The sequence below is a fragment of the Paenibacillus odorifer genome (assembly GCF_000758725.1).
GTDB classification, from domain to species: Bacteria; Bacillota; Bacilli; order Paenibacillales; family Paenibacillaceae; genus Paenibacillus_AQ; species Paenibacillus_AQ odorifer.
Window position 1 is genome coordinate 2,018,506 of sequence record NZ_CP009428.1, and the last position, 115,343, is coordinate 2,133,848.

The following is a 115,343-nucleotide window of genomic DNA, read 5'->3' on the forward strand; positions in this document are numbered from 1 at the left end:
TCAGGATTAGCACGTTTAACCACCTTGCGGAATTCCCGCCAGAAATCATGATCCACTTCATTGGCAACGTCCAGACGCCAGCCATCGATCCCAACTTCTTTGATCCAGTATTCTGCGACTTTCAGTAAGTATTGTTTAACTTCAGGATGTTCTGTGTTTAGCTTTGGCATTAGCGGTTCAAAAGCAAAGGTGTCATAAGTAGGGACACCGTTTTCAATTTGAAGTGGAAACTTGCGAATATGGAACCAATCTTTAAAGGCGGAAGCCTCTCCTTTTTCTTGAACATCCACAAAAGGGGCAAAGGTTCTGCCAGAATGATTGAATACGGCATCTAGCAGGACACGAATCCCACGTTTATGGCAGCTATCGACGAGCTTTTTTAAAGTCTCAATATCTCCAAAATGCGGATCGACTTTCATATAGTCTTCTGTATCGTATTTGTGATTAGTAGTTGCATCAAAGATAGGTGTGAAATAAATAGCAGTGATCCCAAGCTCGTTAAGATGATCTAAATGATCAATAACCCCTTGCAGGTCGCCGCCAAAAAAATTGGTTGGTGTTGGTTCGGAGCCCCATGGCTGAACATTTTCCGGATCAAGGCTCGGGTCACCATTTGCAAAGCGTTCTGGGAAGATCTGATAAAAAACAGCGTCCTTTACCCAGGCAGGCGGAGCAAATACATCAACGCGGTTAATGAAGGGGAATTCGAACAGCTTGTTTGGGTTTTCCGGCCGCACCGTTTGAAAGTCACTTTCGGTCATCCAAATTCGTTCGTTATCTTTTTGAAGTAAGAAGCCGTATTTCAAGCGGCGGTAGAGAGGTACTGAAGCACATTCCCAATAGTCAAACATAGCATCGGAGGTGAAGAGGGTCATGGGAATTAGCTCTTTTGTGGTATCCCAAGCATATTTATCTCCAGCAAAGGCGAACACTTCGGTTAAATCCCCTTTTTTAGCGCGTAGACGCAGGTGAATCGTACTTTCATTATAGGCATAAGACCAATTTAACCGCGGACGATGATACACTGCTTCCAGTAACATGATAAATCCTCCTAAAGTTTTGTTAGCGTTACTTCCTCGAACACTTCGGCAAAACCACATCGAAAGCATAGGCTAAGTTTTGTTAGCGTTACTTCCTCGAACACTTCGGCAAAACCACATCGAAAGCATAGGCTAAGTTTTGTTAGCGCTACTTCCTCGGACACTTCGGCAAAACCGCATCGAAAGCATAAACTATTCCCGGACGATACTCCACAGAGCGCGTGGAATGTAGAATGTCGCTATTGTTATTGGTTGCACAGTTTTTTATGCAACATGCACTAAATCAGTAGCAGAGTAGCACATAACAAAGAGGCACAGCCACCGCGAAATAGCTTGCCCGAGGTTGTACCTTTGATAAGTAACATTGCCTTTTAATTGTATAGAACAGGAGGCAGACAAGAGATGTTGTGCTTCATGCTGGACAGCCTCTTAACGTTTTGGATTATAGCATGGAATAAAAGGGCTTTCAATACTCTTGTTCAAACCATTGCACTAAATTTCACTAAAGTAAACGAGCATTGTGAACGTTAATTTATGAGAAATCTCTTGAAATAGAGAAAATGTGGCATATTAGGGGCAAATAAAATAGATATTCCAATATTAAACACATGAATTATCGACTAATTAAAAGATATCATGTGAAAAATGGAGATATATGCCTATAATGTATATCAATTAATGGAAAATGACCCAATACAGTATATGCAAACGTTTTTAAAAACAATCGTTACTGTTGTATGATGTACTCATGAATGAAGCGCTTTCGTACCTGTGAAATGCAGATACAGAAGGAGCAAGCTAAAAGAAGAACTTTTTTTTTAGCCTTTCTGAAATCGTTTGCGCAGATTGCAGCACTACTATTTTCCATCTTACGTTTTTAAAAATTGGGAGGGGTTAAAGTAATGAAATTGAAAAAAATGATGGTTATCACCGCAGCTTTCTCAATGGCTCTGTCCGTTACAGCATGCGGTTCGAACAACAACAGTACGAATAACGGGGGCAACAACGCAGCAAAAGCTACTAACAACGCTACTACAGAGACTGCAGCGCCAGAGAGCACAGATGCAGCAGTAACAGATGAAATCGTACCTGAAGATGGCGCAACTCTAGTGGTATGGGAAAGTAAAGAAGAAAGACCTTTTGCAGATGAGATTGCTAAACAGTTCACAGCAAAATATAACGTTCCAGTCAAGGTTGAAGAATTGGCACCCCCGGATCAAGTAACTAAGCTTACTCAAGATGGTCCTTCAGGATTAGCGGCAGACGTTATTCTTATCCCTCACGATAACTTAGGTAAAGCGGCAAGCGCGAGCTTGGTTCTTCCTAACGATGTCTTCGGTGAAGAAACAAAAGCTAACAATACTGAAGCTTCGATTATCGGATCTTCGTACGAAGGCGAATTGTATGGTTACCCAAGAGCAGCAGAAACTTATGCATTGTTCTACAATAAATCGCTTGTTAAAGAAGCACCTAAATCATTCGATGATGTTCTTGCATTCAGCAAAACATTCACGGATAAATCGAAAAATAGATATGGAATTATGTGGGAAGTAGGAAACGTGTACTTCAACTACATGTTTATCGCATCCGATGGCGGATACCTCTTCGGTAAGGATGGTACGGATAAAGATGATATCGGTCTTGCTAACGATGGCGCAATTGCAGGACTTAAAGAATTTGTGAAATTGAAGGAAGCATTGCCAATTAAGAGTGGTGATATCAACAGTGATATCAAACGCAGCTTGTTCAACTCTGGTGATGTAGCTATGGATATCACAGGTCCATGGGAGCTTGGAGGATACAAAGAAGCTCTTGGTGACAACCTTGGTATTGCTCCAATCCCTACAGTGAATGGCAAAACAGCAATTACATTCTCTGGTATTAAAATTTTCGCAGTTAACTCGTTTACTCAATATCCGAATGCTGCTAAATTGTATGCGAATTTTGCTTCAAGCAAAGACGCTCAGCTGTTACTGAACAAAACGATTGGTTCGGTTCCTACAAACAACGAGGCGCTTCTTGATCCACAGATCTCTAGCGATCCTTATGTGTCCGTTTTTGCAGAACAAGCTAAGAACTCCCAACCGATGCCTTCTATCCCTGAAATGGGTAACGTATGGAGTCCAGTAAATGCTGCCCTTCCAGAAATTTGGGATAAAAATGGGGATCCAAAAGCAGCAATGGACAAAGCTGTACAACAAATCAAAGATTTGAATAACAGTGCATCTCAATAAGGATCATAATTCACTGTCTTAACAGCATACAGTGAATCAAGCTGCCCGCCGCATGTTTAGCGGCTGGCAGCTTCTTATTTTCACTCGGAGAGGAGAACGGAAGCGAAATGCAACGACATCGCACGAGGGCCGCAATACTGTCGACGATTTTTATGGGATTGGGACAAATATATAACCGCCAATTCGTTAAAGGAATATTATATTTAGCCGTAGAAGCTGTAGCCGTTTTTTATTTTATTGAGAATCTTGCCAACTCCTTATGGGGCATTGTAACACTAGGAGAGAATCCGAGTCGTCTGGTTAAAGTGAAGGGGATCGCCAAGATGGTTACCGGTGATCACTCGATTTATATTATGATCCAAAGCTTGATCACCATCCTTATTCTTATTCTATTGATTATCGCGTGGTATTTGAATATCAGAGATGCTTACAAGATTGGAGAAAAACGTGATAACGGTCTTCAGGCAAACACTTTTAAACAAAGTGTTCGTTATATCCTGGATTACAAGTTTGCTCAAGCGTTTCTAGTCTTGCCGGGTATCGGTGTTCTATTCTTTACTATTATGCCTATTATCTTCATGATCCTGTTGGCCTTTACGAACTATTCCGCACCTGATCATCTTCCACCCGCCAAATTGGTGGACTGGGTTGGATTTCAGACCTTTCGTAATTTATTGGTCCTTAAGACATGGAGCCACACTTTTTATGGTGTATTAACATGGACAATTATATGGGCAGTTCTTTCAACCATTACTACATACTTCGGAGGACTGTTGGTCGCTTTGCTGGTGAGTCAGAAGGGCATTCGCTTCAAAGGAATGTGGAGAGTAATTCTGATTGTGCCTTACGCGGTGCCACAGTTAATCTCGCTTCTGCTCATGCGCAACTTATTTAACGGTCAATTCGGGCCTATCAATCAATACATGGGGTATTTTGGATTGGATGGATTACCGTGGCTGACTGACCCATTCTGGGCTAAGGTTACCGTAATTATCGTTAATATGTGGGTAGGTATTCCTGTTTCTATGCTGCTTATCATGGGCGTTCTGACTACTATCCCACGGGATATGTATGAAGCTGCTGAGGTGGATGGAGCATCGGGTTATCAGAAGTTCCGTATCGTAACGTTGCCGATGGTATTATTCTCCACAGCACCAACCTTGATTACGCAGTTTGCAGGTAACATCAACAACTTTAACGCAATCTTCCTATTAACTGGGGGTAGTCCGGTAAATGGTGACTATCAATATGCCGGTTCTACGGACTTGCTAGTAACCTGGTTATACAAATTAACGCTTGATCAGAATAAAAACAACATGGCTTCGGCAATAGGGATTATTATCTTTATCATTGTCGCTTCATTCTCCCTGTACAATTACCGCCGGACGAAGTCATTTAAAGAGGAGGATATGATCCAATGAGCAGAAAAGTCGCGAACATTATTCGCTTAGCAGGTAGTTATATTATCTTGATTGCTTTGTCGATAGCTGCACTCTATCCTGCCCTTTGGATTCTCTTAGCTTCCTTCCGACCTGGTAAATCATTGTACAGCAAAACGTTTATTCCCGAGCAATTCACTTTATCACATTACAGAGAATTGTTCACATCACCCAGCTATATGTTTGGGACTTGGTATGCCAATACCTTGAAAATAGCTGTGTTCTCGATGCTTATCGGGGTAGTTCTTACTTTGTTAACCAGTTATGCCGTATCCAGATTCCGGTTTAAAGCGCGTAAAACAGCGTTATCCACCGTATTGATTCTTGGTATGTTCCCTGGTTTTATGAGTATGATCGCTATTTATATGCTGCTTAAAGAGTTTAATTTGCTGGATACACATATTGCGTTAATTATCGTTTATGCGGCGGGGGCACCGCTGGGTGGGACCTTTATCGCTAAAGGGTTCCTGGATACGATTCCTCGTTCTTTGGATGAGGCGGCTCGAATAGATGGGGCGAGTAATTTCGGGATATTTATGCGGATCATCTTACCCTTGTCACGTCCTATGATCACTTACATGGCGCTGACTCAGTTTGTTGGTCCTTGGGTGGATTTCATTTTCGCCAGACTTATTTTGCGGACGAAGGAGAACTGGACGGTCGCAGTCGGAATGTGGGATATGGTTAACACGAACCAAAACACGAACTTTACCTTGTTCTCTGCGGGTGCGGTTTTGATCTCCATTCCAATTATGATTTTGTTTGTATTCTTGCAACGTCTGCTAGTAGATGGCTTGACAGCAGGAGCTAGTAAGGGGTAAACCCATTCGCTCGCTTCATGCTAATAAATGATCAGGGTACAGCCTTTATACAGAAATGGAGGGCTGTACCCTTATTTCGTCACGGGGAGTGAACTTAATGAAAAAGTCCTGGACTCTATATTTTAAATCTGTTGGAGTTAAACTGTTCGTTATTTTATTTAGTTCTATAGTTCTCTTATCCTCCGTGCTAGGATTGACTTCCTATTTTGCCGCTAAAAATATCATTACGAATGAGGTTGCTGCAGCCTCCACACAATCTGTAGTTCAGGCAGCGGACAAGCTGGATTTTGTGCTGGCAGAGTATGAGGCACTATCAAGGCAGTTTGCACTCGACTCTGTGTTAAAGGGTGATTTAGAAAAAATAAATAGTGGCGAGCTTACAACTGTGGACAAAGCCGGTGCTGAAGATCGGATTCGCAGAAAGCTGGACTTGGTAAAAGGGTCTGATGAGCGGATGTATGGCGTCAGGCTGGTATCCAAGAGCTTGGTAGACTCAGAATCTTATAAGTCTGCTGGCATAAGTGGGATTCGTAGTGATGAAGGCATTTCCGCAAGATTAGAGCAAATTGCCGCAGCTAAAGGAGAGCCAGTCTGGTTTCCCGTTCGTGAGAAAGGCTTTTTTGATGCTTATACTGAGCCATCCTTAACTATGGGGAGATTGCTGCGTAATCTTGTACATCCCGAAGCGGAGTATTACATGCTAATCGAAGTGAAAGGGAAGGCCATGACTGAAATGCTGTCTAACCTTCAGATTGGGATGACCGGTGAAATTCGTATCTTGAGTGCGGATGGCAGCATTGTGTATGGTGTGGATCAAGCTAAGCTGGGTCAACCCTCTTACATAAAAGTTTCAGAAGAACAAGGTAAAGAGCAGAATCATTCATTTACAGCGGAGGATGAGAACGGAAGTTCTCAGCTTGTTGTATACCAGCCCTTGGCTACTGCCAAGTGGACGCTTATGGGGTATGCTCCCGTCAGTGATTTTACCAAGTCTGCGGACAAACTTTTATATATTACATTTTCTGTGGTGCTAGCGGCAGCCTTAATAGCACTACTAATCGGTTATATTCTTGTTCGTTTGGTAGGGCGTCCGCTGGGTAAGCTGGCAGTCTTGATGGAAGAAGGAGAGCATGGGAACCTACAGGTACGAACCCATTTTAAGGGCAAGGACGAGATTGGCCGCTTGGGTCACAGCTTCAACAAAATGATGGAGCAGATCTCTTTGCTTGCAAGGCAGAGCGGGAATTCGGCAGATGAAGTCCTCCTTACTTCGGAACAATTAGTACAAGCATCAAGTACAATCTCCCTCCATGCCAGAGAGGTTGCGACCGCTACCGGTGAGATTGCAGCGGGGTCAGCCAGCCTCGCTGTTGAAGCCGAACGCAGTTATCACAATGTTGAGATTATCGGCAGCAAAATGAGTGAAGTGACGGAAATAAATACAGTGATGGACCATTCAGCAGAACGGGTCATTGAGGTTAGCAATCAAGGTACAGAGCTGATGAAGCTGCTAGTAGAACAAAGTGAGTCTACGGTAGAGATGATCAATCGAATTCAAGATAATTCTACTAAGCTCAGAGAAAGCACCCATTTAATTCGCAGTATTCTCAGCCCTATGATTGCCGTGAATAAGCAAACCAATATTTTGGCGCTAAATGCTACCATAGAAGCAGTTAGGGCAGGTGCGGCCGGAAGAGGGTTCATAGTGATTGCTGATGAAATCAGGCAGCTCGCTAACCAGTCGAATGAGTCGATTCAATCGGTCTCCAAGATCACGGAAGAGATTGGTCTACATATCGAGAACACCGTTAAGGATATCAATGAAGCCGCTCCTAAGTTCCGTGAACAAATCTCTTCTGTAAGAGAGTCGTCAACGATATTTGCGAGTGTCAAAGAGGAAATGGAACATTTCATGAGACATATTAGTGAATCTTCTGCTTCTGTCCTCGAATTGATTGAGTTCCAGCGTCAACTTGGTGAATCCATGGCCAGCGTCAGCTCCATTGTCCAGCAGACCACAGCTTCGACGGAGGAGGTAGCTTCTATGTCATCTCAGCAATTTACGGTTAGTGAGGAATTGGTTGCCTTATCGGAAAAGCTGGAGGGCTTGGCAGCGGATCTCAAGCACTCTTTGGTTTCTTTTCAAGTATGACAATAATATTCTAATAGAGACGAGCAATTTTCCAGTATAGTGGAGAGTTGCTCGTTTTTGTTGATTTGATCGCTATCGGAGGTTATCTTGTCTTCGAAGTGGCTAAAGGGATACACTTGTATTAAGTAATAAATGAAGAAAGTAGTGATCCATTGACGAACTTAAATCTGAGTCCTAGCGGGAGTCTTTTTCAGCAGGTTTTAATCGAGGGAGATTATAGTCCTCATTTTTTTGCTTACTATTATAAACAGTGGAATAACTACAATATGTCTTACCATCAGCATAATTCAACGGAAATCATGTATTTGATCTCAGGAAGTTGTATCGTAGATGTCCGTCCAAGCTCAGGAGGAGAAGAGAGAGTTCGGCTGAAGCGGGGAGAATTGATCATCCTAGACGCGAATGTTCCGCATAGGCTGATTGTTGAAGAGGGGGCACCTTGTCGGATGCTAAATGTGGAATTTGGCTTCATGGAATATAGAGGGGTTGCACCCTCTGTCGGCAAGCTAGCCCGTGAAGAAACGGCGCTCGCAGAAATGCTGCAGCTTCCTTTTTCCAGTTTAGTAATGCCTGATCCGGAGGAAATCTATCATGTTCTAAAGGGACTTGTGTTAGAGCTTGATCAGAGCGGCGGGAAGGGGGGAAGTATGGTTGATTTATTATTTTGTGAGCTTCTGTTGCGATTATCCAGACTTCGGCAAGAGCAGCTTCATACCAGCCAACAGCCCTCGCAGCTTTATGTGCGCCGGAGCATCGAATTTCTGCATCAGAACTATGACCAGAACATTCAGGTTAAGGACATCGCTGCCGCAGTAAATCTGCATCCCGGATATTTGCATCGAATTTTTAAGAGCCATACGGGTCGGACACTCAGCGATTACTTGAATATGCTGCGAATGGAGAAGGCGAAGATGCTGCTTGGGCAGAGCGACATCCCGATTGCTGAAATTGCAGATTACGTAGGAATTAGCAGCAGGCAATATTTTCACCTTCTTTTTAAAAAATACGCCGATTGCACGCCTGTAGAATTCCGCAATTCCATTGAGCGTCACGCCTGGAGTTATGAAGAGCATGATTTTTAGTAGATAGGTTAGGATTTTTGACACCTTCTTTCAAAAGAGGTCATGATATTGGTTACGCTTTCCTCAGGTCCCTTGCTACAATGGACAGGAACAACCAATTCATTACCGGAGGATGATAACCATGTCATTTAAAGTGTCTTTTATAGGGGCAGGCAGCATTGGATTTACCCGTGGATTGTTGCGGGACTTACTAACTGTACCGGAATTTAAAAATATCGAAGTCTCATTTATGGATATTAACAGCCACAATCTGGAGATGGTCACGGAGCTATGCCAGCGTGATATTAAGGAGAATGGTTTAAATATACAAATTCAGGCGACAACGGATCGCAGAGAAGCACTGAAGGATGCTAAGTACGTATTTTGTACTATTCGGATGGGTGGGCTTGAAGCCTTTGCTACGGATGTGGACATTCCCTTAAAATACGGAGTCGATCAGTGTGTGGGAGATACTCTGTGTGCGGGAGGTATCATGTACGGGCAACGCGGAATTGCGGAGATGCTGAATATTTGCCGTGATATTAGGGAGATGGCAGCACCGGATGTGCTTTTGCTTAACTATTCGAACCCGATGGCTATGCTGACCTGGGCCTGCAATAAATATGGTGGTGTTCGGACCATCGGTCTATGTCATGGTGTACAGCATGGGCACCAACAAATTGCGGATGTGTATGGGCTTAAGAAATCCGAAGTTGATATTATCTGTGCGGGCATCAATCACCAGACCTGGTATATTTCAGCAAGTCATGAGGGGAAGGATCTGACCGAAGGTCTTTTAGAGGCTTTTGAGAAACATCCGGAATTCAGCCGTACGGAAAAAGTGCGCATCGATATGCTTCGTCGCTTTGGATACTATAGTACAGAATCCAATGGACACTTAAGTGAGTACGTGCCATGGTATCGTAAACGCAGTGATGAAATTATGGATTGGATCGATCTGGGGAGCTGGATTAACGGAGAAACAGGCGGTTATCTGCGTGTCTGCACGGAAGGTCGGAATTGGTTCGAGACCGATTTTCCAAACTGGATGAAAGACCCGGCATTGGAGTATACGAAGGAGAATCGCGGGGAAGAGCACGGCTCTTATATTATAGAAGGATTGGAAACGGGACGAGTGTACCGGGGGCACTTTAATACAGTGAACAATGGCGTAATCTCTAATTTACCAGAGGACGCCATTATCGAAGCACCGGGATATGTAGACCGGAACGGGATCTCCATGCCATTGGTAGGTGAATTGCCGCTTGGGCCTGCCGCCGTATGTAACGTGAGCATTTCAGTGCAACGTCTGGCGGTTGAAGCAGCTGTACACGGCGATGATAAGCTGTTGCGTCAGGCATTTATGATGGACCCACTCGTTGGTGCTGTATGTAATCCAAAAGAAATCTGGCAGATGGTCGATGAGATGCTCGTCGCAGGGGAACAGTGGCTGCCTCAATACAGCGAAGCTATTGCTAGGGCCAAGGAACGTTTGGCTTCAGGAGAGCTTATCCCAACGAACGCTAACAACGAGGGCGCTGCTCGCCTGAAGGTGAAGACGGTGGATGAGATGATGCAGGACCGGGAAGCAGCGAACAAAAATGCTGGTGAGTCTGATAAAGGCAAGGATAGAGAGAAGGTTCATTAGGCTGTAGCGTTGAAAGCTTTTTAACTATAAATAACCTCCGCATTCCAGAGTTTGAGATTGGAGGTTATTTGCATGGTGGAAATCTAAGCGGGGAAAAACAAAACAGCAGTCATAGCTTACGATAACAAGCTGACATGGGTGGGGAGTACAAGTTTATCGGTACCGATCCAAATTGTGAAATTAGGTGTATAGTAGGAGTTATTATGTAACTGAAAAAAGAAAGTTAATTTCACTGGCTTATTTTTTAATCTATACCGTAGCGCCGAGCGCTACAGTAATCCCACACAGTTGCCCTACATACTATTCTGACGCATTCTTTGATATTTACGGACTCAGATGAGCAATTTGCCCATCCCCGATACTTACGGACCCAGATGACACTATTTAGCAATTTATCGCCTTTGGAGCATGATTTCGGACCCCAGTGCAGCTATTGCTCAGAATGAAGCTCGTTTTTGGTGTTTTTCATGCTAATAGTAGCTATGGGGTCCGATAGCAATCCAAATGTGCGCTAAAGCTACTTATAAGGTCATCTGTGTCCGAATGCGCCGATCCCCCAGTAATCCCAAAGTTGCCCTACATACTATTCTGCGTATCCCCTGATCTTGCGGACCCAGATGACGCTATTTGCCCATCCCCGATGCCTACGGACCCAGATGACGCAATTTACGAAGTTTGTTGTTTTGTTCAAGAAGGAGCAACGCCAAAAACGCGGATGTCCCATCAGCCATTTTTGGCTTTTGGGATACCCGCGTTTTGGAGTGGGGGATTAAGAATTAACCGTACCCTTTGGACTAAAGAAGGTCTTCAGCGCCTGATACACTTCTTTTTTGTCTTTAATGACGTAATGCATGAATTGTTCATGTTTCAGATGGCGATAAGCTGACATCAAGGTACTGCTTCGATTGTATTGGTTCACCTCACCGTAGCCGAACATATTGCTTCGTTTCAGCAGTTCTCCGATCAGCTTCACGCAACGTTCGTTGTCGGAGGTGAGATTATCACCATCGGAGAAGTGAAATGGATAAATATTGTACTGCGCAGGCGGGTAGCGGCTATCGATAATTTCAATCGCTCGCTGATATGCCGAGGAACAAATCGTTCCCCCGCTTTCGCCACGGGTGAAGAAATCATGCTCACTGACTTCCTTAGCCTCCGTATGGTGGGCGAGAAAGACAATCTCTACCTTCTCATACTGGCGGCGCAGAAAACGGGTCATCCAGAAGAAGAAGCTGCGGGCGCAGTATTTTTCAAATGAACCCATCGAACCTGACGTATCCATCATGGCAATAATGACCGCATTGGAATGAGGGGTTCTAATATCATCCCATGTTTTGTAGCGCAGATCATCTGGGCTGATACTGTGGATGCCGGGATTGCCGCTGCTTGCATTGCGCCGAAGATTCTCCAGCAGCGTACGTTTTTTATCGATGTTGGACATCATCCCTTTTTTACGAATATCGTTAAAAATAATGGATTTGACCTCGATCTCTTCCTTATTCTTAGGCTTCAAATGTGGTAATTCCATATCCTGAAATAGAATGTCCTCCAGGTCTTCCAGATTGACCTCTGCTTCCACGGTGTCTTGACCGGGCTGATCGCCTGCTTTTTCTCCTTTGCCTGGCTGTGCCGATTGTGAATCGCGCCCAAGCACATCTCCGACCTGGCTTTCTCCGTCCCCCTGTCCTACATGCTTCTGTTTACGGAAGTTATAAATAATCCGGTATTCATCCAGACTGCGAATCGGAACCTTCACAATCTGCTTACCGCCTGACAAAATAATATTCTCTTCGGTAACGAGGTCAGGCAAATTATCCTTGATGGCTTCTCTGACCTTTTGCTGATGGCGTTCCTGATCCTGATGACCTTTACGATGAAGGGACCAATCTTCTTTTGAGACTACGAAGGAAAAGGGACCGGATGATTGCGACAGGATGACCACCTCCCATGGAATATGAATGTTGATTGAAGAAATCTTTTGCAAAGCATATATTTGGATCCCCCGCAAAGTACCTGAGTACGCATAGAGAGCAAAGCCTCACCTTGTGGGGATGTTTTGGGGTTGTAACTAAAGTATATTCATGGGGATGAGGGATATGTGATTTCTTATTCACTGATCTCATCTACGGTCAGCACATAACTGTTAGATTGACTTTCGCCAGAGTAGTCACGTCCATCCATATTGAAAGAGTATTGAGCATTCACGGAGCCCTTAAGGAAACGACCCATTACCTGTTCACTTACCTGGACAAAATAATGAATGTTAACCATAGATGCAGCATTAACTACCCCCAGCGGCAAGGTGCCGGCAAATGAAGATTGTGGATTCGGAACTCCATCAATCACAATGCTGTTGGGATCAAGAAAACATTTTTCCGGGGTTAGCCGATTCAGAGATATTTCCGCAGGCCAATTTCCGCTATTGGTTAGTGAGATCCAGCATTGGACTCGCTCTCCTGCTTCTACAATAGTTGGTTTTGCATGGACTACGAGTGAAATGACAGGTGTGACTACTAAGGTGGTAACTGTATTGGAACGAGAGGTTTGTCGTACGGTCCGTCCGTCTGGAAGCACAAAGGTATACTGAACACTACCATGGTTTTGTACGGCTGCGATTTCATGAATGTTAATGGCTGCAGGTATACTCACTTGAAATACTACAACTGCTGTAGTTCCGCCTCTTAAAGTACCTAACTGGATGCCTTCCGCTGGTCGTGCACCTTTTTGCAACACTCCATTTAAGAGAACACTATCCCATACGAAAAGAGTACCTGAAGGTATAGCATCTGTTAGGACTGCATTTACAGCCAGATTCCCGTTGTTCGTTACCGTAAGCTCATATCTCAAATTATCGCCCGGAGCTGCTGTAACATGATCCACTTTTTTACTAATGTTGACCCCCGCTTGGACAAGTGAGACAACCGCAGTGTTACTTTCGGTCATAATTGTATGCTCATCGACTGAATAGGTGACAACCGCGTTGTTGGTTAAGGCCAACGAGGGAGAAAACTCTGTTACTCGGACACGAAAAGTAATATCAACGCTTAGGTCTGTGTCCAGCGAACCGAGTAATATCCCCTGCGCCGGGTCCGATTCTGGGTAATAAATCCCACCTGCAATGACACTCCCCGGTATAAACACGGCCCCGTCCGGAATAGAAATTATTGCGTTGATTTGAGTTAAAAGGCTGTTGCCTTCATTTGTAAGCCGCAAGGTGTAAGTGACTACATCCCCTATAAAAGAAGTCGGAGTACTTGCAGACAAGGAGGTCGAGAGCTGGTAGGAGCGTAAAGAAACCAGTACAGAGTTAGACGCAAGCTCACCCTTAACGGTTCTTCCCTCCGGAGTGGAAAAAGAAAAACGGCCTAGCGCTTTATTTTGCAGCACTAGGGAAGACGGCAGGGAAATGATGACGACTTGAAAGGCGATGCTCACTTGACTCTGCGGTGCAATAGAACCAAGGGGGATGCCTGAAGACGGTGTAGCCCCCGGAAGAGGCACACCGTCTCTGAGCACACTGTTGGAAATAAAGGATACACCTTCTGGAAGAATGTCAAACACCGTCAAAAAAGCATCTGTATTTCCATTATTACTGGCTGTAATGGTATACACCAAAGTGTCGCCTAAAGAGGCGTGGAGTTTATCTGTACTCTTCAGCAATGAAAGCACGGGGCCCACGACCGGGGTGTTAACGGTATTGGAATAGACAATTCCGTCAACACCCGCTGCCGAATTGAAGAGTACCATGGATTGATTGGTTACGACAGGTTGGGTACGTGAGCCGGGAATCATAACGCTACTACCTGAACCTGGAAGGTAATGGTTGAAGAAGCACCTGCAGCAATTGTACCAATTACGATTCCCGAAGCCGGACTGCCACTAGGACGAGGGGCTCCATCTACGGTAATACTTCCCGTTACGAACTGGCTGCCAGCTGGAATAGGGTCAACCATGATGACGTTATTGACTGGTGAAATCCCTAAGTTGGTGACAACTATCGTATAGGTAATGATATCGCCAACAACCGCATCAATAGAAGTAGTGCTCTTAACCACACTTACGTCCGGAGAAGATACAGGGATAATGAGGACGTTTGAGACAGAGGAGCCCGTGAGTGAACGTCCATCTGGCGGTGTGAATGTGAAATTTGCTGTAGCTTGATTGACCAACTGCTGCGGTGAAGGCAGGGACGCAATAGTAACCTGTAAGGTAATCGTTACTGTTACTGTACTTCCCGGAGCTACCGCCCCAATGCTTAAGCCAGTAGATGGATCTGATCCTGGTTGTGGTACCCCATTCACGAGCACGCTGTTTGGAACAAAGACAGCTCCGTTCGGAATGGTATCGGTAATAACTACATTTGCTATGAGGTTACCAGTATTCGTCACATTTAAGGAGTAAGTAATCGTATCTCCGACAGTTGCGGCGGTTCTGTCCGCCCCTTTGACAACTACAATGATAGGTTGATATACCAGAATAACAAGTGTATTTGAGAAAGAAGATCCTGAGAATGCGCCGGAGGTGAAACTGACGGAAGCCTGATTACTAAGCGTTGCAGGATTAGGAAGCACATTGACAATCGTGTTGAACGAGACTTGGAAAGATGCTCCCGGTGCAAGTGTACCGAGCGAGATCCCGTTCGCTGGGTTGGCGCTAGGGCGTGGAGTGCCATCTACGGTCACACTGCCAGCGACAAAGCTAGAGCCTGCAGGTATTGGATCACTGAGGTTAACGTTACTGATATTTGCTATTCCGCTGTTGGTAACAGTGAAGTTATAAGTGATGGTATCCCCAACAACGGCATCGGTAGCTGTCGAAGATTTAGTGACGATAACGTTCGGTGAGGATACTGAGATTGTTGTTGTATTGGAATTGATCGAATTGTTAAATGTCCGTCCATCTGGAAGTGTGTATGCAAACGCGACGGAAGCTTGATTGAGCAGCTGTTGGCTTGCCGGCAATGTTGTGATAAGCACTGAGAACATTACAGACAGGCTTCCATTCGCGGAGATTACCCCCAGTGAGATCCCGGCAGCTGGGTCTGCTCCTGGAGCAGGAGCGCCTTGAATGAGTACACTGTTTGGAATAAACGTTGTACCCGCTGGAATGGTGTCACTCAGGGTTGCTAAAGCTCCGTAGTTACCTGTGTTGGTCACATTTATAGTATAAGTAATCGTATCCCCAACGGTAGCATTGACTGAATTGGAGCTTTTTGCTGCTGCAAGGATAGGCAGATAGACAGGCGTCGTGACGATATTTGAGAAGGCTACATTTGAGACAACACCTGAGGTGAAGCTGACTGTTGACTGATTATTTAACAATCCAGTAGGCGGCAGTGAAACTACATTTACGGTAAAAGCAACAGTTACGGTTACACCGGGTGCTATGCTGCCTAGGGTCACTCCAATAGCTGGGCTAACTCCTGTGCGAGGCACACCGTCCACAAGCACGCTGCCTGTCACAAAGGTGGTGCCGGCAGGAAGGGCGTCTGTGAAGACCACATTATTTACAGTGGCAATCCCGTTATTAGTTAAAGCTATGGAATAAGTAATAGTGTCACCGACTGTAGTTGATGTTGTGGTTGTAGTTTTAACTACAGCAATATTAGGTGAGGAGACCGGAATAGTGACGGTGTTAGAGAGTGCAGACCCATTAAGTGTACGTCCGTCGGGTAAGGTGAAGCTGTATGCTGCGGTTCCTTGATTGACCAGTTGCTGAGGACTAGGCAATGAAGTGATGTCAACCGTGAAAATGACTACGGTCGTTCCTCCAGGCTGTATTATTCCAGCTGCAATTCCGGTGGAAGGATCCGCTTGCGCTAAAGGGAGGCCGTTGATGAGCACACTATTCGGAACGAAAGTGGTACCTGCGGGAATATTATCCGTCAGTGTTAAATTAGCAGCATAGTTTCCTGTGTTACTCACTGTCAGTGTGTAGCTAACGGAATCGCCAACCGTGGCATTGGCTGTACTAGCACTCTTGACTACGGCAATGTTCGGCTGGAACACAGGGACTGTAACAGTATTAGAAAAAGTGGAGCTTGAAATAACGCCTGAAGTGAAGGTAACGGATGCCTGATTGATGAGTGAAGCTGTAGGAGGGACGGAGATAACAGTAACACTGTAGGTAACCAGCGCTGATGCACCAGCTGCTAGAGTACCGATAGATATCCCCGAAGCAGGATTCAAGTTCGGGAATGGAACTCCGTTGACAGACACGCTGCCTGTTACAAAAGTACTCCCTACCGGTGTAGGATCATTGAGTAAGACGCTAGTAACAGATTCTATACCATTATTAGTTATATTGACGTTGTAAGTGACCGTTTCACCAACAGCAACTGATGTTGAAGTAGTGCTCTTGGTAACGACAATGTTAGGAGCAGAGACTTGTAAAGTTACAGTGTTAGACACCGCAGTCCCAGATAACGGTCTACCGTCAGGCGGAGTAAAGGTAAAGCTTGCAGAAGCCTGATTACTAATCTGCTGAGGTGTTGGCAGGGAGATGATATCAACGGTGAAGCTGACTGCAATACTGGCACCAGGAGCGACATTTCCTACAGCTATCCCTGTATCAGGGGCTGATCCGGGTTGAGGCATGCCACCTACAATGACACTATTAGGAACAAAAACTGTACCTGCTGGAATGTTATCAGTTAGCGTAAGATTTGCAGCCAGATTACCTGTGTTGCTAACAAGCACTGTGTAGATGACAGAATCACCGACAACTAAAGCATCGAAATCGCCGTCTCCATCAGCGGCACTTTTTAATAAGGAGATTTGGGGCTGAATAACTGGTGTAGTTGTGATATTAGATGAAGAAGAACCGGAGAATACACCGGATGTAAAACTGACAGACGACTGATTGTTAATCTGTGATGGTATCGGCATTGTTATCCTCACCTCGAATGTTACGGTAGCTGTGGCGCCAGGGCTCAAACTACCGATTGGAATGCCGGCGGACGGAACTGCTAGCGGCAGGGGAGTGCCACTTACAATTACGGTTCCGGGAATGAAAGCTACATTCTCAGGCAGAGGATCGCTGAGAATGATATTGCTTACTGTTGCAATACTGTTGTTGGTCAATACAGAGGTAAAGGTAAGGATATCACCAGTAACAGCAGTAGCAGCGTTTACGCTTTTTACAACACTGACGTTAGGGGCAGACACTGGGACAGAGAGCGTATTGGACACTACATTTCCACCGAGCTGACGCCCGTCTGGAAGGGTGAAATTATATGTCGCTGAAGCAGAGTTCAGCAATACTTGTGATGGAGGCAGTGCTGTGATCGTGACCAGAAAACTTACGGTGACACTGTCACCTGGAGCGAGCGGTCCTACTGGAATGCCAGTTGCCGGATTATATCCGGGCAAAGGCGTTCCTCCAATAATTACACTATTCGTGTCAAACACGGCTTGGGGTGGCAGGATATCAGTTACTAATAGAGTAGCTGCAATATTCCCGGTGTTGCTGATCAGGATGGAGTATGAGAGAGATCCCCCTACAGATGCCTGTGCTGCATTGGCACTTTTGACCATACTAAGGATGGGCTGAAATACAGGTGTTACTATCGTGTTTGAGAGCGAAGAACCGGTAAACGCTCCAGAGGTGAAGGAGGCGCTGGCTCTGTTTGTAAACTGTGCTGGACTTGGCAAGGTAGCGACATTCACTCTAAAAGACACCGTGACAGAGCTGCCCGCGGCGATACTTCCGATTGCTATACCTGTACTTGGGTTAGCCGCTGCTACCGTCGAACCGTTGACAGTCACACTGCCTGCTACAAATGCTCCCCCCGTAGGAATAGGGTCAGAGACAACAACGTTAGTGACAGTGACGCTGCTTGGGTTGGACACTACGACTGAATAAGTCAGATTTTCTCCAACTGCTATATTAGTTAGATTTGCAGTTTTGGTTAGTGTAATGTTTGGAGCGGAGACCGGAATGGTTAGGGTATTGGATAGACTGGTCCCGGAGAATGATCTTCCACTTGGCAGTTGGTAGGTGTAATTGCTGCTGCCTTGGTTATTCAGAACAGGTGGAGCAGGCAGAGATTGCACAGAGACAAGGAAGGTCACAGGAACAGCTGCCCCTGAAGCTAAAGTACCTAAGTTAATTCCTGTAAGTGGAGAGTCAGCAGGTCTAGCAACACCGTTAACAGTTACACTTCCCGAGACAAAGGTGCTTCCTGAAGGAATATTGTCGCTCAGGGTTACAGCCGCCCCGATATTTCCAGAATTCTGCACATTTAACGTATAAAGAATATTGCCGCCTACAGTTGCACTGGAAACGTTCGAGCTTTTTGCAATTTGGATTACAGGCTGATACACGGGAGTTGTCGTCGTGTTTGAGACTGAAATGCCAGTAAAAGCACCCGAGCTAAAAGAGGCACTAGATTTATTCAATAGCTGAGCGGTACTTGGTAATGAGATAACGTTGACTTGAAAAGTGACTGCGACGGAGCTTCCTGGAGCGATGGTACCGACAGAAATCCCTGTTCCAGGATTAGCTGAGGGTTGCGATACACCGGCGACAGTGACACTTCCGGGGACCAGCGATGTACCCGCAGGGATGGTATCTGAGAGTGACACGTTGGTAATTGCTGCAATTCCGTTGTTGCTGATTACAGAGGTGTAGAGTAGTATATCTCCGACAGTTACGTCGGCGAATCCAGCGCTTTTGACTACGGTAACATTAGGTGTTCTAACTGGAATAGACAAAATGTTGGACGAGGCAGATCCAGCTACTGTTCGCCCATCTGGAACTTGAAACGTATAAGCGGCGCTTGCTTGGTCGACCAGCTGTGGCGGAGAAGGTAGGCTATTCACGATGACCCGAAATTGAACAGTAGAACTGCCACCGGCGGCAACCGTACCGATAGCAATCCCTGTGGCAGGGTTACCGGCGATAGGATTTCCATTGACGGTGAAGCTACCTGCGACATAAGAGCTGCCTGAAGGAATATTATCAGTAAGTGTTGTTACCGCGCCGATATTTCCTGTGTTAGTGATTTGAAGGGTATAGGTGATCTGATCTCCAACCGTAGCATTGGTAGTACTGGCTGATTTCACAATGTTAAGGACGGGTGAATATACAGGTAAGGTTACTGTATTAGATGGAATGACCCCGGTCATGATAGGGCCTCCGGCTACACTTTGAAATGTAAAGGCAGCATTAGCGGTATTAGCGATATTTTGCGGACTTGGTGGTAATGAAGTGACTTTGGCTTGATATGTAACAGTTATTGAACTGCTTAAAGCTAATGAGCCTAGTGAGATTCCTGCTGTAATATCAAAAGTAGGTCTGGAGACACCAGCAACAACTACGCTTCCAGTTACAAAAGTGGATCCTGCCGGCAGCGCATCTGATAAAACGACACTTGCTGCTCCCGCTGTTCCTGTATTACTGACAGTCACCGTATAAGTTACCGTATCACCGACTATGGGGCCGGCTACATTAGCGCTTTTAGTGAGGTTTATTTTTGGAGCATTGATATCAACCTGTATGGCATTACCGTTGAGTACATAAGCATCGCCTGAGGTGGTTAATTGTAATACGGCTGAAGATTGATTGTTTATCAGCCGTGCGGAGACGTCAACATTGGTAATATCCCAGCCTTGGCGACCACCGATAATGTTGGTTCCTGGATTTCCGTTTATTTGGTTGCGGTTTCCAAAGGTACCCGTTGTGTTTAGGTTACCTGCATCATTGTTAATCTGCGATGCAAAAAAGTTGTTGGCAAAGTTATTAGGTCCCGATAAAGCAACAAGTGTAGCAGAGGTTGGACCAAATAATGCCTGATCCCCCGAACGGTTGGCATCCCCCTCCTGCGCGCTGAATAACGCTCTGCCGCCAAGCGCACCAGTAATGGGTGTGGCAAATCCAGTTATTGTAGTGGATACCGGAGCTGAGTTTGCCTGTACAAGTATTGCACCTGCCCGAAGGGACATATTGCGAAAAGGTAAGGCTGTATTTTGGTAGATTACACCCAGCGTCCAGCCCGCATGGTTGGCTGTAGAATCACTAGGGATAACAATCGTACCCACTACACCGCCAGTGGTGTAGGTGCCGGCACCGCCTTGTTGGATAATGCTGGTCACGTTGGCGGAACGAACATATGCTGATGCACCACCTCCCAAATCGACTACGTTGCTCGTTGCTGAATCAGGAGTAACACTGAATGTAGTGCCGGCAGGGGTTATGAAGGAGACAGGGTTGTTAATGGCCGAACTAAGGTTTACATTTCCGTTAATATAGGTACCGCCCCAGATTAGCTCCGCATACAGTACGGTACTGCCTGAGGGTAGGACCAGTATGGCTGCTGAACTGTTGCTTGTATAAAGACTAGTAGTTCCGCTAGGATAGGTACCAAATGTTGATGAAGTATTAACAGTAGTAAAGCCACCGATGCTGTCTAGTGTCCCTGGCACTCCGATCGTATCGGAGCGGCTAAGTCCAAGCGTGTTGCCGGTAAATGTGATAGCACCGGTCGCATTGATCGTTGCCCGTACGACTAGTGGAATGATTCTCACCTCCTTCGAGGTTGGTTTTGATCAAAAGTGTGCCGTCCTATAACTAGGACGGCACAGTTAATACCTGTATGTTAGCCTATGACACAAAATGGGTATTAGTGTATGTCCCATCTTAAAATTATAGAAAAAAATGTCTGTTTTGTGATTTAAGTCTTCGTTCGACAAGAACATGAGGTTCAGGATAATGGCTTCTGCTCATCAGCTCTAACTCCTGATCGTTGATATTGTGCTTGACTACGACAAAATGGTACATGATTTCATGCACTACATTTGCTTGAAGGGTCTTTAGTATTTCTAGTTCTTCAGTTTCGTAAAGCGGATCTTCATAAGGATGCTGATAGAATAACTCCATCCGCAGCAACCGATAATCGAAGGGTGGTGCGGGTACAGGGTAGTCTGGAATAGCTGGGCAAACTGGACCGGATGGAGGCTGGAAGAAGGATCCTGTAAAATGCCGGGGGGTATATTCGTCAAACTTCTGCTTGAAGGCAGGGTTGGACATATGGGCAAAGCTGTGGGCATAGGGTGCTAGGATGCAAACAACTGCTTTATGGATGCTAATTCTGTGAATTTCCGACAGGGCTGCGAATAAATTGTCCACATAAGGCAGTACACGGCTAGCCATAACAAACTCAGCACTATTGTCAGGGAGAGGAATCTCTTGGCAAATGTCACAGACAATATCTACATCAGGACCCGCGATCCGATCGATCCCGAGATAACCTGCTTCCTTATTAGATCCACAGCCGATATCGATTCTCAAGGGGCTCACTCCTTTGGGATAAATCAGGCTCACACTATTGTATTAATACCGCTGTAGCCTGCATCCGACGGATGCCTAATAGAAGCTGGAAGTTATCTAAAATTACTTCATATGAAACTTTCATAGAGTGGTTAACGTTATAGGAGTATACTTATGAAGATGACTTTGAAAATAATCGCCACATAGAGGAGGCACTCAACATGAAAAAACAACGTTCATTACCCGCCATAGCAGCGATTGCTGCCTTAACATTTGCCTTAACCGCTTGCGGTGGGAATAATTCGGCACAGACTTCAGGAGAACCGACTGCAACACCTTCTCCAACACCAACCGAGAGCGCAAGCACTGCTGAGCCTACAGAAGCTCCAAGCACTCCCGTACCCACTGAGAACCCAAGTACAGCCACACCAACCGAAAATCCGAGCACAGCTAAACCTAGTTCTACTCCAAAAGCTGAAGGTAAAACAATAAAAATGACGGCCGTTTATATCGGACAAATTGATAGTCATTCCGTTGAGATTGCGACAAAAGAAGGTCCAACCGCTTTTGAGATTTCAGCTGGAATGGAGAGCATACTTGACACTTTGAATTCGAATGATTCCGTAGTTATTGAATATGTGGAAAAAGCAGTGGAGGGCGATCCGTCCGTCAAGCAGCGTGTGCTGACAAAGCTGGCTCTAGCAAAATAATTGAATGTATTGATTTGCAAATTAATAGAGGGTGTCTCAGCAATCATATAGTGGTTGTGAACTGCACCCCGTCAAGTAGACAGCACAAAAAATAAAAGTAGTTTAAGCGGCCTTAGTCCTAAATTCAATGGGACTGAGGCCGTTTAGTTTTGCCTGTAACCGTTCGTTTTTATAAAAGTGAATGTAGGTATCAATATCTGTTTGGAGTTCTTCAAAGGTCTGGTAGGTATGTAAGTAGTACTTCTCACATTTCAATGTTCCCCAGAAGGATTCCATCGGCGAATTGTCAATGCAGCAGCCTACTCGGGACATGCTTTGCTTCAGTTCTGCATCGTCCAGCATCTTCTTAAAATGCAGAGAGGTATACTGGAAACCACGGTCGCTATGGAGTAAGGTTCGGCTCTCCGGTGCTGCCTGCAAAGCTAATTCCAGTGTGTTAAAAACTAGCGAATTATTATTGGAATGACCCAGAACGTAAGCAACAATGGACTTGTCATACAGATCTTTTATTGCACTTAAATACGCCTTCTTGCCGTTGCCGTATTTGAATTCCGTTACATCCGTTACCCATTTTTGGTTTGGAGCTTCAGCCTCAAAATTACGGTTCAGCACATTCTCTGCAACCTGCTGAGGCGTGGAGCCTACATACTTCTTTCTCTTTCTGCGGATGACTGACTGGATACCTTGGCATCTCATCAGCCGGTACACTCGCTTTGCGTTAATAGATTTATCCATTTGTCTGCGCAAATGCAGGGTCAATTGGCGATACCCAAAGGTTCGTTCCACCTTCTCATACAAGAGGAGCATGGCCTCTGTCAGTTTCTCGTTGTCAGCCTCTCGAAAACTGGGTTTGCGATTCAACCATTTGTAATAACTTGACCGTGAAATCCCTGCGATGTCACACAAAAGCCGAATGGAGCAAGACTGTTCCTGCTGAACAGCCTGAATGGCCAGGTAGATATTCACCTGGCGAATGGTTCTTAACGCCTCCTCTTTTCGAGTTCCTCTAACTTTTTTAGAAAAGCATTCTCCGCACGCAGGCGTGCATTCTCGTATTCCAGCTTTTGCATCGCGAGTTTGTGGCGATCTGCTTCCGTAAGTTCTTCAGGCGCTTTGGTGCGTCCTCTACCGTCTCGTAATGCCTCTTCACCACCTGCTTCGTACTTCTTTACCCAGCTATATACTTGTTGGTAAGACACGTGAAAATGGCTTGCCGCCTTCGCATAGTCTTCTCCGTTCGAAAGGCAGTACAGCACGATATTTATCCGTTCCTGCCAAGTGGTTACGCGTCCTTTGGTCATAGCTTTAGTTCCTCCTGAATGAGCTGTTAAGCTGTTGCTATGACCATTATACTTCCTAATCCAGTTGGCGAGTTGGGTTGCACTTGCAATCTTATACTTGCAGATGATTTGGTTTTGCGACAATCCTCCCTCGAGATAATCCTTAACGGCATAGAGTTTAAGTTCTGCAGAATACGTACGATTGTAGCTTCGGACTTCCAGCCCTTCGTATCCATACAATTGATAACGTTGCCGCCACTTCACTATAGAGTTTTTGGATATTCCATACTTCCGGGCCGCAGCTTTCAAACCAATGTCGCCCCGTTCAATTTCTTGGAGAATCGTTAACTTTTCCAGTGCTGTATACTTTTTTTGTTCCATAAAAATGCTCCCCATACAGCGACAGGTTTTTATTATTTCACCTGTCTACTATATGGGGAGCATATCAGTTGCTGGGACACCCTCGTATTTTTTAAGTATAGTTCTTGCTCAAAACACTAAACTTTGTTTGGTCGATCACAGTACGCATACCTAGCTGCATCACTATGGATCTAGCAGCACCACTATGGATCTAGCAGCCCCACTAACGGAACTGGTAGCCCCTATATTGGACTCAGCATCATCGGACCCAGCGGCCCTTATACGCAGCTTTTTCCGATATTTGAATTACTATCGGACCCCATCGCAGCTATTGCCATAAAAAGAGCCCAATATGAACCTTTTTCGATGCAATAGCGTCACTGGGGTCTGAAACTGTGCTCCAAAGGCGTAAAAAACGTAAATAACGTCATCTGAGTCCGTGAGCGGATGAGGGATAGGATTCAGCATTATCGGATTCAGCATTATCGGATTCAGCATTATCGGACTCAGCATCATCGGACCCAGCGGCCCTTATACGCAGCTTTTTCCGATATTTGAATTACTATCGGACCCTATCGCAGCTATTGCCATGAAAAGCGCCCAATAGGATCCTTTTTCGATGCAATAGCGTCACTGGGGTCCGAAACTCTGCTCCAAAGGGCGAAAATTCGTAAATAACGTCATCTGAGTCCGCAAGCCGCGGATGACGATGAGGACTCCCCGATGCAGATTTTAGCTTCATACATAAAATGAGGGTATCCCCACAACAGCTCAAAGTTGTTGGGATACCCTTTTTAATGAAGTTAGCATGTTTAAAAGAAGCTTAAAGCGTTCCTGCATTGACTAGAAAGGTTGTAATAAGCAGCATAAAGAGTAAGATAATAACACCATTGACTATCGTGCCAATAATGCCAAACACCTTGCGCCGTTTCCGAATGGAAAGCCCAATGATGCCGATGACTACACCGATTACATTAAGAGCAGCCAGAATAATAACCGTTAATCCTAGAAGCATTATGAATTGCGAGGACTGGCTTAATAGTTCGGAATTCTCATTAACCAATGAAGAAGACTTCATTATAATAGAGATAAAGATGGCTGCGTAGCCGATGATCGACACGAGACAGATAATGAATGAAGCAATACCAGGTCCAGAATGTTGAAGATCATGTTCTACTTTTTGATGCGTAGACGATAAATCAGCGCTTGGGTAATCCGGATGAGGGCTGGGATTTCCTACCTCTGCCGCAGGTACGTCTGATTTTGACAGAGAATTTAAGTCCATGGTTTGCACTCCTTGAGAGATTAGAATGAAAATGTTGTTAATATCCACTTTTTCATATTGATGCTAAAAAAGCAACCCCTGAATGAGGCAAATTAAAAAATGACTGCTGGAAATAGGAGCTGGCATTACGTTATGATAGAATGAGTCTAAAATTAAGGGGGTGTAATCATTTGCAACGGAAATTTATGGCCTGGGGGGCTGTGCTAGCAATGCTGGCAGTAGGAATTGGTGCTTTCGGTGCCCATCTACTAAAACCAGTTATCAGTGAAGACTATATGAAGGTATATGAGACTGGCGTGCAGTATCACTTGGTACATGCGCTGGGGGTAATTCTCATCGCACTGGCTGTGGGCCAATGGGGCGAAAGTGCCCGATTACGTTGGGCGGGTCGATTGTTAATTGCAGGTACCATTTTGTTCTCTGGCAGTTTGTATGTTCTGAGTATCTCCGGAATTAAGGTGCTAGGAGCGATTACACCTATCGGTGGGGTATGCTTTATAATTGGCTGGTTATGCCTTGCGATAGAAGGATTTTCACGTAAAACGTCGTCTTAGTTGTTAGGAAAAGAAAGACCAATAAGCACCTATTCCCAAAGAGGGAGGGTGCTTATTTGCTTGTAACGCATGCGCTTACAGAAACTCGTCGATTTCATTTAGATTAAAGCTGTACACCTGCTTCTCATCCACATGGTAGACACTTATAGAGTTGGCTGCTTCATCAAAGTTTAAAATACGACAGGGCATGGACACTTGTTTCCCGTACCGGTTCGCTCGTAAACGTACCAATTGATTATTCTGAATATACTGACGAATCTTCCCGTATGCATCAGCTGGCGTTTCAATTGCCGTTTGCTGTGCAGGCGTTTCTGCCTGTTTTTTTATCGGTGTATCCAGCTGCTTCTTTGTGGATTTTGGAGGCAGCTTTAATGAAATGGGAGGAGCAGAGTTTTGATTCAAAGCTAGTTTAGCGGAGCGTAGCAAGCTGTCAATGGTTCTCCCTAATTCAAGACCGGAGTTAATGTTGAAATCTGTGATATGGTCATTATTGTTCAACATTTCGAGCAGAAATTGCAGTGCAAGCGGGTTGGTACGGGCATTAATCAGGATGTCGACGTTAAATAAATAATTGCCGTCTGTGCGTTGTAGTTTCTCGTCCATAAATCCCCCAGCTTTTCGTTTAGAACATCTCTGAATGGTTACAGGAATGTAATTAACTATAACATTAAACATGCAATATTCATATACCCAGGACTACTGGAATAGGGACTATTATACTGCATTTTATACTAGGCATAGGACTACCGTCAGCACACCCACAGGAAAATTAGCATACATATACAACGTGGATAGTGAAAAAAAGGAGGTGCTGCTATTGGTTACTATGGAGCCTATTACAGTAGGTGAACATACGCTGATCGGGGTAGAGGTTAAGCTTCCCAAAACTACACTGCTCTCCATCAGCACGAACCGAGGTTATATTATGTGCGGTGCACTGGATGTCGGTCTCCTTAATGAAACCCTTAGTGATCGGCATATCATCGCGGCTCGTGCGGTGGGTGTACGGACACTTGCCCAGCTTCTAGCTGCTCCATTGGAGTCTGTAACGATAGAAGCAGAGAGACTTGGCATCGTACCAGGTATGACGGGTGCGGAAGCGTTACTTCTTATGGTCTGACCGGAAAATTTAACAATTCCAAACAAACGGGGCTTAAGCCCTTTTTGTTTGTGTGCAAGTATTCACATTTGAGCATAATCGGGTGTGTCTTTGCTCATGCTAGTTTAAGTAAAGGTGTTATGGAAGGCTTCTCCTTGTTTCGTATTAAAGGTAAAAGGGTAAATTAAGAATAGACAAGTTACTACCGGACGAAGGAAATAGTAACCGGTAAATATAATGGATAAGGTAGGGATCATCTCATGGCTAAAGCATCGAATAAAGTAAATACAACTTCACTGGAACAGATCATGAATCGTCAGGTTGCTAACTTAAATGTCCTGTACGTAAAAATTCATAACTTTCATTGGTACGTCAAAGGAGAACAGTTTTTCTCCCTTCATGTGAAATTTGAGGAATTATATAATGAAGTAACCCTTCACATGGATGAAGTAGCAGAACGCTTGCTAACCATCAAAGGCAGTCCGGCAGCAACATTGAAAGAATATTTGGAATTAGCTACAATTCAAGAAGCTACAGGTAAGGAAGATACACGGGGAATGGTTCAGTCTCTGATTGAAGACTTCGCCACCATCTCTGAAGAGCTGACAGAAGGCATCGAGCTTGCCGAAGAAACCAAGGATCAGCCAACCTCAGATATGTTCATTAAAATCCGTAGTGATCTGGAGAAACACCAATGGATGCTACGTTCATTTCTTAGCTAATCATTAAGCAGTTTGAATAAGACTTCCTGCGGGAAGTCTTATTTTTGCGTTAGTCTTATACTTAATGAAAATCTTCTCTGAGTCACAAGTGATTAGCTAAAGAGAAATTTGTAAAAAAACAAGGTTTGATATAAAATTAGTGAGAATCATTGATAATCATTGTGATTCAATTTATAATAATTATAATGTGATAGAAAATCTAATTGTGCTGGGAATCAGGATTATCCTGTTTCAATACAACTTTTGATTTCGCAAATCGATCAATGGAGGGAATAATATTATGGCAGCAGAATTTGTCATTGAGGGTCTTAAAGCGACGATTGAGGGAAAAGAAATTTTGAAGGGGATTAACCTTCAAATGAAAGGTGGCGAAATTCACGCCATCATGGGACCAAACGGTACAGGTAAAAGTACTTTGGCTTCGGCGCTAATGGGTCATCCTAAATACGAAGTAACTGATGGAACTGCAACTCTTGATGGTGAAGATCTTCTGGAGATGGCTGTTGATGAACGCGCACGTGCAGGTCTTTTCCTTGCAATGCAATATCCAAGCGAAATCTCTGGAGTAACTAACTCCGACTTCTTGCGTTCTGCCATTAATTCCCGTCGTGAAGAGGGAAGCGAAATCTCGTTGATTCGTTTTATTCGCCAAATGGAAGCAAAGATGAAAGAACTAGATATGAACCCTGAGTTTTTACACCGTTACTTGAACGAAGGCTTCTCCGGTGGTGAGAAGAAACGTAATGAAATTCTACAAATGATGATGCTGGATCCAAAAATCGTGATCTTGGACGAAATTGACTCCGGTCTTGATATTGATGCTTTGAAAATTGTAGCTGAAGGCGTAAACTCCATGCGGAGCGAAGAACGCGGCTTCTTAGTTATTACCCACTATCAACGTCTTTTGAACTACATCAAACCTGATTATGTTCACGTTATGATGCAAGGTAGAATCGTGAAATCCGGTGGTCCAGAGCTTGCACAGCGTCTGGAAGCAGAGGGTTATGAATGGATTAAAGAAGAACTTGGAATTGAAGATGAAACTGTAGGGCAAGAAGCGTAAGAAACGCCAGGAAGGAGGAGACCACTATGACGACACAGACCATTCTTCCGGTGGATGCCGAACGCTTGAGCGAATTATCGCACAGCAGCGGCGAACCGGGTTGGCTGAAAGAAAGCCGCTTGAAGGCACTAGAATTGGCAGCTACTCTGACACTGCCTAAATTAGAGAAGACACGGATTGATCGTTGGAATGTCAATAATTATGGTAGCTATAAAGCAAGTGAACCTTTTGCTTCGCTAAGTGATGCACCTGCATCTATTTCTTCCTTGATCAAGGATCAGGAGGAAGGCAGCCTGATTATTCAACGCAACTCTGGTGCAGTATATACACGTATCGCTCCTGAGCTTGCAGAACAGGGTGTTATTTTTACAGATCTACAGACAGCTGTTAAAGAACACGGAGATTTGGTTCAACGTTACCTGCATAAAGCCATTCAGCCAGACGAGCATTCTATCGCAGCGCTTCATGCTGCATTGTGGAATGGTGGAGTATTCCTCTATGTTCCTAAGAATGTTGTTATTGAAACTCCGCTTCAAGCAGTGCTGTTAACGGATGATGCGGCAGCTACTTTTGTTCCACACATTCTGGTCGTAGCTGATACTAACAGTTCCGTAACCTATGTAGACAACTACGTATCGGATAAAGAAGAAGCTGGACTACACAATGGTGCGGTAGAGGTATTCGTGGGCGCTGGCGCTAAAGTTCGTTATGCTACAGTGCATCAGCTTGGTGTAGATACTACAGATGTAACTTATCGCCGGGCTGTTGTTGAGAATGACGGAGTCATCGAATGGATCGTTGGTGAGATGAACTACGGAGATACTGCGAGTGATACCAAGTCTGTGCTTAAAGGCAACGGTTCTAGCTCCGACGCTAAAGTAATTGCAGTAGGTACGGGATCACAGAAACTGAATTACACCACTCAAGCTCAGCATTTTGGCAAAAGCACACCAAGTGATATGATCACTCGTGCAGTTATGCGTGATTCTGCTACTTCTATCATCAACGGAATCACCAAGATTGAGAAAGGTGCTACTAGAGCGGATGGCCAGCAAACGGAAAAAGTATTGATGCTGAGTCCAAAAGCCCGTGGTGACGCCAATCCGATCCTGCTTATTGATGAAGATGATGTTACAGCCGGCCATGCCGCTTCCGTAGGACAGGTCAATCACGAGCAAGTCTTTTACCTAATGTCCCGCGGAATTACACGGCATGATGCAGAGACTCTGATCATCTACGGCTTCTTGGCTCCTGTTGTGTCACAAATTCCACTGGAGGGACTGCGCAATCAGCTCCAATCTCTTGTGGAAAGGAAGTTAGTTCAATGATTAGCAACGCCATCCGGGAGCAATTTCCCATACTGAACCAAAATGTGAACGGACATCCACTAGTCTATCTGGACAGTGCTGCTACTTCACAGAAGCCTCGGAAAGTGATTGAGGCGGTCAAGTCGTATTATGAGTGGGATAACGCCAACGTACACCGTGGCGTCCATACTTTAGGCAGCCGAGCAACCGATGCCTACGAGGGAGCCCGGGAGAAGCTAGCTAAGTTTATTAACGCCCGCAGCACTAAAGAAATTATCTTTACACGCGGAACGACTACAGCATTAAATATTGTGGCCTCTTCTTACGGACCCTCTGCTGTGGGTGAAGGCGACGAAATCGTCATCACATTAATGGAGCATCATAGTAATCTGATTCCATGGCAGCAGCTCGCTAAGAAGACAGGTGCTACATTAAAATATATACCGTTGCAACCTGATGGAACGGTTACGTTGGAAGCTGCCGAGCAGACGATTACGGATAAAACCAAGATCGTTGCTATCGCTTATGTATCCAACGTTATGGGAGTAACTCATCCTATTAAAGAGCTTGCGGCTATTGCTCATCGTCATGGTGCAGTAATTGTCGTAGATGGTGCACAAAGCACACCACATATGAAGGTCGATGTGCAGGATCTGGATTGTGATTTCTATGCACTATCTGGTCATAAAATGCTTGCACCAACCGGAATTGGCGCTTTGTATGGCAAGAGAGCACTTCTCGAAGCCATGGAGCCCGTCGAATTCGGTGGCGAGATGATTGATGATGTGGGTCTTTATGAATCCACATGGAAAGAACTGCCTTGGAAGTTTGAAGGCGGTACGCCGATCATAGCTGGTGCTGTTGGTTTAGGTGCAGCCATTGATTTCTTACAAGAAATCGGATTGGATGAGATACACCGCCATGAGAAAGCTCTTGCAGCGTATGCAGAGCAACGTCTGTCAGAGATCGAGGGTCTGAACATTTATGGTCCTCGGAATCGTGAAGTCGGCGTTGTCACCTTTAATCTGGGTGACGTTCACCCGCATGATGTCGCTACAGTGCTAGATGCGGAAGGTATTGCCATCCGCGCTGGTCATCACTGCTGTCAGCCGCTGATGCGCTGGCTGGAAGCCAGCTCTACAGCACGTGCAAGCTTTTATCTGTATAATACTGAGCAGGATGTAGATCGACTGGTGGACGCTTTAATCAAGACAAAGGAGTACTTCAGCTATGAACTTGGATGACTTATACAGACGCGTAATTATGGATCATTATAAAAGTCCTCGAAATCGCGGTTCATTTGAAGATGATGCTCTAAAAATTGAACTGAATAACCCAACCTGTGGTGACCGTATTACTCTTCAGCTTAAGGTAGAGGATGGAATCGTAAAGGATGCCCGTTATAATGGTGAAGGCTGTTCGATCAGTATGTCGTCGGCTTCGATGATGACTGAGGCGATCAAAGGACAAACGGTTGAACGTGCGCTTGAACTGGCCGATAACTTCTCCTTACTGATGAAGGGTGAAGACGTGGATTTTGGAGATTACGAAGACATTGAAGCCCTTTCGGGTGTGAATAAATTCCCTGCACGGATCAAATGCGCAACACTGGCTTGGAACGCACTTCGTAAAGGAATTGACGAAGAAGAGCAACATAAATAACAGTAGAACAAGGAGGCTGACACCATGGCTAAGAAAGCGCCTGATATGGAAGAATACCAGTACGGGTTCCGTGATGAGCATAAGTCGATATTCCAGTCTGGTAAAGGTTTGACGGCCGAAATTGTTAAAGAAATTTCAGCGATCAAAAATGAACCACAGTGGATGCTTGACTTCCGCTTGAAATCTTTGGAGCAGTTCCGTAAAATGCCAATGCCTACATGGGGCGGCAATATGGATGATTTGGACTTCGAGGATATTCAATATTATGTAAGACCTTCAGAGAAGCAAGGGAAGACTTGGGAAGAAGTTCCTTCCGAAATCAAAGAAACCTTTGACAAGCTGGGGATTCCGGAAGCGGAACAGAAGTTCCTCGCCGGCGTATCGGCACAATATGAATCTGAGGTAGTCTATCACAGCATGCAGAAGAGCCTTGAAGATCAAGGGGTTATTTTTACAGATACCGACACTGCATTGCGTGAGCACCCAGAGCTTCTGAAAAAATATTTCGGGACGATCATCCCTCCAACCGATAATAAGTTTGCCGCACTTAACAGTGCAGTTTGGTCAGGCGGCAGCTTCATCTATGTTCCTAAAGGTGTGAAATGTGAAGTTCCTTTGCAGGCTTACTTCCGTATTAACTCCGAGAACATGGGACAATTCGAACGTACTTTGATCCTTGCTGATGAAGACAGCTTCGTGCACTACGTAGAAGGATGTACTGCTCCAATCTATAGCACGAACTCTCTGCACAGTGCGGTTGTTGAAATCTTGTGTATGAAGAACGCCCGCGTTCGTTATACCACAATCCAGAACTGGGCTCCAAACATCTACAACCTCGTTACCAAACGTGCGGTTGCAGAAGAGAATGCTACCATGGAATGGGTCGATGGTAACATCGGTTCCAAGCTGACCATGAAATATCCTGCGGTTGTTCTTAAAGGACGTGGTGCTAAAGGTTCAGTACTATCCATCGCGGTAGCAGGTAAAGACCAGCATCAGGATGCGGGTGCCAAGATGATCCATTTGGCTCCAGATACAACATCCACCATTGTATCGAAATCCATCAGTAAACATGGCGGTAAAGTAACTTACCGTGGTCTAGCTTCCTTCGGCCGTCAAGCAGAAGGTGCGAAATCGAACATTAAATGTGATACGCTGATTTTGGATAATGAGTCCACTTCGGATACTATTCCTTACAATGAAATCATGAACGATAACATCGTTCTTGAACATGAAGCAACCGTGTCTAAAGTTTCTGAGGAGCAACTGTTCTACCTGATGAGCCGTGGCCTCACAGAAGCTGAAGCGACTCAAATGATCATCATGGGCTTCATCGAGCCGTTCACAAAAGAACTGCCGATGGAATATGCGGTCGAAATGAACCGTCTGATCAAGTTCGAGATGGAAGGTTCAATCGGTTAATAAGAGCGCTTATGAATGGAGGCCCGTCCTCCTAACGTTTATATTTCTTCAAAGCATCCGTAGATATTTTTCTGCGGATGCTTTTTTATGGGCACAATTGAAAAAATCCCCGAATGCTCCGGGGACTTACCTTTAATATTTTCAACTATCCATTTCCGGCAACGGCAATTCCACTGAAGGATCTGGCTCCCAGAGATGCCGTTCTAATCGCTGATGCTACAATGGTGTATTGGATCTGGCCAGTAAGCACATCGGTCGAAGGCGGATAGTCGACAGCGGTGATTCCAACCATTTCATATTGGGTCGTTGTATTATTAATGTTTCCGGGGTAGGTTGTACTGAAAATTAATACATTATTGCGGTAAATACTAAAAGTAACATCATTCTGAACTATAATGCTGACATCAACACTAAGTCTGGCAAAAGCATTCAATGTGACTCTCACTAAGCCTGCATTGGCAGGGGTAACATTTACTGTCTGAAGTCCAATGTCACCGAAAACTGCACCTGAACGAACCAAATTAAGACTTTGTGCATCCATAGTACTGCCCTGTGAAATCCGCATATCAAGAAACTGTATACTCATCCTATTCACCTAACCTCTCATTGTAGATTTTATATTTTATGAGAGAAAGAATAGAATGGCACCAAATCATTGACGGGGTTTTTTATATAGTAAAGGCTACTGTTTTGCCAGATCATTCACTTCTTTATTAAAAGCCTCTGAATATTGATTAAATTTACCTGCATCAAGTGTTAAGCTGTCATCGTTTGCTTTTGGAGGTGTCTCCTGGATCTGCTTATATAAAAGATCAATTTCTGGTGAAAGCTTGGCCCATATTTTCTTAATAGAATCATACTTAGTATCTAACTTGTTCATATATGTATCGTATTCTTTTTTCTCTTCCATGGCTTTGCCAAGCTGTTCGACCGTAAAGTCTATGTCCATGCTCGTTCCTGTACTGCTTGTACCACTTCTAGTGTATGAGATAACATCTACAAACCCTACATTCCAAATGTCGGCAATAACAAAATTGCTTATTTCTCTTAGCGTTTTTTCAGGTGAGGGTGCTGCTGTATCTGCTTTTGAGGAAATTTCCCCGAAATTAAACAAGTTTTTAGATTCGTTGATCGCTGTGTTTGCGTCCGTAGGGTTATTGTTATTTGTATTGCTACACCCTGAGAGAAGGATAATGGCGATAATACAATATAAAATAAGCTGCTTTTTCAATATAGTTCCCCTCCATAATATAAGTAAAAAGTGTTGTATTACTATATTACGGTAAATTGTGGTAAAAGTTTTACATCTGAGGCAAATTTAAGACGGCGAAAAAGTGAACTCTTCGAAACCCGGAATAAATTCCAATAATTATGCAAAAAACCGAATAAAGGTCTTCCTAATATTACACGATGATTACAATATTCATGTAGATTCTTCATTCATCAGGATTAAGGAGGAAACACGAGCATTTTAAGATAACGAGGGTCCTTTATATCATGTAGATGCTGCTTTTTTCCGAAATAACCGCAAAAACGCGCAATTCTCCCCTTTGCCGCATTAAATTATGGATGATACACTGCATAAAGTCACTAAATTGTAAGCGCTAAAAAAAGCTAGCTTACGATGTAACATTTGCTTTATACAAAAAAACGCTTACTAGGTAAGCCTTAAGGAGGAGAGATATGGATGTTCTCAGGCAACTGCGCGGTTATTATCGAGAGAAGCTGCATTTTCTGATTCTTTCGATTATATGTTTGGCCGCTGCAACTGCAGTGGGGCTGATTACCCCCAATTTGTTAAGAAAGCTGATCGATGATGTTATTGTGCCACTTAAGTTTACAGAGGTGCCAGTGCTCGCATTGAGCGTGTTAGCTGTAGTAATAGTAAAAGCATGCCTGCAGTTTGCACATGGTTTTTTTGGAGGACGGCTAGGTAACTTTCTTGCATACCGGCTGCGTAATGCTTGTTATGAGAAGCTGCAATTCCTATCTTTCCGTTATTATGATACCGCGAAAACTGGGGATTTGATGTCCCGACTAACCGGAGATTTGGAAGCGATTCGTAACTTTATCGGTTTCGGTTTTGCTCAGTTGCTTAATGTCTTTTTTATGGTCATTTTTGGTTCGATTATGATGTTCTCACTCAATTGGCAGCTTACTCTAGTAACTTTGATTACGATGCCAATCCTGGCGTTTATTGCGCTAAAATTTGAGTCTAAGATTCACCCGGCCTTTCAAGAGATGCGCCTTGCGCTCAGTTCTCTGACTACGGCTGTACAGGAGAATATCACGGGTGTGCGCACCGTCAAATCGTTTGCGAGAGAGGCTCATGAAGTAGAGAAATTCTCGCACCGTAACGAACGTTATAAGAATAACCAGATTTTTGCTGCTGAGCTCTGGAGTAAGTTTTTTCCAGCGATGGAGTTTTTAGCATCGATCAGTGCAGCTATTCTGCTTGGAGTAGGCGGAACGTTAGTTATTAAGGGGAAAATGTCACTGGGCGAACTGGTTGCTTTTTTCAGCTTAATTTGGTACATCATTGGACCGATTTGGGGTCTTGGATTCCATATTAATAACTATACACAGTCCAAAGCATCGGGAGAACGTGTATTGGAAGTACTTAATCAGAATATTGATGTGAAGGATAAAGAGAACGCCCGTGAACTGGTACCTTCTGAGGTTAAGGGAGATGTAGCGTTTAATCACGTCACATTTGCTTATGGAAACAAAATGCCTGCGGTTACAGACATTGATTTTGAGGCTAAATCTGGTGCGGTTATAGGGTTCCTTGGAGGAACGGGCTCTGGTAAATCGACCATTACACAGCTGATGATGCGTGCTTATGACGTTAATGAAGGCAGCATCACACTGGATGGGATGGACATCAGAGAATACAATGTTCGCAGCTTGCGTTCACAGATCGCGACGGTCTTTCAGGAGACCTTCCTGTTCTCCTCCTCAATTCGCAACAACATCTCCTATGGGTTGAAAAATGTAAGCATGGAAGAAATTATCCGAGCTGCACAACTTGCCAAAGCCCATGATTTCATCATGGAGATGGAAGATGGTTATGACACTGTGGTGGGTGAGCGCGGAATGGGTCTTTCCGGTGGACAAAAGCAACGGATTGCCATCGCTAGAGCCCTGCTTAAGAATCCGCGGATTCTTATCCTCGATGATGCGACCAGCGCTGTCGATATGGAGACGGAGCACGAGATTCAAGCCGGATTCCAAGAGGTCATGAAGGGGCGCACTACACTTATTATTGCCCATCGGATCTCCTCCTTGCGCCATGCGGATCAGATTATCGTCATGAACGAAGGTCATGTACAGCAGCGTGGTACCCATAAAGAGCTAATTGAAGTGCCGGGTCCTTATCAGGATGTATACCGGATACAGTATGCTGATTATCTGGCCAGAGCGACCGGAAGAGGGGAGGAGTGAGGCATATGAAACTTGAAGCCAAACCAATGACCGCTACGGGAGCAAAAAATAAAGCAGCCGAGCAGCAAGAGCTGGATGAACGTTTTGTATATAAAGATGATGATGTCATCGATAAGGCTTTTGACTGGAAGCAATTTACCAGACTGTTCGGGTACATGAAGCCTTATGCAAAGCAGATGCTTCCATTGGTGTCCATCATGATGATTCTGGGAACTATCACGAAGTTGACCGTCCCGTTCCTAACAAGTTTAGCTATTGACCGTGCGATTGCACCAAAGGTGGGGAATCCCAGCTTATCTCTGCTATATTCGCTTACAGCAGGGGTAATCGTCTTATATCTGATTCAATGGATTGCGGGAGTATACCGGATTAAATACACGAACATCATAGGCCAAAGAGTGATTTATGATTTGCGCTCAGATTTGTTCAAGCATATTCAGAAGCTCTCCTTTAACTTCTTTGATAAACGTCCGGCAGGTTCGGTATTAGTGCGGGTAACCAATGATATCAACTCTTTGCAGGATTTGTTCACAAACGGGGTTGTCAATCTGATGATCGACTGCGTGCAGCTTATGGGGATTACCATTATTCTGCTAGTGATCAACTGGAAGCTAGGTCTTGCAGTAATGGTTACGGTTCCGATTATGTTCTTTGTTTCAACTAAGCTGCGCCAAAAGATTCGGATCGCTTGGCAGGATGTGCGGATGAAGAACTCCAGAATTAATTCTCATTTAAATGAATCGATTCAGGGAATCAGAGTCACACAAGCCTACACCCAAGAACAAGAAAATATGAATTATTTCGATGTTATGAATACCGACAGCAAAAAATCCTGGAACAAAGCCTCTGCGATGAACCAGGCGTTCGGTCCGATTATTGAGGTCACAGGTGGTTTTGGGACAATGATCCTCTTTTGGCTGGGGGCTTATCTGATCCAATCTGGAGAACTCACAGTAGGTATGCTGGTAGCATTCAGTTCTTATGTCAGCAACTTCTGGGACCCGATTAATCGCCTTGGGCAGATGTACAATCAGCTGCTTGTGGCAATGGCTTCCTCGGAACGGATCTTTGAATATTTGGATGAGCAACCTGCGGTTCAAGATAATCCTGGTGCTAAGCCAATGGGAACGATTCGTGGGGATATTAACTTTGAGAAGGTCATTTTTGAATATGAAAAAGGCCGGGCTGCATTAAAAGGTATTGATCTGGATGTAAAAGCAGGACAGTCGATCGCGCTCGTAGGTCATACAGGTTCTGGTAAAAGTACGATCATTAACCTGATTGGCCGGTTTTATGATATCAAAAGCGGCCGAATCACGATAGACGGTGAAGATATCCGCGGGGTTACGTTAGACAGCCTGCGAAGGCAGATCGGAATCGTGCTGCAAGATACCTTTATTTTCTCGGGAACGATTCGGGATAATATCCGTTTTGGCCGTCTGGAGGCTACAGATGAAGAAGTGGAAAATGCTGCAAAAGCCGTGGATGCCCACGACTTCATCATGAAGCTGCCCGGTGGGTATGAGACAGAGGTGGAAGAGCGCGGCAGCGCGTTGTCGATGGGACAACGTCAGCTTCTCTCCTTCGCCCGGGCGCTCTTGGCAAATCCGCGTATTCTAATCCTGGATGAGGCAACTGCCAGCATTGATACGGAGACAGAGCTGAAGATCCAGGAGGCACTCAAAATCCTGCTTCAAGGCCGAACCTCCTTTATCGTAGCGCACAGACTTTCTACCATCCGCCATGCGGATAAAATAGTCGTCCTCGATCACGGAGAGATTAAAGAAGAAGGAAACCATCATGAGTTGACATCCCGTGATGGGGTATACAACGGTCTGATCGAAGCGCAATTCCGCTTCTTATAGACCGACAGTACAGAACAGAACAGAACAGTACAGAACAACAGCTCATTCCCGTTGGTTAGGCAACTGCGGGGTGGGCTGTTTTTTATAGGGAAATAGTGATTAATGGGGCCGGGGCTGGGTAGATCAGAGTAGAGTGGAATATGGCATATAGGTATTACGGGACAAGGCAAAGGAAGAACGGCAGAATGGAAGAACAGCAGAACAGCAGAACAGCAGAACAGGGGAACGGCAGAACGGCAGAATGGAAGAACGGCAGAACGGAAGAACGGAAGAACGGAAGAACGGCAGAATGGAAGAACGGAAGAACGGAAGCACGGAAGCACGGAAGCACGGAAGAACGGCAGAACGGCAGAATGGAAGATTGGAAGAACGGCAGAACGGCAGAACGGCAGAACGGCAGAACGGCAGAACGGCAGAACGGCAGAACGGAAGAACGGAAGAATGCAAGAACAGCAGAGCAGCAGAACATAATACAGCAGGGTTAGATTTCTATTCAGTTACTTAGGACGTTTGGATACCCTGCCCGTCACACGCAGCTCAAACATTTGTGCACAAATATCTTGATGCCATTGTAGATCAGCTGTCTGTTCCGCTAATTGGATTTCATTTTGCAATCGGGCCATCTCATAGCAGTAGGTAGCGTTTATTTGCAGGCACTGCTGTTGTTCCGTTTCCTCAGCAGCAGTAAGCTGCCGTCTACGGCTCAGGGTGAACAACTCGGCAAGGCGTTCATGGACAGGAAGCATGCTTTTTTCCTCCTACAGCAATTTAAAACCACATATTAGTTTCGCCATGAGAAGAGAAATTCAAACGTTACGTCAGATAATTAAATTGAGGGGCCTTACTATGTTGAGGGTAGGAGGAACTATCTTCGAAGTCAGAAGGAAACAAGTAGAGGTGAAAATCGAGGGAAGTTTAGGAGTAATCAGGAAACGAATCGTTTAGTTGCAGTTTGTACAATAGTAACCGCCATTCTCGTTATAAAAATACTGTTAATTGCACTTTGTGCAGCTATTTTCGAGAAATGTGCTTATTAAGGGCATTTTCCTTAATTCTAGTTGCACAAAGTACAACTAAATCAGAAATCGGCTCGCTAGAAGTGGATTTAGTTGCACAAAGTACAACTAAATCACAATTCAGCTCGCTAGACGTGGATTTAGTTGCAAAAGTACAACTAAATCACAATTCAGCTCGCTAGACGTGGATACTGTTGCACAAAGTACAACAAAATCAGAAATCGGCTCGCTAGACGTGGATTTAGTTGCACAAAGTACAACTAAATCACAATTCAGCTCGTTAGACGTGGATACTGTTGCACAAAGTACAACTAAATCACAATTCAGCTCGTTAGATGTGGATACTGTTGCACAAAGTACAACTAAATCACAATTCAGCTCGTTAGACGTGGATACTGTTGCACAAAGTACAACTAAATCAGAAGTCAGCCTGGTAGACATGAATTTTGTTGCACAAAGTACAACTAAAAAATCCCCCGTAGTCAAACCGGGGGATTTAGTGTACAAACAGCAGCTCTGAACCTTTTGCTAAACAACGCAGGACCTCAAGAAACGCCCTAGTCCATGTAGATTTCCACAATCGTAACGTTACGTTCGCGGGCTAGATCGACAAATAATCCATCGATCTTTACCAGCGGACGGAAAATATCAACTGGATTGTTCATGATAATCACACCTGTATCCCCCGTGTTCAGTAATACTCGCTTGCCGATAAAGTTAGGCATTAAATGCTGTATAAAGGCTTGAACCGTTCTGCCGTTCAGCTTACCAAAGCTGAGGTCATTTAGTTCACGTAGGACAGAAATAAGCTCTTGCTTGGACTGATAGACGCGTTTAGAAGTCATCGCACTATAGATGTCAGCTACAGCAGCAATTTGCGCATAAGGATGAATATCGGATTTGGTTAGCTTATTAGGATAGCCAGAACCGTCCTCACGTTCATGATGCTGCAGGGCTGCCAAAGCTGTATGTGAGTCATCCATAGAATTGCGGATAATTTCGTAGCCGTACTTAGTATGTAGTTTAACTTCTTCGAATTCTTCCGCGGTTAATTTCCCAGGCTTATTTAATAGTGCAGGTGAGATTCTACATTTTCCAATATCAATTAAATATCCAGCTCGTCCAATCTCATAGCATTCTTGTTTGGAATACCCAAGCCAGATTGCAATATAATAAGAGAGCATACCTACCTGCAAAGAGTGATTGTAGGTATAATTATCTTCGCGATCGAGCAGAAGCAGCAGGGAGACTACATCCTTTTGCTTGTCCAACGATTGAAGCGAAGGCTGAAGAATGTCGTTAACCACGGATTGGTTAAAGCTTCCTTTTAATAGTGCTTCCATATAAAGATTCTCAAAGCCGTCAATCATGGTATCAAAACTAGTGGTCACCGTCTGAATAATTGAAGGTCTGCTTAATGGGGCAGGCTCTTCCACTAACGTCTGGATATCAACATAATCAACTCCATGCTGCATCAGCTTGGCGATATCATCTATCTGGAGCAGCGATCCCTTTGGTAATACATGCAGACCTCTTGAACTATAAGCGTCTGAGTTGAGGTGATTACCAGGTTTTAGATCCGAGACGTGTACTCTCAATGCCTATGCCACCTTTTATCCGATTTTATCCAGAATATCAACAAAGTGCAGATTTTTCAATGAAAAAGGAGTGAAGATTAATTGTGGAGGGAATCGGCAGCCTTTTGTTCAGAGCCTACCCAGTGCTGGCCTGATTCATTGATGTCTTTTTTCCAGATAGGGACGGTCTGTTTCAGCAGTTCAATGGCCAGACGACTAGCCTCGTAACAGGTATCGCGATGAGGGGTAGAGACGGCAATGATAACGCTTGCTTCCTTCAGGCCTACAAGCCCAATGCGGTGGGAAATCGCGCAGCGTGCATTCCAGCGATTCTGCACCTCGTCACCAATTTCTTTCAGCTTGCTTAAGGCCATAGGAATATAGGCTTCATAGTCTAATGCTGTTGTACGTTGTTCTCCGGTCATTTCGCGTGTAGTTCCTACAAATAACAGGGATGCTCCATGATTGGCGTCGAGGACGGCATCCAGAAGCTTCTCAGCATTTAAAGGCAGATCCGTTATGCTATAGAGGCCGTCAGAAGTGCTCTCATATAAAGAACCATTCTCTCCACCGGAAACGGGAGGGATTAATGCAACTTCGGCAGACTCGGTGATGAGGGCTTCATCAGGTGCATATTCCCGGTCAATGGCGACCAAAGAAGTTCCAATTAGGGATGCTGCATCCGGATAAGAGGTTGAAAGGAGTTCTTTTAACTTCCCAGCGGTTAAGGGATTCTCTGTCGCATGAAAGGTCAGAGAAGATGAGCCGATAATCTCAGCCAAACCCGCGAACAGACGGATTGTGATATGCATACTTATTCACCTCTGAAATATGTTGTAATGTCTACAATATACCATAATGAGCCTGAAAATGTTATGCTAGGCTCTATAAGATCATGCATCGGCTGCTTCGTTTAAGAGCGGCTCAACAGGTAGGAGGAATGTTGCTAATGGGGCATGTGCCGCAAAGACTGACCATACTTCATACCAATGATATACATAGCCATTTCGAAATGGTGAGTCCATTGGCAGCAGAAATCGAGAGACAAAGAGCTGCAGCGGGGGAAGAGCCTGTGCTGTTGCTGGATATTGGCGATCATATGGATCGTGCAGCCGTCGAGACAGAAGGAACTATGGGTCAGGCTAACATCGATGTACTTAACTTAACAGGATATGATACTGTAACCATCGGTAATAATGAGGGGTTAACATTCTCACAGGAGATGTTATCCTCTATTTTCTCCGGGTTACAGTGCCCAGTGGTATGCTGTAATTTTGTGGAGACTGCAACAGGGGAACCTCCCCACTGGATGAAGCGTCATGCCATCTTGGAGAAGGATGGAATCAGAATAGGAATAACTGGAGCGACAGCGGCATTTAGTTCGTTCTATTCCTTGCTGGGCTGGGATGCCCTGGATCCCGAGACAACCCTTCGGGAACAATGCCTTCTTTTAGCTCCCCAGGTGGATATTCTAATCATCCTTTCTCATTTGGGGCTTCCCGCAGATCGAATTCTGGCAGAGCGGCTGGAAGGTGTGCATGCTATTCTTGGTGGACATACGCATCATATGCTGGAAGAGCCGCTCATGATTAACGGAACAGCTGTATGTGGAGCGGGGAAATTCGGGCGTTACCTCGGGCGGCTTCAATTTGAGCGGAGAGAGGGACAAACTGGATTCAGTCTGGTGGCAGGTGAATGTATTCCGATTGACCCAGAACTGAAGGAAGAGGTTGTAGGTCCTGCCGCTACTATTCATTTGGAGCGTGGTCGTGAGGCTCTTCAGCAGACCGTTGCGATCACAGATCGTGAGCTTCCTTTGAATTTGCAGGGAGAATCCCCTTTTGGCAATCTTTTAGCCCAAGCTGTACGTAGATTTACAGGCGCCAGTTTGTCGATAGTTAACACAGGTCAGCTTCTAGGACCTTTGCCTGAAGGGGAGGTTACAACGGGAATGCTGCACGCCCTATGTCCTTCTCCCATTAATACCTGCGTAATCAAGCTGAAAGGCCTAGATATTCGCATAGCTTTGGAGCAGAGTCTTACGGAAGAATTTTATAATAAGGTGATTTTTGGGTATGGCTTTCGCGGGAATTATCTGGGCAGCTTAGCAGTAGATGGGATAAAAATCTTGTACGATCCGCAGCAGATACCGTATGATAACAATATTGCAGTTTTTGTCGAAGGAAATCCGCTGGAGGATGATAAAGAGTATAATGTTGGTACGCTGGACATGTTTACTTTCCGTGCAGGCTATGAGACGATCGCCAATGGGAAGGATCCTTTATTTTTGCTGCCTCATTTTTTACGCGACCTGCTTGGGATGGAATTGCAGCGCCCGGACAGTCTTGATGAATGCATGCTCACTCGCTGGCAGATCAAGTCTGAGTAAACCTGCAGCTTACAAGATTTACTTTTTGATTCCATTTAGACAGTGCTAGATTCCCAAAAAAATAGGAGGAAATTATGGACACGATTACAGCTATTATTTTAGCAATTGTCGAAGGGATCACTGAATTTATTCCTGTTTCTTCTACAGGACACATGATCTTGACCTCGAAGCTTCTGGGCTTTGATGAGCAGGATTCGATTATGAAGACTTATGAAATCGTTATTCAGCTAGGGGCAATATTGGCGATTGCGCTTGTTTACCGCGAGCGTGTGCTTAATTTGCTGGGCATTGGGCGTAAGAACTCAGGAAGAGGCGGTGTGATGCCGGCGTCTCGTTTGAACTTAATCCATGTAATACTTGGGATTGCCCCAGCACTAGCTGTGGCATTTTTTGCCCGCGATTTTATAAAAAGTCTCTTTGGGGCCACGACTGTTCTTTGGGCGCTTGTCGCCGGAGGGATTCTAATGATTATCGCAGAATGGGTAAATAGACGCAAAATTAGAGTTACAGCGCATGAGCTAGACGATCTTTCCTACGGACAGGCGCTGGCTATCGGGATGTATCAGATTATTTCAGTGCTTTGGCCAGGATTTTCCCGTTCGGGATCTACGATCTCCGGAGGGATGTTAAGTGGAGTTAGTTATAAAGCTTCTGCGGATTTCTCCTTCCTTATAGCCATTCCTATTATGTGTGCGGCTTCCGGATATGAACTGTTGGATTCTTATAAGAACTTCACTAGTGAGACGATTGGCTATTTTGTAATTGGATTTCTGATTTCTTTTGTAGTGGCTTATGTAGTGGTCATTTTGTTTATGAAATTGATTCAAAAGATTAGATTGACGCATTTCGCGATCTACAGATTTATTCTTGCTGCTATATTCTGGTTGTTTATTATGCGTTAATGCCCATAGGCAAAGACCTAGACACACCCGATGTTCTTCATGGTGCACCTGTCTGATCTCTACATAAACGGTATAGACAAAGCGTGTGACCCAAGGATTTCAAAACAGAATAGCATTTTACCGTTAAAGGCAGGAGTGAGCTAAGTGCGTTTAGTATCCGTGAATCAGCTTCAAGCAGGCATGAAATTAGGTAAAAAAATATATAATGATGAAGGTCTAACTCTCCTCGCGGATGGGGTGGAGCTTACTGATGCGTTGATCAAGAGGCTTGCAAGAATTGACATCGGTTATATTTACATAGAGGACTCTGTCACGGACGATGTTGAGATTATAGGTATGCTTCAAGATGAGACGCGCAATCAGGCACTGAAGGTGATTCGTAATCAGTTTCAGCAAATGACAGGCGCTTCAGGAATAAGTAAGGGATTCTACCATCTGGATAAAAAATTCTCAAAAATCATGGATAGCATCCTGGATGATTTGTCTTTACAAGAAGATCCGATGATCATGCTGCTTGATATGCACACTGCTGATAACTACTTGTACGTCCATTCCCTGAACGTCTGCTTGTACACTTTGGTGCTTGGCATTGCGCATGGGTACAGCAAAGAGGAGCTTCGAGTGATTGGTCTGGGTGCGCTGCTGCATGATATTGGCAAGACCCAAGTCCCGATAAAAATCATTCAAAAACCCGGCAAGCTCAGTGAAGATGAATTTCGGCATATGCAGGCACACACCGAGATCGGGTATCAGATTCTCAAGGAAGAACCGAATATCCCGCTGCTCGCGGCTCATTGTGCGCTTCAGCATCATGAACGCATTGACGGATCCGGATATCCGCGGGGATTAAAAGGACCTCAAATTCATGAATATGCCAAATGGTTGGGCGTGGCTGATTCCTACGATGCCATGACCTCCAACCGGGTCTACAAAAAGGCTATGCTGCCACATCAAGCCGTTGAGGCGCTTTATGTAGGTTCCGGTACATTGTATGAGCAGAAGCAGCTAGAGTTATTTAGAGATCGTGTGGCTATCTATCCACTTGGTCTTACGGTGAAGCTCAGTACGGGTGAAAGTGGAGTTGTTGTCAAAATAGATCCAAGTACGCCTCACAGACCGATCGTACGTGTGCTTACAGGGCCTGAAGGAGAGAAAGTCGTACCGTTCGAAAGGGATCTAGGAAAAGCCCTCTCCGTTGTTATCGTTGACGTCGCAGATCAAGGCGATTCTGTGGGAACGCCAAAATATTAATCATAGCAGCGAAGAGAGAAGATTAGGCTTGTCCGCATAACTCGCGGAAGCCTATTTTTCGTCTCGCTGCTATTATTTTTTATAGTGAAAAAGCTTGTAAGAACAGTCCGAAAGACATCCGAAGTGCAGTTTTTCTGACTAACGTGGTATGATATAGGATAAGACACCGTTCAATCTTCATGATTATGGGTTAATAATAGGAATAAGATTTAAAGGAGCTAGTACAAATGAATGTTTTAAGACCATTAACATCTTCAACGAAGGAGCTGTCGCCAAGCTACGATCCATGGGATCCCATTACTTCTTTACGCAAGCATGGACGCCATGTGCTTACGAGTGTGGAATTTACAGTAACCAATTTATGTAATATGCGGTGTGAACACTGTGCGGTAGGTGATAGTTTAACCTCTAGAGAAGGGGATATGCTGCCACTTAAAAATATGTTGGACCGTTTAGATGAAGTAGAGCATCTGGAGACTATTAGTATTACCGGCGGAGAGCCTATGTTTTTGGCCGGAACGGTGGATAATATCATAGTGCCGCTCTTAAAGTATGCCAAAGAGCGGGGGATTAGATCGCAAATTAATTCTAATCTGACGATGCCGTATGCTCGATATGAAAAGCTGCTTCCGTATTTGGACGTTATGCATATTTCTTTTAATTATGTGAACGGAGACGATTTTCATGAAGTTGGTTTTGCCAACAGCGGGCATGCTGTTTCAAAGGAAAGTGCATATCGGTTATATAATGCAATGATTGAGAATTCTCGACGGCTAAGTGAGGATGGTATGCTAATTTCTGCGGAAACTATGATTAATTACCGTACACATACTAAGCTGCCTGAAATTCATAAGTTGATTCTCGATATGGGCGCCAAACGGCATGAGGTACATCCTATGTACAACTCCAGCTTTGCTTCGGCGTTGCCAGTGTTGTCCTTGAATGAAATGCGGACGGCAATCCATAAACTACTGGATACCCGTGATCCGGAGATTTGGATGCTGTTTGGGACCCTTCCGTTTTTTGCTTGCAGCTTCCTGGAAGAAGACCAGAAGCTGATAAGCAGAATGCGCGCCGAGAAGAATGTTACCCTTCGCAATGATCCGGATGGCCGGAATCGAGTGAACGTAAACATGTTTACGGGCGATGTTTTTGTTACAGATTTCGCTGATATCGCAGCCTTTGGCAACATCGAGAACCAAAAGCTGGATGATATATTTATCGATTGGCAGACTAAACACCCGCTGAACCAAAAGGTGAACTGCCACTGCGATGCAGCAGGCTGCTGCGGACCTAATCTGTTAGTGGCGGATATGTATTATCCGGAAGTTGACTTCAAAACTAGAAAAGCGATCAATCTGTAGAAATGAGGCGTTGTTAAGTGGTGCATACGGAATTTGAAGTAGGGAGATTATTGCTTAATCTTTTGCTGGTTCTGGTGCTCGTATTATTGAACGGTATTTTTGTAGCAGCGGAATTTTCATTAGTTAAGGTCAGGCAGTCCCGCCTGACCCAACTTGTCAGTGAAGGTAATAAAATGGCTGGATATGCTCTGAAAGTAAATAAGAGACTGGACTCCTATTTATCCGCCACTCAGTTTGGGATAACACTTGCATCGCTGGGCTTAGGTTGGGTTGGAGAGCCCGCGATTTCTGAGCTGTTGGTCGAACCTTTAATGTACCAGATGGGGATCACCGATCATACCCTGATTTCTACTGTATCTGTGATTATTGGATTTTCGATCATTACATTTTTACATATTGTACTTGGGGAGCTTGCTCCTAAATCGCTCGCGATTCAAAGAACAGAAGGTTCGGCACTGTTGTTATCTGCACCCCTGATGTTCTTCTATAATGTGTTCATGCCTTTTATCTGGGTGCTGAACGCTTCAGCCAACGCGTTGCTTCGGTTAGTTGGTGTGGAGCCTGCAAATGAAAGTGAAGCAGCACACTCGGAAGAGGAAATACGTATTTTGATGAATCAGAGCGCCAAGAGTGGCGTCATTGACAAAGATGAAATGAAACTAATGGATAATATCTTTGAATTCTCAGATCTGCTTGCACGTGAAGTCATGCTGCCTCGTACAGATATGGATGTGCTTTACAGCAATCTTTCGTTAGAAGAAAATATGAAGATTATTACCGAAACGAGACATTCACGTTATCCGGTTGCTCTGGAAGATAAGGACCGTATTATCGGTTTTATTCATATTACCGACCTGTTGTTTGCTCCACCGGAGCAGCAGAATGATCTTACAACTCTGGTTCGGCCTATCCTTAACGTTCCGGAATCGATGGAGATCAGTCATACTCTTCGTTTTATGCAGAAGAATAAGGCGCAGCTAACGTTGGTTGTCGATGAATATGGCGGCACAGCAGGTTTGCTGACAGCAGAAGAGATTCTGGAAGAAATCGTAGGAGATCTGCATGACGAGTTCGAAGATGAGCGTCCAAGTGTGGAACATAACGGGGAGTATATCTCTGTTGAGGGCCGGATGCTGATTGAGGATGTCAACGATCTTACGGGTGTTGTGATTGAAGATGATGAGGTGGATTCCATCGGCGGCTGGTTGTTTAAGGAGCTGGAGGGTAATCCAACCAAAGGAAAACGTGTCAAAGTTGAAGATGTTATTTTTGAAGTCGAGGAATCGACAAGATTGCGTATCACTAGAATTAATATCCACCGGGAACCCCGTGTTGCGGATGAAGAAACCTCATCAAAATTGGACGAGGATAAAGAATAACCTATTAAAGATTGTAACGTATTGTTCCGGTTGATCAGGGATATAATGAACTCCTCCTGTAAGAGCTTTATGGCTCACGACAGGGGGAGTTTTTTGTGGACACATAAAGGACATAACGCTCGTCTATGCTAATGTTTATAAATTGTTTGAAAGCGGGGTCTAGATTGAAAAAGAAACTTCTTCTCGTTGAGGATGAAATTCGTATTCGTGAACTGGTATCTGATTATTTCTTACAGAATGATTGGGAAGTACTTGAAGCGGATAATGGAAGAGATGCATTGGTTTGGTTTGATTCACTGCTGCCGGATCTGCTGATTCTGGATATCATGATGCCTGCTATGAATGGCTTTGAAGTGTGCCGTGAAGTTCGTGAGAAATCAGCGGTACCCATCATTTTGTTAACCGCCAAGTCTACAGATGACGACAAAATCTATGGATTTGAATTAGGAGCCGATGATTATGTTACAAAACCATTTAGTCCAAAGGTGCTGGTAGCCCGGGCAAATGCACTCATGAAGCGGGTTGAAGGCACCCATCAGCCTGAATTTGGCATAATAAAATTTGGTTCCGCGATGTTTAATACCTTAGCTCATCGGTTGGAGGTAGAAGATGAGGAAGTGGAGCTTACCCCTAAGGAATATGATCTTTTATGGCTTTTAATACGAAATAAAGGGATTGTCATTTCAAGGGATACGATCCTCAGTCGGATCTGGGGAATTGAATTTGAAGGAGATTCCAGAGTTGTGGACAGTCATATTAAAAAGCTGCGAAGTAAATTGGGTTATGAATCACGTTTTATTCGTACGGTAATTGGCACAGGATACATGTTCGAGGAAGAGGCATGAGAAGACGGGGAATTACTTTTAAACTGTTTGTGATGACCGTTATCTTTTTCCTTTGCTTCTATGGCATGGTGATTCTAAGCCAATTGCTGTTGTTTGACAATTTCTATCAGAAGCAAAAAGAGCACCGCGTGGAGAAACACCTTAAGAGCTTTGCGGCAAGATATATAAGTGAGCCATGGGGAAGCACTCGAACCTCTCAGGAGCTTGTCCGGTTTATGCTGCGGAATAAAACACAAATGGTTATTTTGAAGCTGGATGGAAAGATGAATTCAGAAGATCCATTTCATATAAAGCTAATCGATGATGACGGGAAGAGTATGGTTGTTTCTTTATCCCTATTCATGAATCAGTACGGAGATTCACTAAGAGCAGCAAACATTAAAGTAGATGATCAGTTGAGCGTGGAAGGCGAACTTTTGGACGAAGACAGTGCTTCACCCGTTATACTCTACCCCATAAGTATTACAAAAAAAGGGGGCGGAACAATAGGGGAGACGGGAGAGACTGGGACGATTCATGCATCTGGTACTGTTGCAGAAGTTGTACTGCCTGATTTGAAAATATGGAATCCACGCCAGGGAATACTGTTTGAGGCTCTAGAGGAATGGTTTCCTTTGACATCGGCGCAGGCAGAAGACTTCAAAAATTTGAAAATACAGAAACAAGACTGGATTGCTCCCTGGAGTGGGAGTCGCAATTCTGTGGTTATTCTGCCCCTGAAGCAAAGTAACGGAGAAATTGAATTACTATTCACAGTCACTTCATTACAGGAAGTTAAGGATTCGAACGATGCGTTGCGTTGGTTCTTTTTATATCTGGGAATGGGTGGTTTTGTCCTGATTCTGGTGCTTTCTCTCTTTTTCTCGAAAATGGTAACGCGTCCGCTAATTAAATTAAATAAAATAGCCAAACGTATGGTTTCTCTGGATTTTACAGGGGACACATCGATTCGGCAGAAGGATGAGTTAGGCAGCCTTTCTAACAGCATGTTCACCTTATCACTAAGTCTGGATTCTGCTTTACGAGAGTTAAGAGAGGCCAATCAGCAGCTAGTTGAGGATATGGAGCAGAAACAAAGAATGGAGATCATGCAGCAGGACTTTTTTGCCAACGCCTCCCATGAATTGAAGACACCACTCAGTATTATCAAAGGTTTTGCTGAAGGCTTGGAAGATGGCGTTAGCGCCGGCAAGCAGGATCACTACATTAAGGTAATTATTGAGGAAGCCGATAAAATGGAGTTTCTTGTTAAAAATATGCTAGATCTAGCGCGGTTGGAGTCGGGCACGATTAAACTTCGGAAAACTTCCTTTATGTTAAGTGAACTGACGGAAAAGGTGACGGACAAGCTGGTCCACTTGCTGATTGAAAAACATTTGGAAGTCATCATTATTCCTGCAAATGAATTACCGGTCTATGCGGATGTGAACTGGATCGAACAAGTTATGCTAAATTTTATGACCAATGCTATCAGGCATGCGGAAGAAAGAAGTTCTATCACCGTCAATATTGAGAGTCATGCCCAGACTATTGTATTCACTATTCAAAATATAGGAGAATCAATCCCTGAAGATCAGTTGGAGCAGATCTGGGAGCGGTTCTATCGGTTGGAGCCATCCCGCAGTCGAATGACAGGCGGTACGGGTCTGGGGCTTTCCATTGCGAAGCGAATACTAGATATGCACGCTTGTCTTTATACAGTGAAAAATACGGAGAACGGTGTCAGCTTTACTGTGACCTTTGTAGGTTAAATCGGATCAACAGAAATACTGCTATGAAAGGGGTGAGATTGTATGAAATTGAACTGGTTGCCTTCAACGTGCACACTAGGAAACTTGGGACTAGGATCACTGTCCTTGTATTTTACGATTCAAGAACGATATAGCCTAGCTTTATTAATGATTTTGCTCGCGGCAATATGCGATGTACTGGATGGATTACTGGCAAGAATATTGCAATGTACTAGTGAATTCGGTAAACAATTGGACTCATTGGCGGATATTATATCATTTGGTTTAGCGCCTACCTTCCTTATCTTGTTGTATAGGTTAGAAGATGCCCACTGGATTGGACCTGCAGCTGCAGTTTTCTTTTTGATCTGTGGCGCACTTCGTTTGGCCAGATTTAATCTGTCGGCGCCTTCCAAAGGGTTCGTGGGGATGCCGATTACTGCTGCTGGAGTCATTCTGTCGATGATTTCTTTACTAGATGAACGTATGAAACCAGGACTGGTCATCGGATTAATGGCATTGCTGTCCGTAATGATGATCAGCCGTATCCCATTTCCGTCCCTTAAAAAATCCTTCAACAGGAAGTGATACACCCATGCCTTGGATTATAGAGTTTATTTCACAGTACGGATATTTAGCCATATTTGGCCTTATGGCAGTTGGGATTATCGGACTTCCTGTGCCTGATGAGGTGTTAATGCTGTTTGTAGGCTATTTATCCTCCGTTATGGTTTTGGATTTTTCACTTTCTGTATTGGTTTGTTTCATGGGATCCATCACAGGAATGCTTATCAGCTATACTATTGGTCTAAGGCTAGGGCAACCTGTGGTAGCAAAATTCGGCAAGTGGGTTGGCCTTACACCCAAGCGTTTTGCGAGTATGAAAAGATGGTTTTTGCGGTTCGGAAACTGGGCGATTTTCATTGCTTATTTTATTCCAGGTCTGAGGCATGTATCGAGCTATATCTCTGGAATCAGTGCTATGTCTTTCAAAAAATATATACTTATAACGACTGCAGGAGCGCTAACCTGGTCACTCCTTTTTGTTTCTATCGGCTTTTTTGTGGGGGCTAAGTTTTCCTTTTTATAGCCATTGAAGTTTAACATTATTAATCGCAATTGAATGGAGCAAGATCAATGAATGTATTCAAGCGATTCTACGCGAATAGGACTACCAGACGCTTTTTTATTCTCGCACTTATCGGGTTGCTGCTGTACATGGTTCGTGGGATGCTTAATCTGGTGTTGCTGACGTTTCTGATTGCTTTTGTCATGAACAGCTTTCAGATTGTGCTCAGTAAACGAATTGGTAAATTCATGAAGGTTAACAGTAAGGTGATTATTGTCATTTTATACCTTGCTTTAATCGCATTGATTGTACTGGCCCTTGTAAAATATCTTCCTAAAGTATTGGAGCAGATTAAGCAATTGGCGATCTTCCTCACCAATCTCAAATCAGAGGATCTTCCGCAGAACAAGATTACATTATATTTGTATGATATGCTCAGGGACCTTAACTATCAGTCCTATATCAAAAGAGGCATCGATTATGTGCTGCAGGTTAGCAACTGGGGTGCAACTTTCGTTCTATCAACCATTTTAAGCTTTGTGTTTATTCTGGAGAAGAACCGGGTCGTCAGTTTCACTTCTAGGATGAGAGTGAGCAGGATTGCCTGGTTTTATATAGATCTGGAGTATTTCAGCCGAAAATTCATCGTTTCCTTTGGGAAAGTAATAGAAGCGCAAATTCTCATTGCCATGTTCAATACCTGTCTTACTGTTATTGGCTTGTGGCTGCTTAACTTCCCGTATTTATTTGCCCTGGCGATTTTGATTTTTCTGCTCAGTCTCATTCCGGTGGTTGGTTTTTTGATTTCGCTCATTCCGCTTTTAATAATTGGTTACAACATCGGCGGTCTTATAACAGTTACTTATGTGCTGGCGATTATTGCGGTGTTGCATTTTATCGAAGGTTATTTCTTGAATCCTAAGCTGATGTCCACAAAAATGAATTTGCCGATGTTCTTCACCTTTAGCGTGTTGTTGTTCTCTGAGCATTATATAGGTGTCTGGGGACTTATTCTTGGTATTCCTATCTTTGTATTTATGTTGGATATCCTTGAGATTACCCACGAAGATTCGTTCAAAAGAGCGAACCCCTAAGCTGAATACTAAAAGACTCAAGTTATAAGCTGTTTCCGGTACTTTTCCGGAGACAGCTTATTTGTCGTGCACATTGCTCAAAAAAATTGCTAATGGGCTTTTTTTGTAAATAACGTTTTATATTGTGTCCTGCTGTCATAAGTTAGCTAAGGGAGTAATGTTCAGAGTCTTTAAAGAAGGAACAGGAACAAAGGAGGTACAAAAAAGATGGAATCACAGCTGCGGAGGTATACCCCCTTTAGGGGCCCGTTTGATCCTTGCCCACCGGTGCCGTTCAAGACGTATGTAGTTCCACCCAATCAATTTATCACCTTTCAGCCACCCGATTTGCCACAGTTTAGTTTGCAGGAGGCTCTGAAGTATGGAACGCTCTGGCCAGCACTATTTAGTCCGTATGAATCCAAGTGCAAAGGAGGAGGAAAATAGACTATGGAGGCAAATCCTTGCGACCAACGTTATTATGAATTGCTTGAACAGTTGCAGACCCTTGATTTTGCCTTAGTGGAGTTGAACTTATATCTAAATACGCATCCTGACGATCTGAGAAGTATTGAACAATTTAATCAGCTTACGCTGGAACGAACCAAGCTAGCGAATCATTTTCAGGAGTTATATGGTCCGCTGCAGAATTTTGGCCGCGCTTATTCTAAATGTCCATGGGAATGGAATCAACCCCCTTGGCCTTGGCAGGTGTAAGAGGAGTATAACCGTAAGGAACTATTTTTCTAGAGGAGGGAAGTTCCCGAATGTGGATATACGAAAAAAAACTGCAATATCCGGTACGGGTGGGTAAATGTGATGTCCGGATGGCGCGTTATTTGAGTGAGCAATACGGAGGAGCAGACGGCGAGCTCGCCGCTGCACTACGCTATATGAATCAAAGATACACGATTCCAGATAAAGTTATTGGCGTGTTGAACGATATTTCGACTGAGGAATTCGCTCACCTTGAGATGATTGCCACGATGATCTACAAGCTGACAAAGGATGCTTCGGTATGTGAATTAGAGGAAGCGGGATTAGGGCCACATTTTGTAGCGCATGATCATGCCCTGTTCTACACGGATGCTAGCGGTGTTCCATTCACTGCAGCCTATATTCAAGCTAAGGGAGACCCTTTGGCAGACCTTTATGAAGACATTGCGGCTGAGGAAAAAGCCCGGGCTACATACCAGTGGCTGATTGACATGACGGATGACGTGGACCTGCAGGATAGCCTCAAGTTCCTGCGGGAGCGGGAGATAGTGCATGCTCTACGGTTTAAGGAAGCGGTGCAGATTATTATTGATGATCGGAATCAGAAGCGGGTGTTCTAAGGATTTCTGTGAAAATAACATTTAAAGCCGTTCTCTTTTAAAAGAGAACGGCTTTTTTACGTTAGAAAATATGGAGCGGCCAACAATCCAGCCATGCATAAAGCCATTTTTCAAGCCTTGTTTGGTCATTTCAATGGTAATGGTGAAAGCAGTAAAGCTCTTGCAGCCATTGGAGATGAGACACGTTAATCCATCAACATTGCTTTGATTGAAGGTGAAAGTGATTGCGAAAAAGAAACAGATATAATCGAATATTTGAAAAAAATAGCCATGTCAGCTTCGGCTAACAAGGCTATTAATAATGTCACGAGTTCTGGTTTCCATTATTTAATTGTTATCTTTATCGGTTTGTTTGATCAGTTCATAAGCGATATACCCCATCATTCCCAAGAACAACCCTGTGCCTGCAATAATGTAAACGATCGTAAATATTTTTCCGAGTGCTGTCTGGGGAACAAATGTTGGATGACCTAATGTACTAAGCGTTGCAACACAGAAATAAATAGCATCCAGGACAGACAAACCTTCCTGTTTGACATAAAAAATGGTTCCAGACAACAGCGTCATCAAAACTAATAAGAATAATACTTGGAAATTTTTACGTTTTAGCGCTTTCCATAAGCCCGAGAATAAACGTTTTAAAGTTAGTAAAAATGATAACATGCAGCTCCACCCTTCATTTATATTAGAGCATACATAACAAATTAACGTCAAATTTAAAATAGATTTGCAGGAAGAAACCGAGGAGGATGTGGGGAGCTTGAATTTCTAGCACTCAGAGCAGAAACTGGTCGCAATCCATTCAAAGCAAGTCTAAGCTATGTTATTATTACCTTATATTTTCCTATAAATAACAATATATAGAGTTTGGAGGTTTATGAATGAGAAGTAAGCGTAGCTTGATAATGCTGTTATTGTTTGCTTTGACGATTATACTTTCAGCCTGTAATGATAAAAAAACTGCAATATTATCCATGGATGAAATACAGGATCTAGCTCATCAAGGCGAGGCGTTGTCGTGGAAGGATTTTGAAGGTTATCCCTTTGAAGATGTCGGTTCAGGCTTGTACATCCGTAAATATGAAATCAATGAAAACTACCATGTGCTGGTGGGTGGCGGAAGTGTTGATGCAGCTCCTCTGTATATAAATCTTGTCAAAAGAAACGGAGAAAAGATCGATATCCGTTATGATGACATCGATCATTTTATCCTCAATTAAATGAGGGGCTTTTAGGCTATTCAAATCTTATTCCGTTAGATAATTCATCCAGACGCTCCCAGTCGAGTACAACAATTTCTTGCTTAACTTTATATAAAATTTCCATGTCGGTGAGTCGCTGAATAACACGGTTTAAATGGCGGGGAGTAGTCCCAATCAAAGAGGCTATATCTGGGATATAGGGTGTCTGAATTTCTTTTCCAAACTCCCGTTGGAGTTGAATGGTCAATAAATAACTTGCAAACCTTTCCTCTACAGAGCCCAGCAAGTTCGTTCGGGATGCGGATGTGCAGGTTAGAAGCTTGTAAGAAAGATGTTTCAGCAACAAGTCTTTAAACCTGTGGTTATCCATTAGGTCAGACTCAACCTTTTGTTTGGGGATAAATAAGAGGGTGGTTTGTTGTACCGCTTCAACTTGGGATTGGATCACAACCTCCTGCACGTATTCAATATCCCCAAATAATGACAAGGGTGAGCAGAAACGTAATAACAAGGATTTTCCCGTCCCCACACTAGAAGAAACCTTGGTACGCCCCTCCACTTGAAAATAAATTCCGTCCAGCTCATCGCCCTCACGCAAAATGATTTCATTCTGCTCATAGACAAGTAACTGGATTAAAGCATGTGTTGACGTCGTGAATACTTGGTCTAGATTAAATTGTGTAATGTAATGTGATATCAGATTTGGATCGTGAATAGATTTCATCGTTTACTCCTTTTTGGACATCGGTCCTTTCCATTATATATGAACTCGTTAATATAGAGAAAAAGGGGAGGTTATTAACTGTGAAATTTATTTTTGATTTAGATGGGACGATTTGTTTTAGCGGCAAACCATTGAGTGAATTTATTGTACAAGCCTTGGATTCTCTAATTGAAAAAGGACATGAGGTTATTTTTGCGTCAGCCCGGCCTATTCGTGATTTATTGCCTGTGTTGCCTGCTCATATGCATCATTTTTCTATGGTTGGCGGGAATGGTGCGTTTATTGCAAAGGGTGGGGAGGTTATTTCGACGATACATTTTGACCCACAGACTGCGGACAACCTCCTGAATTTGATTGAAGAATTTGATGCAACTTATTTGATTGATAGTCACTGGGACTATGCATATTCGGGTTCTGCAGACCATCCCATCCGGAGAAATGTAGATCCAGAACAACGCGCCAAAAATGTAACTCCATCGGAGCTGGATGAGATTGTGAAGGTAGTTATTTTGAGCAGTCTGAACGGGGAACAACTTATTCATAAGCTGCAAAATCTGCCGATTGTGATCTACCAGCATGGACAAGAAGATATTATGGATATAAGTCCCCAAGGCGTAAACAAATGGACAGGACTAAAAAATTTAGGCATAGAACTGCAGCAATTTATTGCTTTTGGTAACGATGCTAATGATATAGAAATGTTCAGACATTCCGCACACTCGGTTTGTGTTGGCGATCATATAACCTTGGGAGAAGTTGCAACGGAAAAGGTTAGTAGCGGTGAAGAGCAGATTGTTAGAAAAATAATGGAGCTGGCGGGAGGGCTGCGATAATTGTTGGGATGGTGATCACCAGCTCAGAGGTCATTGTTGCGGACTGTATAGTCGCTATTTCAGGATTTAGCTTCATTAGGCGGAGTGTTCGGACTCAGGAGGCGTTATCAAGTCAGAAGACAGCGGTTTTTGCACAAAAACAACTCAATAACGACTCTGGGGTCCGAAAAACCTCGTTTCTGCCTATTTCGAAGCCAATAAGGTCATTTGAGTCCGATGGTGGGAGGTTGTTCGCTATTTGCAACAAAACAACCTGCCATGAAATCAGCAGGTTGTTGCTTGGAAGAACAGAAATAAGTGCAATAACTATTCTAGATAAGTTCTTGGCGGCGATTTAAATAACGATATAAAACACAACCGGATATCGCGCATATAGCTGCACATAGACCGATAAAAGCATACCCAGCTTGAAGTCCACGTAGCAAGCCAGTTTGTGTTTCTGCTCCGTAAAGCCTCTTCACACCTTCGATAACTGCACCTATAGCATAGTTGCCAACCACGCTACCGACTCCCATTAGTGTAACTGTAAAGGTGATGGCAGTGTCACTGCCATGCGGATACCTTTTTGCGATAAACGCCATGACGGTCGGATAAATCATAGCGATACCTATGCCTGCTGCTGCAAATAGAAACGCGAGCTGTTCCCCACCCAAAATAGCAGCAAACGTACATAAGGCAGAGAAGGCTGAAAAGATGATAAGCGATAGATTGAAACCAATCTTATCTGTAACCGGCCCCAGCAGGAGCCTTGCTAGCGAGAAGCAGAGAAAAAAGGTGGACAACATACCAGAAGCTGTAACTGTATCCCACAAGTATGCTTTTTCTAGGAAATTCACTAGCCATCCACCTACTGCAAGTTCTGACACTACACCGAAAGAAAGAATAAGCACCATCAGCCATAAAGCGGGATCGCGCACCAGCGTTTTTAATGGGATCCGGTCCTCTTGTGGAAGATCGTCACCCGGAAATGTACTGCGCAAGGCAGATAGAATAGGCAGTAAAGATAAGCTTAGCATAATCAAATACATTCCGCGCCAGTCGAGTGGATGGCCAAATATACTTACCGACATGAGTCCTGTTGCCAGCAGTGGAGCTAAGGTTGAACTAAATCCGTAGAAAAAATGGGATAAGTTCATCATCGTCCCGGTATTTTTTACGAAGATGCGTGCTCCCAAAATGGCAAGACCAATCTCCAGCATTCCGTTTCCGATGTACATCAGGAAATAAGAAGCTGAGAAAAAGGGGTAGCTGTGGGAGATATAGATTAACACTCCTGAAAATATCATGGATGCAAAAGCAATGATACTGACAGCCTTGATCCCCCACTTCCGAACCAATACAGCTGTAAAGGAGCAGGCGATCAAATAACCTAATGCATTTAGGGATAAAAGGGTGCCAAGCTGTTTCTCGTCCAGATTAAAGTCGAATTGGATTCGCGGAATGGCGGGTCCTTTAATATTTTCCGATATGCCAAACACTATAAATCCCAAAAAGATGGTCGCCAATTGCATGGCATAAATCTTGTTAAATCCCCCGAAGCGCTTTTTCAAATTAAGATCCTCCCAGAGCGGGTTACTTTATTGCTCAATGTCTCTGTAATACTCTTCCTTAAGTTTTTCCCAGTGTTGCTTATCGTCTTCGGTGATTGCTCTTAATACCTTGCATGGGTTACCCACCGCAATTACATTGTCAGGGATATCCTTAGTTACGACTGAACCTGCACCGATGATTACATTGTTGCCGATTTTTACCCCAGGATTAATTACCGCGTTTCCACCAACCCACACATTGTTTCCAATGGTAATTGGTGTACCGAATTCAAGCATACTAATACGCACGTCCGCATCTATAGGGTGACCAGCAGTATATACGCCTACTCTAGGTCCAAAGAGAACATTGTTACCAATCGTTACTTTAGCTACATCAAGGATAATGCAGTCAAAATTAGCGTAGAAGTTATTGCCAACGGTAATATTACTGCCGTAATCACAACGGAAGGGAGGTTCAACATATAATGATTCTCCTGTAGACTCAAATAATTGCTTGAGTAGTTCTACTCTATATTCACCTTGTTCTTCCGTCGTATTGTTAAATAAACGAGTGAGCATTCTGGATCTTTTGTTATCCTTTGCTAATTCTTCACCGCCTGCCATATATAGCTTTCCTGCGATCATGTTTTCTTTGTTTGTTGCCATTCGTAGTTCCTCCTGAAGTGTATGTTAGTTTTATGTTTTTAACGGCGCTTCTCAACCAACTGCAATGAGTAGGTTAAGCTTTCAAGTGTGATCGCAATTAATCCGTTCATGTAATGATCATCAGGTTGATCCAGCACAATTAAGTGAGGCATATGCTCCTCTGGAATCACTTCCAGACAACGTTGATAAATCGGCCGCACATTCTCTTGTTTGACTTGTTCTCCTGTGAGAGCTATGGTCTCTGGATTAATAATTGCAATCAGGGACGATATAGTGTGAGCCGCCAAAGGGATGAAGGTATCCGTGTGGTCCAAGCTACTCAATTGCTGTTCACGCGAGATTCCAAACGGTAAAAAAGAGACTTCACCAGCAAATCTAGTATTACCTTTGTGGATATGCCCGTCGATCATCATCCCGGCGCCTGGAAAAGCTCCTTTGATAAAGGTCACCACGACAATGGTTTTATCCTCTTCATAATCCTGCTGTTTATAGAACCCGTAAACGGTCAGATTCATATCATTTTCAATCGTGACTTCAAGCTCGTATTTTTCTCTGAGCAGTGATTCTAAGGGAGCATTAATTAACTCTTTAATGTCACAGATATTAATGACACCTTGGTGAGCAAGGCCGGGAATTCCAATCCCGACTGCCTTGATGTTGTTATATTGTTGGATAAGCGTATCCAGCAGATGGTCGATGGCTGCAGCATCTATGTACTCTAATTCCATCCATCCATGATCCACACGATCACCAACTGAATTGGTCACCGCATAGGTTATGGATTTCTGGCCATCCTCAATTTTGGCATAGATACATGCAATATAGGAAAAATCAGCGTTATAGATAAATCGTCTGGCCGGTCGACCTCCATTTGATGCCTCCAGTTCAGTCTCAATGACTTCACCAGTCTCCAGAAGTTCATTCAGGATATTTCCGCAGGTAGCAATACTTAATCCGGTGGCACTTGCAATCGTGGATTTGGTTCCTTCTTTCATCGATTTCAAGGCCTGCTTGATAAGCTCCTGATTTATCTTTTTAACACGAATAGAATTGTTTGCGATTTGGTTTATTTTATTCACCTCTAGACTTTTGAAAATGGTTATTAAAAGTATTATCAATACTATAACTTGGCTCTATATAATTGTCTAGCAATCGACAGTTTTTTATTGTGGATTTTTTTGAAATGACATGTGGCTTTTAATCAACCTGCGGTGTCTAATTAAATGTAAGGTCAAGAGGAGGTTCTTACAATGTCTGGAGCTCATGACAAATCCACTGTTTATCCGGATGCACAGGGAGACAAGCAAAGCTTTGAAATCACTTATAATCAATATCGCGAAAGAATCCATAAATATCTTTTGTTGAAAGTAAACTCGGGTAGCGCGGAAGACTTAACGCAACAGGTTTTCTTAAAGGCCATGGAAAAAAATCATACATTTAAAGGCAATTCGAGCTTATTCACTTGGATCTTCAAAATCGCACAGAATATTGTGGAAAATGAATATCGGGGCTTTTATTTCATTACGCTTTTTTATAGACTGCACCTTGTTAGAGATCTCTGAGATTGTTGGAATGCGAGAAAGTGCGGTAAAGAACCGATTGTACCGTGCATTAGAGAAATTAAGAAGTGAACTAAAAGAGCTGTTGGTGAAGTAGACGCTCCTAATTGGTTCATGGGCACTTTTGAGGGAAACAAATTGAAAATTGTTTCTCCTTTGAATCCAGGGTCAGAGCATAAGTATGAAACTATTCTTAAATCCACGCTGCACTTGTTTACAATGTGGTTAATCAGTGACATTAATCCACTTGCTCCTAAATGGCTGTGTCAAGGGATTGAAGGATACGAAGTAAAACAAATGCCTGATGAGTTCATTAAAAATTCGACTTCAGAGCAAATTCATAATCTTGTTATTCCTACTTTTCAATAATTAAATTCCGAGGGCTGGGATCTTTAAACGATCCGAACTAGAGTTGCATGAACAATTTGTTGTATATTTAAAAAATAGATAGTTAGATTTCTATTCAAGGGAACCCAGAAGCCATCTGGATGACTTCTGGGCCCTGAATATTTCGATGGAATGCCTAATATGATTAGCGGGTTTAAATCAGAATGTTAGCTTTAATTGGCATCCGCTTGTATAACAAAAGCATATCTATATTCTTTTTCTCCCCAGCTTGCCGTTATGCTAAAGCCTCTATAGTCTTTTTTGTTCTCTTCGTAAAACGAACTCAATGAAGAAGCCATATGCTTTTCGATCGTAAAGGAATATTTACCGTCTTTTTTTGTAATTGGAACTTCTAGTGTTTCTCTGGATGAAAATTGATAAGCTCCACTCTTATTTAGTACGCTATCTTCGATCAATACATTATCTGGCTCAGGATCTCCAAAGTCTAGAGTAATGATTTCTCCGTTTTTTAAATATTGAATATTCTTTACTGCATCCTGCTCAAAGGCGAATTCAAATCCACTTGCTTCAGCGTTTGAGGATAAGTCACTCTTCGCGTTAGCTAATTTAGTGTTAGATAATGTTGTACTTTTAATTTCTTGATCTCCTGCGCTTATCTTAAGATCTCCTATATTACTCTCTGCACATCCACTTATACCTATTAAAGAAACTATTAAAAGAATAGACAGCATCATTTTTTTCATCGAACAATAATCCACCTTTTCCGAAGAGTTTCACAAAAAGACCACTTGTAATGAGTGTACACTATGGAAATTAATAGAATCAATGTTATATAATTCACTAAGATACAAGCTGAGAATGTTCACTCATAATTTGAACCGGGGACATAATCTAGGGAAAATTTATATTCGGCCAGCCAGAACCTTCTGGTTGGTCTTTTTAATGTGATGCGTCTACTTTGTAGGCGATTTCGTTATATTTAGTAGATTGGTAGATTGGAGGGGAATTAAATCGGAGAGGACAAATGGGTCACAGAAGCGCAGCAGGGCAATGAGGCAGCGGTGGAATTATTAATTCGGTATACCTATAGCGATATTTATCGATTCATCAGATGGAAAATACATAATGACGAATTAGCTTGGGATCTTGCACAGACGGTGTATGAAAAAGCATGGGCCAAGCTTGGCAGCTATCAAAATAAACAGGGGAGTTTTCGAGCTTGGTTGATGGCGATCGCGCAAAATGTCTGCATTGACTATTTTCGCAGCAAAAGTGCTCGGCAAGCAGAGTTGAATCAAAGCTTATCTGATGAAATCACAGTCGAAGGAGACTTTCTTGAAGGAATATTACTTCGTGAAGAGGTTAAGCAGGTATACGCCGCGATTTGCTCACTGCCAGAGGAACAGAGGGATGCGCTCTTGTTAAGGTATAAATATGAATTTACGTTTACAGAAATAGCTGCCGTAACTCATGAACCTGAATCAACTGTGAAGTCAAGGGTAAGTCGATCACTGATAAAATTACGCGATTTACTAAGGTATTCCAAGCAAGAGGATATATCCCAACCCCTAAAGAAAGGAGCAGGGAAATGAGGGTTAAACGTAACCATCAAGATTACCTCAATCTAAATTTACAGGATGAGATGACAGCAGAGTCTGTAGAGGAGATCGTGAATTCCATCAAGTGCATTCCTGAACCGCCACTCCTTGACGGTTTTGCAGAAGAAGCCATGAGCAGGTGGAGAAGATCCAAGCGGGCTTTACCTGCGCCAGTCCCACCAGTTCCTCTATTTGTACGGGAACAGATGAGGATTCTTTTTTCACAGGGATGGTGGAGAGAAGTTGTGCTTGGTGTGATCTTGTTTGTAGTAGGATATTTGGTTCTGAGTGTTACGGAGATTGTTAGCCCTATGTTTATTCTGTCCATCGTGGGTTGTATTCCTTTACTGGTGGTCGTCTCTCATACGGCTCGGAATACGCTCTGTGGAATGGGAGAACTCGCACGTAGTTTTAGAATCCCGTTGCATCGGTATGTGCAAGCTCGGTTCCTTATGGCAGGGCTGATCTCACTAATGATTAACTTTAGTGTTACTGCTATGGTAACCCCTTTAGGGGGAAAGGAGTTTATGCTGCGTATGACCTTGCTATGGTGCATCCCAATCCTAATGAATGCGGCGGTAGCGTCAGTATTATCTACGCTGATACGTAATTTTAGACAATTAACGACCGTACTCTTCAGTTTGCCTCTCTTTTGGATGATTTTATTTTCCGGAGAATTTGCAGTGAGCTGGACGACGTCGGTTGAGTTATTTTGGTTAATGGGATTGGGTGTTCTGTCGGCAGTGTTATTTGTCTTAGCCATGAGGTTTCAATCCAGAGTATTGAGCAAGGGAGGGTTTCTGATTGGAGCTTAAACTATGTAATATCGTACATGATTTCGGCAAAAAGCGAATTTTGAATACTATTAACCTTTCTATGTCACCTGGTGTGTATGGTCTTCTAGGACCTAACGGAACAGGAAAAACGACATTGATGCGTATTGTCGCAGATGTTCTGTATCCGACTCGTGGAAATGTACTTTTAGATGGACAAAACAAGGATGACATGGGGGATCAGTACCGGGCTCAGATTGGTTATTTACCACAGGAACTGGGGATGTACAATCATTTTTCAGCTCGTGATTTCTTGTATTATGTTGCTGCCCTAAAGGGGTTGACCAAGAAGGAGGCGAGTGATCGTATAGAGGTTCTGGCTCAAACGGTTAATCTATCCGGTGAAATGGATAAAAAATGCGGAAAGTACTCCGGCGGGATGAAGCGTAGACTCGGTATCGCACAAGCATTGCTTAATAATCCGAGCATCCTCATATTGGATGAGCCCACAGTAGGACTTGACCCCTCGGAACGCGTAAGATTTCGTAATTTAATTTCTGAAATCTCAAATGAGCGCATCGTTATTTTGTCTACTCATATCGTTTCTGATGTTGATCATATAGCTAAACAGGTGCTACTGATGGGGCGAGGAGAGTTACTTCGTCAAGGAACAATTAAGGAGTTGACCAATGAATTGCAAGGAGAGGTTTGGGAGGCACATGTCCCCGGGCGGTTGCTGGCTCAAATCGAAGAGAATGGAACTGTAGTGAATGTGCAGCAGACAGATACTGGACTAGTGGTTCGGGTAGTCAGCAAGACTTTGCCAGTTGAGAATGCACGGATGGTGAATCCTTCATTAGAAGATGTATATATGCATTATTTTCGGAGGGGATGACACACATGAACCGTCTGGTGATGTTTGAATTACGCAAAATTATGATTCCCAGAGTCTGGATTTCTATAGCTGGAAGTATTGCATTAGCAATTTTTTGTTTTGTTAGTTTCTACCCATCCGGTACGGATAGTCTATTGGTTGTAAACAAGGAAAAGCCTGAAGCTATTGCCACTCATCTAGGATCGATTCAACCAGATTTAGCTTTGAAATACGCACCTAGACTCAAAGAAGAATATGCTGAAGACAGCGCTTGGCCCAAAGAGGAGAAGATGAAACGAATTCTGGAGCAACACTATGCTGGTACAGCTTATATGGCAGATCAATTCAACAGAAATTTAACAGAGCTGAGAGAGCGGAAGGTTTTATTGGAGAAGCAAGAACCAGGATCATATGCACTAAGAGATGTTACTAAAAAACTCTCCATGCTGGAGGAGGGAAAACCACGGGGGTTTTATGTAACGGAGGACTGGGACTTATTACATATATTTTTTTCAAGCTCGCCTGGCGTCGGCGATCTTCTGATCGGTCTTATTCTAGTATTTGCGCTGGCACCCTTGTTCTCTGGTGAGGAAAACTATAGAATGGATGCACTTATTCTATCTAGTAGATACGGAAGATTGAAGATTGTTGCGGCAAAACTATTAGCTGGATTTATAGTTACGTTTAGCTGGGTTACTCTTTTTTACGGAATTTGCACATTGCTGGCCTGTTTACCGTTCGGCTTCGTGGGCTGGAATGCCCCGCTGAATAGTTACTTTTATTTTGATGAGACTCCATATGCCTTAACCCAGCTGCAGGGATTTGCCCTGAAATATGCTGTAACCTTGCTGGCTGCATGTGGTCTATTGTTATTGACGGCGCTGATATCCGCTTTGTGTCGGAGTAGCTTAAGCAGTCTTGGACTGGCAGCATTCGTAGTTATTCTTCCCCTTTTCTCTTTGCCTGGAATGTTGGGCAAAATAATCTCTTTTTTACCGTCAGGTGTAATGGTTAGCAGATCCTTAATCGAAAAATATGTATCCTATAACATTTTTGGCATCCCTATATTACATCTACCCTTGTCAATCCTTTCGGTGATAATCATAGGTATACTTGCTATAATGCTTATCCCCAAAGCTTTCGAACGTCGATTAAAGATCTAAGTAGTAGGTAGGTTAAGATCGTTCCCGCTATGAAGGGGAGCGATCTTTTTTGGCTTTTCTTGTGAAAAAGGAGAGCAGTATATTTACGAATCAGACTTTTTACCCGATAGTTAAGATAAAGGGTTAATCTCGATAAACCTGACAAAGAGAGCAGGAACCCCTTACCGATAAGAACGAAAGGGATTATTAAATTGAAGATAATGAAGCTATTGGTACTAGGTCTTATCTCAGGGACAATTGTAACATGCGGCAACGTGAGTTATAGAGTTCATGCTGACACGACAACGTACGAGAATACAGGGACATATGAAGAAGTGGAAGAGGACGGTGAGGAGGATCCGGCATCTTCACTGTTCACTGACATTCAAGGTCACTGGTCCGAGCCTTGGGTGCGCTGGGCGTTGGGCAACCAATTGATGGTTGGTTATGATGATGGGAGCTTTCGACCGGATCAGTCGATTACGGAAGCAGAATTTTTGAAATTATTTTATCTTTCTTTCGGCTATCCAAAGGCTACTAGCATAGGCGAAGAATGGACAGCAGCACCGTATAGAATGGCTAAGTGGTGGAATCATCCAGTTACTGGACTACAATATCCAGTGGCAAGATCGACTCCAATCACCAGAATGGCCGCCGCAAGGTTAGTTGCATCTGGTCTAGGGATGAATTACAACGACACGGATTCCGTGGTTTATTTGCTGGGTAACTCTCTACTTCCACTTCCCGGAGAGCCAACGCTAGTAGGTTTCAAAGGAAATCTCCCGCTTACAAGAGCAGAGGCTATACAATGGATGAGAATGCTCAAGCTTAAGGGAATATATACTGTAATTTCTCGTCCAGAAGAACGATCGGATCGGAGTCTATTACCGTCATTACCGGAACAGGGTACAGGCTTGAAGGATTTTATAGCGGTTCCGGTAACTGATCGTGATTTCGGAATAGCGGATAGTGGACGTAATCTTTTTATTGATTTTGGGAGTTCAAGAATGTTAGTAGAGGAACATTACGGGGATTCAACAGGTCAAGATGTATTCAATAATGAAATGTATAAAGAAGTATCTGTACATTATGATACCGAAGGTCGGCTGAACGCTTGGAAAATAGACAAAGATAATGAGCGCATTGATCCAATCCACATAGGTACATTGAACAATATTCGACCTGGGGTAAGTACATTGGAAGATGTGCTAAAGGCATATGGTACATACGTTGCAGTGGATAACGAATACGGGATTATAGTAAGTTACTGGTTTGAGAACAAGGGTGGAGTGTATGAGCCTCGATTGTCACCTTTTGAAATGGATAATATGGAGGGTGGGTTCTATATAGGCTTCATTATTGACAAACAATCTCTGAAAGTTCAAACCATACTCATATCTACAGCTCAGCAGGCAATGAATCCTACGGATATATAGGAATTGTACTGGAACCTTATTCATTCTTTAAAATGTGACGGCATGTCTTTCTGAGGCAGCCGTCTTTTCTTTTATAATTTTTTTACCTCATAAGCTAACATTCTGAGAACTTTATCGTTATACATACGAAGGGAGGTGCAGGATGAAGCCCGGGCAGCTACATCAGATACTTCAACCTAAAATGTTAGAAATTCAAAAATACCTGATTCGTCTCGGGGCACCTGCAGCCGACGCTGAAGATATCGTACAGGATACGGTGTATAAGGCTCTTTTGTATATTGATTCCATTGATGAGAACAAATTCAGTGCATGGTTATATAAAGTAGCGATCAACCGCTACTATGATCTGTGCCGCCGACGCAAGCGGATAGTCATTCCTATTGACTATGTAGATGTGCCGGATATGGAATTGCCAGAGGATCATGTGCTGTTAAAAGAGAAACGGGAAGACATCGAAAGAGTGTTGGATGACCTTCTACCGCTCCATAAACAACTCATTATTATGAAGTATGAGCTGGAGCTGTCCTATCAGGAGATAGCTGAGCTTCTGGGAATTACGACAGATACAGTGAAATCGGCATTGTTTCGTGCCCGCAAGCAATTTCAAAAAAAGTATAGAGGTGAAGCGGAATGACAGCTCCATGGGAACAAAAGGATGATCAGAACCTTTCAAAAGTAATTAAGAAGGCAAAACGAAAAACAATGATTCGAAACACAATCATTTCTCTAGTGGTGACGGTTATAGTATTATTCGGCGGGATGCTGGGTAACGCCCATCTGACAAGCTGGTTGGCGATGCGTGGTTTGGATGAAGAGAGGATCATGATGAAGATTAGCAGTCCTAACCTTCAGGAGTTGAGAACTGAACTTGATTTAGGGTTTCTATCGGGTAAAGTTGAACTGAGCACTTACAAAGTTGTTGAGGGTGTGCCCATCGTATGGGATACTAAAAAACTGTATTTCGATATGGGCAGCCGGTTTTCTCTGCTTAATAGGGGATACTCTAGTATAAATGTTCCTGACCCGGTAATGACACAGCAAAATTATGAATACTACCGAGGATATAACAGTCAAAATGCTCAGCGGGAAATGATGTTTTATGTGCCTGGAGTGAATTATAACGAAAAAGTGCTGAATGACCTGCCTGCACTCGAACAAATGGAACCTGGTAAGCTCGTAGAAATGGCAGTTTCTTTTGATAAAGGCTACACTCAGGTAGAGGTAGAGAAGATGCTGCCGGCGGGTTTGACACAGACTTGGTATTGGGTAGATACGTATGACAATAAAAAGAACCTTGAGTTTATTAGGAATGACAGCAGCCCGAATAAATATGCCTTACCGGAATCTGCTAGACAAGTATATGGCTACGGTGGGGAATGGGAAGGGTTATTTAAGCCGAAACCAGAGGATTTTTTACAATCCTTAACCTATGGGCTTCAGATGAAGGGCAAGCATTACGGAGAGTTTGAGCGAATCTCGAATTACTTGAAAAAGGATAAAGCGGCGCCGGACGCCAGTGATGTACAGCTATTGGGAGTTGTCGTTACTGGAACTGCGAAAGAGCTGCAAAGCCTCAAAGGAAAACCCTATGTAAATACGGCAGTTCTCGGCGCGATTGTGGATAAATACTAGATCCGTATAGTGAAAATGCTGGAAGGGTTGTTCTACAGGTGGATTTTCTACGAAAGAATACAGCCTCTGCTGACCTCAAACGGCAATTTGTGTATGACTTGACGCAGAAATCGCTGGTATCTCCGGTTGTTTTCAGTTAACCAAATACGCATTCCGACTCTATAATTGGGGAATTTTTCCCTATAATTCTTAGATATTTGGTCATCTAACTTATAATTAGGGAAAACCTCCCTGTAATTTACCTGATTTGGTGAAAAAGAAAGGAATCAACCCGATTTTTAGGGAGAAATTCCCTCATTATGCTCTTTTTTAGCGAATATCGGCTATTTTTAGGGAGTTTTTCCCCAATTACACTAAAGCGCACATCACACATCGCACACCGCGGCGCATCACACACAGCACACCGCACACCGCACACCGCACACCGCACACCGCACACCGCACATCGCACATATCCCCTGGGTGAAAGTAAGAATCCATCCATTGTATAGCCAATTTATAAAAAAGAAGCTACCCTATAAGTAGAATTCTCTACTTTTTGGACAGCTTCTTTTTTCATCAGTCACAATCTGCTCAAGCTAAGTCCATTTCGCGGACCACAGCTTCATTTCCTTCAAAATTTGATGTAAATCCTCACCTTTGGGAGTAAGCGAATATTCTACCGTAACAGGAACAGTTGGAAATACGTGACGTTCAAGCACACCATGCTCCTCCAGATGGCGCAACGTAGTGGTCAGTGCGCGGGGAGACACATTAGTGATTTTTCGTTGCAGTGCCCCAAAACGCTGCGTGCCGTCGAATAGCTCTCTGAGGACAAGAAAGGCCCATTTTCCACCTAATACTTCAAGTGTTTTTTCAACATTACATTCAATAGTAACAGGGGTTTTGGGGATATAATTATTAGTAGATTTAGCTGTCTTCAAGGTATCTCCTCCTGTTTGTGAAGCTACTATACTCTAGTATAGTAACTACACTAGAGATCATATAATAAACTAATTTTCACTTCTTTCTATTATATACAAACTATTCTAGAATGAATATGAGTGCTAAGCAACCTGCCAAAATCAAACACGGAACTATGGAGAGGAGCAGTTATTATGAAATATCGCAGATTAGGTGGAACCGGTTTAAAAGTCAGTGAGATTAGTTTGGGAAGCTGGCTGACATACGGAGGCTATGTGGAAAGAGATAATGCTGTTAATGCCATTGAAACCGCTTACGACTTAGGCGTGAATTTTTTTGATACTGCAAATGTTTATGAAAAAGGTGCTGCCGAGAAAGTACTAGGTGAGACTTTACGTAATTACTCTCGTGAGTCCTATGTATTAGCTACTAAAGTATACGGGGAAATGGGCTCGGGACCTAACGACCGTGGACTATCCCGCAAACATATCACGGAACAGTGTCATGCTAGCTTGAAACGTCTCGGAGTAGAATACGTGGATATTATGTATTGCCACCGTTTTGATCCGGAAACTCCAATTGAAGAAACCTTACGTGCGCTAGATGATCTGGTTCGGCAAGGCAAGGTATATTATGTCGGTGTTAGTGAGTGGACGGCGGCGCAAATGACCGATGCGTTAGCTGTAGCAGACCGCTATTTGCTAGATCATATTGTTGTTAATCAGCCGATTTATAATATGTTTAACCGTTATATTGAAAAAGAAATTATTCCGCTCGGTGAGCGCCGTGGGATTGGACAGGTGGTATTTTCTCCACTGGCTCAAGGGCTGTTAACTGGAAAGTATAACACGGACATCCCTGAGGATAGCCGTGCTGCTAAGCTGGATCGATTAAAAGATTCGATTACAGAAGAAAAGATTGAAAAAGTCCGCCAATTGAGTGGGATCGCCACGGAACTGAATATTTCTGTTGGGAATTTGGCTTTGGCTTGGATTTTGCGTCAACCTAATGTAGCTAGTGCACTGGTGGGTGCCAGCCGTCCGCAGCAGGTCGAAGAGAATGTTAAGGCTTCGGGTATTGAGCTTTCGGAAGAGATTTTAAAGCAGATTGAGGAGATTCTGGAGTAGTTGTTAGCTTCATAAAAAAGGAGACACACTCATGGCGAAAGTAGTTGTTACAGGCGGCAGTGGGATGTTGGGCAGATGGGTGGTCCGGCATTTTGTAGAGCAAGGATATAAGGTTGTGAATGTAGATACGCAAAAATCCGCAGATTCTTTGTGCCCAACGATGATTGCTGATTTGAATAATTTGGGTGAAGTATATGGTGTACTTGCTGGCGCTGATGCAGTTGTACATTTGGCTGCGATCCCAGCTGCAAATATAAAGACGAGTGAGGTCACCTTTCAAAATAATGTAGTATCTACCTATAACATTTTGGAGGCTGCAGCGGGTCTCGGGATTCGAAAAGCAGTGATTGCTTCCAGTGAATCCTCTTACGGAATCTGTTTTGCGGTTAATCCTTTGGGGCCGAAGTATGTGCCTATGGATGAGGAGCATCCACAGTTGCCTGAAGACAGCTACGGTCTGTCTAAGGTTGTGAATGAGCAAACCGCTGAGATGTTCTATCGCAGAAAGGGTATACAGGTCGTTTCCCTAAGAATCGGAAATGTTATTGATCCATCGGCGTATGAACGTTTCCCTTCCTTCATTCATGATCCAGCGCAGCGCGATCGGATTCTATGGAGTTATATTGATACACGGGATGTAGCAACAGCTTGCCAATTGGCAATCGAAACGGATGGATTGGGCGCGGTTGCTCTTAATATATGTGCAGATGAGACCAGCATGGCTGTTCCTAGCAGAGAGCTAATGGCCGCACGTTATCCAGAGGTGACGGATTTCCGCCAGCCGCTGGAGGGTCACGAGTCGCTACTCAGTAATGAGAAGGCCAAAAAGCTGCTGAATTGGCAGCCGAAGCACGTATGGCGAGATTATGTTAACCAGTAAATAACGAGCCGGATTCACTATAAGGAGCGTGCAAAATGAAGGTCTTATTTATTGGAGGTACGGGATTAATTAGTCAGGCTGTATCCCCGTTGGCTGTAGCTCAAGGAATCGAGCTGTATTTGTTCAACAGAGGACAGCGGGATGAATTCGTTCCAGAAGGTGCAAAAGTAATTAAAGGAGACATTCGTAATCCGGCAGAAGCCGCATTAGTATTACGAGATTACGAATTTGACGTAGTGGTAGACTGGATTGCTTTTACACCGGAACATGTGCAGGCAGACATTGACCTGTTCACTGGTAAAACGAAGCAGTACATTTTCATCAGCTCAGCCTCTGCTTATCAGAAGCCGCAGCGTAATTATGTAATTACAGAAAAGACACCGCTGGAGAATCCTTATTGGGAGTATTCGAGGAATAAAATTGCGTGTGAGCAGCTGTTGATGGAAGCTTACAAGGCGAACGGATTCCCGGTTACGATTGTTCGTCCTTCCCATACCTATGGAAATACAGCCATCCCTGCGGCACTTACGAGTGGCCAGCATCCTTGGTCACTGATCGATCGTATCCGCCGCGGCTTACCTTTAGTCATACATGGAGATGGAACCTCTTTGTGGACACTGACGCATAATTCGGATTTTGCCAAAGGTTTCGTTGGATTGCTTGGACATCCGGAAGCGATAGGTGAGGCCATTCATATAACTTCCGACGAGGTATTAAATTGGAATCAGATTTACGCGGCCATCGGACAAGCGGCAGGTGTGGAACCTAAAGTGGTGCATATCTCCACAGACTTTATCGCAGCCTTTTCCACTCCAGGGACAGCGGATGGCTTGATCGGTGATCAAGCGGTAAGCAGTGTTTTTGATAATAGCAAAATCAAACGTTTCGTGCCTGACTTTCAGGCTACTATGCCTTTCTCCGAAGGGATCAAGCAGTCGGTTGCTTGGTTCGAGGCTCATCCTGAGCAATGTACGGTCGATGCGGAATGGTCTGCGTTACTTGATAAGTTGATCGAGAGACATGGAATTGAGGCCAAACCTCTTTCATTCTACGCATAAGGTTTATACAGTTATATTTAAAGACGGTCTGTTCCTAAGGGAGCAGCCGTTTTTTTGGGTTTGTCTCGTTCAATGTAAGGTTATGGAATGAATCAGCAAATCATGAATATACTCTCACTACCTAAAATTCCGTTGAAAAAGGAGTCCTGGCCATGCCAACCCATCCCTTTGTCTCGCGTTTTTTCGTAAATTCAGATGCACGTCGTGAGAAGTTGATTTATGATCTGCCGGAATCATGGTGGAGCCGTCCCTTTGAATATGAGTGGTGTATTAACTTTATTTCTCCGCATGGTGTTGTGCTGGATGCCGCCTGTGGGATTCCTCATCCCTTGAAGTTTTATTTGGCAGGGGTTTGTGCAGAGGTCTATGCCTGCGATAAGGACAGTAGGGTTATTTACCCGAAAGCTATCCAAGAATGTATTGAGAATGAGATTGGGGAAAAAGCGGCGAAGCAGGTTATCGCTAGAAGAACAAACAACCTGCATTTCGCTCAAGCTAATCTGACGGATCTGCCTTATGAGGATGAGAGCTTTGACACTGTCTTTTGCATATCAGTATTAGAGCATTTGAGCTTTGAGGATACAGTGGGTACTTTACGGGAATTTCACCGGACGTTGAACGAAGAAGGATTATTGGTATTGACATTTGATTACCCGACGGTAAATCTGAGTCTTATGAATGACCTGCTGCTGCAAACTGGATTTCAGTATTGGGGGGAGACGGATTTTGAGTTGCCTGCGGATGCTGTGCATACGGATGCGTGGGGCGGATTAAATTGCTTCAGAGCCGTTCTGAAAAAAGCAAAGGAATAACAGGTCTTTCTACTCTTAATTTAGTAACCTCTTTCCAGTATGCTAGGATCATAGCTAATAAAAAGATGAGAGGAGGCTGTGTTTTTTGAGATTAGGATCGAAGGTTTTGCGTAGAATAGCACTTATTACACTTATGTTATCACTAATAGTTCCTGTGACATCTGCTTCCAGTGCAGCTTCACTATCTTCAGATCCTATAAAGCTTGCTTTTGCGGGTGATATCCTTTTGGATGGTTTTGTTGGCGATCAGATTGCTAAATATGGGGTGAACTTTCCGTTTGTAAAGGTCGCACCTACGCTGCAAAAGGCTGACATCGCCTTCGCCAATCTGGAGACGCCTGTGTCTATCCGAGGGAAAGTGGCAGAGAAAACCTTTGCCTTCAGATCCAAACCAGCAACGTTAGGTGGCTTAACCTATGCCGGGATTGATGGAGTGTCCTTGGCGAATAATCATATTTTGGATTATGGAAAAGACGCTATGCTCGACACGCTGATCCATTTGGATCGAAACAAGATTGGCCATACAGGAGCTGGCAAAGATGAAGATGAAGCGTTCAAGCCTTATACTAAGACAGTAAAAGGGAAAAAGATCGCCATCCTTGGCGTTAGCCGTGTGCTTTCAGATCCTGCGTGGTATGCCGGCAAAAACAAACCGGGAGCCGCTTCAGCTTACACCTCGCAACCTATGCTTAGCGCCATTCAGAAGATGTCCAAGGAGAATGATTACACGATCGTATATATTCACTGGAATGAAGAGTTTAAGGATTTCCCTGAAAAGTACGCTCGCACACTAGCTAAACAGATGATTGATAGCGGGGCGGATTTAATTCTTGGCGCACACAGTCACTGCCTTATGGGCATCGAATACTATAAGCACAAGCCCATTTATTATTCACTTGGGAATTTTGTGTTTAATCGCTCCACACGTGGTGGGGAAAAAACACTTAATTCTATGCTGTTGAATGTTGAGATTAAGGACTCCAAGATCACCAGCAAGATTATACCTGTCAAAATCATTGGCGGACAGCCTAATTTTATGGATGATTCCTACAATAGGAAAACGATTAAGCTGTTGAACACCCTATCTTTTAATGCCAACATAGACGCTAACGGCAGGGTCACGGAGAAGGCGCTTTAATTAATACAAACTCTGATTAACTATTCACGGATCGCGCCCGATCTCGTTGGAATGCGAAATGTGTGGAGTACTTATGGAGTACCTATGGAGTGGCATGAAGTACGTATGGAGTGGCATGAAGTACGTATGGAGTACGTATGGAGTATGTATGGAGTCCGTATGGAGTACGAATGGAGTACGTATGGTGTACGTATGGTGTACGTAGGATGTGGCGTATGGAATACCTATGGAGTGCCTATAAAGTATCACCGTTGTGTTTGTGAAATAACTGCATTCTATACACCTATTTTATATGTAAAACGGACCATTCTGCTTTTAAGTGTATTCTATGCAACTAAAAACTAGAGAATCGACCTAGAGGGCAATATATCAAGAGAATAGTTGTACGAAATACAGCTATATCCATCGGCCGAGCGAGTTGCAGAGTTATAGTTGTACAAAATACAGTTAAACTACTAATTAGTATTGGAACGTCTGCATAAAAAGCTGACCGCAGCAGTATGCAGAGAGTATTGGAACGTCTGTATAAAAAGCTGACTGAAGCAGTATGAAGAGAGTATTTATGGAGTCCGTATGGAGTGCCCATGAAGTATCATCGTTGTAATTGTGAAATAACTGCATTCTATACACCTATTTTATATGTAAAACGGACCATTTTGCTTTTAAGTGTATTCTATACAACTAAAAACTAGAAAATCGACCTAGAGGGCAATATATCAAGAGAATAGTTGTACGAAATACAGCTATATCCATCGGCCGAGCGAGTTGCAGAGTTATAGTTGTACAAAATACAGTTAAACTACTAGTTAGTATTGGAACGTCTGCATCAAAAGCTGACCGTAGCAGTATGCAGAGAGTATTGGAACGTCTGTATAAAAAGCTGACTGAAGCAGTATGAAGAGAGTATTTATGGAGTCCGTATGGAGTGCCCATGAAGTATCATCGTTGTAATTGTGAAATAACTGCATTCTATACACCTATCTTATATGTAAAACGGACCATTCTGCTTTTAAGTGTATTCTATACAACTAAAAACTAGAAAATCGGCCTAGAGGGCATTAAATCAAGAGAATAGTTGTACGAAATACAGCTATATCCATCGGCCGAGCGAGTTGCAGAGTTATAGTTGTACAAAATACAGTTAAACTACTAATTAGTATTGGAACGTCTGCATCAAAAGCTGACCGCAGCAGTATGCAGAGTATTGGAACGTCTGCATCAAAAGCAGACTGCAGCAGTATGCAGAGTATTGGAACGTCTGCATAAAGGGGGAGATCCATATGGATCTCCCCCTTTTTATGCAGAAGCTAGGTTTGGAATCAGTTAATCAGCCCTTCACCGCCCCCGCAACAACACCCTTAACGATGTACTTTTGCAAGAAGATGAATACCACGATCGATGGCAACACCGCCATGACCATAGCTGTCATCGCATATTGCCAATCTGAGGTATATTGGCCCACGAAGGTGTAGGCAGCCAGTGTCAGCGTTTTGGTATCTGGGGAGCCGTTGACCATGAGCAGCGGGAGCAGGAAGTCATTCCAGATCCACATTACGTCGATAATGACAATGGTTGTTGTGACCGATTTCAGCAGTGGGAAGATGACACTGAAGAACAGGCGGAAGCCGGAAGCTCCATCAATCGTGGCACTCTCATCAATTTCAACCGGAATACCCTTGACGAATCCATGGTAGATAAACACGGCGAGTGGAGCACCGAAACCCCAATATAACAACCCAAGTCCCCAAGTACTCTCAGAGAGATTCAACGTCTTAGCGGTTTGCAGAACGGTCAGCATGATCGATTGGAACGGGATCAGCATCGGCATAATGCAGAGGAAATAAATCACCCCGCTCAGTCTGGATTTCGTCCGTGCCAGCTTGTAGGCTGCTATGGATGAAATGAACACAATACCCAGAAGACCTACACCGGTAATGACAAAGTTGTTCAGAAACAGCTTCGGATAGTTGATAAACTTCCACACGTAGGAATAGTTGCCGAACACCAGATGTTTTGGCAGGGCGATGACATCCGTCATGACTTCGCTAAAGCTTTTTAACGAGTTGATAATCGTCAGAAATAGCGGATATAGAAACAGAAGAGAGAGGATGACCATAACAACCTCTAGAATGATTCGGCCTGCTTTGCGGTTTGTATTCATTATGCCTCAACCTCTCTTCGTTTGAAGAATGCTAACTGGAGAATGGTTACCACCAAGACGGCCAGGAACAGGATAAGCGCTTTCGCTGTACCGTATCCATACAGATTGTTCTGGAAGGTATCCCGGTAGATATCGTAAGCGATACTGTAGGTAGTTCCGCCAGGTCCACCCCCGGTTAATGACAGGATGACATCGAACACCTTGATCGAATTGGTCAGTGCCATGAACACAGAAATCGTAATGGATGGAGCGAGCAGCGGCAGTGTAATACTGAAGAATTTTCTCATGGGACCAGCGCCATCAACTGTCGCTGCTTCTTTGAGATCCTCAGGTACAGATTGCAGACCGGCAATATAAATGACCAGATAAAAACCAATCGACTGCCAGATGGAGACGGCCAGTATGGAGACGAAAGCAAGTCCCGGCGTCCCTAGCCAGCTTAGACCAAATATGGACCAGCCTGTACTTTCTCCGAGTGAGTTGAAACCTTGCATAAAGATAAATTTCCAGATAAAACCGACAATGACAAGACTGAGGATATAAGGAATAAAGAAAGCGGCTCTCAGCCAAGGGGTGCTCTTCAGCTTCATGTCCAGAACCAGTGCGAGCAGAATGGCCAGCACGTTAACGAGAACAATGTACAGAATCGCATACTTTATGGTGAACCAGGCTGAATTGGCGAAGTTGGTGTCGCCCATAAAGATTTGTTTGAAATTATCAAGTCCGACAAACTTAGGGTGTTTCGAAATTCCGTTCCATTTGGTCATCGAATAGCGGATAGTCATGGCAAACGGAATGTAGAATGCTACAGCGATACAGATGAGGACTGGGAGAGTGAATAATCCGAATTCTGTTTTCTCGCGCCATCTTTTGCCGAGTGATTTTAACATGGATGCACCTCTTCTTGATTTGTTGGGTGGTAATATCGACTAGGCTTGCCACACATAACCATTCCGGTTAGTCTATATTGTGTATTATAGAGCAGTGCCCTATACTCAAAAATGGATTTAAGAGTACAGTTAGGGGTAAAAAGGTGAACTGAAATATTTATAATTAAGCCTGTAAATCGTGGGGGAGGTTGCCGGTCATTATTAAAAAGTGGATCATAAAGCGGTTTGAACCCGTGCTGGAGCTTGTCTCACGCAGGTTGGCGAACAAGCTTATTTTGCTGTTTACAATCATCATTGTTTTGGTGGTGACCTCACTGACGTTCATTTCATACGGCATGCTGCGAAAAGAATCGGTGGATAACAGCATCGCCAGTACGAGCAACAATCTGTTGCTTGTCGGCCGGAATCTGGAGAGTTATTTGGACGGCATCGAGCAATTATCCCTGCCGCAAATATCGTATGACGAGATCACCTATGCGATTTTGCATGAATCGGAGGATTATGCCTCGAAGATGTATGTGGAGGACTACTTGAAGAACCTGTACTTCTCCCGCAATGATCTGGAAGCTATCTACCTGTATGTGATCAAGGAGCACAAGTATTATTATGTCACCAAAGAGAACTACAATATTACCGTGCGGGTCGCCGAGCATCCGTCGATTGAGAATCTTTCCTGGTATAAAAAAGCGCTGGCCAGCCCGTTTAACCGTTCTTACCAGTCTTTTGTAAAAAACCAATCCTCGATGATCAATAGCTCCGACTACCCTATAAATAAGGATAAAAGCTTCATGGGCTACCATCGATTGCTGCGCTCTATAGTTTCCAGGGAGCCGCAGGCGGTGCTCTCCCTTTATTTCAACTCCTCGGTTACGGACGAGATTATGAAGGATATTCCCTTCAGTAAAGGGCAGCACCTAATGTACGTCAGTCCCGATAATGAACCTTTTGTGGTGGATGACCCCGGGTTTTATCAACAGAGCGAACAAGAGGGACTGCTTAAGGAGCTGACACCAGCCTCAGGAGGACGCGTGACGTGGTCGGATAAAGAAGAGAAGTATCTAGTGATTTATGACATCAGCAAAAAAGAAGGCTGGAAGCTGATTAAGCCGATTCCCTACAAAGAAATTTATGAAGCGGCCACGACAACACGCAAATTGAACTATTTCATAGGACTGTTATTTTTAATCGTTTCGGTCATCTTGGTCAGCTTTATTTCGAACAAAATAACGAACCCGCTAAAGAATCTGTCGCTGCAGATGAAGCGGTTCAGTACAGGCAGCTTTGACGCTGAAGCACAGGTTGAAGGAAAGGATGAAATTGCCTATCTGTCTCGCCACTTCAATAAGATGGTGGAAAAGACGAATGAGCTGATCAATGAACGGTATAAAATGAAAATTGTCGAGAAAAATGCTGTACTCAAAGCACTGGAAGCTGAGATCAATCCGCATTTCTTATATAATGCCCTGCAAGCCATTTCCACCAAGGCGCTGAAAAACAACAATGATGATATTGTCGATATGGTCGATAATCTTGCTATGACGTTGAGATACTGCATTAGCGGTAAAGATGTGGTCCATGCCAGAGAGGAATTAAAGCATATTGAACGTTATTTGGCACTGCAGAAGGCTCGTTTTGGAAACAGAATGCAGGTGGCCTACCAGTGGGAAGACCCTTTGCTGGAGCTGGAGATTCCGAAGCTGTCCATTCAGACCTTGGTAGAAAATTGCATCAAGCATGCGCTGGAAAAAGTATCCACAACGATCACAATTACCATTGAAGCGCATGTGACGCCTAGCCATACTGTTATTTCAGTGACGGATGATGGACCGGGGTTTAGCGGGGAGCGGCTGGAGCAAGTGAGAAATTCTCTTCAAATCCAGTGGGAGGATCAGGGCGGAGAAAACGCTGCCGAAAGTGACACGGAAAGCATTGGACTGAAAAATTTGAACACGCGGCTGAAGCTTTTGTATGGTGAGGCTGCGGGTTTGGCCATTACCAGTGATGCTGGCGGAACAAAGATGGACATGCGGTTACCGCGGGGAGGGATTAACCATGTATAAAGTACTGATTATAGATGATGAGGAACCGTTGCGTGAGGCGATCAACATCCTGGGAGACTGGAAAGGACTAGGTGTCGATCAGGTACTGGAGGCTACGGATGGAAATATGGGCCTAGCCATGCTGCGTGAGCAAAAGATCGACCTTGTATTGGTTGACATGAAGATGCCGGAGCTGAACGGAAGTGAGCTGCTGCAGATCGTGGAGAAGGAGTTCCCGGAACTGCTGACGATTGTAATCAGCGGCTACAATGATTTTGAATATACCCGCCAGGCTATCCGTTCTAAGGTAGTTGATTATTTGCTGAAGCCGGTCAACCGGGCGGATTTGAATGCGGCCTTGCGTAAAGCTATAGATGTGCTGGAGGCCAAACGTAAGAAAGAAAGTGAGTTCATCAACAGGAACATTACGCTCAACATGTCTCTGCCGAAGCTAAAGGAGAAAATTTATCTGTCGATCATTGAACGTAGCTTCAAAAATCAGTCCAACGAGGCTTTTCTGCCGTTGATCGGCGCTGATACGACCGGAAACTATTTTGCTGCGGGTGTACTGCGGGTGCTCAATTTGGAACAAGTGCGTCGTAATCGCTTCCATGAGGACCGGGATTTGCTGCATTTTGCCGTCACAAATGTGATTAATGAGAATAGCGATGAGCATTTTCAGGCCTTCAGCTTCGCCAGCCATAAGGGAGAACGCGAGTTTATCGCCATCTTCACGATGAAAGGCGGCTATGAGGAGGACGCAACTTTCCGCTCTTTACATCATATGAAGAAGTTAGTCTCGACGCTGAAAGAGCTATTCGGAATTGTTGTTGCCGGAGGAATTGGACAGCCCTATGGTGACATCATGGCGCTTGCTCAATCCTATGAGACTGCCAAAGCCTCTCTCGACGGGATTGACCTCCTGACGCTGAAGGGAGCGATTGTCACAAATAGCAGCAACGATACTTCACAGGGGAAAGATAATCCTTCCTTGACGGGACGTATGCCCTTGATTCGCAACGCACTGGAGAGCGGGAACATCAATCATGCCAAAAGTATTTTAAGCGAATTCACGAAGAAATGGGAGGCTTCCGGACGTTTTAATCTGGGCGAGGCTGACCGGCAGATAGAGGAATTTATTATTTTACTGAACGATATTGCGACGGAGCTGGATGCGGTCCCCGAACGTATCCGTGGCGGTAAAGATAAAGGATTGCGTGGGCTAGGCATCGGGAGCGATTTTGCTTCCTTTGGCGAATTTGAGCGGGTGCTGAGCGGGATTCTAGATTGCTATGGCAATGAAATCAGCAAAAGCCTTGCTGGCAATCGCCCCAGCGTATTGGAAAATATTAAAGCATACATTGATAATCACTATTTTGAGAATATTAAAATATCGATGTTCACGGATAAATATTTCCTGAGCAGAGAATACTTGATGAAACTTTTTAAGGGGCAATATGGTTATGGCATACATGAGTATGTACAAAAGGTAAGAATGGACAAGGCAAAGGAGATGCTATCCACCCCCGATTTGAAAATCCAAGACATTTCCGAGATGTTGGGGTACAAGGACAAAAATTATTTCAGCAAGGCGTTCCGGAATTATTATGACTGTTCACCTTCTGAATATCGGGTTCTGCTATTGAACGGGGATGAGTGAAGCGGTTACATGAACACACTTTTTTACCCTAATAAGTTCACTTATGTACATTCTTATCCTTTTTCTTTTTCTTTAGAATTGTCTCAAGACCACTAGATGCATGAGGAAAAGGGGGCAACATCATGTTAAAAAGATTTATGGCTTTATCTGCGAGTCTGCTGCTCGTCGGCGGATTACTGGCGGGTTGCGGCGGAAACAACAATGCCGCTGACAATAGCGGAACAGGGAATACTCCTGCCACAGATTCTGGCAAGCCGGTCACGATTAATATGTTCACCGCATCACCCGAGTACACTGATGCTTTTAACGCTTATATTGCCGAGTACAAGAAAGTTAAACCGAATGTGACGATTAATCTGGAGATTATGCAGGCTGACTACAATACGGTGCTCAAATCGAAGATTGCTGCGGGAAGTACACCTGACGTATTCCAGACCACAGCGGGCGGAGATATTGATACCTTTGCGGAGTATAGTGCTGACCTAACTAATGAGCCACTGGCTGCGGCGATGACCGATGCAGTGCGTTCTAACATGAGTTCTACGGACGGTAAAGTGCTCGGTCTTCCGGTAAAAGGGAATCTATTTGTCCTGATGTACAATAAGAAACTGTTGGCTGATGCTGGGATTACAGAAGTTCCTAAGACAACAGCCCAAATGGACGATGCGATTACTAAGCTTGAAGCTAAAGGTATTACTCCTTTTGCCAACGCCTATAAAGAGTGGTGGGTATGGAAACATATCTTCCAACATTTCGTAGATGCGGCAGCCCAAGATGCGGGTACGGATGCTAAGACACTAGTAAATGATTTTATTGCCGGAAAAACCACGATCAAGGATCACCCGGTGCTGTACAATAACTTCTTCAGCTTCGTTGATACTACTGTTAAACATGGCACAGACAAACCGCTTGAACGGGACAGCAATGCTGAAGTCAGCGACTTTGCATCCGGCAAAACAGCGTTCATGACGGGTAAAGGCGCATGGGATGAAGAAGCCATTAAGAAAATCACACCTGACTTCGACCTGGGCATTATGGGTTACCCAGTCAGCGACAAGGCTGAACAGTCCCAGATCATTACGGGTGCGGATCAGGCCCTGCGTATCAATAAGGATTCTGCTGTAGCTGGTGAGACTATTGAGTTCTTCAACTGGCTGTATACTTCTGAATACGGTAAGAACTGGTTCTCTACAGTAGCAAAGGTTATTCCTCCAATTAAGGATGCTCCAATGCCTGACCTGCAAATGCCAAAAGAAATGGAAGAAATCCTCAAAACAGAGAAATCCGGCGACCTGTCCGTGAACTACTCTCTGGATACCTTCCACCAAAAATTTGGTGAGCTCATGCAGGCTTACATCGGCGGAAGCAAAACTAAGGATCAAGCCATCGATGAAATTCAAAAAGCTTGGATTCAATTCGGATCGGCAGAATAACTAGGTTGAGATCAGGGGGCGGGCTCCAAGGTAAGATTCACTTACTGGAGAACCGTCCCTTTTTTATATGTTATATAATCATAAGAAGATACTGAGACAAAGTCAGGAGGTACATTATTGTGAATAGCAAAATGATTGAAATCATTGAAAATGGACTATATCTTACGATTGAAGTTACGGAAGATCAAGATGTTCGGCTATTGCATTTTGGCGCGGCACCTTTGGAAGCAGCCATAGCGGATAAGAACAAGCAAGGCTTCCGGCTGCTGGAGCTGCAATTATCGGGCGAAGACCGCGCCGAATATCACGGGCGCACACACCGAGCATCCTATCCGGGTCTTCGGATGGTATATGCGGGACACAGCGATACAGTGAATGCGCTCGGGCGTAAATTGGAGCTTAGCTTGGCTGATCCGATTACAGGAATCCAGGCAGTGCAGCATTTTCAATTCTATAAGGGTGTGCAAATCGTTCGAAGCTGGTCAGTGTTAAATAATGCTGGAGAAGCTGAGGTGGCAGTGGAATACATCTCCTCCTTTGCTCTTACAGGTGTAGACAAAGAGGGGGGCAGGGAGCGCAATGATAAGATTGAAGTAACCCTTGCCCACAGCGGATGGCAGAGTGAACTTCAGTGGCGGACCTACCGGCTGCCTGAGCTCGGGATGTATCATTTGGCAGACCGTGGCTCCAAACGAATTGCCGCAAGCAATACAGGCTCTTGGTCAGCAGCGGAACTTCTGCCGATGGCGGTTTTGCATAATAAGGAGAGCGGGACAAGCCTGTTCTGGCAGATTGAGCATAACGGCTCTTGGCATTGGGAGCTGACGGATCAATACGATCAGCTTACACTACTGGTCAGCGGACCTACAGAACATGACAACCATTGGTGGCTGAAGCTAGCTCCCGGTGAAGAGTTTACTTCGGTGCCAGCAGCTGTGGGTGCTGTGCAGGGAGGATTTCAGAGCGCGGCAGAACAGCTTACGGTATATCGCCGGATGATCCGCAGACCTAATGAGGATAATGAGCTGCTGCGGATTATTTTTAATGACTATATGAATTGCCTATGGGGGAGCCCAACGACTAAGAAGCTACTGCCTTTAATTGATGCTGCCGCGGAAGTAGGTTGTGAATATTTCTGCATTGATGCTGGCTGGTATGCACCCGGAGAGTGGTGGGATGGTGTAGGCCAGTGGGAGCCTTCCAGCGATCGGTTTCCGGAAGGGATTAAATATGTGCTCGACTATATCCGCAGCAAAGGGATGATTCCCGGACTATGGCTTGAGCTGGAGGTTATGGGCATCAACAGCCCGAAGCTTGCGGAGACTGATGACAGCTGGTTTTTCATGCGGCATGGTAAAAGGGTTAAGGACCGTAGCCGCTATCAGCTAGATTACCGCAACCCGAAAGTCATTGATCATGCAAACGGTGTTATTGCGCGTCTGGTTGAGCAGTACGGTGTAGGATACATTAAAATGGATTACAACATCAATGCAGGCATTGGGACAGAAACGGATGCGGACAGCTTCGGAGACGGGCTGCTACAGCATAACCGCGCTTATCTGGCTTGGTTGGACAGCATCTTTGTTCGTTATCCGAACCTTGTCATCGAGAACTGTTCCAGTGGGGGAATGCGCATGGATTATGCGATGCTTAGCCGACACAGCATCCAGTCTACCAGCGACCAGGAGGATTATGTACAGTATGCGGCGATTGCCGCAGGTTCTCCGGCAGCACTGACACCGGAGCAGTCCGCAGTTTGGTCTTATCCGCTGCGCGAGGGGGACGATGAGGAAGTCATCTTCAATATGGTTAATGCGCTGTTGCTTCGTGTACACCAGAGCGGTCATTTGGCGGAGCTTGAACCCCACCGCAGGAAATTAGTTAAAGAAGCGCTGGATTATTACAAAACCATTCGCAGTGATATCCCACACGCCACGCCCTTCTGGCCGCTCGGCCTGCCTGACAGTGAGGGCGAATGGGTCAGCCTTGGCCTGCGGCGCGGCGAACGACGGTATGTTGCAGTATGGCGGATTGCCGGAGAAGCTGCAAATGTCCAATTGCCGATAGAAGAGCTGAAGGGACTTGAACCAGCGATCGACTGTGCCTATCCTCAGCAGCATAGTTCAACTTGGAATTGGGATCAATCGGCAGGGGTTTTGACGGTGGCACTCCCACCAGGAAAAACAGCGAGATTGTTTGAGATTACTTCGTAAAGCTTGCGGCGGGCCTGCTCCCCTTCAGTCTGCTGTTGGGGAGCGGCCGCTGTACTTGCTAGGGAAATAGTTTTTTTCACTGCCTTTCTAATTCGGTCAGGTTTGGCTTAGCTGCTGAAAGTATGTTTAGAAAAGGTAGTACAATGATTGTTTCGAATTCATTATTTTGAGCGTTAGTAACTAGATGACCTCCGTATTTTTCGGTGACACTTTGAATATTTGTTAAGCCGAATCCGTGAAAAGCGGGATTCTCTTTAAAATTATGCTGCACTATAGTGCTAGAATTGTTCCGTGAGTTGGTGACTTGGATAAACAATGAAGTATCGGTAGTGAAAATTAGCAGCTGAATAAATCTATCTTCTTTTTTTGGAACTCTTGCAGCGGCGTTTAGAGCATTATCCAGCACATTCCCGATCACGGTACATAAGTCAAACCGATCAATATCAATAGCTTCGGCGTGTATATGAATATCATACTTAATAGCAATTTTGTGTTCACAAGCAATATTTAGCGCGTTGCCAATTAAAGAATCAATTACCAAATTACCTGTTGATAGTTTGAGAGAAGGCTGATGAATTTGACCGAGCATTGAATTGATATGATGGATAGATTCCTGAATCTCATTGTTCTGAATACAATTCCGGACATATACCAAATGCTTGTTCGTATCATGGATAACTTGTTTGATGCTTGTAAGGGAATGTGTGGTTTTTTCATAGCTGATGTGTTGATAATCCATCTGTTTATGTAATTGCAGATTTTCTTTAGTCAGTTTGGTGTTTTCATTAATTTTACCGAATAAAAGGATGGTTTCTCTGATTAGCAGAATAAGCAACATCATGATGACCATTGATAGATAAAGAGTCATCCTCGTTCTTTGAATTGTGCAATCATATAATAGGCGTAGGCTTCTTTAACCTCTTTTGCCTGAGTACGGCCAATAGGAAACTGCTCTTGATTGTGCATGACTACGGAAGTAGCTGTAAACTTATGGACATGTTCCAGATTAACAATAACGGAACGATGAATAAGCATAAATGGACGGTTTAGTTTACTTATATATTCTGAAATTGTACCTGGAATTATGTAATGCTGCGTAGAGGTAATGATCTTTAGTCGGTTTTTAGCCAAGGAATGTTTGATTTTAACAATCGCAATAATGTCAGAATTTTTGATCACCATATGTCCATCTTCAGTTTTAATCATTAGAAACCTATTTACAGAAGAAATGATATAGCTACATAGCTTTATTATCTTTGCCTCAAAACACTCATAGTTTACTGGTTTAATCAAATAATGGTAGGGTTGCACATCAAAGCTGCTCATTACGTACTGCGGATAGTTTGTCAAGAATATAATTTGAACCTCCCGATCCGGAAGTGCACGGATTTTTTTTGCAACCTCGATTCCATTTAATCCTCTCAGTTCAATATCCATTAGAAGTATATGAAAAGGATAACTACTCTGTTGATTATAATAGTGAAGCAATTCCTCACCGGAGGTAAAATATTGAGTCTCGAAAGAGTAAGCCGTGCTTTTCATAAGTCTTGGGAGATATTCCTTTAGCAAATCGTGTTCCTTTTTCTCGTCATCGCATACGGCTATGCGTAACAAAGCCATCCCCCCCATAATTAAATTTGTTAATCTTCAGAGATACCAAAACCTGACACGAAACGTCATTCAGCCTCCTATTCCAACCATTAGCTACCAAATTACCCCAAATATTCTTTTATATGATATATTGATAGCGTTATCAATGTCAAACCGAAGCTTGAAAGTAGAAGAGGATATATTCTATGAATGATAAGGATACCCTTGAAAAACTTATCGGATTATTTAAAGCGCATAAAAAGAATTTATGTATTATTTTTCTGCTCTTAATATTTTCTACTTTGATTAGTTCCATTTTGCCGATGTTCAACAAAATTATTATTGATGAAGGATTTATGAAATCAGATGTTAGAACCATTATTTTAACGGCAATCTACATCTTTCTTTTGTCTATGTTCAGTAGCTTTTTAGATTTGCTCAAAGAAAAACGAAGAATAAAAATAGCTTCAAATATTATCTACTCCTTGCATAAAGCTGCATTTGATCGACTTATGAAAGTGAAAGTGAAATATTTCACTGATAAAAACTGCAGTGAAATTTTAAATCGCGTTAGCACCGATATATCGAATATTTCGCAAATAACGGATGGTAGCATGCTTTTTATTGTTAGTCAGTGTTTTAGTTTGGTAGGAGGAGTTATTGGACTTTTTATCATAAGTTGGGAACTTACACTTATTGTGCTTATTTTAATTCCTATAGAATATTTAATTTTGAAATCGTTTGCTAAAAAAAGAAAGTCTCTTGCGGAAAAATACATCACGAAGGATGGAGAATATTCGCATTGGTTTGAGGATAGTTTGAATGGTGTGAAGGAAACAAGGCTTTTTAATTTATTCATTTTCAAAGAAAAAGAATTTGCAGACAAGCAGAATCAAGTAATAACCTCCCATATGGGAATCAGTTTATTGGATAATTGGCGGATTACTGTGGAGAGATTTCTAATTGGAGGACTAGTTCTTCTAATATATGCTTCTGGATCGACGATGATATTAGATTCAAAGCTTTCGGTAGGAAGTATATTTGCATTTATTACCTATAGCGCTTATGTGACCACTCCTATCTCATCGATGTTGAATATTGGATACTTATTGTCGGGAATAATGCCTTCTGCCCGAAGGTATTATTCATTGCTCGAGGAAGAAATCGAAGCTTGTGATGTAGAATCCGCCAACATTGGTATGAAGCGACTCAACCCTTTTGGGAGCATTCAGTTTGAAAATGTAAGCTTTGCTTATGATACTGAACTGATCTTGTCAAATGTGAATTTCACGATTGGCAGCCATGAGAAAGTGGCCATTGTAGGAATGAATGGTTCGGGGAAGTCTACAATCCTAAATTTAATCCAGAGGTTTTACGAACCACTTGCAGGAAAAATTTTATTTGACGGAGTGGATATTAAGGCTATTAATTTGAATGAATATCGGGAATTAATTTCGACTGTTAGTCAAGAGATATATCTTTTTGACACAACCATCGAAAATAACATAAAACTTTACAGTGAAAACCATGAGGAGCAGTATAGACAGGCTATTGAGGCTACCCAATTATTAGAGAAGGATACAAGCCGGTTTGAGGATTATGTCGTAGGTTCTAATGGGAACAAGTTGTCCGGTGGACAAAAACAAAAAATCGCGATAGCCAGAGCATTAGTAAAAAGCAGGCCTATGGTGATTTTTGATGAAGCGACCTCCAACCTTGATCTTCACTCTGAACAAGCCATCAACCATCTATTAGATACAGCACTCAGTAACAATACAGTGATTATAGTCAGTCATAGGCCGGAAATTCTGAAGCATGTGGATAGAGTAATCTTTTTAGAAAAAGGCCAGGTCTCCGCTATTGGACTTCATGAGAAGTTGTCTTATACAAATGAAAGGTATCGGCTCATCACACAACAGCATCAATTCGTTTAATGGGTTTACCCTTCGAGTGATTTAAATATCAAATATTGATATTTAGATAAATACGATTTGAAAGGAGGAATAGGCATATGAAACAACTTGTAAAAAGAACAAATGCAAATTATGAAACGTTGGAGGCATATGCAGCTTGCAGTGCATGTCCTTGTTATGCATGTACATGCAATGCCAGCGGATCAAACAAAGCAGCCATGAAACAAGTAACCTATACTGGTAACTCCATGAAGATGACTGCTATTGGAATCGGGTAGTAAGTGCAATCTTAAGTATAGCTAAGAGCAGGATGGCTAAATGGCTTTATTAAAAAAGCTGTCCTGCTTCACTTTTAGAGTGGGGGGAGTTCAGGTGCCAGTATTTCATTTATTTGAAACGGTAACGGGAAAATATATGTTCGATGCGAATGCAAATACATTTCTTAAATTAAATGAAAGATCTTATCAGGCTTTGTTGAACTATAGAAATTCAAACTTTGAACAAGTGGAACCGGAGATTCAAAACTTATTTGATTCCGGTTTTTTGGCGGAGAAACAGGATTTTGAGATGATTCATCCCATGAGCGACTCTTTGCAGCACAATTTAAGCAGAAGCGTTGGCTCGATAACTTTGCAGGTCACGCAAAACTGTAATTTAAGATGCAGCTATTGCGCGTATTCAGGGAGCTACTTACACAGAGTACATACCAATAAGAGAATGAAAAAAGAGGTTGCTTTGAAAGCAATTAAGTTTTTGATTGAGCACTCCGTAGATTCTCCAATTATTAATATTGGATTTTATGGAGGAGAGCCCTTACTGGAAATGGACTTAATAAAAGCTTGTGTTGCTTATGCCAGAGAACAAAGTGCGGGCAAAGAACTAACGTTTAACCTTACTACAAACGCAACTTTAATTACCGACGAAACCTTAGAGTTCTTATCTTCTAATGATTTTAATTTAACGATCAGCCTGGACGGCGATGAAGTCGCGCATGATAGAAACCGAGTTTTTGCGGTAAATAATAAAGGCAGTTTTCAGACTATTATGGATAATATTGAAAATATCAAAAACAAAACACCAGACTATGTTGATAAAGTGATGTTCAATGCAGTAATTGATCCAAATTCAGATTTTAGCTGTTCCACAAACTTTTTTTCAAACTATGAGACCGTAAAAGACTTTGCTGTTATGGCAAGTGATATAGCAAGTAGCTACAAAAAAAGTGAGTCCTTAATCAATGACAGTTTTATCAAGATGTATAATTACGAAGTTTTCAAATTATTTCTTTATAAATTTGATAGGCTTAAGAAAAATGATGTATCCAAGCTGGTGATGGAAAGCTTTGATCAAATCCAGGAGAATGTCCATAACAGGCTTAGAATCTCTTTCTATGATGTAAAAAAAGACCATCATTCCGGACCGTGTGTTCCAGGAGTACAACGATTGTTTGTGAATGCTGACGGTGCTCTGTATCCCTGTGAAAGAGTTAGTGAAGCATCTAGTGTAATGAGGATTGGGCATATAGATACAGGCTTTGAATTGGATAATATCCGGAACATACTAAACATTGGAACAATAACGGAGAAAGAATGCAAAGAGTGCTGGGCCTTTAGATATTGCACTTCTTGTGCAATGGCCGCCGATGATATCAGTGAGTTTTCTGCTGCCAAAAAATTAAGTATCTGCAATAAAGTTAAAGAAAACACTGAGAGTTTGTTTAAAGATTATTGCGTACTAAGAGAGTTAGGCTACGACTTTGATAAAGAAAAAGTGTAATGGGGGAGACAATGGTGAAAAAAAGAGCAATTGTTTATCCATATCATGCAGATTTCGGTCCGGTCGTCAGATTCTCCAATTTACTGGGCAACTATGAGCTTGTTTCATTAATGGCACCTTTAGGTTTTGGACTGAATGAAAAAGATGCAGCGTACAGCTATTATGGTGAGGATGTGGGTATAAAAGTTAAAGATTCTTTTTCAGATGATGAATTTGATGTGTTAATGATTTGTGAATTTGAATGCAGTTTTGAAAAAGTGGTGTTCCCGACAATTATCAAAGCCGCAGAGATGGGGAAAGATATTGTTCTGCTTAACAGATGTGCTGATCATGAAGTTGAAATGGTAAAGAAGGTATGCCTGAAAAATAATGTGGAACTCACAAGTTTTTTTGGAATTGACATTGACAGAACGAAAGTAGAACTCGTTGAGAAAATACTGCTGGATATTAATGTTCCGATAATCTGCGTGGCGAGTCTTATGGAAAAATCCAATAAATTTGATGTTCAGCTTAGCCTAAGGGATTATTTCTTGAAAGAAGGGTACAAAGTAAGTCAAATTGGGACAAAATCTTATTGTGAGATTATGGGATTTCATTCTTTTCCTGATTTTATGTTTAATCATAAAGAAGCGGAGATAGATAAAATATTTCTTTTTAATCACTTCTGTAAATATATTGAATTGAACGAACGACCTGATGTAATGATTATCGGAATTCCAGGCGGGACAATGGTATATAATAATCTGTTTACCAATAGATTTGGTATTACTGCATTCGAGGCGGCTAGTGCAATCCATCCGGATGTCGGTATTATGAACTTGACCTATGATGATTTTAATGGAGAGTTTCTCGATAAGATATGTGTGTCAACAAAGCATAAATTAGGTTTTGATATTGATTGTTTTAATATGTCAAATCATAAATTTGATACGGGCAGAAGCAAACAGGATAAAGAATTGAAGTTTTTTACGGTTGATTCTAAGTTGGTTGATGAAAAAATTGCACAAATATCGCTAGAGTCAAAGGTTCCTCTGTTTAATTCGTTAAATGGGACAGACACTTTGAAATTAGCAGAATGCTGTGAAGCTCTATTGTTACAGGAAAATATGCAAATCGTATAAAAGAAGGGTGATATTTATGGATCTGGATCAAGTGCGTGAACAGATAAACGAAATATTATTCGACGTAATGGGAATGGACAAGATCAAGCTTAATGAAAACTACTTCTATGAAGATTTATTGGGCGAGGCGATGCAGTTCTCACCACGGGATTTGTTGGTTCTATTTGTACATATTGAGGAAAAACTAAAAATACAAATTCCGGAAACCGATATATTAAATGGATGCTTCAACAGCCTAGATCGAATTAATAATACAGTTTGCCGCATTCTACAGGAAAAAAGAATAAGGGAGTTGGTTTAAGTTGTTGAATGTAGCTTCACTCAGTAGCCTGAATCGTGCGGGGGCTGCAATGGTAATCCAGAAAAATAAGAGTTCAGAGATTTCATTTCAAGACGCGCTATCGACATCGAGTTCGGAAGCGGTTTTGACGGAATTGGAAAAAAAATTCGACATTAAAATCAACGTTCAAGCCATACCAAAGAACAATGAAGCAGTGAAAAGTGTATACTCTGGTAGTGTTGGCAAAGGGAATGTAACCATTGCTCCAAATATACTGAATCAGTCGGCAACAGATCCACAAATGCAAAAAAGGGTAGAAGCAATTATTCAGGATCATTTTGCTTCCAGCGCTAATGATAAACCCGGTGATGCCAGTGGCGTCATTATACATCCGGATGGAACAGCTACTTTTTGGGTGATTGGTGATTATTTAACACCTGCCGAGCGGGAGAAGATTAATAAAGAAGTAGAGGCAGAAAAAAAAAGAAAGGCGGAGCAGTTAGACTCGTTGAGTAAATTAAGTAGCAGCTCTAGCCTATCACAATTCGGGTTATTTATTGACAACTCCAATAATGGTGAAGAAGATAGCATGTATTTAAATAGTGTGCTACAAGCTAGTCTGGATTCGATGCTGCGGAAAAAGAACCTGTTTAATTAAATGATTAATCACTTTTTTAATCATGACTACCGCCTGGGTCAATGGATTTGTGACCAATGAGGCGGTTTTATTTTTGTCGATCTGTAAAAGGAGATGATGAACATCGAAGCTAAAGTGAAAATTGCCGTGATTGATGATGGTATCAACGAATATTTGCTAGGTGAACCGGTTGTTCAACAGTTGATCTTCAATGAAGATTTCACAATAGACGCTTATACAATAGACAGTCCCGAAAGAATAACTCACGGCACCATCTGCGCAGGCATAATTAAGCACTATTATCCGGAAATCTATATGTATAGCTTGAAGATATTGTCTGATACCTTAAGGGGAAATATCCAGAAGTTGTATAGTGCACTAGAATGGTGCGTTCAAAATGATATCCAAGTTGTAAATATCAGCTTGGGAAGCCATTGCTCAGCGGATTTATTAGAAACGCAGAGAGTTATAAACAAGGTTGCTGGTCAAGGCTTAGTTATTGTAAGTGCCGCAAGTAATCATGATTATATTACATATCCAGCTTCTTTTTCAAACGTTATAGGCGTTAAGAGAGAGGTAAGCAACACGCTGCACGAAGGGGAGTTTTATCTCAATGATAATATCATCGACGGTATAGAATTTACGGCTTTTGCTAGACATCATTTGAATGGTAAAGAGTGCAGCAACTCGAACAGCTTTGCCGCGCCCATGATTACAGCCAAAGTATGTGAACTCATTGGTAAATCTCACCTAACTAACTTGCAGCAAATAAAACTCATGTTGTCGAAAATGGCAAATAACTATAGGGACGATAAACACTTGTTTATTTGCTATGCTGACCCTGATTGGATAAGTGATATATTAGTATGCTATGTGAACGGAAAATGCAAATTGGACAATCGGAATCTTTGCGTTAACATACACGGTGAAATTGTCGTTCCCGCTGAGTCGGCTTATGATGCTGTTGATGCAGCCCTATTGGCTTACAATGAAAATATTGAGACTCTCGTTGTGATCAGCAGAGATCTTTACCCTGATGCTTATGTTGAATTACAGTGGATTGCTTCGAAATACAATAAAAATGTAGTGTTTATTGACAATTACCAAGGAAAAGATATGAACAAGATAGTTAACAATCAGTGTACTAACATTAAGTTATGGCATAGCTTATTCAAAATACACAACATTTACACACTTAACAGCACCCCGTTGCTGATCGAAGAGCCAATGGTTTCTATTTACATCCCTGCTGACACTGACTTTGAAGTTATTCTCTGGTTAAAAGGGCAATTTAAAAATAATAACTATAACAGTTATTTTGCATCGAATCACCCTATCGGAGTTTTATACGGAATAGACTATGTTCCTGAGACAAACTCAGCGCAGACATCTTCCTATTTTTCCTTAATTCTGAATAAGAAATCTTACGATATCGCGATATATGTCTTATATGGCTATGATATTTCGGATAAAATAGAAACGGATATTGAAATAGACATTGAACCATTAAACGGTTACTTTCAAGCAACTTTTGCTGTAAATGGCTTATGCCAGGAACGTATTATCAATATTAAACAGATTGATGAAACCTTTATCGGAGAACTTTATAATTCTATAGTTTATTTACTCTCTTAATGGGGGACAAAAATCATCAAACACTTAGAATACCCTGCATTAATAACTTCTTTGCTAGCCCCTCGTTAGTCGACTTCCGGATTCATCGTATTTACACTACAGTGATATCATCAGCCTTGTATTTACATGAGGATTCGATACACACACTACTCATAGCGAAATTATTATTCCAATGATAGATCCTATTTAAGTTTGACTTACTAAACATCTGGGTAAATGACGGAGTAGCGTTCTTGCTAGTTTTCGACAATTTCCTACTTGTGATTGCGGATAAGCGGAGTGACAAGATTTACAAATAGATTAACGAAGGTATTTTAGGGTAGAATTGTCATCAAGTAGGGTTACATTCTGGGTGGATTTCGACATTCCAGAGAAGCCCCTATTTTTTTGTGTTCTGACACGGCTTCATATCTTGGTGCTCAACAGATATCATACATTGTCGAAATTTTGTCGAATAATATCATATAATGTAGAAAAATAATTGACAGGAAATGAATAGAACTTTAGAATTAGGTAGTAGCGTAATCATTACTATCATATAGAAGCGTACATAGCTTTTAGCAAGAATGATTATAAATGTGACTTCAAGGGAGGATGTACGATGATGAAAGCAACAGGCATAGTAAGAAAAGTGGATGAATTGGGACGTATCGTAATTCCTATTGAACTGCGTAGAACAATGGGAATCGACATAAAAGACCCGCTCGAAATTTTTGTAGACGCTGAAAAGATTATCCTTAGAAAATATGAGCCAACTTGTATCTTCTCCGGAAGCTCAGAAAACCTGATCAATTTCAAAGGTAAAATGGTAAGCAAAGATGTTCTTGATGAACTTATTGCAAGCTTTGATAGAGCATAATCCATATACCACATATGATTCCAAAAAAAAGAACCGGTATTACAAGCACAAGATGTGCCTGTAATACCGGTTCTTTTTTTTATGGTGTACTTTCGAAAGCGGGTTTTATTTAGACTCTAGCACACTTTGGATTTTTTTGATAAAAGCATCATATTGTACGAGGCCTAGCTCCATGCACAACTTCTGGTAGGAAGATAACTTGTAATCTAGCTGGTTCAACTTCTGTTCCAGATCGTCGTACATTGCCTGCTTTTCTATCAATGCTTGCCGAAGCAGATTATCTATGTTCTCTTTGTCCGTCTTTTCCCCAAAATACAGGTGCATAAAAAAGTCAGAACGCAGAACATCTTTTTCGGCTGGTGATTGTAGATAAGCGTGGAACTGATCCAAGCCGGCAGAGGTAATGGTGAATACATTTTTGTCGGGTTTGCCTTCCTGTCGCACAGATTCTTTAGTGATCAGATTCAGCTTTTCCATCTTGCTTAGGGTAGGATAGATCGTGCCATAGCTGGCATCGAAGAAAAATGAGAAGTATTCCTCGAAATGTCGTTTTATCTCGTAACCAGAATGAGGTTTTTCGCTTAAAATCCCCAGAATAACATCTTGTATGTTCATAAATCATTGCCGCTCCTTTCTTTCACTTCCTACCATATCACAACTGCATATCGCTCTCAATTTGAAATGGCATAGCCGGAGTGGCAAACTGTATAATTACGCATTTACTGACACGGGCTCTTGTTCTCGTGAGATCCGAGTTTCTTTACGAAGGAAAGTGACAAGTACGCTTAATACAGCAATTGTTGCCCCAATACAGAGTAAATAGAACATATCTTTCCATACCCCGTTACCCCCGATAACCAGGTCGAGCATACCATTAACTGCATAGTAAGCGGGCGAAAAGGGACCGATCCAGTTATAAAAAGGTGAAAGCACATCGCGTGGAATAGTTGCTCCGGACGCTAACATTTGCATGGAGAGAAGGGCAATATTTAGCCAGCCGCCAGCATCCCCGAGGAGCAGCAGACTAAACTGAGCAAGGATCATACAGGAGAGAATTACCGTGAACTCGAACAGCCACATAAGCAGAAAGCCACGATTAGAGTGGATACCGAGTGAGTTAACCATGATAGTTCCCACTAGTGAGATAAGCACAGCCGTTCCACCCATTATGACAAATCGGGCTGCAAAGCGATTCCATTTACTAAATTGTCCAGACAAGTTGGAGGAAGCTTTATGGAGATTCATCGCGAGTAACATAGCACCGGTAAATGAGGCGGTAACGATCATTAAGGGAACCATAGTTTGTGCAAAATTAGTTGTAGGGTTAATGATTTCGACGTTGGCGGAAATGCGGCTGCTTGCAGCACTTTTGATGATCTCCGCTTGTGCCTGCGGCAGATTCATAGCATCCAAGGTGTGGCTTAGTGCTGAATTACTGCTTTGAGTGTTCATTGCAGCCGTGACTTTAAGTGCTACCGTCTGCATGACATTGCTGACCATCTGCGGATTAGATTCATTTAAGAAGTAGTGGAGTTCAGTCTTTGCAGATGGATTACTGATCTGTCCAGTGAACCCTTGGGGAATATTGATAATCATGCGGATTTCTCTATGCTCAAGTGCTTCTTTTGCATTTTCTAGTTGGAGATCCTGTCTGGTTACGAACTGAAGTGATCCTGCAATCCCATCGACTATAGGCTGGGCATTTGTACCATCCTCATTAACAATAGCAATGGGCAACTGATCTACCCGATCCGTTACATGATCGTACCCTGTAATCCAAATTAAGCTGAAAAAAACTTGGAACAACAGTGCAGTTATAATTCCAATGATGGTAGCAGGCTGCTTGAGGAAGCGTATGATTAATGGATTTGACATGGTTATTTCTCCTTTATATTTCAAGTTGTAATATTACAGATTGAAATATAGCACAACGAAATATAAACTGCAACAGAAAAAGTTAAGAGCATGGACATTACAAAGCGATTTCATATATCATAGGGCTTGTACTGGAAATATCGCACAGATGAATGTCTTACCTGAAGTAGAACAGAATGGGGAGGAACAACAGATGAGTAACGAAGTACAAGGAACGGAACAAAACGTGGTTCATGCGAAACTGAACAAGCCAGAAGCGATTGTATTTGATATGGATGGAACATTGTTCCAGACTGAAAGTCTTTTATTGCCTGCATATCATAAAATGTTCGATATTTTGCGGGAAGAGGGACTATACGTAGGACCTACACCACCAGAAGAACGTATTCTAGGCTGCTTAGGAATGTTGCTGGCAGACATTTGGAAGAATGTTATGCCTGAAGCAGATGAAGCCGTGCACCGCCGGGCGGATGAATTGCTCCTGCAGCTGGAGATTGAAGGGCTTGAAGCCGGAGGCACACTACTGTATCCACAGGTGGTTGAGACACTGACAGCGCTTAAAGAGCGCGGAGTGAAGCTGTTTGTGGCTAGCAACGGGCTGGAGGATTACATTCACAGCATCGTTGTGGTGCATGAGCTTAAGGAGTTGTTCGAAGGATTGTATAGTGCGGGTGGTCAAGGCACTGCGACAAAGACCGAGCTGCTACGCATTCTTTTGGATAATCATGGTATCAGCAGTGCTTGGATGGTTGGGGATCGTTCTTCTGATGTTCAGGCAGGTAAAGGAAATGGCCAGACCGTAATCGGTTGCGCCTATGCAGGCTTCGGACGTCAGGATGAGCTGAAGGGCTCTGATGTCATTATTACCTCCTTCGACGAATTGGTTGACTTATACGACAACGCAGCGATTAGTGAATAAGAACTTACGATGGGGAGTTTGCTAAGCTTGCGGGCAAGCACTTGTTCTTGATCAATCTAGTCAAAATCGTCTTTAGGACAGTAACCGCACTTTCTGCATCATGCAGTGAGGCGGTTATTTGTTTTTGTGGATCGCCCGTAGAGATGTATCCAAATTGTAACTTATGGATTTGTTGATCAAAGAATAAGTTGCAAAAAGAAATATCTGATAGAATAAATAAAATAAAAAGATGAGTTTGGATACTGTAATTAGGGAGATTAGCGCACTTATGAATCAGAAAACAATATTATTAATTGAAGATGAGGACCCTATACGTGATTTACTTTCATATTCCCTTCGCAAAGAAGGATTTGTTATCAGAGAAGCGGCTGCAGGAATAGAGGGTCTGGAGATCCTGAAGCAGTTCAAACCGGATTTGCTTTTACTGGACCTGATGTTGCCTGACATGAGCGGTTTTGATATTTGTAAACAAGTTTCTGTGAACTCAATAATCCCGGTTATTATGATAACCGCCAAATCCGATACTATAGATAAAGTTCTCGGCATGGAATTAGGAGCCGATGATTATATCACTAAGCCTTTTGATATTAGAGAAGTGATAGCCAGAATTCGAGCGATTTTCCGCAGAATCGATTTAATAGAAGTTTCTTTGGAGAAGCAAACCTCTGAAATTATTAATTTGGGGGCAGAGATACAGATTCATAAAGATAAAAGGGAAGTATTGAAAAGCGGAATGAAAATTGGACTCACGAATAAGGAATATGACCTCTTACTATTTTTTGCAGAGCATAAGGGGAGAGTATTCAGCAGATCAGACCTATTAGATAAGGTATGGGACTTTGATTTTGCTGGAGATACAAGAACTGTGGATATACATGTGCAAAGAATCCGCAAAAAATTGGATGAGGAGCACAGCTTATCCGTGATTGAAACGATATTCGGCATCGGGTATAAGCTAGTAGAGAGGTAGTATATGAAATTTCCAATTCAATTTAAAATTGTAGTAGTTTTTTCAATTGTCATTTTTGTGGGGCTTTCTGCAATGTTGTTTGTTTCCTATAGGGTTACAGAACAAAATATGTATCGAACCATTGATGGGGATATGATTAATGCGAAAACAAATCTGGACATTTACATTAATCAATATTTTTTAGTTCATAAAAAGAGAATGAGTAAAAAAACATTAGTCACGGAAAAAAGTAGACTTTCGCAAGAATTAACTGCTGGAATTGGCGGACCTGTAACAATTTCCTATATCAATGGGGACAAAAGTCAAGTTGAATCTACCTCACGCGCCCAAACTTCTTACACAATTAATAGAGTTGACCACAAAGTGATTGTTACTTTATCCTTCCCTATTCTGCAGAAGCAATCAACCATTGGTTTTTTGAATTATCAGAAAGATTACAGTCAGCTTTACCAAAGGAATGCACGTTTTCAATCGATCATCAAAATGTTTGCCGCCATTATTTTCAGCTTTATCTTTATTGCCTCTATCATCATCTCTAAAAAAATCACCAAACCGATCCGGGAGTTGACCGAAAGTTCCAATCAGGTTACTTTAGGGAATTTCGATATAGATATTTTAATTTCATCTAACGATGAGGTTGGCGAGTTAGCCCGCCGGTTTCAGATCATGATTAAACATATTAAAGATCAGATTGAAATTATTGAACAAGAAAGGGATGAGGTCAAGCAGGCTCAGACCCAAAGTAAAGTTTTTTTTGACAATGTCACGCATGAGCTAAAAACCCCGTTAACAACCATTCTCGGTTATGCACAGATTTTGAAAGATAACGGATTTACAGATTCCCCTTTTTTTGAAAAGGGAATCAACTATATTATTCGTGAAAGTCAACGCTTAAATCGGACGGTCGTTGACATCTTGGAGCTATCCCAATCGGCAACCTTGAGTACTACCTATCGCTTTGAGAAGGTGGACATTTCGGAAATAGCTAAAGAGGCATGTGAGGATATGCGAATTAAAGCTAGAAAATATAACATTAATATACATTTTCAGCTTCAAGAAGGATTGTTTGCTCTAGGAGACCGGGATAAACTGAAAGAGGTATTGTTGAATTTGTTGGACAATTCCATTAAATATGGGTACGTAAACTCTGCGATTTATGTAGAATCCTACAAGAATAAAGAAGAGGTAGTATTAAAGATCAAAGATGAGGGGAAGGGTATTCCGGAAGAGGATATTATCCATGTGTTTGAACCGTTTTACAGAGCAAAAAAGAACAGGCTCCAAGAGAAGGGAAGTGCAGGGCTTGGCTTAACCATTGTGAAGAATACTATCGATGATCATCACGGATCAATCAAACTGCAGAGTATTTTAAATGAGGGCACAGAAATTAAAGTCAGCTTGCCGGAGGATAAGAGATGAAGAAGGTGAGTTGGATGGGGAATTACCGACATTACATGATCTTAGGCCTGTTACTGCTTGTATTTATATTGGGTTTTTATGGACTTGGAAGTATCTATGTCCTAAGTAACATTAATTCCAGAACGGTGGTTTTAAATGATAGTCAGTTCAACACTAGTCTCATTTCAAGAAATCCTGAGGTTTTTGAGATTAAAGCTGTAACCAAGCTGACTAACAATTACCCGATATTTGATCTTCAAGTGCAAGATCACAATAAGATTATTCTTAATGTGCCAGACCACTCGTATACTGGTTTTAAAATAGGGATGTTACATCTGGATAATAATCAAATGTCTGTTATTGCGGAGAATGTTGAATATGAAATTACCTTAACGCCGGATGCAAAACAGCTAATCTATTCAAAGCTGGGAAGCGACGGAGAGAGCTTAGGAACTACTATGTACAGCCTGGAGTTGAATAAGGATCTGAAACAGTTGAAGGATAATAATTCCTACTCCAAGATTTTTGTTGATGATGAACGTTATTTGGGTCTCTCCGGTAGTGACATGATACTAACTAATATTTCGTCGGGAGAGGTTCAGCAGTTAATCACGTATGACCAACTACTAGAATTAGTGGGAACTGCCACTGGCTCCAGCAATCTGAACGAAATCACAATTAGATGGGATATTCTGCAGAAGTCAGGGCAAGAAAAGGTATGCTTTTTAGCGGAAATTAACAACGGCTACGGTATATTTGAAATGGACTTGAAGAATTTAAGTAAGGTGAAGTTAGTGGTCAAAGGTGAACAAAGTAATCAATTTTTAGTATTGAATAATGGCGATTTAGTGCTCCAAGGGAAAATAAATAATACTGATGGACTCTTTCTGTACAATCAAGGTACCAGTCAATTCAAGCTATTGAAGGAAGGGAACATAACGAATTATGCTTTGCAGTCCGATGAGAGTAGAATCGCTTACTTTATGCTGAACAGCAATCAAACAGGGGATGTGCATACTGCTTATTTGGAGAATGGGAGCTTGGATTCAGATACAGTGATATATCAAAACATTCATTCTGTACAAACGATGAAATGGCACGAAGATGATCTATTCGTTATCGGCAGCCAATTTAGTAAAAGCGAGATCTACCGATTTACATTTTAGAGATATCTTACTATAGACCAGCGCATATCTAGTTGCGCTGGTCTTATTTGTGTGCGGGAAGGAATGATTTACAACTTGGATACAAGTCTGCCAAAGACCGAAACAATCACTTTTTATAATGGAGATAATGAAACACAAGTCATTATATTAAGGGAGTTCTTAACATGCTTCGAGTAGAAAATTTATCACATGCTTTTAGGAACAGCACAGAGTTAGTGCCGGTTCTACATCAAGTCAGTTTTCGAGTGAAGCCGGGAGAGATGGTTGCACTGCTGGGGAGCTCAGGATCGGGCAAATCGACCATGTTAAATCTTATGGCAGGCTTAATGAAACCAACAGATGGTCAAATTTATATTGCGGATCAAGATATCGTCAAGATGAGTGAGAATAAGTTGGCCGAATTCCGGCGTGGACATATCGGTTTTGTTTTTCAATCCTATGAATTGATCGCCACAATGACGGTGCGTGAAAATGTAGAATTGCCCTTGGTTTTTCAATCGGTCCGTCCCTCCGTACGTAGAAAGAAGGCACTTACTCTACTTGAGGAAGTGGGGCTGCCGGAAAAATCCAATCTCTTCCCTTCACAACTATCAGGTGGACAGCAACAGCGTGTCAGTATTGCCAGGTCGCTTATTACAGAGCCTTCTATCATCTTTGCCGATGAACCTACCGGAAATTTGGATACCCAAACAGAGGAAGAGATCATAGGAATTCTGCAACGGCTAAATAAGGCAAGGAATACAACCTTCGTCATTGTAACGCATGAAGCTGAGGTTGCGGAACAAATGCAGAGTGTTATTACACTGCGGAACGGATATCTGATAACAGAACAAGGGGATTTGGAAGGAATGCCTGCAGGGAGGGGGGCTTAGTGCGAATTCAGGACATTTTAATCTTGGCCTGGGATCAAATCAAAAGACGTAAAGTAGTCACGGCATTGTGCGTGACAGGGATTTCAATAGGTTGTGCCTCTCTAATTGTCGCCATAAGTGTGGGTGAATCTGCACAGCAATATTCCTTAGATGAGATGAACAGGAACTTCAAGATGAATGAAATCACTGTTAAACCCAATGTAGGAATATCTACGAAAGGCAATGGCACTTCGAAAAAAGGAAATTTTGATCGAGGAAAGTTAAGCGAACAGAAGATAGAGCTTATTAAGAAGCTCCCGCATGTAACAGCAGTAGCTCCTTCAATGAAGGTTGAAAGCTTCGAGATGATCACGATAGATAATAAAATTAGCTACGTTGAAGTCATTGGCACGGATCTCCAATCACTTACCAGCTTTGACAACACCTTTGCACAGGGAGGACCTTCAGATGCGGATGGCACTGTTGTATTAAATTACGGGGCTACTATTGGCTTGATGGATAATGAAACGGTCAATAAGATGATGCAGCGGTTACAAGAAGATCCTTACAATGATAGTTTATTACAACAGTTTAATTTACTGAACATGAAGTCTTCGAAATTATATCAGCAGCAAATTCAATATCGGTATTATAACGCAGAGTTACAACAGAACACCCTCAGTTCTTCTCTTCGCGTCACTGGGATTCTAAAACAGCCTACGGGAATCCGGCAGGAGGAAGCGGCTTATGATAAAAAAGCATATGTTTCATTGGGGACTGCGCAATTGCTTTTAGAAGAGTTTGGTTTGAAAGGAGAGACTACAGATACACAAGGCTATGATTCAATATTGGTTAAGGTAGACAGTCAGGATAATGTTGCAGGAGTAGAAGGTCAAATTAAAAAGCTGATTTTGTCTACAGAAACAAACTTACATCATCAAGTCGAAGTGAATAAGAAGTTCAACATGATTAAAAAGACGGCCCTCGGCATTGGTTTGTTCGTTCTGGTGATTGCTTCTATCTCTATCATTGTAGCAATGACCATGTCCACCCATCAACGGCGCAGGCAGATTGGTATTATGAAGGTTCTGGGCTCTAATTTATGGCAAATACGTAATATGTTTATCGCCGAGGCTGCATTGCTGGGATTACTTGGCGGGGGCATCGGAGTGTTGATTTCTTATTTAACGATATCTGGAGTAAATAAGTTGCTAGCAACAACCTCTATTATCCCCCTAGGAGAGTCGACGGCGGGAATGGTGATTTCTATCTCTTTAAAAAATATCCCGCTAGGTATTTCATTTGCAGTAATGACAGGTGTTCTATCTGGGATATATCCGGCAATTAGTGCTTCCAATACTAATGCTCTAGTAGCGATTAAGAAAGACTAGGCTTTACAGAAACTTAATAAGTCAACAACGAGGTGAATAAGCCGATGTCAGAGTATAAGGATTTTGCACATGATAAAAAAAGAAGACAACGTATAAAGAGAAACCGGAGAGGATTACTGTTTATTGTGATTTTGCTGTGTATATTTGGTTTTAACACCATGATTGTGAAGAAGCCAGTGGTTGACAAACATGTGAAGCGGATTTCTATAGCAAATAAAGAAGAAATGACAGTAGTCCAAACGGTTTCAGAAGATGTGGTGGCTTCATCCATAAAATATGAAGTTGAAGACATAGTCTTTGTAGAAAAGTATTTGAAGCAACAAATTTCAGGGGACATGCCTGAAGGGGCAAATGGAGAGAAAATTGCTTATTTATCATTTGATGATGGGCCCTCCGAAACCGTAACTCCAAAAATACTTGATGTTCTACAGGAAGCAAAGGTACCAGCAACTTTTTTTGTGCTGGGCAAGGAAGTAGATAAAAGTGATGTTACTAAAAATTTAATTAAAAGAATGATTGAAGAAGGACATGCTGTAGCCAATCATTCATATTCCCATAACTATGAGTATTTGTATCCTAATAAGAAGGTAAATCTAGCACATTTTATGAATGACATTGAGAAGACTAACAACTCTTTAAAAAGGGTATTAGGAGAAGATTTTGCCATCAGGGCAGTCAGATATCCTGGCGGCCATATGACATGGGTTAGAAATGATCCCAGAGGTGTGGCTTCATTGGATGAAGCCCTAAATGCCAAGGGTTTCCATTACGTAGATTGGAATGTATTGCCGAAAGATGCAGAAGGTGCACCCAAGAAAGCAGCAGAATTGATGCACGAATTCACAAAAACAGTAGCAGGTAGAGAAAAAGCAGTGATTTTAATGCACGACACATATGGCAAGGAAGAAACCGCAAAGGCCTTACCGGAAATGATAAAGTATCTGAAAGATCATGACTATAAATTCAGGACAATGAAATAACGGCAATGATTAAAGCTGATGATCTGTTGTCATTTAGTTTTAGTATTAAATTTGTGAAGATTTTGAGGAGGAAACCATGAGATTGCATAAAGGAAAATATATTGTTCTGTTAATAAGTACTTTTCTTATCAGTCAATTGTCTGTATTTACTATTTGGGCAGCACCAGCATCAGTAGGTAGTGATAGTATAAAAATGTCCGTAGTAGCAAGTGCTATAGCAAAGAATCTGGGATCCATCCAATTGGATGACAATGTTAAAGCTAGTTTAGAGGATGTTAGTATTTGGCCTCAGGCAAGTGGAAATATTTTGACTTACACTCTGAACTATTCCAACTCAGGTAATAGAGCCGCTAATCTGATACATTATTTTTCGCGGGTGGTTACATCCGGAGGATCTGTCATTCCAGGCAACCCGGTTACAGCAGATGCGCTTAAGAATAAAGTAGTTTCCAAACAAACTGAACGTGTAACATATTACGTGAATATTGGGAAAATAAACTCACTTAAGCGTCTGAAAATCTCAATGTATGTATGGGCTCCCCAAAGCAAGGGTTACCTGAAATATACCGGGTCTCTCAGTATTCCGGCTGATTACTCTCCAACTGCAATTAGCGGACAAAGAGAGAATAGTTTTATTAATAACATTCCAGTGTCTATAGCCTCTGAATCTCTACAGATCTACAAATATGGTGGCAAAGTTTACGCAAAAGTGGGCATCAACTTCATTAACCAGGGAAACAAGGTATTTATGGACCCCGGTTATACTGCATATCTGATGTCGGCAGAAGGAACTGCATTTGAGCTTGCAATCGACAACTCACTGGCGGGATATAAAATTCAGCCTAGAGAGAAAAAAACTATTTATTACCTAAGTGAAATTCCGCCGTACATAAAGACCGATAACATGAAGGTGCAATACGTCCAAAAGGATGAGACATTAAAATTGGAGCTGCCTAAAGGTTCTTACAAGCTGCCCGCGGCTAAAATTCCTGATTTAAATGTAGGTAAAGGGGTTATCAAAAAAATTGGCATCAATAGTAATACTATCGAATTGCAGTTGACTACTGCAAATGTTTACTCGGAGAATAATACAGGAATATGGACCTTCCAGCTGCGGCTCAAAAATGCAGGAAAGCAAGCCGTTATTCTACCTTCCTATGAACTTTTTGTCAGAACCGCAGCAGGCATAACCTTTCCGATTAGTGCGAAGGGGCTAGGTGGAGCCAGCCTGAAACCTCTGGAAGAAAAAGTGGTACAACTTACTGCCCAGGTTCCACTTGAGGTGGAGCAAAACTCACTGAAACTGCAGATGATAGAAGCGGTCATCCCGGATAGCACCGAGGAAGTGGCGGGGTCTCCAGGAACTACTCAAAATCCTGTAAGTTCCACAAGCACTCCGGCAAAGACAGCCAAACTGACCATCCCTGTCGCGTATTTCGAAATTCCCTATACACTACGCGCTGACACACACAAGGGGCTGGATTACCAGACAACCAACCAATTTGGCGCATTTAGTTATAATCTGCTCTCCTTACAGCGTTTTCCCTGGAAAGATGATGATATCCTTATCGCCAAGATGAAGATTATTAATACGCAATCGGTTAACCTTTCACTCCCAGAAATTAAGGGTGCTTTAAAGGTGGATAACAATGATTTGGCAGATTCAACGGAGTTGTTCATAGACAAAGAATCGTCCAGTGTTGCCCCGGGAAAAAGCGCAGAAATTTACGTGTTAAGTAAAATTCCGTATACGACCAATTTCAGAACGACGCGCGTAAATCTATACTCCACTGTAAAGGAAGAAAAAATCCCGTTCCTCTCACTAAGCACGAGTAATGTGACGGATGCGGTTAATAAGATAGAACGCGGAGGTAGCTATGTAGTTGTGGGAAAAGGGAAAAATGCCACAATTAAGGAGAACAAGACGGTAGTTTATAATGGAGTGAACGCCAATATTGTCTACAGTGAATTATTCCTGAACAGTGAGGAAAAGAGACAAAGTAAGATGGCTAGGCTTCAGGCCTATTATAAAACCCCAGATGGTCAATTTTATGAAGCCACTGCCAACCAGCCGGATACGCCAGCCACTCCTGGGGGAAAGCAGTTAATTACTTTTTTTGCGAAACTGCCTAAATCAGTAGACGCATCCGGGGTCACGCTTTACCTTGGACCTGGCATCACCGGGAACAAGCTCTCGGAGGCGGGTCAGGAATCGGATGGATTCATCAATATCTCTGCTTTGGAGCTTAATATGGTAGCAGTTACACCGGATAATAATCTTTCGAACGTTACCTTATACCCATACACATGGTCCGTTACGAAATCAGACGGCCATAATGTTCGCGGCAGTGACACTATTAACATTGAAATGAATTACAGTCTGGTACGTAACTTTAACTATGAGGTAGGGACATTCAATCATAAGCTTGTTATTAAAATGACGGATCCTTTCGGACAGTCGCAAGAGAAAAGTCTCGTATTAGGTACGGATCTGACGGAAGGTAACAATCATACAATTTCTTTATCCTTTACTAACAACATGTACAAAAAGATGGTCGGAGGCACCTATGCAATTACGCTGTATGATGAATTTCAAGGAGAGCGGATCGAGTTGGCTCATCAAGCGTATTCCTTGAAGATTGAACGATTACCAACTAGTGAAAAGTAGTATCAAAGTACCACTGAGCAGTTTATGTTACGTGTGGAAGGAAGCCAAATAGATGAAGAATAGCATAAAGAGAATTAAAAAGTGGGTTATTATTATAACAATTATTGTTGTCGCAGGTTACTTTTTGAATGCAAAGTTCTTTAACAAGGTAGAAGAGGTAGTGAGCGAGGTGCCTAGTGAGCTCATAACTTTTCCGGTCACTCAAGAGACGATTACTCAATCTGTACAAGTTAAAGGAACATCCAAGTATGAACATGAAACCCTCGTATATGCTCCATTTGCTTCTAAGGTAACACACTGGAATGTGAAAAATGGAGATCAAGTGAAGAAGGGAGCATTGCTATTTACTCTCGATACAAGTGCTCTTAAGAATGAGATCGCACTCCAAGAGGCGACCAACCGCAAGGCGAAGCTGGAAGCTGAATTAAATTCATTTGTTAGTCAGCAAAATGATGAGGCGATCCCCGTTGGCACGTCGGAAGCTGAACGGCTAAAGAGCTTGGCTACACAGGAGACGGGTCGAATAGGCGAAGATTTAAATAAGGTAAATGCAGATATTTCAGCAGGAGAGATAGCAGGCAAGAAAAAGAAGATCCAATCTGCGAGTTATCAGGCCCCATCCTCAGGAATTTTTTTATTCGAAAGCAATAGTGAACCTCCTCAATTAGTTACGGATAATCAGTATATCGGGAAAATTGTGAATTTGGATAAACTGCAGTTCATAGCTACTGTGGGAGAACAGGAAGTGTTTCGTATTAAGACTGGTATGAAGGTGGCCGTTAAAATGACAGCCTCTAAGGATGTTAGATTGTCCGGTAAAGTAGAGAAAATTTCTAAATTTGCAATGGCTACCTCAAGTAAAGAAACGGCTTCTACTCAACCCCCTCAGTTCGAAGTAGTCATTTCACTTGAATCGAATGAGATTTTGATTGGAGGTCTAAGCTTAAACGGTGAAATTGAGACTATTCATAAAGAAAATGTCACAGTGCTTTCTAGCATTGCCGTCATACATGAAGGAGATTTATCTTATGTTATGGTGGATAAAGGTAACGGGAATATTGAACGAAAAGAAATAAAAATTGGATTGGAGACCTCTGATAAAGTTGAAGTGCTGTCAGGACTGAAAGCTGGAGATGAAGTAGTTCTTCAGTAGCTAGCCTTATTATATTTAGGTGGGTGAAACAAATGATACAACAAAGAAGCGTGCCCCCATTAAGGAGCACGCTTCTTTGTTGACCGGTATGATAATTGCCGCGGCGGTGCTTACTACTGCTTGGCGTACCATTCGGAAAATTGTTTCTGGTATTCAGCGATATATTTGTCTATTCCCGCTGCTTTTAGTCTGTCTAGCGCTTTGGGAAAGGCGGTGTCATAATCACTGAAGCCGCTGCCGATCGGAGCGAGGTATTCAGTGAATACGCCGTTCAGCTTCGTTTCTTCATTCTTGACGGGTGTATTGTCAAAGTTGAAGCCGGCACCTTTGGAAATGATGGCTCCATCGTCCCAAGCTTTATATTCTGCAATAAACTCATCCGGTACCGTGTTATCGAAACGCATGAAGTTTTTGTTCATCAGCAGCCAGTCAGGGATCAGCGAATCAGTGGTTATTTTGGTCAAACGCCCGTTTTCATCCAGCGTATAGTCTGTTCCTTCTATCCCGTAGGCGAACAAGTCGTACAGCTCCTGGTTTTTTTGCAGCAGATTGAAGAACATGACGTAACGTTCAGGGTCTTTAGCTGCGGTGGAGACGAAAAAGGCGGTGCTGTAAGTGCCGCGGCTGATTTTTGGACGGCCGCTGCCGAGGAAATAGTTGACCAGTTTGGCATCAGGCACTGCTTGTGAGATGGTTGCCGCACCTTCGAATGGGCGTGCCGCTGTGCCGGCCCAGAACATCGCTTTACCGGAGTTCCAGTCAGACTGCAGCTGCGGAACATTGGTGGCGGCATATTTCGGAATGATTCCTTTTTCATACCAGCCGTGCATAAGGTTCGCATAACTCTTGAACTCTTCGGTTTCAAACCAGCTAATAATTTTATCATCCTTCACAGACTCATCCAGGGCAATAAAATCATTTTGCCAATAGAGGTTTTTGTCCGTGTAATCATATTGTAGGAGTCTGCGTGCATCGGTGTTGGCGTACCCGATCAGTTCGGGATGAATGGCATGGACCTTATCATAGAACTGCTCTAGTTCCCCCAGTGAAGTGACCTGTGTCATCCCGGCTTCTTCAAGCAAATCCTGTCTGACTAGCGCACTGTAGAATTCCGCAGAATTCGGTTTGTTGCCGACGGGGATCGCATACTGCTTGCCTTCCAGCTGAAAGGCTTTGAAGGAGGCCTCGTCCACATTTTTACTCAAATCAGCTGCTGCATCGGCATACGGAGTGAGGTCGGCATAAAGCCCCTTTGCCACAGATTTTACCATGTAATTGGCATCTGTATAGGTTGCGAAGTCTTCTCCCGTAGACAGCATTAAGTCAGTTTTGCCGCCGCCATATTCGGTCCAAGGAAGAAACTGAAATTCAACCTCAGCATTGATTTCTTTCTTAATAGTGTCGTAGAACGATGTCTTCGCTAGTTCCTTCATCCGGTTGGACTCATCCCCGTACAGCACAATTTTCAATTTGGCAGGAGTCAAGGCGCTGCCGTCATTACTACCGCTATCCGTAGAGGAAGAGGTACCTTCATTTCCAGTCCCAGAACTAGGGGGAGCGCTTTCATTGTTGCCCTGAGCACAGCCACTTACCAAGAACACCGCAGCTAGGAGCAAACTTAACCAACCTTTTTTCTTTTTCATGATGAACCCTCCTGTAATAGAATCATAATGTTTGAGGCATCTATTGCAAAGGCCGTGCTCCCTTAAGTCCCATTGTACATCAAGAAGTAGGGGAGCATAAACCCGGTGCAACCGAACATAATTTGGTATCTTTGCTGGAATTATCCTTTGACCGAACCTACAATAATACCTTTGACAAAAAAACGCTGGAGAAAAGGATATAATATGGCGATTGGCAAAACGGTCAGACAGGTCATTGCCATTTTGGCTGTCTCCAGTGGCGGTGCGATGATAGCTCCACCAACTTGAGCAGCATTGCCGGAAGCCAGGAACTGAATGTTCGCCATCATGTTATACATCAAATATTGGATCGTATAGAGATCCTGATCGGATACCAGCATTAGTGGCAAATAGAAGTCATTCCAGAATTGCAGTGCGTAAAAGAGCGAGATGGTGACCAGTCCGACGCGGCCCAGCGGAATCATAATGCTGAAGAAGATGCGCAGATGTCCGGCACCATCGATTTGCGCAGATTCCACGATTTCATGCGGGATGCTACGGAAATAGTTAGCCATGAGAAACATCAGAAAGACGCTTAGCACATAAGGGATGAACAGACCGATGAGCGTATCGCCCAAATGATAATATTTGGTGCTAAGCAGATACCATGGCAGCGTTCCTCCGCTGAACAGCATTGTAAAATAGGCGAAGAAGGCGAAGAAATTTTTGAGCCGGAAGCTTTTAACGGAAATAACATAAGCGTAAGCGGTGGTCACCAATACGGCCGACACGGTACCCAGCACCGTAACGATCACCGACATGGAATACGCCCGCAGAATCTGCTGTGCCTTCGAGCCAAACAGGAATTCATAGGTTTCAAAGGTAAAGCCTCTGGGCCAGAACGAATAGCCTTCCGCGGCGATTCTGGATTCGGTAGATAATGAGCCGGATACTGCCAGAATAAACGGCGCTAGACAGATTACTGAAAATACGGCAATACAGATGTAAAAGAAAATGAGCAGGCCTTTGTTTTCGGTAGTTTGCATCTTATCAGTCTCCTAAAATAGTTTGCTGTCTTTGTCATACCAGCCGGCTAATTTGTTGGCCACCAGCACCAGGATGAAACCAAAGACGGATTGATAGAGCGTGATGGCTGAAGCAAAGCCGAATTCTCCGGAACGGATGGCTGTGCGGTATACATACACATCGATAATGTCGGTAGTCGGCAGAAGCAACGGATTCAGGAACGTTACCCCCATAATCATACTGAGATCGCCTTTTAGCATGCCCCCGATGCCCAGCAGCGTCATCAGAATGATCGACGGAATCAGCATTGGCACCGTAATTTTGGTGATAATCTGCCATCTGGAGGCACCATCGATTCTTGCAGCTTCATAATAGGAAGTGTCGATGCCTTGCAGCACCGCATAATAGATAATGGCGCCGTAACCAGCGCTTTTCCAGATATTCGCTAGCACGAGAATGATTACGAACAGCCAAGGGCTGGAATACCAGTCAACCTGAGAGAAGCCGAATGTCTGGAGCAACTGGTTCATAATGCCTTTGTCGTAATCCAGCAGGGAGAACAGAATGGCTCCGATAATAATCCAGGAAATAAAATACGGGAAAAACATGACGCTCTGCGTGATTTTGATAAACCATTTGCTGCGCAGCTCATTTAGAATAATGGCGATGGCCACTGAAAAAAACGTGCCGGTTAGCATATACAGCGCATTTAACATCACCGTGTTGCGTGTAGCCCTAAGAGAATCTTCCATACTAGAGAAGAAAAACTCGAAATTAGAGAAGCCGGCCCACGGGCTGCCGAAGATTCCGTCGTTGAAGTTGTAATTTTTAAAGACGAGAATCAGACCACTCATCGGCAGATAAGCAAAAAGAATTAGAATGACGATTCCCGGAAGAGCGAGCAAATAAAGCGAGCTGTCCTTCCTTAGGGATTTACGGAAGCTCTTGGCTTTAGCCGTCCTGATTCCCGGACTTGGCATTCCTTGTGTCTCCGATGTAGCCTCTTGCATCATTAACAGTCCACTCCTTTATACTAGCGTTGTCATTTCCGTCCCTTGTTTAGGAGAACGCTTTACATGAAAATCATAAATCCACCCGGAATGTAAACGCTATCATAATAAACGGAAAAAAGTTAAAAAAAGCGGAAAAGGACGGCTTAAAAAAACGAAAAAAACAGAACTTTTTTGTTTTTTAGGTGCTAAAAAGCCTGATTTAAAGGGAAATCTCATAGTATATGCGACGCGAGGGATTATTCATAGAAAGTCAAAAAGGGGATGTCTCCGGCTATGAAAATGCTGCCGGGACATCCCCTAGTTTCTTACTTTTAGCGGGTCAATCAGGAAGATTCTGTTTCTGCAGAATATGATTCATTCTCCATTTGGAAGGTGTAACCCCATAACGCTTTTTGAACTGGGTTGTAAAATAGGTGCTGCTGTTGTAGCCCACTTTCTCGGCAATTTCCCGGATATCCAAGCCAAGCTCAGTGACTAATAACATCTGCGCCTGCTCCAGACGCAGCAGGTTAACGAAATCGGGAAAGCTGCAGTTTACTTCGTCGGCAATAAGTCTACTGAGATAAGCGGGACTTAGCGATAGCTTGTCAGCAAGGGCATTAAGGGAGAGCCTGGAGTCATCATAATGATCTCTGATATAACAAATGGCTTCACCAGCAATGCTCTTGGTCTGTACAGCACTCATGCTGGCAATGCGCTCGTGGGCGGTATAACAGCTGTCTACAATCCAATTCCATAGCTTGTCATAGCTTTGGATCTGCCAGATATGCTGGTAATTATCTAGAAAGCCGGAATGCTGGACGTCTGCATTAAGCTCAGCCGTGCGACTGAGCTCAAAGACCAGTCTCGATAAAGCGATGGTGGCAGGCTCGACGCGGTAACTGCAGGCTACTGCCAGCAATCTCTCCACTGCCTGCGGAATATGGTTCGAGAGTTCCGTCTGCTTAACGGCTTGCAGTACCGGTTCAAGGGCACTGTCGGGCATTGGGCTGCTGTTCAGATGGATCGTATCATCGGCAAAGATGATATTCTGCTGCACATGAAATTTAATATATTGCAGACTGTCTGCAGCCTCATTGTATTTAGCCCTTAGTAGGTTTAAATCATCCGTCAGCCCGCTGATTCCGAGGACGCAGCAGGATCCGGAAAGCTGCAGCTGAGCCGCGAATTCTTCCCATTTACCGCGGTACAAAGCGTAATCGCCGAAGCTGCCGCTGTGAAGCTCGCTCAGAATCAGCACAGCAGTGCCCTGATGCGGGCGGAAGGATTGAATGGCTGCAAGTTCACAGAAGGCATGTTCAATCTGCTGTATGTTTTCTTCAAAGGTATGCCGGAAGTCGGAGTCTTCAGGTTGATCGGGCTCCAGAGCGGTCAGCACGCATACACAATATGCTCTCCCAGCAGCGGCTATACTCATCAGGGGTGTCCTGCTGTTCTCCGGTGTTCTCTGCGGGGAAAGCAGCCACCGCATCAAGGCGCTATCATCGCTTTCTTTTTTTAGCTGCTCCAGCTTAACGCCAATCTGTTCGAGCTCCTGGCTTACGGTATCGAAATCGCCACCGGTTTTCAGCGCTTCTTCATTGCCAGATAGATGAGCGATATTGCCGAACAGCCGGCCGATTGGCTTATACATCCGCCGCGAGATCAGGTTGGCGGTTATAGATGCGGCGGCAATCAAGGCCAAGCATAGGCCAGTCATCAGATTGCGGGCATTGGAGATATCACGGATGCTATCCTTGTAGGAAGTCTCCGACACAAACCACAGCTTGTCCGCTGCAGAATATACATAGGTAATCAGCTGTGGCTCTGCACCTCCCCTATAGACAAAAGAGCCTCTTTCAGAGGTGGATGACACCACCTGCTTTAACATGCCCTCTTCCAGAGGGATGTCAGATAATGCACTGTGCATGAGCACCGATGCTTTTCCGTCAAGCACAGCGTAACGGGTGGTTTCGCCTTCTTTTTGCGTAAACAGATTATTCTGCAGCTTTCCCAGATTGACGGTCAGCGCTACCGCACCATTATATTCGCTATCCGCAAATGCCCGGTCATTATAGAACACGGTGAGCAGGGTAATGGGGGCACCGTTATTCAAGGTTGCTTCCCACAGAAACGGTGATTCAACAATAATGTTATCCCGCATTCTCGAGAACAGCTCCAGCTTGGATTCAGGGCTTAGCGGAAGGTTTTCGAACATGGCAACAGGCTCATCCACTCCCATGATGTAGGCATTCTCCATATATTGGTTCACAACCAATGCTCCGCGGATTTGGCTTAGGGCACTGTACAACTGGTCGCTCCAGCTGGTATCGCCATTCATCATGAGCGCGTTGATGTTTGGATTCCTATAGAAGTCCATAGCGTAGTTCTGGACGATCTCTTCATAGTTTGTAAAAACGGTTTCAGTATTCACCAGTACATTTTGGTTCGCCTTGTTGACATTATCTATCGTAATATTCCGGTACCAATAAAAGATCACTACAGCCAGTACTAGAATACAGCAAACTGAAATCGCGGTTAGGCTCATAAAAAAGCGGGAGTACAATTTCTTTCTTTTTCCCAAGCTGCTCACCCCTTCAGGTAAATCCTATTACACCCATTCTAGAGGGAAAGGCTATTCGCTGACAAGGAGTGAAATATGGGCAATATAGCATGAAAGTATAAAAATGAAGAAATAGAACATAGAAAATACAAGAAAGTTAAACTTATACGAACTATAATTGGTGGTGCTTACATTTGAATTGTTTTGAGGAGGATTACTTTTAATGAGAACATTCCGCAATCCAGTGCTGCCGGGATTTTATCCTGACCCTTCCGCTATCCGTGTTGGTGAAGATTATTATCTTGTGACTTCAAGCTTTGAATTTTTCCCAGGCGTTCCTATCTTCCACAGCAAGGATCTGGTCAATTGGCGCCAGCTTGGCCATGTACTGGACCGCCCGTCCCAGCTCAATCTGGATCACTCGATTCCCTCCATGGGCATTTGGGCACCGACGCTCCGCTATCATGAGGGAGTTTTCTATATGATTACTACTTTTATTGACAATGACAAGAACCAGCATAATTTTTATGTAACAACAACCGATCCGGCCGGAGACTGGTCTGACCCTGTATGGCTGGAGGATGCACCCGGTATTGACTCCTCTTTGTTCTTCGATGAAGACGGCAAGGTGTATTATACCGGCAACCGTGTTCCGCCGGAAGGGCAGGATTATCCGAAGCATATGGATATCTGGCTGCAGGAGATTGATCTCAGCCAAGGGAAGCTAATCGGTCCGAAGCATAGTATTTGGCAAGGCGCACTCAAGGTAGCTCATGCGCAAGAGGGACCGCATATTTATAAGATCGGCGCTTGGTATTACGTGCTGATTGCCGAGGGCGGAACCGGGCATACTCATGCGATTACGATTGCCAGAAGCAAGAGTGTGACAGGTCCTTATGAGGGCCATAAAGCCAATCCGATTCTGACGCATCGCCATCTTGGCAGAGCGTATCCTATTGT

The 115,343-nt window shown here is 43.2% G+C and carries 103 protein-coding genes (2 of these 103 only partly in view); 73 read left to right on the forward strand and 30 right to left on the reverse strand.

Going from position 1 to position 115,343, the window contains the following annotated elements:
* Nucleotides 1-1,040, reverse strand: the 5' portion of a protein-coding gene (locus PODO_RS08455) for an alpha-glycosidase (protein WP_036684381.1). 706 nt of this gene lie to the left of the window's left edge; the window shows 1,040 of its 1,746 coding nt (coding positions 1-1,040); it begins with the start codon at nt 1,038-1,040; the stop codon falls past the left edge of the window.
* A gap of 902 nt (nt 1,041-1,942) precedes the next feature.
* Here PODO_RS08455 and PODO_RS08460 point away from each other — a divergent pair.
* From PODO_RS08460 to melA, 6 genes are all read left to right on the forward strand, one after another.
* On the forward strand, nt 1,943-3,274 hold the full coding sequence (locus tag PODO_RS08460) for a sugar ABC transporter substrate-binding protein (protein WP_036684378.1): 1,332 nt from the start codon (nt 1,943-1,945) through the stop codon (nt 3,272-3,274).
* 107 nt (nt 3,275-3,381) lie between these two features.
* Entirely contained in the window at nt 3,382-4,695 is a 1,314-nt protein-coding gene (locus PODO_RS08465; RefSeq protein ID WP_036684375.1) for a sugar ABC transporter permease, read from the forward strand.
* A complete protein-coding gene (locus PODO_RS08470) occupies nt 4,692-5,534 on the forward strand; it encodes a sugar ABC transporter permease (protein WP_036684372.1) in 843 nt (280 codons plus the stop codon). The genes PODO_RS08465 and PODO_RS08470 overlap by 4 nt, the downstream gene beginning before the upstream one ends.
* 97 nt (nt 5,535-5,631) lie before the next feature.
* Nucleotides 5,632-7,686, forward strand: coding sequence for a methyl-accepting chemotaxis protein (locus PODO_RS08475; protein WP_052096897.1), 2,055 nt, complete (start codon nt 5,632-5,634; stop codon nt 7,684-7,686).
* A 152-nt stretch (nt 7,687-7,838) separates the two neighbouring features.
* A complete protein-coding gene (locus PODO_RS08480) occupies nt 7,839-8,768 on the forward strand; it encodes an AraC family transcriptional regulator (RefSeq protein WP_094903395.1) in 930 nt (309 codons plus the stop codon).
* A gap of 121 nt (nt 8,769-8,889) precedes the next feature.
* A complete protein-coding gene (gene melA / locus PODO_RS08485; RefSeq protein WP_038569578.1) occupies nt 8,890-10,395 on the forward strand; it encodes an alpha-glucosidase/alpha-galactosidase in 1,506 nt (501 codons plus the stop codon).
* A 769-nt stretch (nt 10,396-11,164) separates the two neighbouring features.
* Here melA and yhbH read toward each other — a convergent pair.
* The 4 genes from yhbH to PODO_RS08505 form a co-directional block, all read right to left on the reverse strand.
* Nucleotides 11,165-12,328 carry a sporulation protein YhbH gene (gene yhbH, locus PODO_RS08490; RefSeq protein ID WP_036684553.1) on the reverse strand — a complete coding sequence of 388 codons (1,164 nt, stop codon included), beginning with the start codon at nt 12,326-12,328 and terminating at the stop codon, nt 11,165-11,167.
* A 173-nt stretch (nt 12,329-12,501) separates the two neighbouring features.
* The gene (locus PODO_RS08495; protein ID WP_038569580.1) at nt 12,502-14,187 is read right to left on the reverse strand and encodes a DUF11 domain-containing protein; all 1,686 of its coding nucleotides are present in this window, start codon (nt 14,185-14,187) and stop codon (nt 12,502-12,504) included.
* Entirely contained in the window at nt 14,184-20,921 is a 6,738-nt protein-coding gene (locus tag PODO_RS08500; RefSeq protein ID WP_155288106.1) for a DUF7507 domain-containing protein, read from the reverse strand. The genes PODO_RS08495 and PODO_RS08500 overlap by 4 nt, the downstream gene beginning before the upstream one ends.
* 118 nt (nt 20,922-21,039) lie before the next feature.
* On the reverse strand, nt 21,040-21,684 hold the full coding sequence (locus PODO_RS08505; RefSeq protein WP_051491334.1) for a methyltransferase domain-containing protein: 645 nt from the start codon (nt 21,682-21,684) through the stop codon (nt 21,040-21,042).
* Between the two features lie 200 nt (nt 21,685-21,884).
* On the opposite strand from PODO_RS08505, the gene PODO_RS08510 reads away from it, so the two are divergent.
* Nucleotides 21,885-22,373 (forward strand): hypothetical protein, encoded by a 489-nt coding sequence (locus tag PODO_RS08510; RefSeq protein ID WP_038569581.1) that lies wholly within the window; start codon nt 21,885-21,887, stop codon nt 22,371-22,373.
* A gap of 102 nt (nt 22,374-22,475) precedes the next feature.
* On the opposite strand, the gene PODO_RS30485 is transcribed toward PODO_RS08510, so the two are convergent.
* Nucleotides 22,476-24,034, reverse strand: a protein-coding gene (locus tag PODO_RS30485; protein ID WP_155288107.1) for an IS3 family transposase whose coding sequence is annotated in 2 segments (ribosomal slippage) — nt 22,476-23,401 and nt 23,401-24,034 — 1,560 coding nt in all. Because the reading frame shifts where the segments join, the coding sequence is not laid out codon by codon here.
* A gap of 802 nt (nt 24,035-24,836) precedes the next feature.
* Nucleotides 24,837-25,298: a hypothetical protein gene (locus PODO_RS08525; protein WP_051491333.1), complete on the reverse strand. Its 462-nt coding sequence runs from the start codon at nt 25,296-25,298 to the stop codon at nt 24,837-24,839.
* A gap of 170 nt (nt 25,299-25,468) precedes the next feature.
* Here PODO_RS08525 and PODO_RS08530 point away from each other — a divergent pair, with 170 nt between their 5' ends.
* Nucleotides 25,469-25,852: a DUF423 domain-containing protein gene (locus PODO_RS08530; protein ID WP_036684358.1), complete on the forward strand. Its 384-nt coding sequence runs from the start codon at nt 25,469-25,471 to the stop codon at nt 25,850-25,852.
* Between the two features lie 75 nt (nt 25,853-25,927).
* Here the strand turns inward: PODO_RS08530 and PODO_RS08535 are convergent, their stop codons facing one another.
* Nucleotides 25,928-26,455 carry a hypothetical protein gene (locus PODO_RS08535; protein ID WP_036684355.1) on the reverse strand — a complete coding sequence of 176 codons (528 nt, stop codon included), beginning with the start codon at nt 26,453-26,455 and terminating at the stop codon, nt 25,928-25,930.
* Nucleotides 26,456-26,669: 214 nt separating this feature from the next.
* Here PODO_RS08535 and PODO_RS08540 point away from each other — a divergent pair, with 214 nt between their 5' ends.
* The 7 genes from PODO_RS08540 (at nt 26,670) to sufB (ending at nt 33,127) form a co-directional block, all read left to right on the forward strand.
* Complete coding sequence (locus PODO_RS08540; protein WP_038569585.1) at nt 26,670-26,972, forward strand: YunC family protein; 303 nt, start codon at nt 26,670-26,672, stop codon at nt 26,970-26,972.
* A 239-nt stretch (nt 26,973-27,211) separates the two neighbouring features.
* Nucleotides 27,212-27,673, forward strand: coding sequence for a Dps family protein (locus tag PODO_RS08545; protein WP_036684350.1), 462 nt, complete (start codon nt 27,212-27,214; stop codon nt 27,671-27,673).
* Between the two features lie 280 nt (nt 27,674-27,953).
* Nucleotides 27,954-28,736, forward strand: coding sequence for a Fe-S cluster assembly ATPase SufC (gene sufC / locus PODO_RS08550; RefSeq protein ID WP_036684347.1), 783 nt, complete (start codon nt 27,954-27,956; stop codon nt 28,734-28,736).
* 26 nt (nt 28,737-28,762) lie between these two features.
* Nucleotides 28,763-30,064, forward strand: coding sequence for a Fe-S cluster assembly protein SufD (gene sufD, locus PODO_RS08555; protein ID WP_038569587.1), 1,302 nt, complete (start codon nt 28,763-28,765; stop codon nt 30,062-30,064).
* The gene (locus PODO_RS08560; RefSeq protein ID WP_036684342.1) at nt 30,061-31,287 is read left to right on the forward strand and encodes a cysteine desulfurase; all 1,227 of its coding nucleotides are present in this window, start codon (nt 30,061-30,063) and stop codon (nt 31,285-31,287) included. The genes sufD and PODO_RS08560 overlap by 4 nt, the downstream gene beginning before the upstream one ends.
* Nucleotides 31,274-31,705 (forward strand): Fe-S cluster assembly sulfur transfer protein SufU, encoded by a 432-nt coding sequence (gene sufU, locus PODO_RS08565; RefSeq protein ID WP_036684339.1) that lies wholly within the window; start codon nt 31,274-31,276, stop codon nt 31,703-31,705. The genes PODO_RS08560 and sufU overlap by 14 nt, the downstream gene beginning before the upstream one ends.
* A gap of 24 nt (nt 31,706-31,729) precedes the next feature.
* Nucleotides 31,730-33,127, forward strand: a complete 1,398-nt coding sequence (sufB, locus tag PODO_RS08570; RefSeq protein WP_036684335.1) for a Fe-S cluster assembly protein SufB — start codon at nt 31,730-31,732, stop codon at nt 33,125-33,127.
* A 145-nt stretch (nt 33,128-33,272) separates the two neighbouring features.
* Here sufB and PODO_RS08575 read toward each other — a convergent pair whose 3' ends face one another.
* Together PODO_RS08575 and PODO_RS08580 are read right to left on the reverse strand one after the other, a co-directional pair.
* Nucleotides 33,273-33,713: a hypothetical protein gene (locus tag PODO_RS08575; RefSeq protein ID WP_036684106.1), complete on the reverse strand. Its 441-nt coding sequence runs from the start codon at nt 33,711-33,713 to the stop codon at nt 33,273-33,275.
* A 96-nt stretch (nt 33,714-33,809) separates the two neighbouring features.
* The gene (locus PODO_RS08580) at nt 33,810-34,358 is read right to left on the reverse strand and encodes a hypothetical protein (protein WP_052096898.1); all 549 of its coding nucleotides are present in this window, start codon (nt 34,356-34,358) and stop codon (nt 33,810-33,812) included.
* 452 nt (nt 34,359-34,810) lie between these two features.
* Here PODO_RS08580 and PODO_RS08585 point away from each other — a divergent pair, with 452 nt between their 5' ends.
* The 3 genes from PODO_RS08585 to PODO_RS08595 all read left to right on the forward strand — a co-directional run bounded on the left by PODO_RS08585 (nt 34,811) and on the right by PODO_RS08595 (nt 38,921).
* Entirely contained in the window at nt 34,811-36,571 is a 1,761-nt protein-coding gene (locus PODO_RS08585) for an ABC transporter ATP-binding protein (protein WP_036684103.1), read from the forward strand.
* A gap of 26 nt (nt 36,572-36,597) precedes the next feature.
* A complete protein-coding gene (locus tag PODO_RS08590; RefSeq protein WP_036684176.1) occupies nt 36,598-38,436 on the forward strand; it encodes an ABC transporter ATP-binding protein in 1,839 nt (612 codons plus the stop codon).
* 185 nt (nt 38,437-38,621) lie between these two features.
* A complete protein-coding gene (locus PODO_RS08595) occupies nt 38,622-38,921 on the forward strand; it encodes a hypothetical protein (protein WP_036684102.1) in 300 nt (99 codons plus the stop codon).
* A gap of 12 nt (nt 38,922-38,933) precedes the next feature.
* Here the strand turns inward: PODO_RS08595 and PODO_RS08600 are convergent, their stop codons facing one another.
* Nucleotides 38,934-39,182 carry a DUF7667 family protein gene (locus tag PODO_RS08600; RefSeq protein ID WP_052096900.1) on the reverse strand — a complete coding sequence of 83 codons (249 nt, stop codon included), beginning with the start codon at nt 39,180-39,182 and terminating at the stop codon, nt 38,934-38,936.
* 454 nt (nt 39,183-39,636) lie between these two features.
* Between PODO_RS08600 and PODO_RS30990 the strand changes: the two genes are divergently transcribed.
* Nucleotides 39,637-39,972, forward strand: a complete 336-nt coding sequence (locus tag PODO_RS30990; RefSeq protein ID WP_155288108.1) for a hypothetical protein — start codon at nt 39,637-39,639, stop codon at nt 39,970-39,972.
* A 37-nt stretch (nt 39,973-40,009) separates the two neighbouring features.
* On the opposite strand, the gene PODO_RS08610 is transcribed toward PODO_RS30990, so the two are convergent.
* Entirely contained in the window at nt 40,010-41,050 is a 1,041-nt protein-coding gene (locus tag PODO_RS08610) for an HD-GYP domain-containing protein (protein WP_036684091.1), read from the reverse strand.
* 77 nt (nt 41,051-41,127) lie between these two features.
* Nucleotides 41,128-41,841 carry a molybdenum cofactor biosynthesis protein gene (locus tag PODO_RS08615; RefSeq protein ID WP_038569590.1) on the reverse strand — a complete coding sequence of 238 codons (714 nt, stop codon included), beginning with the start codon at nt 41,839-41,841 and terminating at the stop codon, nt 41,128-41,130.
* Between the two features lie 137 nt (nt 41,842-41,978).
* Between PODO_RS08615 and PODO_RS08620 the strand changes: the two genes are divergently transcribed.
* The 13 genes from PODO_RS08620 to PODO_RS08680 all read left to right on the forward strand — a co-directional run bounded on the left by PODO_RS08620 (nt 41,979) and on the right by PODO_RS08680 (nt 54,368).
* On the forward strand, nt 41,979-43,418 hold the full coding sequence (locus tag PODO_RS08620) for a bifunctional metallophosphatase/5'-nucleotidase (RefSeq protein ID WP_036684085.1): 1,440 nt from the start codon (nt 41,979-41,981) through the stop codon (nt 43,416-43,418).
* Between the two features lie 74 nt (nt 43,419-43,492).
* Nucleotides 43,493-44,320 carry an undecaprenyl-diphosphate phosphatase gene (locus PODO_RS08625; protein ID WP_036684081.1) on the forward strand — a complete coding sequence of 276 codons (828 nt, stop codon included), beginning with the start codon at nt 43,493-43,495 and terminating at the stop codon, nt 44,318-44,320.
* 144 nt (nt 44,321-44,464) lie between these two features.
* Entirely contained in the window at nt 44,465-45,571 is a 1,107-nt protein-coding gene (locus PODO_RS08630; protein ID WP_038569591.1) for an HD-GYP domain-containing protein, read from the forward strand.
* 227 nt (nt 45,572-45,798) lie between these two features.
* Nucleotides 45,799-46,935 carry a radical SAM/CxCxxxxC motif protein YfkAB gene (gene yfkAB / locus PODO_RS08635; RefSeq protein WP_038569593.1) on the forward strand — a complete coding sequence of 379 codons (1,137 nt, stop codon included), beginning with the start codon at nt 45,799-45,801 and terminating at the stop codon, nt 46,933-46,935.
* Between the two features lie 20 nt (nt 46,936-46,955).
* On the forward strand, nt 46,956-48,314 hold the full coding sequence (locus PODO_RS08640; RefSeq protein WP_038574290.1) for a hemolysin family protein: 1,359 nt from the start codon (nt 46,956-46,958) through the stop codon (nt 48,312-48,314).
* 164 nt (nt 48,315-48,478) lie between these two features.
* Nucleotides 48,479-49,159, forward strand: coding sequence for a response regulator transcription factor (locus PODO_RS08645; RefSeq protein WP_038569594.1), 681 nt, complete (start codon nt 48,479-48,481; stop codon nt 49,157-49,159).
* On the forward strand, nt 49,156-50,910 hold the full coding sequence (locus tag PODO_RS08650; protein WP_038569596.1) for a sensor histidine kinase: 1,755 nt from the start codon (nt 49,156-49,158) through the stop codon (nt 50,908-50,910). Before PODO_RS08645 ends, PODO_RS08650 begins: the two co-directional genes overlap by 4 nt.
* A 42-nt stretch (nt 50,911-50,952) precedes the next feature.
* Nucleotides 50,953-51,477: a CDP-diacylglycerol--serine O-phosphatidyltransferase gene (gene pssA, locus PODO_RS08655; protein WP_036684073.1), complete on the forward strand. Its 525-nt coding sequence runs from the start codon at nt 50,953-50,955 to the stop codon at nt 51,475-51,477.
* 7 nt (nt 51,478-51,484) lie between these two features.
* On the forward strand, nt 51,485-51,979 hold the full coding sequence (locus PODO_RS08660) for a DedA family protein (RefSeq protein ID WP_038569597.1): 495 nt from the start codon (nt 51,485-51,487) through the stop codon (nt 51,977-51,979).
* Nucleotides 51,980-52,026: 47 nt separating this feature from the next.
* Nucleotides 52,027-53,052 (forward strand): AI-2E family transporter, encoded by a 1,026-nt coding sequence (locus PODO_RS08665; RefSeq protein ID WP_038569599.1) that lies wholly within the window; start codon nt 52,027-52,029, stop codon nt 53,050-53,052.
* A 207-nt stretch (nt 53,053-53,259) separates the two neighbouring features.
* Nucleotides 53,260-53,478: a spore coat associated protein CotJA gene (locus PODO_RS08670; protein ID WP_036684070.1), complete on the forward strand. Its 219-nt coding sequence runs from the start codon at nt 53,260-53,262 to the stop codon at nt 53,476-53,478.
* Between the two features lie 3 nt (nt 53,479-53,481).
* Entirely contained in the window at nt 53,482-53,748 is a 267-nt protein-coding gene (locus PODO_RS08675; RefSeq protein WP_036684069.1) for a spore coat protein CotJB, read from the forward strand.
* Nucleotides 53,749-53,798: 50 nt separating this feature from the next.
* Entirely contained in the window at nt 53,799-54,368 is a 570-nt protein-coding gene (locus tag PODO_RS08680; RefSeq protein ID WP_036684067.1) for a manganese catalase family protein, read from the forward strand.
* A 327-nt stretch (nt 54,369-54,695) separates the two neighbouring features.
* Here PODO_RS08680 and PODO_RS08685 read toward each other — a convergent pair whose 3' ends face one another.
* Nucleotides 54,696-55,031 (reverse strand): potassium channel family protein, encoded by a 336-nt coding sequence (locus tag PODO_RS08685; protein ID WP_036684066.1) that lies wholly within the window; start codon nt 55,029-55,031, stop codon nt 54,696-54,698.
* Nucleotides 55,032-55,249: 218 nt separating this feature from the next.
* Here PODO_RS08685 and PODO_RS08690 point away from each other — a divergent pair, with 218 nt between their 5' ends.
* Nucleotides 55,250-55,588, forward strand: coding sequence for a hypothetical protein (locus PODO_RS08690; protein ID WP_038569602.1), 339 nt, complete (start codon nt 55,250-55,252; stop codon nt 55,586-55,588).
* A gap of 16 nt (nt 55,589-55,604) precedes the next feature.
* On the opposite strand, the gene PODO_RS08695 is transcribed toward PODO_RS08690, so the two are convergent.
* On the reverse strand, nt 55,605-56,294 hold the full coding sequence (locus PODO_RS08695; protein ID WP_038569603.1) for a Crp/Fnr family transcriptional regulator: 690 nt from the start codon (nt 56,292-56,294) through the stop codon (nt 55,605-55,607).
* Nucleotides 56,295-56,374: 80 nt separating this feature from the next.
* Between PODO_RS08695 and PODO_RS08700 the strand changes: the two genes are divergently transcribed.
* A complete protein-coding gene (locus tag PODO_RS08700) occupies nt 56,375-57,127 on the forward strand; it encodes an HAD-IIB family hydrolase (RefSeq protein WP_038569604.1) in 753 nt (250 codons plus the stop codon).
* A gap of 311 nt (nt 57,128-57,438) precedes the next feature.
* Here the strand turns inward: PODO_RS08700 and PODO_RS08710 are convergent, their stop codons facing one another.
* From PODO_RS08710 to PODO_RS08720, 3 genes are all read right to left on the reverse strand, one after another.
* Entirely contained in the window at nt 57,439-58,638 is a 1,200-nt protein-coding gene (locus PODO_RS08710) for an MFS transporter (RefSeq protein WP_052097446.1), read from the reverse strand.
* 66 nt (nt 58,639-58,704) lie between these two features.
* Complete coding sequence (locus tag PODO_RS08715) at nt 58,705-59,322, reverse strand: sugar O-acetyltransferase (protein ID WP_038569607.1); 618 nt, start codon at nt 59,320-59,322, stop codon at nt 58,705-58,707.
* A gap of 38 nt (nt 59,323-59,360) precedes the next feature.
* On the reverse strand, nt 59,361-60,269 hold the full coding sequence (locus PODO_RS08720; protein ID WP_051491321.1) for an ROK family protein: 909 nt from the start codon (nt 60,267-60,269) through the stop codon (nt 59,361-59,363).
* A gap of 303 nt (nt 60,270-60,572) precedes the next feature.
* On the opposite strand from PODO_RS08720, the gene PODO_RS31840 reads away from it, so the two are divergent.
* From PODO_RS31840 to PODO_RS31850, 3 genes are read left to right on the forward strand one after another with little or no spacing between them, the layout of a single operon-like run.
* Nucleotides 60,573-60,884, forward strand: a complete 312-nt coding sequence (locus tag PODO_RS31840) for an RNA polymerase sigma factor (RefSeq protein WP_052096902.1) — start codon at nt 60,573-60,575, stop codon at nt 60,882-60,884.
* A complete protein-coding gene (locus tag PODO_RS31845; RefSeq protein WP_244886447.1) occupies nt 60,820-60,978 on the forward strand; it encodes an RNA polymerase sigma factor in 159 nt (52 codons plus the stop codon). The genes PODO_RS31840 and PODO_RS31845 overlap by 65 nt, the downstream gene beginning before the upstream one ends.
* Before the next feature lie 17 nt (nt 60,979-60,995).
* Nucleotides 60,996-61,250: a hypothetical protein gene (locus tag PODO_RS31850; protein ID WP_052096904.1), complete on the forward strand. Its 255-nt coding sequence runs from the start codon at nt 60,996-60,998 to the stop codon at nt 61,248-61,250.
* Between the two features lie 191 nt (nt 61,251-61,441).
* Here the strand turns inward: PODO_RS31850 and PODO_RS29955 are convergent, their stop codons facing one another.
* Nucleotides 61,442-61,972 (reverse strand): hypothetical protein, encoded by a 531-nt coding sequence (locus PODO_RS29955; RefSeq protein WP_052096906.1) that lies wholly within the window; start codon nt 61,970-61,972, stop codon nt 61,442-61,444.
* 318 nt (nt 61,973-62,290) lie between these two features.
* On the opposite strand from PODO_RS29955, the gene PODO_RS08735 reads away from it, so the two are divergent.
* The 7 genes from PODO_RS08735 to PODO_RS08765 all read left to right on the forward strand — a co-directional run bounded on the left by PODO_RS08735 (nt 62,291) and on the right by PODO_RS08765 (nt 68,684).
* A complete protein-coding gene (locus PODO_RS08735; protein ID WP_051491311.1) occupies nt 62,291-62,821 on the forward strand; it encodes an RNA polymerase sigma factor in 531 nt (176 codons plus the stop codon).
* A complete protein-coding gene (locus PODO_RS08740) occupies nt 62,818-63,642 on the forward strand; it encodes a hypothetical protein (RefSeq protein ID WP_038569608.1) in 825 nt (274 codons plus the stop codon). Before PODO_RS08735 ends, PODO_RS08740 begins: the two co-directional genes overlap by 4 nt.
* Complete coding sequence (locus PODO_RS08745) at nt 63,632-64,495, forward strand: ABC transporter ATP-binding protein (RefSeq protein ID WP_038569609.1); 864 nt, start codon at nt 63,632-63,634, stop codon at nt 64,493-64,495. The genes PODO_RS08740 and PODO_RS08745 overlap by 11 nt, the downstream gene beginning before the upstream one ends.
* A 5-nt stretch (nt 64,496-64,500) precedes the next feature.
* Nucleotides 64,501-65,637 carry an ABC transporter permease subunit gene (locus PODO_RS08750; RefSeq protein ID WP_038569611.1) on the forward strand — a complete coding sequence of 379 codons (1,137 nt, stop codon included), beginning with the start codon at nt 64,501-64,503 and terminating at the stop codon, nt 65,635-65,637.
* A gap of 200 nt (nt 65,638-65,837) precedes the next feature.
* Nucleotides 65,838-67,052 carry an S-layer homology domain-containing protein gene (locus PODO_RS08755; RefSeq protein WP_143759026.1) on the forward strand — a complete coding sequence of 405 codons (1,215 nt, stop codon included), beginning with the start codon at nt 65,838-65,840 and terminating at the stop codon, nt 67,050-67,052.
* A 142-nt stretch (nt 67,053-67,194) separates the two neighbouring features.
* Complete coding sequence (locus tag PODO_RS08760; RefSeq protein ID WP_038569616.1) at nt 67,195-67,686, forward strand: RNA polymerase sigma factor; 492 nt, start codon at nt 67,195-67,197, stop codon at nt 67,684-67,686.
* Complete coding sequence (locus PODO_RS08765) at nt 67,683-68,684, forward strand: anti sigma factor C-terminal domain-containing protein (protein WP_038569618.1); 1,002 nt, start codon at nt 67,683-67,685, stop codon at nt 68,682-68,684. The genes PODO_RS08760 and PODO_RS08765 overlap by 4 nt, the downstream gene beginning before the upstream one ends.
* 578 nt (nt 68,685-69,262) lie before the next feature.
* Here the strand turns inward: PODO_RS08765 and PODO_RS08770 are convergent.
* On the reverse strand, nt 69,263-69,607 hold the full coding sequence (locus tag PODO_RS08770) for a winged helix-turn-helix transcriptional regulator (RefSeq protein ID WP_036684053.1): 345 nt from the start codon (nt 69,605-69,607) through the stop codon (nt 69,263-69,265).
* Nucleotides 69,608-69,781: 174 nt separating this feature from the next.
* Here PODO_RS08770 and PODO_RS08775 point away from each other — a divergent pair, with 174 nt between their 5' ends.
* From PODO_RS08775 to PODO_RS31000, 7 genes are all read left to right on the forward strand, one after another.
* Nucleotides 69,782-70,714 carry an aldo/keto reductase family protein gene (locus PODO_RS08775; protein ID WP_038569620.1) on the forward strand — a complete coding sequence of 311 codons (933 nt, stop codon included), beginning with the start codon at nt 69,782-69,784 and terminating at the stop codon, nt 70,712-70,714.
* Between the two features lie 31 nt (nt 70,715-70,745).
* A complete protein-coding gene (locus PODO_RS08780; protein WP_038569622.1) occupies nt 70,746-71,594 on the forward strand; it encodes an NAD-dependent epimerase/dehydratase family protein in 849 nt (282 codons plus the stop codon).
* 35 nt (nt 71,595-71,629) lie between these two features.
* A complete protein-coding gene (locus tag PODO_RS08785) occupies nt 71,630-72,652 on the forward strand; it encodes an SDR family oxidoreductase (protein ID WP_038569624.1) in 1,023 nt (340 codons plus the stop codon).
* 152 nt (nt 72,653-72,804) lie between these two features.
* Entirely contained in the window at nt 72,805-73,464 is a 660-nt protein-coding gene (locus PODO_RS08790) for a class I SAM-dependent methyltransferase (RefSeq protein WP_036684047.1), read from the forward strand.
* 133 nt (nt 73,465-73,597) lie between these two features.
* Entirely contained in the window at nt 73,598-74,602 is a 1,005-nt protein-coding gene (locus tag PODO_RS08795) for a CapA family protein (RefSeq protein WP_155288208.1), read from the forward strand.
* 84 nt (nt 74,603-74,686) lie between these two features.
* Complete coding sequence (locus tag PODO_RS30995; RefSeq protein ID WP_155288109.1) at nt 74,687-74,947, forward strand: hypothetical protein; 261 nt, start codon at nt 74,687-74,689, stop codon at nt 74,945-74,947.
* An 814-nt stretch (nt 74,948-75,761) separates the two neighbouring features.
* Nucleotides 75,762-75,929 carry a hypothetical protein gene (locus PODO_RS31000; protein WP_155288110.1) on the forward strand — a complete coding sequence of 56 codons (168 nt, stop codon included), beginning with the start codon at nt 75,762-75,764 and terminating at the stop codon, nt 75,927-75,929.
* Here PODO_RS31000 and PODO_RS08805 read toward each other — a convergent pair whose 3' ends face one another.
* Both PODO_RS08805 and PODO_RS08810 read right to left on the reverse strand, forming a co-directional pair.
* The gene (locus PODO_RS08805; protein ID WP_036684045.1) at nt 75,930-76,763 is read right to left on the reverse strand and encodes a carbohydrate ABC transporter permease; all 834 of its coding nucleotides are present in this window, start codon (nt 76,761-76,763) and stop codon (nt 75,930-75,932) included.
* Entirely contained in the window at nt 76,763-77,653 is an 891-nt protein-coding gene (locus tag PODO_RS08810; protein WP_036684044.1) for a carbohydrate ABC transporter permease, read from the reverse strand. Before PODO_RS08810 ends, PODO_RS08805 begins: the two co-directional genes overlap by 1 nt.
* 197 nt (nt 77,654-77,850) lie before the next feature.
* On the opposite strand from PODO_RS08810, the gene PODO_RS08815 reads away from it, so the two are divergent.
* The 4 genes from PODO_RS08815 to PODO_RS08830 all read left to right on the forward strand — a co-directional run bounded on the left by PODO_RS08815 (nt 77,851) and on the right by PODO_RS08830 (nt 84,998).
* Nucleotides 77,851-79,713 carry a sensor histidine kinase gene (locus PODO_RS08815; protein WP_052097448.1) on the forward strand — a complete coding sequence of 621 codons (1,863 nt, stop codon included), beginning with the start codon at nt 77,851-77,853 and terminating at the stop codon, nt 79,711-79,713.
* A complete protein-coding gene (locus tag PODO_RS08820) occupies nt 79,706-81,352 on the forward strand; it encodes a response regulator (protein WP_038569629.1) in 1,647 nt (548 codons plus the stop codon). Before PODO_RS08815 ends, PODO_RS08820 begins: the two co-directional genes overlap by 8 nt.
* 122 nt (nt 81,353-81,474) lie before the next feature.
* A complete protein-coding gene (locus PODO_RS08825; RefSeq protein ID WP_036684033.1) occupies nt 81,475-82,785 on the forward strand; it encodes an ABC transporter substrate-binding protein in 1,311 nt (436 codons plus the stop codon).
* Between the two features lie 131 nt (nt 82,786-82,916).
* Nucleotides 82,917-84,998, forward strand: a complete 2,082-nt coding sequence (locus PODO_RS08830) for a glycoside hydrolase family 36 protein (protein WP_038574300.1) — start codon at nt 82,917-82,919, stop codon at nt 84,996-84,998.
* A 76-nt stretch (nt 84,999-85,074) separates the two neighbouring features.
* Here PODO_RS08830 and PODO_RS08835 read toward each other — a convergent pair whose 3' ends face one another.
* The gene (locus PODO_RS08835) at nt 85,075-85,839 is read right to left on the reverse strand and encodes a sensor histidine kinase (RefSeq protein WP_169744752.1); all 765 of its coding nucleotides are present in this window, start codon (nt 85,837-85,839) and stop codon (nt 85,075-85,077) included.
* Nucleotides 85,840-85,862: 23 nt separating this feature from the next.
* Nucleotides 85,863-86,618: a LytR/AlgR family response regulator transcription factor gene (locus PODO_RS08840; RefSeq protein ID WP_169744753.1), complete on the reverse strand. Its 756-nt coding sequence runs from the start codon at nt 86,616-86,618 to the stop codon at nt 85,863-85,865.
* 176 nt (nt 86,619-86,794) lie between these two features.
* Here PODO_RS08840 and PODO_RS08845 point away from each other — a divergent pair, with 176 nt between their 5' ends.
* The 8 genes from PODO_RS08845 (at nt 86,795) to PODO_RS08880 (ending at nt 94,809) form a co-directional block, all read left to right on the forward strand.
* Complete coding sequence (locus tag PODO_RS08845) at nt 86,795-88,522, forward strand: ABC transporter ATP-binding protein (protein WP_036684028.1); 1,728 nt, start codon at nt 86,795-86,797, stop codon at nt 88,520-88,522.
* Between the two features lie 77 nt (nt 88,523-88,599).
* The gene (locus PODO_RS08850; protein ID WP_036684027.1) at nt 88,600-88,779 is read left to right on the forward strand and encodes a CLI_3235 family bacteriocin precursor; all 180 of its coding nucleotides are present in this window, start codon (nt 88,600-88,602) and stop codon (nt 88,777-88,779) included.
* 40 nt (nt 88,780-88,819) lie between these two features.
* Nucleotides 88,820-90,277: a Cys-rich peptide radical SAM maturase CcpM gene (gene ccpM, locus PODO_RS08855; protein WP_217904434.1), complete on the forward strand. Its 1,458-nt coding sequence runs from the start codon at nt 88,820-88,822 to the stop codon at nt 90,275-90,277.
* Nucleotides 90,277-91,398 (forward strand): TIGR04066 family peptide maturation system protein, encoded by a 1,122-nt coding sequence (locus PODO_RS08860; RefSeq protein ID WP_080742447.1) that lies wholly within the window; start codon nt 90,277-90,279, stop codon nt 91,396-91,398. The genes ccpM and PODO_RS08860 overlap by 1 nt, the downstream gene beginning before the upstream one ends.
* 16 nt (nt 91,399-91,414) lie before the next feature.
* Nucleotides 91,415-91,699, forward strand: coding sequence for a hypothetical protein (locus PODO_RS08865; RefSeq protein ID WP_036684022.1), 285 nt, complete (start codon nt 91,415-91,417; stop codon nt 91,697-91,699).
* Between the two features lies 1 nt (nt 91,700).
* The gene (locus tag PODO_RS08870) at nt 91,701-92,336 is read left to right on the forward strand and encodes a DUF6033 family protein (RefSeq protein WP_036684019.1); all 636 of its coding nucleotides are present in this window, start codon (nt 91,701-91,703) and stop codon (nt 92,334-92,336) included.
* Nucleotides 92,337-92,429: 93 nt separating this feature from the next.
* Nucleotides 92,430-93,950 carry a S8 family serine peptidase gene (locus PODO_RS08875; RefSeq protein WP_080742448.1) on the forward strand — a complete coding sequence of 507 codons (1,521 nt, stop codon included), beginning with the start codon at nt 92,430-92,432 and terminating at the stop codon, nt 93,948-93,950.
* Between the two features lie 601 nt (nt 93,951-94,551).
* Nucleotides 94,552-94,809, forward strand: a complete 258-nt coding sequence (locus PODO_RS08880; protein ID WP_036684015.1) for an AbrB/MazE/SpoVT family DNA-binding domain-containing protein — start codon at nt 94,552-94,554, stop codon at nt 94,807-94,809.
* 105 nt (nt 94,810-94,914) lie between these two features.
* On the opposite strand, the gene PODO_RS08885 is transcribed toward PODO_RS08880, so the two are convergent.
* Together PODO_RS08885 and PODO_RS08890 are read right to left on the reverse strand one after the other, a co-directional pair.
* A complete protein-coding gene (locus tag PODO_RS08885) occupies nt 94,915-95,424 on the reverse strand; it encodes a PadR family transcriptional regulator (RefSeq protein ID WP_036684013.1) in 510 nt (169 codons plus the stop codon).
* 96 nt (nt 95,425-95,520) lie between these two features.
* Nucleotides 95,521-96,684, reverse strand: a complete 1,164-nt coding sequence (locus PODO_RS08890) for a YhgE/Pip domain-containing protein (RefSeq protein WP_051491309.1) — start codon at nt 96,682-96,684, stop codon at nt 95,521-95,523.
* A 193-nt stretch (nt 96,685-96,877) separates the two neighbouring features.
* Between PODO_RS08890 and PODO_RS08895 the strand changes: the two genes are divergently transcribed.
* The 9 genes from PODO_RS08895 to PODO_RS08935 all read left to right on the forward strand — a co-directional run bounded on the left by PODO_RS08895 (nt 96,878) and on the right by PODO_RS08935 (nt 108,180).
* The gene (locus PODO_RS08895; protein WP_052096908.1) at nt 96,878-97,603 is read left to right on the forward strand and encodes an HAD family hydrolase; all 726 of its coding nucleotides are present in this window, start codon (nt 96,878-96,880) and stop codon (nt 97,601-97,603) included.
* Nucleotides 97,604-97,871: 268 nt separating this feature from the next.
* Nucleotides 97,872-98,573, forward strand: coding sequence for a response regulator transcription factor (locus tag PODO_RS08900; protein ID WP_038569630.1), 702 nt, complete (start codon nt 97,872-97,874; stop codon nt 98,571-98,573).
* A gap of 3 nt (nt 98,574-98,576) precedes the next feature.
* Nucleotides 98,577-99,992, forward strand: coding sequence for a sensor histidine kinase (locus PODO_RS08905; protein WP_038569631.1), 1,416 nt, complete (start codon nt 98,577-98,579; stop codon nt 99,990-99,992).
* Nucleotides 99,989-101,137: a hypothetical protein gene (locus tag PODO_RS08910; protein WP_038569632.1), complete on the forward strand. Its 1,149-nt coding sequence runs from the start codon at nt 99,989-99,991 to the stop codon at nt 101,135-101,137. The genes PODO_RS08905 and PODO_RS08910 overlap by 4 nt, the downstream gene beginning before the upstream one ends.
* A gap of 164 nt (nt 101,138-101,301) precedes the next feature.
* The gene (locus tag PODO_RS08915; protein WP_052096909.1) at nt 101,302-102,009 is read left to right on the forward strand and encodes an ABC transporter ATP-binding protein; all 708 of its coding nucleotides are present in this window, start codon (nt 101,302-101,304) and stop codon (nt 102,007-102,009) included.
* Complete coding sequence (locus tag PODO_RS08920) at nt 102,009-103,379, forward strand: ABC transporter permease (protein ID WP_038569633.1); 1,371 nt, start codon at nt 102,009-102,011, stop codon at nt 103,377-103,379. Before PODO_RS08915 ends, PODO_RS08920 begins: the two co-directional genes overlap by 1 nt.
* Before the next feature lie 44 nt (nt 103,380-103,423).
* Nucleotides 103,424-104,359 (forward strand): polysaccharide deacetylase family protein, encoded by a 936-nt coding sequence (locus PODO_RS08925; protein WP_038569634.1) that lies wholly within the window; start codon nt 103,424-103,426, stop codon nt 104,357-104,359.
* Nucleotides 104,360-104,435: 76 nt separating this feature from the next.
* On the forward strand, nt 104,436-107,027 hold the full coding sequence (locus PODO_RS08930; RefSeq protein WP_038569635.1) for a hypothetical protein: 2,592 nt from the start codon (nt 104,436-104,438) through the stop codon (nt 107,025-107,027).
* A 52-nt stretch (nt 107,028-107,079) separates the two neighbouring features.
* Nucleotides 107,080-108,180 (forward strand): efflux RND transporter periplasmic adaptor subunit, encoded by a 1,101-nt coding sequence (locus PODO_RS08935; protein ID WP_052096912.1) that lies wholly within the window; start codon nt 107,080-107,082, stop codon nt 108,178-108,180.
* A gap of 113 nt (nt 108,181-108,293) precedes the next feature.
* Here PODO_RS08935 and PODO_RS08940 read toward each other — a convergent pair whose 3' ends face one another.
* From PODO_RS08940 to PODO_RS08955, 4 genes are all read right to left on the reverse strand, one after another.
* Nucleotides 108,294-109,823: a DUF3502 domain-containing protein gene (locus PODO_RS08940; protein WP_038569637.1), complete on the reverse strand. Its 1,530-nt coding sequence runs from the start codon at nt 109,821-109,823 to the stop codon at nt 108,294-108,296.
* A gap of 140 nt (nt 109,824-109,963) precedes the next feature.
* Nucleotides 109,964-110,848 (reverse strand): carbohydrate ABC transporter permease, encoded by an 885-nt coding sequence (locus tag PODO_RS08945; RefSeq protein WP_038569639.1) that lies wholly within the window; start codon nt 110,846-110,848, stop codon nt 109,964-109,966.
* 12 nt (nt 110,849-110,860) lie between these two features.
* Nucleotides 110,861-111,841, reverse strand: coding sequence for an ABC transporter permease (locus tag PODO_RS08950; protein WP_051491306.1), 981 nt, complete (start codon nt 111,839-111,841; stop codon nt 110,861-110,863).
* A gap of 319 nt (nt 111,842-112,160) precedes the next feature.
* Complete coding sequence (locus PODO_RS08955) at nt 112,161-114,404, reverse strand: AraC family transcriptional regulator (protein ID WP_038569641.1); 2,244 nt, start codon at nt 114,402-114,404, stop codon at nt 112,161-112,163.
* Between the two features lie 202 nt (nt 114,405-114,606).
* Between PODO_RS08955 and PODO_RS08960 the strand changes: the two genes are divergently transcribed.
* Nucleotides 114,607-115,343, forward strand: partial view of a glycoside hydrolase family 43 protein gene (locus PODO_RS08960; protein WP_038569642.1) — the start only. The gene runs 829 nt beyond the window's last position; only the first 737 of its 1,566 coding nucleotides appear in the window; its start codon is at nt 114,607-114,609; its stop codon lies off the right edge, out of view.

Bases quoted from the DNA above. Each gene is read 5' to 3' on its own strand.
- PODO_RS08460 (WP_036684378.1), top strand. From the start codon at position 1,943: ATGAAATTGAAAAAAATGATGGTTATCACCGCAGCTTTCTCAATGGCT.
- PODO_RS08465 (WP_036684375.1), top strand. From the start codon at position 3,382: ATGCAACGACATCGCACGAGGGCCGCAATACTGTCGACGATTTTTATG.
- PODO_RS08470 (WP_036684372.1), top strand. From the start codon at position 4,692: ATGAGCAGAAAAGTCGCGAACATTATTCGCTTAGCAGGTAGTTATATT.
- PODO_RS08475 (WP_052096897.1), top strand. From the start codon at position 5,632: ATGAAAAAGTCCTGGACTCTATATTTTAAATCTGTTGGAGTTAAACTG.
- melA (WP_038569578.1), top strand. From the start codon at position 8,890: ATGTCATTTAAAGTGTCTTTTATAGGGGCAGGCAGCATTGGATTTACC.
- PODO_RS08495 (WP_038569580.1), bottom strand. From the start codon at position 14,187: ATGATTCCCGGCTCACGTACCCAACCTGTCGTAACCAATCAATCCATG.
- PODO_RS08510 (WP_038569581.1), top strand. From the start codon at position 21,885: ATGAAAAAACAACGTTCATTACCCGCCATAGCAGCGATTGCTGCCTTA.
- PODO_RS08525 (WP_051491333.1), bottom strand. From the start codon at position 25,298: ATGGACTTAAATTCTCTGTCAAAATCAGACGTACCTGCGGCAGAGGTA.
- PODO_RS08535 (WP_036684355.1), bottom strand. From the start codon at position 26,455: ATGGACGAGAAACTACAACGCACAGACGGCAATTATTTATTTAACGTC.
- PODO_RS08545 (WP_036684350.1), top strand. From the start codon at position 27,212: ATGGCTAAAGCATCGAATAAAGTAAATACAACTTCACTGGAACAGATC.
- sufC (WP_036684347.1), top strand. From the start codon at position 27,954: ATGGCAGCAGAATTTGTCATTGAGGGTCTTAAAGCGACGATTGAGGGA.
- sufD (WP_038569587.1), top strand. From the start codon at position 28,763: ATGACGACACAGACCATTCTTCCGGTGGATGCCGAACGCTTGAGCGAA.
- PODO_RS08560 (WP_036684342.1), top strand. From the start codon at position 30,061: ATGATTAGCAACGCCATCCGGGAGCAATTTCCCATACTGAACCAAAAT.
- sufU (WP_036684339.1), top strand. From the start codon at position 31,274: ATGAACTTGGATGACTTATACAGACGCGTAATTATGGATCATTATAAA.
- sufB (WP_036684335.1), top strand. From the start codon at position 31,730: ATGGCTAAGAAAGCGCCTGATATGGAAGAATACCAGTACGGGTTCCGT.
- PODO_RS08575 (WP_036684106.1), bottom strand. From the start codon at position 33,713: ATGAGTATACAGTTTCTTGATATGCGGATTTCACAGGGCAGTACTATG.
- PODO_RS08585 (WP_036684103.1), top strand. From the start codon at position 34,811: ATGGATGTTCTCAGGCAACTGCGCGGTTATTATCGAGAGAAGCTGCAT.
- PODO_RS08590 (WP_036684176.1), top strand. From the start codon at position 36,598: ATGACCGCTACGGGAGCAAAAAATAAAGCAGCCGAGCAGCAAGAGCTG.
- PODO_RS08595 (WP_036684102.1), top strand. From the start codon at position 38,622: ATGGAAGAACAGCAGAACAGCAGAACAGCAGAACAGGGGAACGGCAGA.
- PODO_RS08600 (WP_052096900.1), bottom strand. From the start codon at position 39,182: ATGCTTCCTGTCCATGAACGCCTTGCCGAGTTGTTCACCCTGAGCCGT.
- PODO_RS08615 (WP_038569590.1), bottom strand. From the start codon at position 41,841: ATGCATATCACAATCCGTCTGTTCGCGGGTTTGGCTGAGATTATCGGC.
- PODO_RS08620 (WP_036684085.1), top strand. From the start codon at position 41,979: ATGGGGCATGTGCCGCAAAGACTGACCATACTTCATACCAATGATATA.
- PODO_RS08625 (WP_036684081.1), top strand. From the start codon at position 43,493: ATGGACACGATTACAGCTATTATTTTAGCAATTGTCGAAGGGATCACT.
- yfkAB (WP_038569593.1), top strand. From the start codon at position 45,799: ATGAATGTTTTAAGACCATTAACATCTTCAACGAAGGAGCTGTCGCCA.
- PODO_RS08650 (WP_038569596.1), top strand. From the start codon at position 49,156: ATGAGAAGACGGGGAATTACTTTTAAACTGTTTGTGATGACCGTTATC.
- pssA (WP_036684073.1), top strand. From the start codon at position 50,953: ATGAAATTGAACTGGTTGCCTTCAACGTGCACACTAGGAAACTTGGGA.
- PODO_RS08660 (WP_038569597.1), top strand. From the start codon at position 51,485: ATGCCTTGGATTATAGAGTTTATTTCACAGTACGGATATTTAGCCATA.
- PODO_RS08665 (WP_038569599.1), top strand. From the start codon at position 52,027: ATGAATGTATTCAAGCGATTCTACGCGAATAGGACTACCAGACGCTTT.
- PODO_RS08670 (WP_036684070.1), top strand. From the start codon at position 53,260: ATGGAATCACAGCTGCGGAGGTATACCCCCTTTAGGGGCCCGTTTGAT.
- PODO_RS08675 (WP_036684069.1), top strand. From the start codon at position 53,482: ATGGAGGCAAATCCTTGCGACCAACGTTATTATGAATTGCTTGAACAG.
- PODO_RS08680 (WP_036684067.1), top strand. From the start codon at position 53,799: ATGTGGATATACGAAAAAAAACTGCAATATCCGGTACGGGTGGGTAAA.
- PODO_RS08685 (WP_036684066.1), bottom strand. From the start codon at position 55,031: ATGTTATCATTTTTACTAACTTTAAAACGTTTATTCTCGGGCTTATGG.
- PODO_RS08690 (WP_038569602.1), top strand. From the start codon at position 55,250: ATGAGAAGTAAGCGTAGCTTGATAATGCTGTTATTGTTTGCTTTGACG.
- PODO_RS08695 (WP_038569603.1), bottom strand. From the start codon at position 56,294: ATGAAATCTATTCACGATCCAAATCTGATATCACATTACATTACACAA.
- PODO_RS08710 (WP_052097446.1), bottom strand. From the start codon at position 58,638: ATGCAATTGGCGACCATCTTTTTGGGATTTATAGTGTTTGGCATATCG.
- PODO_RS08715 (WP_038569607.1), bottom strand. From the start codon at position 59,322: ATGGCAACAAACAAAGAAAACATGATCGCAGGAAAGCTATATATGGCA.
- PODO_RS31840 (WP_052096902.1), top strand. From the start codon at position 60,573: ATGTCTGGAGCTCATGACAAATCCACTGTTTATCCGGATGCACAGGGA.
- PODO_RS31845 (WP_244886447.1), top strand. From the start codon at position 60,820: ATGAATATCGGGGCTTTTATTTCATTACGCTTTTTTATAGACTGCACC.
- PODO_RS31850 (WP_052096904.1), top strand. From the start codon at position 60,996: ATGGGCACTTTTGAGGGAAACAAATTGAAAATTGTTTCTCCTTTGAAT.
- PODO_RS29955 (WP_052096906.1), bottom strand. From the start codon at position 61,972: ATGAAAAAAATGATGCTGTCTATTCTTTTAATAGTTTCTTTAATAGGT.
- PODO_RS08740 (WP_038569608.1), top strand. From the start codon at position 62,818: ATGAGGGTTAAACGTAACCATCAAGATTACCTCAATCTAAATTTACAG.
- PODO_RS08750 (WP_038569611.1), top strand. From the start codon at position 64,501: ATGAACCGTCTGGTGATGTTTGAATTACGCAAAATTATGATTCCCAGA.
- PODO_RS08755 (WP_143759026.1), top strand. From the start codon at position 65,838: ATGAAGCTATTGGTACTAGGTCTTATCTCAGGGACAATTGTAACATGC.
- PODO_RS08760 (WP_038569616.1), top strand. From the start codon at position 67,195: ATGAAGCCCGGGCAGCTACATCAGATACTTCAACCTAAAATGTTAGAA.
- PODO_RS08765 (WP_038569618.1), top strand. From the start codon at position 67,683: ATGACAGCTCCATGGGAACAAAAGGATGATCAGAACCTTTCAAAAGTA.
- PODO_RS08775 (WP_038569620.1), top strand. From the start codon at position 69,782: ATGAAATATCGCAGATTAGGTGGAACCGGTTTAAAAGTCAGTGAGATT.
- PODO_RS08780 (WP_038569622.1), top strand. From the start codon at position 70,746: ATGGCGAAAGTAGTTGTTACAGGCGGCAGTGGGATGTTGGGCAGATGG.
- PODO_RS08785 (WP_038569624.1), top strand. From the start codon at position 71,630: ATGAAGGTCTTATTTATTGGAGGTACGGGATTAATTAGTCAGGCTGTA.
- PODO_RS08790 (WP_036684047.1), top strand. From the start codon at position 72,805: ATGCCAACCCATCCCTTTGTCTCGCGTTTTTTCGTAAATTCAGATGCA.
- PODO_RS08795 (WP_155288208.1), top strand. From the start codon at position 73,598: ATGTTATCACTAATAGTTCCTGTGACATCTGCTTCCAGTGCAGCTTCA.
- PODO_RS30995 (WP_155288109.1), top strand. From the start codon at position 74,687: ATGGAGTGGCATGAAGTACGTATGGAGTGGCATGAAGTACGTATGGAG.
- PODO_RS08805 (WP_036684045.1), bottom strand. From the start codon at position 76,763: ATGAATACAAACCGCAAAGCAGGCCGAATCATTCTAGAGGTTGTTATG.
- PODO_RS08810 (WP_036684044.1), bottom strand. From the start codon at position 77,653: ATGTTAAAATCACTCGGCAAAAGATGGCGCGAGAAAACAGAATTCGGA.
- PODO_RS08820 (WP_038569629.1), top strand. From the start codon at position 79,706: ATGTATAAAGTACTGATTATAGATGATGAGGAACCGTTGCGTGAGGCG.
- PODO_RS08825 (WP_036684033.1), top strand. From the start codon at position 81,475: ATGTTAAAAAGATTTATGGCTTTATCTGCGAGTCTGCTGCTCGTCGGC.
- PODO_RS08830 (WP_038574300.1), top strand. From the start codon at position 82,917: ATGATTGAAATCATTGAAAATGGACTATATCTTACGATTGAAGTTACG.
- PODO_RS08835 (WP_169744752.1), bottom strand. From the start codon at position 85,839: ATGATGTTGCTTATTCTGCTAATCAGAGAAACCATCCTTTTATTCGGT.
- PODO_RS08840 (WP_169744753.1), bottom strand. From the start codon at position 86,618: ATGGCTTTGTTACGCATAGCCGTATGCGATGACGAGAAAAAGGAACAC.
- PODO_RS08845 (WP_036684028.1), top strand. From the start codon at position 86,795: ATGAATGATAAGGATACCCTTGAAAAACTTATCGGATTATTTAAAGCG.
- PODO_RS08850 (WP_036684027.1), top strand. From the start codon at position 88,600: ATGAAACAACTTGTAAAAAGAACAAATGCAAATTATGAAACGTTGGAG.
- ccpM (WP_217904434.1), top strand. From the start codon at position 88,820: ATGGCTTTATTAAAAAAGCTGTCCTGCTTCACTTTTAGAGTGGGGGGA.
- PODO_RS08860 (WP_080742447.1), top strand. From the start codon at position 90,277: ATGGGGGAGACAATGGTGAAAAAAAGAGCAATTGTTTATCCATATCAT.
- PODO_RS08865 (WP_036684022.1), top strand. From the start codon at position 91,415: ATGGATCTGGATCAAGTGCGTGAACAGATAAACGAAATATTATTCGAC.
- PODO_RS08875 (WP_080742448.1), top strand. From the start codon at position 92,430: ATGATGAACATCGAAGCTAAAGTGAAAATTGCCGTGATTGATGATGGT.
- PODO_RS08880 (WP_036684015.1), top strand. From the start codon at position 94,552: ATGATGAAAGCAACAGGCATAGTAAGAAAAGTGGATGAATTGGGACGT.
- PODO_RS08885 (WP_036684013.1), bottom strand. From the start codon at position 95,424: ATGAACATACAAGATGTTATTCTGGGGATTTTAAGCGAAAAACCTCAT.
- PODO_RS08890 (WP_051491309.1), bottom strand. From the start codon at position 96,684: ATGTCAAATCCATTAATCATACGCTTCCTCAAGCAGCCTGCTACCATC.
- PODO_RS08895 (WP_052096908.1), top strand. From the start codon at position 96,878: ATGAGTAACGAAGTACAAGGAACGGAACAAAACGTGGTTCATGCGAAA.
- PODO_RS08900 (WP_038569630.1), top strand. From the start codon at position 97,872: ATGAATCAGAAAACAATATTATTAATTGAAGATGAGGACCCTATACGT.
- PODO_RS08905 (WP_038569631.1), top strand. From the start codon at position 98,577: ATGAAATTTCCAATTCAATTTAAAATTGTAGTAGTTTTTTCAATTGTC.
- PODO_RS08910 (WP_038569632.1), top strand. From the start codon at position 99,989: ATGAAGAAGGTGAGTTGGATGGGGAATTACCGACATTACATGATCTTA.
- PODO_RS08915 (WP_052096909.1), top strand. From the start codon at position 101,302: ATGCTTCGAGTAGAAAATTTATCACATGCTTTTAGGAACAGCACAGAG.
- PODO_RS08925 (WP_038569634.1), top strand. From the start codon at position 103,424: ATGTCAGAGTATAAGGATTTTGCACATGATAAAAAAAGAAGACAACGT.
- PODO_RS08930 (WP_038569635.1), top strand. From the start codon at position 104,436: ATGAGATTGCATAAAGGAAAATATATTGTTCTGTTAATAAGTACTTTT.
- PODO_RS08935 (WP_052096912.1), top strand. From the start codon at position 107,080: ATGAAGAATAGCATAAAGAGAATTAAAAAGTGGGTTATTATTATAACA.
- PODO_RS08940 (WP_038569637.1), bottom strand. From the start codon at position 109,823: ATGAAAAAGAAAAAAGGTTGGTTAAGTTTGCTCCTAGCTGCGGTGTTC.
- PODO_RS08945 (WP_038569639.1), bottom strand. From the start codon at position 110,848: ATGCAAACTACCGAAAACAAAGGCCTGCTCATTTTCTTTTACATCTGT.
- PODO_RS08950 (WP_051491306.1), bottom strand. From the start codon at position 111,841: ATGATGCAAGAGGCTACATCGGAGACACAAGGAATGCCAAGTCCGGGA.